Consider the following 111983-nt stretch of genomic DNA (forward strand, 5'->3'; position numbering starts at 1 on the left):
CGACACGGCACGCCACCTGCGCACTCTCGGCGAGGTCGAGGCGCTTGTGGTGCACGGCGTGGAGCTCACCCAGGACCCGGCCTCGGTACTCGGCCTGGAACTGCCGATCTTCTCGCTGGACGGTAAGCCGGCCACTCCGCACGCCTGGGCCGCCATGCTCTGCGCGCGGATCGCGACCGACGTGATGCCGGTGGCCGCTCCGCCTCGGCGGGCGTCCCGCACGGTGCGGCCATGATCCGTCCGTCGGTCCTGCTGTTCGCATTCGTGATCAGCGCACCGGCACTGTACCGGTACGTGCTCGACCAGCTGGACCTCACCGACGTGCTGATCAGATTCATCATCGCGGTGCCGATCGCGGCACTGCTTCTGGCCGCACTGCGGTTCGTCACGGCGGGCTACGGACGAAACGGCGATGGTGGGGAAGCCACCGCTGTCACGCCCAGCCCGATGGACGCCGAGAAAACGGCCTGACGAGAACGACGACGCCGGTGGACACCAAGGGTGTCCACCGGCGTCTCGTTCTATCCATCTATTTATGCGTGGATGTCGAGCCGGCTGCTGCCGGGTGCGCGCGGGGTCGTCCGGGCGGGCTCGGCCGGAGCCTCGGGAGTGGCCGGGCCGTTGTCCCGGCGGCCGCCCGGGTAACCCGGTGCCGAGAACTGCTGCCGCTGCTCCTGCTGGGCGGTGCCCTGCCGCAGGTCGAGGTTGCAGTTGCCGAAGCCCGCGTCCTCCAGCTCGCGGCGCAGGTCGCCCAGCGCGTTGCGCAGTGCGTCGTTGCCCGCGTCGGTGGTGCCGGTGAGCTGCAGGTTGATGTCTCCATTGCGGATCTCGGCCACCACCTGGACCGGGCCGAGGTCGGCCGGGTGCAGGTGCACGGTCAGCCGGTGAATGCCGTCGGCCTCCAGCCGTAGCGGCGCGATCCGCATCGCCACCTGGGCGGCGGCGGGCGGCATCGGTGCCTGCGGACTGGGTGGCGGCGGGGTGCCGGCCGCCGGGGCGGCCGGGGCGGTGGGTTGCGGTCCGGAGACTCCGGCGAGACCAGCCTGACCGAGTACGCCGGCCGTAGCCGTCCCGTCGGGGGCGAGTCCGGGTGTCGCGGCCGGGGCCGGCGGCATACCGGTCGGTAGGGCGGTCGCCGCATCCGGACCGGCCCGGTCGGGTGCGGTGCCGGTGGGCGCGGCGGGTGGCGGCTGCGCGCCGGCGTCGGGGGCCGGCGTGGCGTCGGCGGCCGGGGCGGCGGGAACGGGCGGCTGGGACTGCTCCGCGACCGGTGCGGTGGGTACGGCCGGTGCCGTGGCGGCGGCCTGCGCGGCGGCGTCGGCCGGGGCGGGAGTGGCCGGGGCCGGTGGCGTGGGGAGAGCCGCGGCGGCCGGGTTCGGGACGGCCGCGGTGGCCGGCGGCTGCTGGCCCGGAGTGGCCGGCGCGGTCGGCTGGGTGGCGGTGCCGGTCACCCCGGCCTTGCTGAGCTCGGCCGCCGGAGCGGCCGGTACGGTCGGGCCGGTCGGCGTTTTTCCGCTGGTAATTGGCTTGCCGGAGGCGTCCCGTAGGGTCCCGGCCGGCAGCGCGGCGGCCTCGGCCGGGGTGTTCGTGACGGTCTCCTGCGGCCCGGCCGCCGGCGTGGCGGTACCCACAGCCGGCGTGGCGGCGGCCGCGTTCGGTCCGGCGGCGGGCGAGGCGCCACCGACCGCGGAAACCCCGGTGGCCGGGGTCGTGGCGCCCGGGTCGGCCGCAGTCTGCGCCGGTGCTTGCGGCACCGGCGTCGCGGCGAGCTGACCGGCCATCGCGGCGGTGGCCGGACTCGGCTGGGCGGCGGCGGCCTGCGCGGCGTCGGCGGTCGGGGTCGCGGTCGGGTCGGCCGGTTTGGCGTCGGCTGCCTTCGCGTCGTCGGTCTTGGCGGTGTCCTTCGCGTCGGCCGGCTTCTCGGCCGGGCCGGTGTCGGTCTTGGCGTCCACCCTGTCCTCGGTCGACGCGGTGACCTGGTCCTGGTCCTGGTCCGGCCGGCTCTTGTCGGTCCGGCTCCGGTCGGTCCGAGCCCCGTCGTCGGCCGGTCGTCGGCTGGCATCGGGGCGGTCGGCGGCGGCGCGGTCGTCGGCGGCCCGGGCTGCGGCATCCCGTTGCTGGGCACCGCGGTCGTCGGCGGCCCGGTCGGCGGCAGTGCGGGTGACCGCGGCCCGGTCGGCGGCGGTCCGGGTGGCTGCGGCCCGATCGGCGGCGGTGCGGTCGTCGGTGCGGGCTCGGTTGGCGGCCGCGCGGTCGAGCGAGGCCCGGCTGGCGGCGGCGCGGTCGGCCTCGGCCCGGTCGGCACGCTGGGCGGCCGCCCGCTCGGCCGTCGCGGTGGCGCGGTCGGCGGCGTCGCGGTCGGTGGTCCGCCTCGTCGCGCCGGCGTCCTCCTCGGGATCGGGCCGGCCCAGCTCGGCCGAGAGCGCCGAGCCGAACTCGTCGCCCCCGTCCCCGCGCTTGCCGTTCGTCCGGCGTGCGATGTCCGCCGCGGTGGTGCGGTCCGAACCGGTGACGGAACTCGGCGTTTTCATGCGGCTCTCCCTGATCAGGTCGGGGCGGTCGGAGATCAGCCGCCGAGGGCGGCGAGGGCCTTCTGGACCTTCGGCACGTACGCCTGGGTCTCAGCGAACGGCGGGATGCCGTCGTACTTCTTCACCGCGCCGCCACCCGCGTTGTAGGCGGCCAGCGCCAGCGGCACTGACTTGAACTCGCGCAGGTTGCGGGCGAGCAGCTTGGCCCCGCCGAAGATGGCCTGCTCGGGATCGAACGCGTTGTCGACGCCGAGTCCCCTGGCGGTGGACGGCATGAGCTGCATCAGTCCGCGGGCGCCGACCTTGCTGACCGCCTCCGGGTTGTAGCCGGATTCGACCTTGGCGACCGCGGCGAGCAGCTTCGGCGAGACGCCGTACTTGGCGCCGGCCTTGACGAACAGATCGCCGTACGGAACGCCGGCCAGCGCGCTGTTGCCGGAGAGGGCGGCCGGGCGGACCGCGGCCATGTTCTGGGCGGCGACCGAGGCCGAGTCGGTGACCACGCGACGGATCTGGGTGGGCGTCTCCCACACCTTCTGGATCTTGACGTGGTCGCCCGGCTTCGGCGCCGCGATCATCTTGTTGTCGCCGAGGTAGATGCCGACGTGGTCGACCGGGGAGTCGAAAGCCAGGATGTCACCCGGCTTCGCCTCGGCCAGGCCGGCCACCGGCTCGCCCGCCTTGGCCTGCTGCCAGGAGTTGCGGGGGAGCTGGATGCCCAGGTCGGCGTAGGCGCGCTGGACCAGGCCGGAGCAGTCCAGGCCCTTGTCGGGGTTGGTGCTGCCGAAGACGTACGGGGTGCCGAGGTACTTCTTGGCCGCGGCCACCACGTCGTCGCCGGAGGTGCCACCGCCGATGGCCGGCACCGGGGCGCCGGTCGCGTCGGTGAGCATCGAGGCGAAGCTCGCGTCGCCGGTCGGGCCCTTCTTGGTGGTCACCGTGCCGGCCGAGGCCGGGTCGGTGGTGAGCGGGGTGAGGCCGAGCTGGCTCTGCAGCTGCTGAATGCGGGAGAGAACTCCACTGACACCCAGGCTCATGCTCTTAGCTCCCGTCGGTCAGGCCGCGAGCGGCGTTACGCGCCTTGGAAGTGGTGGCCAGCTCGTCCAGCGTCGCCTGGTCGGTCCGCAGGTCGTGGGCGCGAACGAGCTCGGCGTGCCGCTCGGCCATCATCTCGACGGCCCGGCGGCGCTTGGCGGCGTCGGCGAGGATGGCGACCCGCTCCCGCTCGACCTCCTCGGCGTCGGTCACCATGCGCTGCGCGTCGAACAGGCTGGCGGCCAGCGACTGGCGGGCGACAAGCGAGGCGACCATGGCCCGGGCCGTGCCCTCGCTCGGTGCCTCGGCGCCGACCAGCTGAAGGTTGCGGCGTTTCACCAGAGCCTGGGCATCGCGAATCTCGGCGCGCGACAGATTGACGGCACCACGGGCGGCGTCCTCCTGCGCCTTGCGGGCACGGAGCACGGGTGCGAGTCCGAAGATGCGTTTCAAGGTTGGGCCCTCCAAGCGGTGGTCCGGTTCGGGACTCCCTCATATGAAGGGATCGGCCTCACTCCGCGTTCGCTGAGTGCTGCACCCGACCTGCACCTGAGCTGGAAATCGCCGGCTCTCAAGTCGCCGTTACCAGGGCGTGCAGCTGGGCCCAGGATTCGACCGGGTTGACCCGTTCGTCCATGTCCTGGCGCAGGAAGGCGGTGATGACCGGCCACAGGGCGTTGGCGCGGTCGGCCTCCGGGTTGGTGCCCGGCACGTAGGCGCCGATCTCGACCAGCTCGCGTACCTCGCGGTGGGCGGCCATCAGGCGGCGCAGCTCGGTGGCGTCGGCGCGTTGCTCCCGCGAGGTGATCCGGTTGGCTACCCGGGAGATCGAGTCGAGCGCCTGGATCGCCGGGAAGTGGCCGGCGGTGGCCAGTTTGCGGTCGAGCACCACGTGACCGTCGAGGATCGAGCGGGCCGCGTCGGCGATCGGCTCGTTGTGGTCGTCGCCCTCCACCAGCACGGTGTAGAGGCCGGTGATGCTGCCCCGGGCTCCGGGCCCGGCCCGTTCCAGCAGCGAGGCGAGCATGGCGAAGACCGACGGCGGATAACCCCGGGTGGCCGGTGGCTCGCCGACCGACAGGCCGACCTCACGCTGCGCCATGGCCGCCCGGGTCACGCTGTCCATCAGCAGCAGCACGTCATGCCCGTCATCCCGGTAATACTCGGCGATCCGGGTGGCCACCGCTCCGGCCCGCAACCGCACCAGCGGTGCCGCGTCCGAGGTCGCGATCACCACGACCGATCGGGCCAGTCCTTCCGGGCCGAGGTCGTGCTCGATGAACTCGCGCACCTCCCGGCCGCGCTCACCGACCAGCGCGACCACGTTGATCTCGGCCGAGGTGCCCCGGGTGATCATGCTCATCAGGCTGGACTTACCGACGCCGGAACCGGCGAAGATGCCGATCCGCTGCCCCCGCCCGCAGGGCACGAGCGTGTCCAGCACGCGTACCCCCAGGGGCATGGGTTTGTCGACCAGTTGCCGTTCCATCGCCGATGGCGGCGCCGCCTCGATGCTGACCAGTTCGCCGCGCAACGGCGGGCCGCCGTCCATCGGCCGGCCCAGGCCGTCCAGGATCCGGCCGCGCAGATCCGGGCCGACCGCGACCCGCAGCGGGGCGCCGGTGTTGGTCACCGGCGTGCCGGCGCCGATCCCGGTCAGCGGGCCGAGCGGCAGGCAGGAGAGCTGCTGGCCGTCGAGCGCGGCCACCTCCGCGAAGATCGCCTCCGGGCCCTCGCCCATCTGCACCAGGTCACCCACCCGGGCCTGCAGCCCACTCACGGTGACCCGCAGACCGACGGCGCCGGTGACCCGGCCTCGGGTGAGCGGTTTGGCCGCGGTCACCGCCGCCGACATCCGTTGCCGGAACAGGTCAGTCATGGGAAACCCCACTCCCTCAGAGCCGCAGCGCCTCCCGGGCGCGGGCGACCGCGGCCCCGATGGTGGCGTCCACCGACGCCATGCCGGTGTCGGCGAGGGCGTCGCCGGGTCGCAGCTTGGCGTCCGGGCGCAGGATGACCCGGCGCCCCTCGTAGTCGAAGTCGGCCGGCCCGTCGCCGATCAGCGTCTGGTAGTCGGCCGGGCAGAGGCTGACCGTCAGGGAACCGGCCTCCGGCGCGGCCGCCATGGCCCGGCGCAGTGCGTCGGCACCGCGTCGTTGCTCGTCGTCCAGGGTGCGGCCGACGATCGCCTCGGCCAGCTCGAAGGCGTGCGCGAGCACCACCTCCTGCAGCTCGGTGAAGCTCGGCATGAGCTGGGTCTCCAGCGCGGTGACGGCGCGGCCGAGCGCGTTCACGGCCTGCGCCAGCGAGGCGTTCCGGCGCTGTTCGTGGGCCTGTTCGGAGGCGCGGGCGCGGGCCACTCCGTCCTCGGCGGCGGCCGCGGCCTCGCGCTGGCCCTGCGCCCAGCCCTCGGCGTAACCGGCGACCCGGGCCTGCTCGCGAGCCTTTGCCGAGGTCCCGCCGCCCGGCGCCAGTTCGACGCCGAACTGGGCGGCCTCGGCCGACTCGGCGATGGCACCGCGCAGCAACGGTGAGCGGGACTCAGGCGATGAGCTCATCGGCCTCGCCGCCGCGCTGGACCTCGATCTGGCCGGAGTCCTCGAGCGAGCGGATCACCGAGACGATCTTCGCCTGGGCCTCCTCGACCATCTTGACCTTGACCGGGCCGAGCAGGTCGATCTCCTCGAGCAGGTTCTCCCGGCCGCGCTCGGACAGGTTCTTGGTGATCTTGTCGCGGACCGTCTCGGGCACACCCTTGAGCGCGGTGGCCAGGTCGGCCGGCTCGACCTGCCGCAGCACCAGCTGCACGGCACGGTCCTCGAGGTTGACGACGTCCTCGAACATGAACATCCGCCGCCGGATCTCCTCGGCCAGCTCGGGGCTGCGGGCGTCCAGGGCTTCCAGGATGAGTCGTTCGGTGGTGCGGTCGGCCCGGTTGATGATCTCCACCAGGGGCTGGAGGCCGCCGATCGTGGAGAGCTCGTCCGGCTGGAGCACGGTGGAGAGCTTGCGCTGCAGGGCCGCCTCGACCTGCCGGATGATCTCGGGGGAGGTGCGGTCCATCACCGCGATCCGGTGCGCCACCTCGGTCTGCACCTCGAGCGAGAGGCCGGCCAGGATCGCCGAGGCGAGCGCGGCCGGGATGTGCGCGAGGATCAGCGCGATCGTCTGCGGGTGTTCGTACTGCACGTAGGAGAGCAGCTGCCGGGGGTCGGCGTGGCTGAGGAAGTTGAACGGGATGTCGTTCATCGAGGCTTCGAGGCGATCCAGGATCAACGCCGCGCGTTCCTTACCGAGCGACGCCTCGAGCAGCTCGCGGGCGTAGTCCATGCCGCCGGAGCCGGCGTACCGGGTGGTCGCCATGGCGTAGAACTCGTCCATCACGTCGTCGACGACAGTTGGTTCGAGTTTGCCCAGCCGAGCGATCTCGGCCGAGATCAACTCGACCTCTTTCTCCGACATGCTGGACATGATCTGCGCGGAATGTTCTTTGCCGAACTGGACCAGCATGATCGCGGCCTTGCGCACGCCCGTCATCGACAGCGTCGTTAGCTGCGGTGTGCTCAACGCGTACTCTCCTCAGCCCGTCGGCGAAACTCATCTGCGTTACCAAGCGGAGCGAAAAGGGCGGTCGGCGGAAGCCGACCGCCCATCTCGTCGGATCAGTGCACCGGCGCGTCGGCGGCGAGCCAGCCGCGCAGCAGCACTGCCATCTCCTCAGGCTGATCTTTGACCATCTGCTCGATCTCGCGCACGCGTTCATCTCGAGCTTCCCCGTCCGCGTAGCTTTCCGGGGCCGCTTCCAGCATCTGGGCCGGAATCGCACTGTTCAGTTCCGCCAGCCGTTGCTGCTCGAGCGCGGCCTGCATGTCCTCCAGATGCTTCCGCTCCTCCGGGGTCAGTGCCTTGCGCTTCTTGGAGCGGCGGCTCGCCCGCCAGGCCAGGAAGAGCAGCGCCAGGACGACCGCGGCGAGCGCGCCGGTCTTGATCAGCGTCATCTGCTTGGCGGTCTGGTCGGCCACCGCGGCGCTGTTCAGGGCCTGCTGGGCCGCCTGGGCGGCGCTGGTGGAGAACGGCATGGCGCTGACCGCGATGGTGTCGCCGCGGGTCGCGTCGATGCCGGCCGCCGCGCTGACCAGCTGCTGCACCTGGGCCGGGTCGACGGTGCCGGCCGTGGTGCTGTCCAGCAGGACGGCCACGTTCAGCTTCTTGATGCTGCCGGGAGCGCTCTTACGGGCCTCGGTGGTCTCGTTGATCGCGTTCTGCTTGGCGGAATTGCTGTTCTCGTACTGACCGGTTCCGGTGGTGCCGGTGGTGCAGCCGGGGCCGGAGATGTTGTCCGGGCCGAGGACGCCGCCCGCGCAGTTGCCGGCGTTGTTGTACGCCTCGCGGCTGTTGGTCTCGGAGAGGGCCGGCAGCGACGGGTCGGAGTTGTAGGTCTTGCTGTTCGTCGTCGTCTGGTCGAAGTCCAGCTCGGCGGTGGTGGTGACGACCGCGTGCCCGGCACCGACCACGCTGTCCAGCATGTTCTGCAGCGAGTTGTTCATCCGGTTCTGGAAGGCGACGGTCTGCGACTCGCTGCCGCTGTCCCCGCCGGTGCCGACCGCCGCGCCGCCACCGGTCGACAGGATCTTGCCGTCCGCGCCGGCCACGGTGATCTCGGTCGGATCGAGGCCCTCGACGCTGGAGGCGACCAGGTGCACGATGGACTGCACCTGCTGGCTGGTCAGCGGAGAAGTCGAGCTCGAGGCGACCAGGACCGAGGCGGTCGGCTGGTCCTGGTCGTCGGCGAAGACGTCCTTCTGCGGGATGACGAGGTGCACCGTGGCCGCCTCGACACCGTCAATCGACTTGATCGTGTTGGAGAGCTCGCCCTCGAGCGCCCGCTGGTAGTTCGTGTGCTGCATGAAGTCGCTGGTGGTGATGCCCTGCTTGTCGAGCAGGGAGTAACCGGTTCCGGCATCGCCGGGCAGGCCCTCGCCGCTCAGCGACAGCCGCAGGGTGTTCACCTGGTCCTGCGGCACGAGCACCGTCTGGCCGTCGTTCGCCAGTTCGTACTTCGTGCCGGCCTTCTGCAGCGACTCGACGATCGCGCTGGCGTCCTTGGTCGACAGGTTGTTGAACAGAATGGAGTACGTCGGTTTCGACGCCCAGGTGGCGAAGAAGTAGGCGCCGACGACAAGAGCGATCACCGCCGCGAGGGTGACGGCCTTCTGGCCCGGCGTGAAAGACCGGAAGGTGTCCGTGACGCGGCGGACCGGAGCGGGAAGGCGGTCGGTCATGTCAGGCCTGCATCCTCATGATCTCTTGGAACGCTTCCACGGCCTTGTTGCGGACGGCCAGCGTGAGCTGGAGACCGAGCTGGGCCTCGGTGGCAGCCATGGTGTACTGCGCCGGGTCCTGCAGGGTTCCGTCGGCGACCTGGACCGCCAGGTCACTGGCCTTCGACTGCGAGGCTTGCACGCTCTCCAGACCCTTTGACAGCATGCTGGTGAAGCTCTCGCTGGGACCGTTGACCGCCTCGGCGGCGTTCGTCGCCGGGGTGGATCCGGCCAGACCGGCGACGCTGGACACCGAGTCCAGGCCGCCTACCGCGGAAAATCCGCTGATGGCACTGATCGGCGAGATCATCTAGCTCACTTCCCCAGGTTGATCGCGGCGGCGTAGGAGTCCTTGGCGCGGTCGACGACCGCGAGGTTTGCCTGGTAGGCGCGCTGGGCCATCATCATCTGGGCCATCTGGCTGCCCAGGTCGATGTCCGGTTTGCGGACGTAACCCTCGGTGTCGGCCAGCGGGTTGTCCGGCTCGTAGGTGAGTACGCCCTGGGCGCTGCTCATGGCCACGCCGCCGACCTGGGCACCGTTGCCGTCCGCCGCTTCCTGGGCGACGACGTACCGGGCCTGGAAAGCCTTCTCGGACGTACGGCTGGTGTTGTCCATGTTGGCGATGTTGTCGGACACCGCGTCCAGCCACTTGCGGTAGACGGTCACGCCGGAGCCGGCGACGCCGATGGCGTTGAAGGTGCTCATTTATCAGGCCCCCTTGATCGCGTCGCGCAGCATCGAGTACTTGGTATCCATGGCCCGCAGCGTCAGCTGGTAGCGCATCGTGGTGTCGATGTGCGACAGCGTCTCCTCGTCGAGGTTGACGTTGCTGCCGTTGAGGCGGGTCGGCTCGAGCGAATCCTGGACGCTCGGGGAAACGCTCGAGGGCGACTCGCCCTTGGCGATCGCGCCGTGCAGCGCCTGCTCGAATTCCACCTTACGGGCCCGGTAGCCGGGGGTTTCGATGTTTGCGATGTTGTTCGCGATGGCGGTCTGCCGCGCAGCGAGACCGGCGGCGGCAACGCGCAGGGAGGATGACGAGACGTCGTCGAACACAGCAGCTCCTTGGAGGTCAGTCCAAGCGCCGATCCGTGGCTTTTCGGTGAGCAATCCGTTGCTCGTAACATGCAGTTCGGCCCGACCGGTGATCCGCTGAGCGTGTAACGGTTGCCGCGAGGTTGCACACAAAAGTCCCGGAACCCCATCCGGGGCTCCGGGACCTCATTGCCTGGCTACATGGCTCGGTCTACGTACACCGGGCGTTTGATCGCCTCGCCGGTCTCGATTCGGGCCGTCATCGCGGTCTGCCGGCGGTTCGACGTCAGTCGCCGGGCGATCTCCTCGGCCACCTTCAGCTGCCGGGTGAGGATCTCGTCCGCGCGTGGCTTGAGTTCCAGTGGCAGCGCGCCGAGCTCGGTCGGCGGCCGCCACAGATCAGCCGGCGGCGTCTCGGCATGGCGATGCTCGTCGGCGAGCATCGCCTCGACGCGAGCGACGTCCAACTCGAGCTCGTCCAGAGCGTCGATCCAGGCGCCGTTCCAGTCCATGGTCAGCCGGCGACCGCCGCGGCGGCCGCCTCTCGCCAGGTGTCGCGCAGCGGCTCGGCCAGGTTGCGGATGGCGGCCACCCGGTCGGCGTCCCGGGCGATGTTCGCGCCGATCAGCTCGGTGAGCATCCAGCCGTAGATGTTGGCCAGGGCCGGTGCGCCGGACCAGGCTTCCACGTCCAGGCTGGTGCGCAGCTCGATGACGATCTCCTGAGCGTGGGTGACCTTGTCGTGCGCCGCCTCCCGGTCGCCGTCGCGCAGCGCCTGCTCGGCCTGCATGAGGTCGAGCACGAGGCGGTCGTACAGCATCAGCAGGAGCTTGGCGGGTGAGGCGGTGTTGATGGAGTCCTGCAGGTAACGGTCACGCAGGTGCGGGGCGGCGCTCATCGGTCTCCTCGGTCAACGCTGTGGTGGCTGGTCAGGGCGAGGCGTGCGGGTCAGCCGAGGCCGGCGAGCTGGCCGGCCAGCCAGGTGGACTGGTTCTTCAGATTGCCGAGGGAAACCTCGAGGTTGGAGTACTGCTTCTGCAGCGCGAGCTTCTTGGCCGCGAGCCTGATATCCCAGTTGCTGATCTGGGTGGTGAGGCTGTCGATCTCGTTGTTGCGCCCGGTGATCACCGACTTGAGGTTGGTGGTCATCGTGGTGGTCAACTTCTCGATCTGCGTGCCGAGCTTCTGGCCGGCTTCCTTCACCTTGTCGGGGTTGGTGGCATAGGCGTTGAGGAACTCGGACCGGCTGAACTTGAGCTGGCCGTCCTGCTGCAGCTCGATACCGAGGTTCTTGAGCGACTTGATTTTGTCGGTGACATCCGCGCCGCCGGCCGCCTCCTCCGACCAGTCCAGGCCGAGGCTGATCGAGCCGAGGATCTTCGTCGAGATGTCCCGGACCGAGAAGTCGCCGGTCAGCGGCGAGCCGGTCTTGGTCGACGGGTCGTACGCGGTCTGGGTGGAGATCTCGGTGAGGGAGGCGTTGGCGGCGTCGACAAACGCCTGCATCTTGTCGGCGATCGCCCCGGTGTCGTTGTTGACGTCGATGGTGACGTCGTTTTCCTTCTTCGAGACGGTGAGCGTCACGCCGTTCATCAGGCCGGTGAAGGTGTTCGTGTCGCTGGTAACCGTGTAGGTGCTGGTGCCGCCGCCCTCGACCTCGATCGTGGCGCTCTTGGCCTCGGTGGTCTCCGGCGAGGTGCCGCCGACGCCCAGCCCGTCCAGCCCGGTGAGGGTGAAGCCGTTGCTGGCGCCCGACTTGCGGCCGGTGAGCTGCAGAACGCCCTCGCTGGACGACGTCTTCATGACGTACGCCGAGACGCCCGCGTCGGAGTCGTTGATCGCCTTGGCGATACCGGCCGCCGACTTGTCCTTGCTGATGTCGATGTCGTACTGCTTGCCGGCCGTGGTGGTGATCGAGATCGTGTCGGGCGCCGAGGTCAGCTGGGCGGGGGTGGTGTCCAGCGTGCCGTCGTTGTCGGCGTCCTCGAAGGTGGTCACCTTCATCGTGGTGGCCTGCTTGCTGGCCAGCGAGGTGACGTCGAAGGTGAGGCTGCCGGTGGTGGCGCTGAGGTTGGTGGAGGTGCTCACGGCGACCGAGGACGAGCTCGAGGTGGCCGAGATGGCGCGCCAGGTGCCGAGCTGGGTCAACGCGCTGGCCGCGCTCTTGTAGGCGGAGACCTTGGAGTTCACCGACTGGTACGAGGCCACGGCGGTCTGCGCCGAGGTGACCTTGGCCTTGAGACGGTTCTGCGGGGCCTGCTCGACCTGCATGAGCTGGCTGATCACCGACGAGGTGCTCATGCCGCTGACGAGTCCGTCAACAGAGCTTGACGACACGGTGGCCTGCCTTTCGGTGCGGTAAAGAAGAGCGGGGGCAGCCGGCCCGATTTCTGCCAGCTACCCCCACCTATTCGGCCGTACGCGTTCCGTATTCAGTTCCAACCGGTAGCAGCTCGGTTATCGGAGCAGCGAGAGAACGTTCTGCGCCGACTGGTTGGCCTGGGACAGCATCGAGGTGCCGGCCTGGGTCAGGATCTGAGCACGGGTGAAGGAGACCATCTCCTGCGCCATGTCGGTGTCCCGGATCCGCGACTCCGACGCGGACAGGTTCTCCACCGCGACGTTGAGGTTGTTGATGGTGTGCTCGAAGCGGTTCTGGTAAGCACCGAGCGAGGCCCGCTGGTCCGAGACGGTGGTCAGCGCCTTGTCCACCGTCGTGATCGCCGCGGTCGGGTCCTTGGTCAGGTCGACCGTCTTGGTGCCGAGCGTGCCCGAGTCGGTCGCGCCGATGTTGAACGCGATGCGCTCCTTGGCGTTCGCGCCGACCTGGAACTGACCGGTGTTGCCACCGGAGACGTCGGTCAGGGCGGTGGCGGTGTCGATCTTCAGGGCGGCCAGGGCGGCGCCGGTGTTGTCGGCGGCCGTGAAGTCGCCGACGCCCTGCAGCTGGTAGGTCGTGTTGCCGGACTTGTCGGTGCTGGAGGTCATGCTGACCTCGTTGCCCTGCAGGCCGATGTCGCGCAGCGAGCTGCTGATCGCCTCGTTGGCCCGCTTGACGACGTCCGCCGGCGCGGTGTCGTCGGTGGAACCCTCGACGGTCACGGTGAGCGCCGTGGAAGCGAGGTCGAGGGTGCTGCCGTCCTTCTGGGTGAACTTGGTCGCACCGCTGATCTGGGTCAGGTCGATCTTGTACTGGCCCTGTACGGCAGCCGGGATGGCCGGCAGGCCGTCGGTGCCGCCGGCGACCACGTTGGTGGTCGGGTCGACCGCGGTGCGCTTGGTGGCGCCGAAGCTGCCGTCGAGCAGCTTGGCCTTGCCGAAGGCGGTGGTGCTGCCGATCCGGTCGAGCTCGGAGTTCAGCTGCGTCATTTCCTTGTTGGCGGCCGACGCGGCCTCCTTGTCGGTGGCGCCGTTGTTGGCGGCCTGGACCGACAGGTCACGCATGCGCTGCAGGATCGTGGTGACCTCGTTGAGCGCGCCTTCAGCCGTCTGCGCGACGCTGACGCCGTCCTGGGTGTTACGCACGGCGACCTTGAGACCGCCGACCTGCGCACGCAGACCCTCGGAGATCGAGAGGCCGGCCGCGTCGTCCGCCGCCCGGTTGATGCGGAAACCACTGGACAACTTCTCCAGGGACTTCGACATCTGGCCGTCGGTGACCGACAGGTTGCGGTAGGCGTTCTGCGCGGCGATGTTCTGGTTGATACGGAGACCCATTAGTAATTCCTCCTTGAGCGGGGTCTTTCCGGCCCATCCGTGAGGCCGTGGCGATACGCCGGATCCGATCGGCGTGGCACCGACGGTCATGAGCAGTCTCTGAGATTCCTTCACACTTTTCCGGCAAACCCGAAGAAAGGTGAAATGGTCGGATCGGGCGAAATTCCTCAGCGGAGGAGCAGACGTGCCGACCTGTCCGAATGAGCGGGCATGTCGAGGGGGCGTGCCCGACACCGAGACGGAGGACCAGGGTGAGCCTGACCGACCTGGCCAGCGTCCTGTGGCGTTCACGTGAGCTGCTGGAGATGCTGCTGTTCAAGCTTGAGGAGGAGCAGTTGCTCCTCACGTCCAACCGCTCCCGCTGGCTCAGTCACGCCACCCGGGAGGTAGAGGTGGTGCTGGACCAGATCCGGCAGACGGAGGTCATCCGGGCCGCCTACTCCCAGGACGTCGCGGTCGAGCTCGGTCTCAACCCGGAGGCTTCCCTCGGCGAGCTGGCTGACGCCGCGCCGCCCCCCTGGTCCGACCTGTTGCACCAGCACCGCAAGGCGTTTCTGATGCTGACCTCCGAGATCAGCGCGCTCGCCGACGTGAACCGTGACCTGCTCACCGCCGGCCAGCGCGCAGCACGCGAAACCATGCTCGCGTTCGCCGAAACTGTGGAAACGTACGGACCGCAAGGCCAGACCGTTTCCGGCGGCGTGCGCCGCTCCAGCCTGGTTGATGAGGCGATCTGAGATGGCTAGCACTTTCGGCGGTATCAACACGGCGCTCAGCTCGCTCTACGCGCAGCGGCGAGGCCTGGACATCACCGGTCAGAACATCGCGAACGCCAACACCGAGGGTTACACCCGGCAGCGCATTCGGATGCAGTCCCAGACCGGCAGCCTGAACCCCGGCATTTACTCCACCACCGACCAGGTCGGCAACGGTGTCACGGTCGCCGCGATCGAGCGGGGGCGTAATCAGTACCTCGAGGACCGCGGTCGCACCGAACACGCGAGTTCGGCCTACCTGACCAACACCAAGGCCACGTACGACCAGGTCGAGAGCGTGCTCGCCGAGCCGAGCGACACCGCCCTGCAGGCCCGGCTGCACGACATGTGGGACGGCTGGAACGACGTCGCCAACAACTGGCAGGACCCCTCGACCCGCAGCTCCCTCATCGAGCGCAGCAAGACCGTCACCACCACTCTGAACGACGCGTACACCTCCATCTCGCATCACTTCGACGATCAGCACAACCAGATCGACGCGTACGTCACGCAGGTCAACACCATGGCCTCCGGGATCGCCGACATGAACAACCAGATCGCGATCGCGCAGAAGGCCGGCCTGCCCGCCAACGAGCTCCAGGACGAGCGCGACCGTCAGGTCATGCAGCTGTCCGAGCTGTCCGGGGCCAGCGCGATCCTCAAGGACGACGGCTCGGCCAACGTCTACGTCGGAAACGTCGGTCTGGTCGAGGGCTTCAACGCCCGGGAGCTGGAGCTGACCGGCCCGGGCACCCTGGACGAGGTGATGTCCTCGGGTGACAAGGTGGCGCTGAAGTGGTCCGGCACCGACTCGCCGGTGACCGCCGGCGGCACCATGGGCGCGATGCTCGACTCGATGAACAACCTGCTGACCGGCATCGTGTCCGACCTGGACAGTGTGGCCAAGGGCATCGCGGACACGGTGAACACCGCGATGGCCGGCGGGTACACGATCGACGGCAAACCCGGTGACGGCAGCGATCCCGGCGTGCCCCAGTTCTTCGAGGGGACCACCGCCGCCAAGATCAAGGTGGCGCTGACCGACGCGTCGCAGGTCGCGTTCTCCCAGGGCAACCCCGACATGACCGGTCCGGATCCGTCGCTCGACCACTACGTCGCCGACAAGCTGTCCGGGATGGGAATCGACCCCACCGGCCCGGACGCGACGTACCAGTCGATGATCGGCCGGCTCGGTGTCTCGGCCCAGGCGACCGCCCGGCGCAGCGAGATCCAGGACTCGGTGAAGGACCAGGTGGATTCGGCCCGGCAGGGCGAATCGGGGGTCAACCTCGATGAGGAAATGACGCACCTGCTCACCTACCAGCGCGGTTATGAGGCGGCATCGCGAGTCCTCACGACGATTGACTCGATGCTCGATCAGCTCATCAACCGCACCGGCATGGTCGGCCGGTAATGGCGGGGAGAAATAACGCATGACAATTCCCAGCAGGTCCACCGAAACAAGCATGATCACGAGATCACTCGGCGATCTGCAGCGTTCCCAAGCTCGAGGAGCGAAGCTCCAGACCCAGATCTCCAGCGGCAAACTGCTGAGCCGGCCGTCGGATTCGCCGACCGGCACGGTCACCTCGCTGCAATTGCGCGGCGAGGTGCGCGCGACCCAGCAGTACGCGCGCAACGCCGACGACGGTCTCGGCTGGCTCGGCACCATTCAGGACAAACTCGGTGACGCCTCGACCCAGCTCATCCGGGTTCGCGATCTGACCGTGCAGGCCCTGAACACGTCCAACAACGATCAGTCGCGCGAGGCTCTGGCGGTCGAGATCGACAACGTCCGCCAGATGATGCTCGGCGAGGCCAATACCAAGTTTCTGAACCGGCCGGTCTTCGGTGGCACCACGCCCGGGCCGACGGCGTACACCGAGGCGACCGATGGCAGCGGTGACTACGTGTTCAGCGGCAACAAGAATCAGACAACCCGGACGGTCGGCGCGAACGCGCAGGTACGTATCGAGGTCAGTGGCCCGGAGGCATTCGGTGAGCCGGGCACCGATACCGAGCTGTTCAACGTTCTCAAGCAGATTTCGGCCAACATTAGAGGTGGCGATTCGGCCGCCTTGGACACAAACCTACAAAATCTCGATAGTGCCCACGATTTACTTAAATCCGCACTTTCGGATGTAGGCGCCCGATATAATCGGATTGAACAGATGAAGCAGTCCGCAGACGACCATCTGTTATCCGTGACGTCGCAGCTTTCCGACATCGAGGATGTCGATCTGCCTAAGGCGATCATGGAATTGCAGATCCAGCAGACCTCGTACCAGGCCGCCCTGGCCGCCACGGCCAAGGTGATCCAGCCCTCGCTCATCGATTTCCTGAGGTGACCATGAGTACTCGCACCGCGTCCCGACCGATTGAGGCGTCCATGATCGACCCGTCGCTGGGTTTGCCGACCATCACGATGGCGGTGCCCATGCCCGGTTTCCCGGCACATCGGGAGTTCGTTCTGGTCCGGCTCAACGAGGACGGACTGCTTTACGCTTTCACGTCCATCCAGGACCCGGACCTGCGCTTCCTGGTGGCCCCGCCGGAGCCGTTCTTCCCGGACTACGCGCCGGAGATCGAGAACGAGGTCTTCGCGGCGCTGAACACGAAGGACCCCGACCGGCTGCTGCTGATGACCGTCATCACGGCCGGCGTCGACGACACCACGGCCAACCTGATGGCGCCGATCGTGGTCGACCGGGACACCCACCGGGCCATCCAGGTCGTGCTCAGCGGTTCCGGTTACCCGGTCCGCGCGATCATGCACCGGGCCTACTGACGTCCTGGCGGCGGCGCGGTCGCCCGGTCCGCGACCGCGCCTCTCGCGCTGCTGTCCGTCCACGGATGGAGGAGGGCACCGGATGCTTGTGCTGACTCGGCGGGCCGGCGAGAGCGTGATGATCGGGAACGACGTGATCATCACGGTGCTCGAGGCACGCGGGGACGTCATCCGGCTGGGCATTCAGGCCCCGCGCGACGTTCAGGTCCATCGTGAGGAAGTGTTCCGGGAGTTGCAGGCGGCCAACCGCGAGGCGGCGTCGCCCACCGACGATGCGGTTCGGGCGATAACGAAGATGCTGCAGTCGCCGGAGTAATCCGGCTGATCGGGGGCGCCCCGGTGCTTGGCGCCGGGGCATACCCGGATCCAAGGGGGAACGATGGCGCGACTGGCAGATATCGGCATCGCCAAGCGGCTCACGCTGATCGTGGCGATCGGTGCGGTCGTGCTGGCCGCACTGGCGGTCATCACGGTGGTCAGCCAGAGCAAGATGACGACCCAGGGTGAGAAGCTGGTCGGCCTGCAGGCCGGTGCCTCCGCGCTCAACCACCTGGACACCCGGCAGAGCGAACTGAAGGTGGACGCTTACCGGTCCGCTCTCGGCCAGGACGTCACCCAGGACGTCAGTGACGACGTGGATTCCTCCACCGAGGCCGCCGACGCGGTCGAGTCCGCCGGGATGCCGGCCGACCTCACCGCGAAGTTCGCCGGTTACCGGGCCGACTTCACCTCGTTCAGTGAGTTCATCACCCAGTTCGCGGCCGATGCCAAGACGAACGTGGCGTCCGTGCAGTCGCGGCTCGACGAGATCTCCGAGCGCAACCACGTCACCGATGACGAACTCGGTGGCCTGGTCGACGAGGTGAGCGCCCTGGTCATCACGGAACGCGCCGAGATGCGGCACATCTCGAGGACGACCCAGTGGACCGTGCTCGCGGTATCCGGGATCGGCCTGATCGTGATGATCGCCCTGGCGGTGCCGATGGCCCGCTCGATTCTTCTTCCGGTGCGCCGGCTCGGGACCGTCATCGACCAGGTCGCGGCCGGGGACCTCACCGTGCGCAGCGGCATCACCAGCCACGACGAGCTCGGCCGGATGGCCGGTGGCCTGGACGGCGCGCTCGACTCGATTCATCATTCGCTGGAGACCATCGGCAAGGACGCGGACCAACTGGCCAGCGCCGCCGGCGAGCTCTCCGCGGTGGCCGCGCAGATCGCCGAGGCGGCCGGCGACACCGACCGGCAGACGTCGGCGGCATCGGCCGAGGCCGAGGAGATCTCCCGCAACGTGCAGTCCGTCGCGGCCGGCTCCGAAGAGATGGGCCTCTCGATCCGCGAGATCTCCCGGAACACCAGCGAGGCCGCCCAGATCGCGGCGGTGGCGGTGGCCGAGGCGGCCCGGGCCACCGAGACGATCCGCCAGCTCGGTGCCTCCTCCGAGGAGATCGGCAACGTGATCAAGCTGATCACCTCGATCGCCGAGCAGACCAACCTGTTGGCACTCAACGCGACCATCGAGGCCGCCCGGGCCGGCGAGGCCGGCAAGGGCTTCGCGGTGGTGGCGTCCGAGGTCAAGGACCTGGCCCAGGAGACCGCGAAGGCGACCGAGGACATCGGCACCCGGGTCAACGCGATTCAGCAGGACACCGGCGGCGCGGTCGAGGTCATCTCCCGCATCTCCGAGGTCATCGCGCAGATCAACGACTTCCAGACCACCATCGCGAGCGCGGTCGAGCAGCAGACCGCGACCACCGGTGAGATGAGCCGCAGCATCGCCGAGGTGGCCAGCGGCTCGTCCCGGATCGCGCACAACATCTCCGACGTCGCCGCGGCCAGCGCCTCCGCCGTGCAGGGTGTCGAGCAGACCCGCGAGGCCTCCACCGAGGTCGCCCGCACCGCCGATGAGCTGCGCGGACTCGTCGGCGCGTTCCGCCTCTGAGCGAAACCGGACTGCACCACTCACGGACCGGGCCTGACAACGCCGCCCCGGCATTCTGTTCCAGGACGGAAGATCTCGATCCTGGGAGAAATAGTGGGCGCAGAGCGGGAAACAGTGATCGAGGCGCTGGACCTCACGGTGGACGCGCATGCGCACACCGGGTTCGCGGCCGGTCGCGACAGTGTCGGCGTGGTCGTCTCGGCCGCCGACCGGGCCGGGCTCACCGCGCTCACCTTCGCCGACCAGGTCGGCCCGGACACCACCTGGCTGCCGGCCTACGCCGACGCGGTCCGCCGGGCGCAGCTGCGCACCGAGATGACGCTGCGGGTCGCCGCCGAGGTCGAGGTCGTCCAGCCGGACGGCTGGCTGGCCTGGCCCGCCGATCTTGGTCCGCTGGAGGCCGTCTCGGTCGCCGTCTCCCGCCTGCCGCTGGCCTCCGGCCTGCTCGCCCCGCGCGACGTGCGGGTGATGCTGAGCAGCGGCGAGCTGACCGCCGAGCAGGTGGCCGAGGCGCTGATCCTCGCCACCGTGCGTGGTCTCGAGCGCGCCTCCCGCTACGCCCCGACCCAGCTGGCCCGTCCGCTGAGCCTGCTCGCCCAGGTCGGCATGGACGACGCCGCGATCACCGCCGACATGGTCGAGGCGCTCGCCGCCGCGTGCCGGGAGAGCGGCACGATCGTCGAGGTCAGCGAGGCGTGGCGGTGCCCGTCGGCGCGGGTCGTGGCGCTGCTGCGCGCGGCCCGGGTGACGCTGGTTCCCGCGAGTGACGCCCGGTACGCGGCCGAGGTCGGCCAGTGGCAGTACCTGCGCCGGGTATGACCGAAACAGAACACGATCAGTAATCGTCTCCGTACGCTCGATCATGCCCGGTTGAAGCATCCGAAGCATGGGAGAGATGCGATGAGTATGGTTCAGCAGGCCATCGAGGTGAGTGCACCGCTGCACACGGTGTACGAGCAGCTCGCCGCGTTCGAGAACTACCCACGGTTCATGAGCGGCGTCCGCCAGGTCACCTCGATCGGCCTTGACCAGACACACTGGATCATGGACGTCGACGGGAAGCGCCGCGAGTTCGACGCGCAGATCACCGAGCGCTCGGTCGACGAGCGGGTCTCCTGGTCGACCATGGAGGGCCCGCTGCTGGCCGAGACGCTGACGCTGCGCCCGCTGGGCGAGACCAAGACGCAGATCGTCGCCCAGCTCGAGGCGGACATCGCCTTCCTCATGCCGAGCGACCGGCACGGCCAGGCATCGCTGACCAAGCGGCTGAAGGAAGACCTGACCACGTTCAAGGGCCTGGTGGAGAGCGGGGTGCTCGGCGGCCGGGCGAAGCCGATCGGCGGCGCGACCCGCCCGTCCCCGAAGCGGCCGCTGCCCGGTGCCAGCACCAAGGTGCTCGCCGCGAATGCCAGCCCGGCGAGTGTGGCGGCCCGGCTCCGCAACCGCAATCCGCATCCGGGCGCCGGCTGGGGCACCAGCGCGGCCGAACAGAGCAACGCGAGCCGGGTGGATCTTCCCCGGCACGATCTCGGCACCACCACTGTGGACATCACCACCGCACCCGGCATCACCAGCGAGCACGATCTCGACGAGGTGCTGCCGCCCGGTCGGCGGATCGGCCGGGCCGGCCCGATCAGCGGTGGCGCGGCCGGCACCGCCCGAATGGGTGGCCGCACCACGCGCAAGGACGCCTGGGGAGACGGCATGATCAACGAAGAGGACCGGGGCTCGGCGCACGACATGTGATCGACCCGCTGAAAAGGGCTCCCGGTAAACCCGGGGGCCCTTCTTAAATGGGCGCCGAATCCAATGTCACGATAAATCGGGCGCCGCGTGGTTCGACCGGTTCGTAGCTGATCGTTCCGCCGTTCGCCTCGACCAGGTGCCGGACGATGAACAGCCCGAGCCCGGCACCACGCATGAAACGTCCGAAAATGGTGGACAGCAACTCCGGTGGCATGCCGGGACCGCTGTCCTGCACCACCAGCTCCACCCGATCGCCACGGCGCGTGCCGATCAGCCGTACCGGCGGATTCCCGTACGCCAGCGCGTTCTTGACCAGGTTTTGCACCACGACCGTCAGATGCCCGCGATCGGCCAGAGCGGCCAGATCGTCGTCGATCTCCAGCGAGACGGCCTCGGAAGAGGCGGCCTGGGTCGCCACCTCCAGCAGCGGCACCGGCGCCTGCCGGGCGGTGACCGAGCCGGTGTCCAGCCGGAAGAGCAGCTGGAGATCGTTCATCATCTTGATCAGCCGCTGGGTGTTCTTGTCGATCTTCGTGGCCAGTTCGAGCCGGATGTCGTCGGGCAGATCGGCCCAGTCGGCCCGGAGCAGCTCAGCCAGGCTGGCGATCGAGCTGATCGGCTGGGCCACGTCGTGGGTGAGCATCGAGGTCAGGTCGTTCTTGAAGGCCAGCGCGGTGGCCAGCCGGGTGTTCGCCTCGCGCAGCTCGGTGTTCTGCGCGCTCATCGTCTCCTCGGCCCGTTTCCGGTCGCCGATATCGACGTAGGTGGCGACGTACGCCCGCGGCGAGCCATCCGCGTCCGGGATCGTGGCGACGGTGGCCAGCACCGGCACCTCGCTGCCGTCGACCCGGGGCATCAGCCAGTCCCCGCCGGTCGGCGGCAGCGGGGGCGGATCGAGCCGGATCGGCTCGTCCGGCCCGTGTCCGGTGAGTTCCCGCCAGCGCCGGTTGACGTCGATCACCCGGTGGTTGGCGTCGAGCACCATGACGGCCTCGTTCATCGACTGGAGGAGGGTGGTCGCGAATTCCTGCCGGTCGTTCAGCTCCCGGTCGGTGCTGTCGAGCGTGCGCACCAGATAGCCGGCGAGGCCGAGCAGGGTGAGTGCGGCCAGAATCGCCCCGGTGCTGATCGCGGCGGCCGGCCGGCCCAGCCCGGTGTGCGCGGCCAGGGCGCTGGCCAGCGCGGCCACCGCGGGAACGGCGATCAGCGCGGGCAGCATCCGGCGAACCTTGCGACCGGGACCGGCCGGTTCCTCGACGTGCTGCGGTTCGGTCTCGGGGCGGGCGAGCACGGTGCCGAGGGCCAGGACGAGCAGCGAACCGGCGACGGCCGGCGTCATCAGCCCGCGCGGATGCGGTCCCTCGAAGATCCGCGGGACCAGGGCGGCCAGCGCGACGATGGCGGCCCCGGCGACCAGCGGGTCGGCGGCCCGGAAGCGGGCGACCCGGATGTCGAGGCAGGCCAGGCCGAGCCCGGCCAGCATGGTGGCGGACGCGGCGGCCGGATGCCGGCCCAGCGCGGTGGCCCCGAGCACGGCAGCGGCCAGGGCCGACAACAGGGCGACGACGCGCACGACCCGGCCGGCGGGCAGCACCTGCAACAGCAGGGCGATTCCGGCCGGGACGAGCGCGGCCGCCGGACCTCGGTCCGGCGGCGCGCTTGAAGCTGTAGTGAGCACACCCGCGGCGGCGACCGCGAACCCGGCGCACCCGGCGATCAGCCGGGAGAGCCTGCCCACATCATGCGCCGCGATACGCACATAAGCCCCTCACTACGGAGGAAATGAGCATAACGCGGACTTTTTGGCGAGCGGTTACTTACCGGCCCACTCGTAGCCCTCTTCAAGCTGAATACGCTCGCCGACCCGGACGATGTCGTCGCGGTGGCGGTTGGCGTGGTGCCCGCAGAACGCAAGCTCGCCGCCGCTGGTAAGCGTGACCACCAGTTTCGCGGCCGCGGCGCATCGGTCGCAGCGGTCGGTCAACTCGGCAACAGTGGTGATCTCGGGCGACAGCAGGCTGGTCATATCGCTCTCCTTGCTCGGTGGCGGTGTGCAGCGGTACAGCGGGTAGATCGGCCCTCCATTGCACAGCCTTAGGTTTCTCCGGCCGGGGTTCCGGGCGGTCCGCGCTGGGCGGAATTCGGTGCACCGCAGCTACAACCGACCGGGTCCCGAATAGCCCGGAAACATTTCTCACCATTTCCCTCAACTGCTTTCGGCATGCCGGTAACCCCTCGTCGAGTGGGCCGAAGCCAACGAGAGGAAACAGCTTGCGTATCGCCGCCCGCCTCGCTCTGCTCACGGGTACCGCCGCCGCCATGGTCGGGGGTGCCGCCGGCACCGCGATGGCCGCCCCGCCGGCCGGCCTCGCCGACAGCTACGTCGTGATGGTCCAGGCAGGCGTCGGTCCGGCTTCGTTGACCGCACGGTACGGCGGGGAAGTCGCCGAAACCTATTCCGCCGTCGACGGTTTCTCCGCCCGGATGACCGCCGGCCAGGCCGCCCACCTCGCCGCCGACCCGGCCGTCCGGTCGGTGGAGAAGGACGGCATCGTCGCCGCCGCGGCCGCCCCGAGCCTGACCTGGGGAGTGGACCGCCTCGACCAGCGTGCACTGCCGCTGTCGAAGTCGTTCACCGCCCCGTCCGCGTCGAACGTCACGGCCTACGTGCTGGACGGCGGCGTCCGGATCACCCACAAGGAGTTCGGTGGCCGGGCGAGCTACGGCTGGGACTTCGTCGACGACGACCCGGTGGCCGCGGACTGCACCGGGCACGGCACGCACGTGGCCGGCACGATCGGCGGCGCGACGTACGGCGTGGCCAAGGACGTCAAGCTGGTCGCCGTCCGGGTGCTCGGCTGCAAGGGCAGCGGGTCGTACTCGGACATCATCGCCGGCGTCAACTGGGTCACCGAGCACGCCAAGAAGCCGGCCGTGGTCAACATGAGCCTCGGTGGCGTCACCAGTAAGTCCCTCGACGAAGCGGTGAACCGGTCGATCGCGAGCGGCGTCGTCTACGCGGTGTCGGCCGGCAACGACCACCGGGACGCCTGTCGCCAGTCGCCGGCCCGGGTCCCGGCCGCGATCACGGTGGGCGCTACCGATGTGAACGACACCCGTGGGTCCTTCTCCAACTACGGTTCGTGTCTCGACATCTTCGCGCCGGGCGTCCGGATCGAGTCCGCGTCGAACGGCTCGAACACCGCGACCAAGACGATGAGCGGCACCTCGATGGCGAGCCCGCACGTGGCCGGCGCCGCCGCTCTGGTGCTCGCCGTCCACCCGGACTGGACCCCGGCTCAGGTCCGCGACAACCTGGTCGCCGAGGCCGGCACCGGCCTGGTGCGCAGCGCCGGATCGGGCTCGCCGAACCGCTTGCTGTTCACGGGTTACCTGAGCGCTGTGTCGGCGGCGAAAAGCCATTGACCGGCCGGATGTTGTAAAGGTCGGGCAGTGCAACCGGGCACCGATAGCGTGAATCGGGAACTCGACGCGAACCCTGGAGGACCCATGTCGCAGGCGCCCGACGCGGAGAACCGGCCCACCGTCCTCGTCGTCGACGACGAGGAGGACCTACGCGACATCATGCGCCGCATGCTTGAACGGCGCGGTTTCTCGACCCTGATCGCCGGCGACTCGCAGGAGGCCATCGCGGCCTGCCGGGACCACCCCGGCGAGATCGACATCCTGGTCACCGATCTGGGCCTGCCCGGAGTCTCCGGTGGCGAACTTTCCCGGACCGCCACCGAACTGCGGCCGGGCATGCGAGTCGTCTACATCTCCGGGCTGCCCAAGGAGATGGCGGTGGCCGAGGGGTCCATCGAGCCGGACGCTCTGCTGGTCAAGAAGCCGTTCAGCACCGAGCTGCTGATCGAGGCGCTCCGTTCGGTCCTGGCCGAGGGCGCCACGCCATAACCTTCCGTTTCACCCGAGCGCCGCCGTCACTCGTGACGGCGGCGCTTTTTTCTGTCCCCGGTTCCACAATGTCCGCTCCCGTGCTGCACCTGCTCTTACACCAATCGGGACCCGGCTCCCGCCGACGGTGAGGTCAAGGAACGACCGAACCACGTCAGCGGGGAGAGACAGTGAAGCGCAAGCAAGCGGTGGTGGGCGCGGCGGCGATCGGAGTGGCGGTGAGCGCCGGCTTCCTGCCTTCGGGGCAGGCGGGCGCCGCGGTCACCACACCCGCGATCCGGACCGTCTTCGCGAGCGACGACGCTTACGTCTCCAACACCCGCACCAACATCAACTTCGGCTCGGCCGAGAAGCTTGTCGTCGGCGCCGCCGACGGCGAGACCCGGACGTCGTTCGTGAAGTTCTCGACCGGCGGCTTTCCGACCGGTGCGACCCTCAGTCACGCCCGGCTGATCCTGCCGTACGACGGCACCCCGGCCGAGGCGCGCATCAGCGTCTACCCGGTGGCCAGCGGGTGGAGCGAGAACACGATCACGGCCGCCACCCAGCCGGCGATCAGCGCCGCCGCGATCGGCTCGGCCGTGCCGCGGGCCACCGACCCGTCGGTGACGATCGACCTGAGCTCGGTGGTGACCACCGCCGGCACGTACGCGTTCGCCGTGCGCTCGGCGTCGACCACCGGCGTGACCCGGTTCCAGTCCGCCGAGTCCGGCGACCGCACCGGCCCGCGCCTGGTCGTGGACTACACGCCGGTGAGCGCGGCTCCGACCGCCGAGCCCGCCCCGGAGTCCTGCGTGACCGACAACCTGCTGGTGCCGAGCTGCGGCGTTCTCTGGGGTGCGGCGGCCGGCGGCTTCACCGACACGCCGCGGGACACCGCGCTCAAGAACTGGGAGACCCTGACCGGCCGCACCTCGACGATCTTCCACGCGTACCACAAGGGCGACGAGAAGTTCCCGACCAAGTCCGAGATCGCGATGACCCGGGACGCCGCGCACCCGCGGGCGCTGCTGCTCAACTGGAAGGTCGCCTACGGCACCACCTGGGCCAAGGTCGCGGCTGGGCAGAAGGACGCGCGGATCGACGCGTGGGCCGACTACGTGAAGGCCAACTACGGCACCCAGAAGTTCTTCCTGGCCCTGCACCACGAGCCGGAGAACGACGTGCAGACCGGCGCGAGCTCCGGGATGACCGCCAAGGACTTCGCCGCCATGTACCGGCACGTCATCGAGCGGCTGCGCGCCGACGGCGTGACGAACGTGGTCAACGTGCTCGCCTACATGGGCAACGAGAAGTGGATGGCCCAGTCCTGGTGGAAGGACCTCTACCCGGGTGACGACGTCGTCGACTGGATCGGCCTCGACTCGTACGTGAGCGTGGAGAAGGGCTACTACCACTTCGGCGACTTCGGTGACCTGCTCGACCGGCAGCCGACCGGCGGCGGTCTCGGCTTCTACGACTGGTCGGTCAAGAACCACCCGAAGAAGCCGATCATGGTGGCCGAGTGGGGCATGTACCACCGGGTCGGCCAGCCGACCAGCAAGGCCGCCGCGTTCGCCACCGTCGTTCCGCAGCTGCTCAAGCACTCGAAGATCAAGGCGATCGTGTACTTCGACACCGCGCAGGACGACGAGGGCGACCGCAACATCGCGGTGGACTCGACGGCGGACAGCCTCGCCGCGTTCCGCAAGGTGGCGGCCGAGCCGCTGTTCAACGTCGAACTGAAGAACTGATCTTTATTCACCCCCCTGGGGTCGGGCCGGTCCACTGCGGAGGACCGGCCCGACCTTTATCCCGGCCAGGGCACGGTGAGCTCACCGAGGCGCCAGCGGGCCGGGCCGTCCAACACCAACTGCGAGTCGCGCATCCGCCGGCAGGTCGCCAGCCAGCGCTGCCGCGCCCCGAACGGGGTCGCCTCGGTCTCCCACGCGCGACCCAGCGCCCGCAACAGCTCGTGCACCGGCTCGCCGGCGACGTTGTGATGGATCAGCGCCTTGGGGAGTCGCTCGGCGAACGTCGCCGGATGGTCCAGGTCGGACAGTCGGGCCGACAGGGTCAGCGACTGCGGCTGCCCGCCGGACACCACCGCCCAGGTGGCGATCCGGCCCAGCTCGTCGCAGGTGCCCTCGACCAGCAGCGCACCGGTCCCGGTCATCTGCCGCCAGGCCGCGCCGACCTCCTCCTCGGAGTACTGCCGCAGCACGTTGAAGGCACGCACCACAACCGGCCGCAGCCCGGCCAATTCGAAACCCCCACGGCGAAAATCCAGACCGGGCGGCTCCGCGTACGGGCGGGCAGCTTCCACCCGTACCGGATCGATCTCCAAACCGACCACCGTGACGTCCGCTCGCACCGCGGCCACCAGACGGTTGTGCAATTCCACCGCGGTGACCGGGGTCGCGCCGTAACCCAGGTCGACGACCAGCGGATCGGTGGCCTCGGTCAGCAGGCCACCGCAGCGATAGGCGATGAAGTTGTCGACCCGGCGCAGCCGGTTGGGATTGGTAGTCCCCCGGGTGATCGCGCCGACCGGTTTCGTCACCTACTTCTCCCGGTGCACCTTGTGCTGCGCGGCCTGCGCGAGCGGCCGGATCACCAGCTTGTCGATGTTGACGTGGTGCGGGCGGGTGGCCATGAACGCGACGCAGTCGGCGATGTCGTCGGCGACAAGCGGTTCCTTGACGCCGTCGTAGATCGAGTCGGCCCGGCTCTGGTCGCCGGCGAAGCGGTTGAGCGAGAACTCGTCGGTGCGCACCATGCCCGGGTCGATCTCGGTGACCCGCACCGGCTTGCCGGACAGTTCCAGCCGCAACGTGCCGACCAGTGCTTCCTGGGCGTGCTTGGCCGCGGTGTACCCGCCGCCGCCCTCGTAGACCGTGAACGCCGCGGTCGAGCCGACCGTCACGATCGTGCCGCGACCGCTCTGCTCCAGGGCCGGCAGCAGCGCCTTGGTGACCCGGAGCGTGCCGAGCACGTTCACGTCGTACATCCATTGCCAGTCGTCGACCGATCCGGTCGCGACCGGATCGAGGCCGCGGGCCCCGCCCGCGTTGTTGACCAGCAGGGTGAGCACGCCGTCGAGGCCGGCCACGACGGTGGCGAGGTTGGCCACCGAGGCGTCGTCGGTGATGTCGCACTCGACCGCGGTGGCCGCCGGCCCGATCTCCTTGACCAGCTCCTCGAGCCGGTCGGCGCGGCGCGCGGCCGCCACCACGTGGAAACCCTCCCGGGCCAGCCGGCGGGCCGTGGCCGCACCGATTCCGCTGGAGGCACCCGTGATCACTGCGATGTTCTGCATGCCTCTTATCCTTCCTCGTCGCCGATGACTTCAGTCACCCACGGGTGCTCTGTATGTGGTTGCAGAAGCAAGTACGGGGAAGATTGACAAAGACGTAACAAGAACACGTCATGTTTGACCGTTTCGGGAGGATATATCGTGGTTGACTGGCCGGCCCCGCGCCGCATCGCCACGCTTTCGGTGCACACCTCCCCGTTGGAACAGCCGGGCACCGGCGACGCGGGCGGCATGAACGTCTACATCGTCGAGGTCTCCAAGCGGCTCGCCCGGCTCGGCGTCGAGGTGGAGATCTTCACCCGGGCCACCCGCAGCGACCTGCCGTCGATCGTCGAGATGGCGCCCGGTGTCACCGTCCGGCACGTCACCGCCGGCCCGTTCGAGGGCCTGGCCAAGGAGGACCTGCCGTCCCAGTTGTGCGCGTTCGCCAACGGCGTGCTGCGCGCCGAGGCGGCCCACCCGCCGGGCCGGTACGACCTGATCCACTCGCACTACTGGCTGTCCGGCCAGGTCGGCTGGCTGGCCCGGGAGCGCTGGGGAGTGCCGCACGTGCACACCGCGCACACCCTGGCCAAGGTGAAGAACCGCTGGCTCGCGGCCGGTGACCGCCCCGAGCCGAAGGCCCGGGTGATCGGCGAGGAGCAGGTGATCGCCGAGTCCGACCGGCTCGTCGCGAACACCGCGGCCGAGGCCCAGGACCTGGTCGGCTATTACGGCGCTCCGTCCGCGCGGACCGCGGTGGTGCAGCCCGGGGTCGATCTGGACCGATTCCATCCTCTCGTCCGGCCGGACCGCGCACGGCTCGGGCTCCCGCTGTCCGGCCGCATCGTTGCTTTCGTCGGCCGCATTCAGCCGCTCAAAGCGCCTGATGTTCTGATTTCGGCGCTTCCGTTCCTGACCGACCCGTCAGCGACCGTGGTCATCTGCGGCGGCCCCAGCGGGACCGGCCTCGAGCGGCCTTCGTCGCTTATCGAGTTGGCGGCCTCGCTCGGCGTCTCCGACCAGGTGCTCTTCCTGCCCCCGCAGACCGGCGACGACCTGGCCAACCTGTACCGCTGTGCCGACCTGGTCGCGGTGCCGTCCTACAACGAGTCGTTCGGGCTGGTCGCGCTGGAAGCGCAGGCCTGCGGCACGCCGGTGGTGGCGGCCGCGGTCGGCGGCCTGATCACCGCGGTCCGGGACGGGGTCAGCGGCGTGCTCGTCGACGGGCACGACCCGCGGGACTGGGCGCGGGCGCTGGACTCGCTGCTCGCCGCTCCGCGGCATCGCGCGACCCTGGCCCGGGGCGCGGTGGATCATGCGGCCGGCTTCTCCTGGGACCGTACGGCCGAAGGACTGCTCCAGGTCTACCGTGAGGCCGTGGTCCAGCATCGCGAGATGATCGCCGCCCGCCTGGAGGCGTACGCATGGTGACTCTCCTGATCGAGAAGGTCCTCACCGACCGCGAACTCGAGTGGGAGAGCACCGGGCCGGGCGCCTATGTGGTCACGCTGCCCGGCACCCACAAGCTCAAGACCGCCTGCAACCTGATCGTCGGCGAGCACGCGCTGCGCGTCGAGGCCTTCGTGATGCGCCAGCCCGACGAGCGCCGCGAGGAACTGTGGGCGTGGCTGCTGCGCCGAAACGCCCGGATGTACGCCGTATCGTTCTCCATCGATGCGTGCGGCGATGTCTACCTGACCGGCCGGGTGTCGCTGAAATCCCTGGACGAGGACGAGTTGGACCGGATCCTGGGCGCCGTTCTCACCTACGCCGACGAATCCTTCGACACGATGCTGGAGATCGGCTTCGGCTCCTCGATCCGCCGCGAGTGGGAGTGGCGGGTAAAGCGCGGCGAATCCACAGCAAATCTTCAGGCGTTCAAGCACCTGGCCCCGGACGTGCCCGAAATTGGGTGATTGGTGCCCGCGCTTACTCGATTGATAGGGTGCAGCGCATAATCATGCGGCCCCCGTCACCAGCGAAACAGTGATGAACAATTCGTTACCGATGGGGAGTCCAGGCGCCCGGAAGATTGAGCGGGCGATCCGCCGATCGGCCATTTGTCGGTGACTGTGACGGTGCAGACAGATGGCAGACAGCCAAGTGGCTTGTAAGCCTTGACCGCCCCAACTAGCGTAATCAATGGACGCCTGGCCGTTAGTTCGGGGAACTGGTTGATCAGAAATGGTCACCGCGGTGGGCGTTTGGGGACGGGTGGCATATGCCGTTGGGGGACGGCGCGACCCGAGACCGGCGGTTAGTGCGGGCGACGCCTATGGGGATGGGCGTCGTCCGCCGCCGCCGGTGCTTTGTTTCCGGGCCTCCCACCCGGCTCCCGCGCCGGCTTCCTTGCTTCCGGCCTCGCTTCGGCTGACTCTCGCGCTCGCTTCCGGCTCTGGCTCGCCGGGCTTTCGCGCTTGCCTTCCGGCTTCGCCTTGCTCTCGCGCTCGCTTCCGGCTCTGGCTCGCCGGGCTTTCGCGCTTGCCTTCCGGCTTCGCCTGGCTCTCGCGCTTGCTTCCGGCCCCGGCTCGCCGGGCTCTCGCGCCGACTTCCTTGCTTCCGGCCCCGGCTCGCCGAGCTCTCGCCCCGGCTTCGTTGCTTCCGGCTTCGCCTAGCCCGGCTCTCGCGCCGGCTTCCTTGCTTCCGGCTTCGTCTTGCCTTCGCGGCGGCCTGCTCGCTTCCGGTTACCGGACTTCTGCGGTTGCTGCGGTCTCTGACCGGATGGCGGCCGCGTGCCCCTCGCGGCTCGGGCCGGCGGCCAGGTGCAGAGCTGCCGCCACCAAGCCCGCCCCCGCCACCGTCAGCCAGTGCCAACTGCCCAGGTACTGCAGGCCGGCGCCGCCCAGCGCCGGCGCCAGGAACGCCGCGGCCGGGAAGGTCAGGTAGAAGACGGCCTGATAGCGGCCGCGCAGCGCGGCCGGCGCCAGCTCGGAGTTGATCGCGGCGTTCGGGGGAGCGGCCAGCATGCTGCCAACCGTCCAGATCGCCGCGGCCACCAGATAGGCGGGCAGGCGGTCGGCCAGCGCCAGCACCGCGAAACCGATCGCGGTGATCGCCTGGGCCGCGGCCAGCACGCGCGCCTTCGGCCGGCCGTCGATCAGCCGCGGCACGAAGAGCTGCCCCACCACGATGAACGCCGCGCCGAGCGAGACCACCAGGCCGTAGGCCGACGGGCTCAACCCATCCGCACGCATGGCAAGCGGCACGATCGTGCTGCCCTGCGTGTAGACCAGCGCTTGCAGCAGCGTCAGCCCAGCAAATGCCAAAAAGATCCGATCGCCAAGCACCGCCCGAAGCCCGCCATCGCCGCCGGCCGCGTGCGCGCTTCCTGCCGCGCCCGCGCTGCTCGCGCTGCCCGCGTGCCCATCGTGGCGATCTTGCGGACTTGCTGTTCGCGCCGAACGCGAAGTCCGCAAGATCGGGCGCGGGAGGGCGTGCCCGCGCTGCCCGCGCGGCGATCTTGTCGGCTTGCTGTTCGCAGCGAGCGGGAAGTCCTCAAGATCGGGCAGGCGGGTGCAGGCGGGCGTGCCCGCGCTGCTCGCGCTGCCCGCGCTGCTCGCGCTGCTCGCGCTGCCCGCGCTGCCCGCGTTGCCCGCGCTGCCCGCGTTGCCCGCGTTGCCCGCGTTGCCCGCGCCACTCGCGCTGCCCGCGCTGCCCGCGCCACTCGCGCTGCCCGCGCCGCTCGCGCTGCCGGCCGCGCCCGCTGCTCTCGTACCCGGATCCGCACGGCCCGCCGCTCTCGTACCCGGATCCGGGCCGCCGGCATTGCCCGTACCCGGATCTGGGTTGCTTGTTGCAGGTTTCTCCTGGCGATCTTGTTGAATTGCCGCCGCCGTCGGCGGCCTGCGCAAGGTCTCCGGGACCCGCCGGCTGATGATCAGCGCGGCGGCCAGGGCCGACGCGGCGTCCAGCAGGAACAGGCCCACGTAGCTCCACTCGGCCAGCACGCCGGCGACCAGCGACGCTCCCGCCGTACCCAGATTGAAGGCCCAAAATTCCAGGTTGAAGGCGCGCAACCGCCGCTCCGCCGGAACCAGGTCGATGATCGCGGCGACGAAGGCCGGCCCGGGCATCGACTGGGCCAGGCCCATCAGGGCGCAGAGCGCGGCGATCAGCCCGAGGCTCCCGGCGAACGCGAGCGCGGCCAGCACGACCGCGCCGGCCAGGTGCGACCAGACCAGCGTGCGGCGGCGCCCCCACCGGTCCGCGAGAACGCCGCCGGCCAGGGTGCCGATCACCCCGCCGATGCCGTACGTCCCGACGATCAGCCCGGCCATCGCGGGGCCTGCGCCGCGCTGCGTGGTGAGGTAGAGGGAGAGGAAGAGGACCGCGAAACCGCCCAGCCGGTTGATCAGCAGTCCGGCCCAGAGATACCAGTACGCGGCGGGCAGACCTCCGGCCGTGTCGCGCAGCCAACCCCGCATTCCACTCCCCAACTGGAAGCAGTGTTAACAGTTACGAACGGAAGGCTACACCCGAGACTCGGTGACCGGGTCGCCCGCGACGACGCCGGGCGCCGCCAGCAACTGCACGATCCGCCGCTCGCGCCGCGGCCCGGTGACCAGGTGTGCCACCGCGACCAGCGCGCAGACCCCGAAGCAGCCGATCCAGAGCGCCGCGTCGCCCAGGTGTTCCTGGGTGAGACCGCCCAGGATCGGGGCGAGCGCCGTCCCCACCGACCAACTCAGCGAGTTGAGGCCCTGGTAGCGGCCGCGCAGCGAGGCCGGCGACAGCGCCGCGACGGTCGCCGCGTTGGACGGCGACTGCAGCATCTCGCCAAGCGTCCAGATCACCACGGTCAGCGCGAAGAACCAGGCCGCGTTCGCGAACGCCACCAGCCCCAGGCCGACCCCCATGATGAGCGCGGCGACGGCCAGCACCCGGGAGCGGTCGTAGCCCTCGATCAACCGGGGGACGAACAGCTGCCCGAGCACGATCAGCACGCCGTTGACCGCGATCACCCACCCGTACGTCGCCGCCGACAGGCCGTCCGCGGTCATCGCGATCGGCAGGGTCGACATGTGCTGCATCATCACCACGACCGTGCCCAGGCTGATCACCAGGTAGAGCACGAAGGTGCGGTCCCGCAGGGCGGCGCCCATACCGCCGCCACTCGCCTGTTTTGGACGCCGAGCCGGGCGGGTCTCGGCCAGGAACACCAGGCTGATGATCGCGGTGATCAGGGTGGTGCCCGCGTCGACCACGAACAGCAGCAGGTAGTCGGCCTTGGCGGCGAGGCCGGCGCCGACGGCGGAGAGCGCGAAGCCCAGGTTGATCGCCCAGTAGTTCAGTGAGTACGCCCGCACCCGGTCGCGGTCGGGCACGACGTCGATCATCATCGCCGAGAAGGCCGGCCGCACCGCCTCGGTGAACACGCCGAGCAGGAACGTCACCGCGAGGATCTGCCAGTACTCGTGTGCGAAGCCGAGGGTGAGCATCAGCGCCGCCGCGCTGAACTGGGCGGTGAGCATGGTCGGCCGCCGGCCCCACCGGTCGGCCAGCACCCCGCCGACCGTGGTGCCGATCGCGCCACCGACGCCGTACAGGCCGATGACCAGGCCGGCCTGGCTCTGGCTGAAGTGCCGGTCGCTGGTCAGGTAGATGGCCAGGAAGATCACCACGAACGAGCCGAGGCGGTTGATCAGCGTTCCGACCCACAGGAACCAGAACTGCCGGGGCAACCCACCCGCGGCCTGCCGAAACCAACCCCGCACGTCATCTCCGTAAGTGCCGAAAGCCCTGTAATCACTTACAACCTATGGGCTGGGGCAACCGGTTTTCCACGTGTCGGGCGCCACTGCCGGGTCGCCGCCCGCGCCGACCGGGCCTGCGGCAGGATGGAGGTCATGACTGGGACTCTGGTGCTGCTGCGACACGGCAACAGCGAGTGGAACGCCAAAAACCTCTTCACCGGCTGGGTCGACGTCGACCTGGACGCCAAGGGCGAGGACGAGGCCCGCCGCGGCGGCGAGCAGCTGAAGGAGTACGGCGTGTTGCCCGACGTCGTGCACACCAGCGTGCTGCGCCGCGCGATCCGGACCAGCGAGATCGCCCTGCACATCGCCGACCGCCACTGGATTCCGGTGAAGCGGTCGTGGCGGCTCAACGAGCGTCACTACGGCGCACTGCAGGGCAAGGACAAGAAGCAGACCCTCGAGACGTACGGCGAGGAGCAGTTCATGCTCTGGCGCCGGTCGTACGACGTGCCCCCGCCGCCGATCGAGGACGACTCGGAGTTCTCCCAGTTCAGCGACCCGCGCTACGCGGCGCTGCCGCCGGAGCTCAAGCCCAAGGCCGAATGCCTGAAGGACGTGCTCGAGCGCGCCCTGCCGTATTGGTACGACGCGATCGTGCCCGACCTGCAGGCCGGCAAGACGGTGCTGGTCGCGGCGCACGGCAACTCGCTGCGCGCGATTGTGAAGCACCTGGACGGCGTCTCCGACGAGGCGATCGCGAAGCTGAACATCCCGACCGGCTTCCCGCTGCGCTACGACCTCGACGACAGCCTGCACCCGATCACCAAGGGCGGCACCTACCTCGACCCGCAGGCCGCCAAGGACGCGGCGGCCGCAGTCGCCAACCAGGGCCGCTAGTTTCCGCAGACAGGGAAAAGGCCGGGACGCCCCCGTGGCGTCCCGGCCTTTTCGCGGCCGAGCCTCAGCTCTGGCCGTCCACCGGCTGACCGGTGACCAGGAAGACCAGCTGCTCGCCGATGTTCACGGCGTGGTCGGCGTACCGCTCGTAGAACCGGCCCAGCAGCGCGCCGTCGATCGCGGTCTCCGCGCCGTACGGCCAGTCGTCGTTCAGCAGGATCTTGAACAGCTCCCGCTCGAGATCGTCCATCCCGTCATCGGCCGCCTCCAGTGCGGCGGCCGCCTCGGCCTCGGGCTTGCCGAGCAGGTCGGCGATCTTCTCGGCCATCTGGTCGGCCACGTCGGCCATGCCCTTGAAGACCGTGCGCAGCTCGGCCGGCACGGCCGGCGACGGGTGCCGCCGTTGTGCGGTCTTGGCCACGTGCTCGGCCAGATCGCCCATCCGCTCGAGATCAGCGGAGATATGTAGTGCGGTGATCACCATGCGCAGGTCGGAGGCGACCGGCGCCTGCCGTGCGATGGTGTCCGCCACCTTGGTCTCGACCTGCTGGTAGATGCGGTCGACCTCGACGTCCCGCTCGATGACCGACTCGGCGGCCTTGAGGTCGGCGGTGAGCAGGGCGGTGGTCGCCTTGCGCATGGCTGCCCGTACGGCCTCCGCCATGGTCACCAGCAGGCGACTGACCTCGTTGAGATCTGCCTGGAACTCCTCGCGCATGTCCTCGTCCCGGGGGTCTGGGTCGCGCCGTTTGGGCAGGGCACGACCTTGGTTGGTCCTTAACCTAGGTCGGTTCTACGGCCTCAACATGAACACCGGTGAACGACGCCGGGCGCAGTGGTGAACATTATTCGACACGCGCCCGTTATGTCCGGTTGGACGTAGGGCCCAGGTAAACAATGACCCTACGATCGCTGCGTGGACTTGGCGTACAGCATCCTCCTTACCCTCGTCGCGCTCGTCGTCGGCGCGGTCGCGGGTGTGCTGTATGCCCGTGCCCGCAAGGCGCCGGAGCAGACCGGTTCCACCGCTGCCCGGTCGGACGAGGGGGGACGCACCATCGAAACGGACGACGAGTCGCCCGCCACCGGCAAGCACGGCATGAAGGGGCTCGGCCGGAAGAGCCTCGACTCGCTGCGTGTCGGTGTGGTCGTGCTCGACGCCGAGGACCACCCGGTGCTGGTCAACCCGGCCGCCCGCGCCATGGGACTGCTGCGCTCCGGTGGGGCGCCCGGCACGATCGCGGCGCACCCGATCCTGCGCACTCTCGCCGGCCAGGTGCGACGCACCGGCGTACGGCGCGAGGTGGAGCTCGACCTGCCGCGTGGCCGCGCCGGGGCTGCTTCGGCCCCGCTCGGACTGCACCTGCGTGCGGTGGCACTGAATTCGACGCACGTGGCCATCGAGGCCGCCGATGTCACCGAGGCACACCGGCTCGCCCGGGTCCGCCGGGACTTCGTGGCCAACGTCAGCCACGAGCTGAAGACCCCGATCGGTGCGTTGCAGCTGCTTGCCGAGGCGCTGCTGGACGCCACCGAGATTCCGGCCAGCGAGATGCTGCCGGACGACGAGAAGTCCGAGGACCTGGTCGCCGCGCGTCGGTTCGCCGAGCGGATCCACCACGAGTCGGCCCGGATGGGCCGGCTGGTCAACGAACTCCTCGAGCTCACCCGGTTGCAGGGCGCCGAGCCGCTGCCCACTCCCGAGCCGGTCTCGGTCGACTGGGTGATCGCCGAGGTGATCGACCGCACCCGCACCACTGCCTCGGCCAAGAGCATCGAGGTCACGTACACCGGTCCCAAGGGCGCGATGGTGTACGGCAGCGACAGTCAGGTGGCCACCGCGGTGACCAACCTGGTGGAGAACGCGATCGCCTACTCGGGCGAGGACACCGTGGTGTCGGTCACGCTGCGTCAGGGCGACGACTGGGTCGAGATCGACGTCGAGGACCAGGGCATCGGCATCGCCCCGCACGACGTCGACCGGATCTTCGAACGGTTCTACCGGGCCGATCAGGCCAGGTCCCGATCGACCGGCGGCACCGGTCTCGGCCTGGCCATCGTCAAGCACATCGCCACCAACCACGGCGGCCGGGTCGAGGTCACCAGCACCCTCGGTGATGGTTCGACGTTCACCCTGCGCCTACCCGCACGACCCCCCGAAACCCCCTTGCCGTTACCAGCGGCAATTGAGATCGAGTCCGGTGCGGCCGGGCGCTAGTCCCGGAGACCGGAAGATGGAAGGAACCACATTGGCCCGCGTGCTCGTGGTCGAGGATGAGGAGTCGTTCTCCGACGCCCTGTCGTACATGCTGCGCAAGGAGGGCTTCGAGGTCTCGGTCGCCCCGACCGGAACCTCGGCGCTGACGCAGTTCGACCGGACCGGTGCCGACATCGTGCTGCTCGACCTCATGCTTCCGGAAATGTCCGGCACCGAGGTCTGCCGCCAGCTGCGGCAGCGCTCGGCCGTCCCGATCATCATGGTCACCGCCCGGGACAGCGAGATCGACAAGGTGGTCGGCCTGGAGATCGGCGCCGACGACTACGTCACCAAGCCCTACTCGCCGCGCGAGTTGGTCGCCCGCATCCGGGCCGTGCTGCGCCGCCAGGGCGCCGACGCACCCGAGGTGACCACCCCGACGCTGGCCGCCGGCCCGGTCCGGATGGACGTGGAACGCCACGTCGTCACGGTCGACGGCACCGGCGTACAGCTGCCGCTGAAGGAGTTCGAGCTGCTCGAACTGCTGCTGCGCAACGCCGGCCGGGTCCTGACCCGAGGCCAGCTGATCGACCGGGTCTGGGGCGCCGACTACGTAGGCGACACCAAGACCCTCGACGTACACGTCAAGCGCCTGCGCTCCAAGGTGGAGCCGGAGCCTTCAGCCCCGCGCTACATCGTCACGGTCCGAGGCCTGGGCTACAAGTTCGAGCCCTAGGCCTCAGGAGTAACGCGCCAGGTCCTCGACGATCGGTCCGGAGTCGGGGACCCGGCGCCACCACCAGGCCCGCCCGCCTAGCTCGACCTCGGCCACCGTGCCCATTCGGCCGGCCGGGTCGTCGACCGTGTAGCCACGGAATCGCTCATCCGAGGCTTCGACGAAGGGCGTCAGCTTCCGGCGGATCGGCGGCGGCAGGTCGTCGAGTGCGTCCTGCAGAAAATCCCGCAGGAACAGCGCGCCGGCCAGATCATGCTCGTTCCACACCGTCCGGTCACTCCAGGGGAGTGCCCGGTCCCGGTCGATTTTTTCGACCCGGCCGGCCCACCCGACGGCAAGCTCCAGTGCGTCACCCGCTCGCGCATGTGCCCGTGCCTTGATCTCCGCGGTGTCGGCGGCGTCGAACAGCGCCGTGAGCTCGGGAGGAATTGCCGACATGGTTACCGTCCCGGGTAATAGCAGGTGGACTTCCAGGGCATGTCGTAGTTCACGATCACTCGTACCCCGTTGTACTCGAACTTCTCGGCATTCTGCCCGGCCAGCTTCTGCGGCGTCCCGTTGCTGAGCGCCGCGTCGATCTCGGCACTACTCGGCCGCCCCATCGCCGGGTTGCCGTCCCCCGTGTGCCCGTTCACGAACTCGGCGATCTCGTCCTTGCTGAACTCGCTTCCCCGGAATCCCTCGGTCGGCTCGTACTCGCCGCCGCCCGAACCCTCGTGGTCAGTTCGCGCCGGATTGACGCTGTCGTCGCTGGTCGCGTGCATCATCAGGTCGCCGGTGGCAGCCGCGGTCAGTCCGCCACCCGCCACGATCACTCCGGCCGCCGCAACATTGATCGGCACACCGATGACCCCACCGACCACCGTAATGTCGAGCAGCCCACCGCCGACCTCGCCGGCCGCCCCGAGCACCATCAGCCCGGCGCCCGCGGCGGCCAGTGCCGTGTCGCCGGGGTGATGGATCATGGCGTTGCCGAAGGAGGCCAGCCCGTTGACGAGGTGCCCGCCGGCGTTCTGCAGGCCGGCGCCGACGTCCTCGAAGAAGTCGCCTACCTTGCTCCAGAATCCCGGCTTCTCGGGCGCCTTGTCCCGAGCCGAGCCAATCGTGCCGGCGGCCGTGTCACCGGCGGCATCGACCTGCTTCCGGGCGCCGGCGAGGACGTCACGGGCCGCCTGGCGGCCGGCCTCACCGGGGTCGTCGAACGGCAGCGCCCGCCCGGCCTGCAGTTCTGCCTGCTGGTGTTGGGCGCCGGCTTGCCGGGTGGCGTCCTGCCCGGCATTCCACTGCGTGATCGCACGGGCCGCTTCCTGTTGCGCCCACGTCAGCGTCGTCGAATAGGTGGTGAGCGCGTCGGCCGCAGAGTGGAAGCAGTCGCCTGCCTCCAGCCATTTGCCCGGCTGGCCCTGAAATTTGGCCCGGAACGCATCCGCGGCCGCACCGCTCCATCCGTCGACCGTGTCGATCCGGTTCAGTCCGGTGCCGGCCGCTTGCAGAGAATCGCCGCGAGTGCGGAGCAACTGCGCCGTTCCGGCGATCGAGGTGGCATCGCCGGGGACCAGCGCGCGCGGGTCCTCGGTCTCGCCCAGCTCGGCCATCAGTCCGCCGCCGGGTCCGTGCCGGTCTGCCGTTGCAGGATGCCGTCCATCCGGCCCTTGGCGCTCAGATCGACCTTCAGATAGGCCTGCACGGAGTGGGAGAGCCGGCTCGCGACCTCCTGCCCATCGGTGGCCAAATGCTCGACGCCCAGCTCCCACCGGTCGCAGAAGTCGGCGATCGTCTCGGACAGCCGGTCGTGACCGTAGTCGGCCCCGCGGCCGTCGAGGTCATCGATCCGTTTGGCCTTGAGATCGTTCAGCGTTGTGTTGATCCCGGCCGCCGCGTCCTCGAGCGCCCCGAGATCGACCCGAAAGCCGTCCGACATGATCCACGCCCCGTCCGCATCCCATCGTCATTCGTGGATGCCACGGCTCCAGTGGACTCCTGGCTGTCAAGCCGTTGGCGTGGCCGGCTCTCGGCCGCCTCGGGTCTGGGGTGCTCCGGCTGCCACGGTGGCCGGGTGGATTGCGATCAGGCCGGACTTCAGTCTGGCCGCGCACAGTTCGGAGAGCTTGTCGTAGGCGGGCTGGCCGATCAGGGCGGCCAGCTCCGGGCCGTACGTGATGTACATCGGGTCCGAGCCGACGTGGGCCTCGGGGGAGGACGTGCACCACCAGTCCAGGTCGGCGCCGCCGGGGCCCCAGCCTCGGCGGTCGAACTCGGTCAGGGTGGACTGCAGGATCTTGGTGCCGTCCGGGCGGTTGATCCAGTCTTGTTCCCGGCGGACCGGCAGCTGCCAGCAGACGTCCGGCTTGTAGGTGAGCGGGTGCACGCCGTCGCGCAGGGCCTGCGCGTGCAGGGCGCAACCGCCACCGGCCGGGAAGTCGGCGTCGTTGAGGAAGACGCACGGGCCGTCCTCGCTCTGGATGGCGGTGCGCCGGGCCGGCTTCGCGCCGTCGATGGTGTCCATCTCGGTGTAGTTCCTGAAACCCCGCCGGTAGTGCTGCCAGGTGTCCGGTCCGAGCTTCTGGACCGCCGCCTTCACCCGGTTCTCATCGTCCGCGTCGGTGAAGAACGCACCGTGCGTGCAGCAGCCCTCGTGGGCCCGGCCGGCCACGATGCCGTGGCAGGCCGATCCGAAGACGCACGTCCAGCGGGAGAGCAACCAGGTCAGGTCGGCGCGAACAAGGTGTTGTTCGTCGGCCGGATCGAGAAACTCGATCCACTCACGAGGAAAATCAAGGCCGACCTCGGGGCGGATCTGGTCACGGCGGGTCACTCGCGACAGCGTACGCGTGCAGGTGACTAATGCCGCGTTGCCGCCCGGTATGACCGCATATACCCGGCCGGGTGGCGGGCTGGCGCGACAAACGGGTCTACCCTTTGAAGAGTGAGTTCCCGCGTCCCCGTGCTTCTGTCCAGCTCCTCGGTCTTCCCCGAGCCGACCGCGGCTGCCTTCGAGATGGCCGCCACCGTGGGTTACGACGGTGTCGAGGTCATGGTGTGGACCGATCGCGTCAGCCAGGACGCCGGCGCCCTGAAGGGTCTGACCGACCACTACGGCGTGCCGGTGCTGTCGGTGCACGCGCCCTGCCTGTTGGTTACCCAGCGGGTCTGGAGCCCCGACCCGTGGGAACGGCTCAACCGGGCCGCGCAGCTGGCCGAGTCGCTCGACGCGCCGACCGTGGTGGTGCACCCGCCGTTCAGCTGGCAGCGCGACTACGCCAAGAACTTCGCCGCCGGCCTGGCCAAGGTGCAGCAGCGGCACCCCGATCTGTCCTTCGCCATCGAGAACATGTTCCCGGTGAAGATGGCCGGCCGCTGGTTCGTTCCCTACACGCCGGGCTGGGATCCGACCGAGACCGGCTTCGACGCCTACACGCTGGACATCTCGCACTGCTCGGCGTCCCGGATCGACGCGCTCGACATGATGCAGAAGATGGGTTCCGGCCTCAAGCACGTGCACCTGGGTGACGGCACCGGTGAGGGCCGCGACGAACACCTGGTGCCGGGGCGCGGCAACCAGCCGTGCGCCGAGGTGCTGCGCTCGCTGGTGGCCCGCGGTTTCACCGGCTCGGTGGCCCTGGAGGTCTCCACCCGCAAGGCGGCGAGCCGCCCGGCCCGGGAGAAGGACCTGCGCGACTCACTCGAGTTCGCCCGGCGCCACCTCGCGCCGGCCACGAACAATGCTCCGGCTATTACGCGGGCGTGAGGTTGGCGGCTCGCTTGCGGGCTCGGTGGGCCGCGACGTGCGAGCGGGTGGCGCAGCGTTCCGAGCAGAAGCGCCGGCAGTTGTTGGAGGACGTGTCCAGGTAGACGTTGCCGCAACGCTCGTCGGCGCAGATGCCAAAGCGCGCGCTGCCGTACTCGCAGAGCCAGACCGACAGGCCCCAGACCGCCCCGGCCAGGTATTCCGCACTGACCGACGCGCCACGGCTGGTGACGTGCATGTGCCAGTCGCTGGCGTCGTGGCCGGAGATGCGCGGCTGCACCGGGAACGTCTCGAGCAGCGAGTTGAGTTCGTTGACCGCCTCGGCGTCGCGGCCGACCGTGCCGAGCTCGAAGACGTCGCGCAGTCGTCGCTGGGCGCGGCGGAACACACCGAGATCTTTCTCGATGATGTGTTCGCGCATCCAGGACTGGTCGTCGGCGAACAGGGCCCGCAGGCCGGCGAGGTCGCTGAGCTCCGCGTTGACGAGGTCGACCGCGGTTCGGGCGTACGCATCGAAGTTCACCCGACAACGGTAGCCGCACCGCGCGCGGACGGACACGGTTGCCGCGACCGGCGCGGTTTCGGGCGATACCCTCGGCCCATGCTCCGTTCCGTCTTCCTGGCCGCCGCGGATTCGTCCCGCCTGGGGCGGCTGGTTTCCTCGGCGACCCTCAGCAAGAACGCTGCCCGTCGGTTCGTGGCCGGTGACGACGTGGCGGACGCGCTTCGCGCGGCCCGCGAGCTGGCCGACGACGGTCTGGCGGTCACGGTGGACCATCTGGCCGCCGAGACGGCAACGGCGGAGCAGGCCCAGGCCGTACGGGATGAGTATCTTTCGTTGCTTCGCCGGCTGAAAGCCGGTGGCCTCACGCCGGTGGCCGAGGTGAGTGTCAAGCTCTCCGCGCTGGGCCAGCGCATCGACGACAAGCTCGCCTTCGAGTACGCCCTGGCGGTCTGCGCGGCGGCCGCCGACGCGGGCACCTCGGTGACCATCGACGCCGAGGACCACACCACCACCGACTCGACCCTGGAGATCCTGGCCGGACTCCGCAAGGACTACCCGTCGACCGGGGCGGTGCTGCAGGCCTACCTGCGACGCACCGAGGGCGACTGCCGGGAGCTGGCGACGGCCGGGTCGCGGGTGCGGCTCTGCAAGGGGGCTTATGCGGAACCCGAGTCGGTCGCGTTCCAGGACCCGCTGGACATCGACAAGTCGTTCGTCCGCTGCCTGAACATCCTGATGTCCGGGGAGGGCTACCCGATGGTGGCGACCCACGACGCCCGGCTCATCGCGATCGCCGAGGACCGGGCCCGCTGGTTCGACCGCTCCGCCGACGAGTACGAATTTCAAATGCTTTACGGCATGCGTACGGAGGAGCAGGCCCGACTGGCGGCCGGCGGCAACATCGTGCGGGTTTATCTGCCGTACGGCGAGCAGTGGTACGGCTACCTGATGCGTCGCCTGGCCGAGCGTCCCTCGAGCGTGTCGCTGTTCGGCCGGGCTCTCGCCACTCGAAAGTAACCTTTCGGGCTAAATCGTCGCGAAACTGGCGTGTCGTCCTTGACTTTTTATGGTCATTTCACGGAACGTATCGCGCTGGTCACAGCCGTATCGATACCGTTCTGATGACACGTACGTAGCCGCCGCGTCGCGAAGCCCGAAGGAGTCGCCGGCGGCCGTGCCTGCGAAAGGATCGGTGCGAGGAGATGACGGGTCCAGCCCAGACCGAGGAACGACTCTCGGAGGTGCGGTTCCTGACCGTTGCCGAGGTGGCCGCGCTGATGCGGGTCTCCAAGATGACCGTCTACCGCTTGGTGCACGGCGGAGACCTGACCGCGGTCCGGGTCGGCCGGTCGTTCCGGGTGCCCGAGCACGCCGTCCACGACTATCTGCGGGGCGCCTTCTCCCAGACCGCGTAGGGGCCGTTTGGGCCTGCCCCCGTCGGGCCGGTACGCTGGTGCGGTTGGCTCCCGGCGCATCACCCGCCGCTGCTTCGCGCGGCGAGGGATCCGGGACGCCGTCCAGAACGGACGCGGCCATGCCCCGCTGGGCATCCGGGTTCGTCCCACATGGTTTCGAGAGGCAAATTCGTATGGGCTCCGTGGTCAAGAAGCGCCGCAAGCGTATGGCGAAGAAGAAGCACCGCAAGCTGCTGCGCAAGACCCGCGTCCAGCGTCGCCGTTTGGGTAAGTGACGGGGGCCGGGTTCCCACCCGGCCGGCCCGCACTTACCTTGGTCGCATCGGAAGCCGCACCGGAAGGTCCGCCCCTTGGTGACCTCACCGCCCCGCGTTGTCGTGGTGACCGGCGCAAGCCGATTTCTCGGCGCCCGGGTGGCCGCCCGTCTGGCCGCCGATCCGCGTATCGAACGCGTCGTCGGCCTGGATCCGCATGAGCCTCCACCGGCCCTGAGGGCCCTCCTGGAGGACGTCGAGCTGGTCCGGGCCGACGCTCGCGCGGCTTCCGGTGCCATGGCCGACCTCGGCGCCGAGGCAGTTGTGCACATGGCGGTGACCAGTGCCCCCGATTCGCAACATGGCGGACGCCAGGCGATGAAGGAGCAGAACGTCATCGGCACGATGCAGCTGCTCGCCGCCGCCCAGGCTGTTCCGGGCCTGCGCAAGCTGGTGCTGCGCTCGTCGACGGCCGCCTATGGCGCGTCGTTCCGCGACCCGGCGGTCTTCACCGAGGACACCGAACCGCGAGCCGTGCCGCGCGGTTCGTTCGCCCGCGACATCCTCGACATCGAGGGTTACGTGCGCGGGTTCCGCCGGCGGCGGCCCGACGTGGCCGCGACCGTGCTCCGGTTCGCGCCGTTCATCAGCTCGACCGCCGACACCACGCTCACCCGCCTGTTCGCGCAGCCGTTCGTGCCGACCGTCTTCGGTCGCGACGCCCGGCTGCAGTTCGTGCACGTCGACGACGCGCTCGAGGTGCTGCACCGGTCGGTGCTGGAAGACCACCCGGGCACGTTCAACGTGGCCGGCGCCGGGGTGCTGGCGCTGTCCCAGGCGGTGCGCCGGGCCGGCCGGATCGCTCTGCCGCTGCCCGAGGGCACCTTCTCCACCCTGTGGGGCCTGGCTCGCAACGTCGGCATCGGTCAGATCGGCCTCGACCAGGTCGACCTCTTCGTGCACGGCCGGGTGGTCGACACCACCCGGCTTGTCGACGAGTTCGGCTTCACGCCGCGCACCACCGCGGCCGCCTTCGACGAGTTCATCGAGGCGCACGCCAACGGCTCCTCGCTCACCGCCGCCCGGCTCGAAGCGGCCGAGAAGGCCATCCTCGACGGCGTCCGCCGGCTGCGGGCCGAAAACAGCCGAACCGAGAAGGCATCCGTCAAGGGTGATGCGGCGTGAGCCAGCACGAGTACCGTGACATGCTGCCCGGCCACGCCGACTTCACGCTCCCCAAACCGGCCACCCCGGTCCGGGTCAACGGCCGGCGGCCGATCCCGGAGGTGCCGCAGATGAACGGGCATGCCGCGGACGAGCCCACCCCGGAGCCGACCCGCCCCGACGTGGTCGACGTCTGGGATCAGCGCGTGGCCTCCGGCCTGGCCTTCCTGCGCCGCCGCCTGGCCGGCACCTACGAGGTGGACGACTTCGGTTTCGACCGCGAGTTGTCCGACGCGGTCTTCCATCCGCTGCTGCGGGTGCTCTACCACGACTGGTTCCGCACCGAGGTCTTCGGCATCGAGCACGTCCCCGGCGATGGCGGCGCCCTGGTCGTCGGCAACCACTCCGGCACGGTCGCGCTGGACGCGCTGATGCTGACCACCGCGGTCCACGATCGGCACCCGGCCGAGCGGCATCTGCGGCTGCTCGGCGCCGACCTGGTGTTCCGGATGCCGATCGTCAGCGAGCTGGCCCGCAAGTCCGGTGCCACGGTCGCCTGCAACCCCGACGCCGAGCGCCTGATGAGCAGCGGCCATCTGGTCGGTGTGTTCCCGGAGGGCTTCAAGGGCATCGGCAAGCGTTTCGCCGACCGCTACAAGCTGCAGCGCTTCGGCCGGGGCGGGTTCGTCTCGGCGGCCCTGCGCACCGGCACCCCGATCGTCCCGGTGGCGATCGTCGGGGCCGAGGAGATCTATCCGATCCTGGCCGACGTCAAGCCGCTGGCCCGGCTCCTCGGACTGCCGTACTTCCCGGTCACGCCGACCTTCCCGTGGCTGGGCCCGCTGGGTCTGGTGCCGTTGCCGAGCAAGTGGCTCATCCAGTTCTGCCCGCCGATCCCCACCGCGCACCTGACCGAGCACGCCGACGACCCGATGGTCGTCTACAACCTCGCCGACCAAGTGCGCGAGACGATTCAGGCCACTCTGCTCGAACTGCTCGAGAAACGACCGGATCCGTTTGGACTTTGAGACGAGGCGGCTTGTGACAGAAGCCGCCTATAGTGACAGATGAGGGGCGGTCCGGTAACTCCCGGCAACCGCCCCTCGCCATCTGAAGTCACTGCATTTGCTAGTTGAAGCCGAACAGCTCCCCGAGCAGGCCGCCGACCTGGTCGTCATCGTTGATGACGGTGTCGTCCGGCGCCTCTGACGGGGTCAGCTGGGTTCCGCCGAGTGGCGCCAGGCCGGGAGCCGGCGAAACGGTCGGTTCGACCGCGTCGGGCTTGACGGTCGCGCCGGGCTTCGCAGCCGGTGTGGTTCGCTTGACCTTCGGTTCCCTGTCGCTGCCCTTGGTGGTCGACTTGCCGCTGTGCCCGTTGGGCCGGTTGGTCGCGGTGCCGTCGGCCGTGCTGGTGCAGTCCTTCAGCTTCGGCCCGAGCAGGTCGGAACCGGCCGAGAGCACCTGCGGGCAGTTCAGCCCGGTGCGTAGTTCGTCGCCACGCTTGCCGACCGCGTCGAGCAGCGACAGCGACTGGGCGGCCCGTTCCTTGTTGGCCGGGCTCAGTTTGTCCAGTGCCGGCAGCATTGTCTGCCGCTGCTGCTGAACGAAGGTGTCGACGGTGGCCAGCGGCTTGACGTCGCGGTGGGCGACCGCCGCGGTGTCCAGCAGCCGGACGCCCTTGCGGGTGTCGGCGTCCATGTCGTCCAGCACCCCGGCGAACCCGGCCGCGTTGCCGGGCATGGCTACTGCCTCGGCGAGCCGGGTGCGGGCGAAGTCCAGCGACAGCTGACCCCGGGTGACATCGGAACCGGCCATGGCCAGTTGGGCTCGCTCGGTGGAGCGCTTTACCCCGTACAGCGCGTCGCCGGGCGACGCGTTCTCGCTTGCTGCGGAGATGCCGGAAACCGCCAGCGCACCGGCGGCGACGCCGATGACGATCGCGCCGCGCGCCCGGATCCGCCGGCCACCTTGGCCGAGGATCGTGGCCCGCAGCCCGGTCCGGCCCGGTGCCGCCGAGGCAGCGACCGGTCCGTTGTCGGACTCGGCGGTGTTGGCGGTACGGCCGATGCCGTCCCGCTCTGCGGTGGCGACCAGCATGGCTCGCAAACCGACACGGAACTCGGGATCGACCTGGATCCCAGGCTTGGCCGCGGTAAGGCTGGAACCGATGGCGACCAGCTCGGCGAGCCGCTCATCGGCGGGGCCATGGCTGTGGTGCCGCCGGCCGCCGGTGCTCTCGTCGAGAAGCTCCGCGAAGCGCTCGGCGCTCCGCCGGTCGAAGAAGTCGAAACTCACCGCGGGCACCTCCCCTCGCTCGTGACTGTCTCGTCGGCAGCATCGCCGACGGTCGCGACGAAACCGTTGGCCTGTCTGGCCTTTGGGGGTCGCACCCGGACAAACGCGTGACACTCTCCCCCGGTTACGGGGCCGGACAGCTGATATCGGGCAACGTAGATCGACATGTCCGAGACCTGGGTCACCACTGGAACCCTTCGGGCAGCAGGCGGGCGAGTGCCCGGACGGCCCGGTACTGGAGAGCCTTGATCGCACCCTCGTTCTTGCCCATCGTCTGCGCCGTCTCGGCCACCGAGAAGCCCTGCAGGAAGCGCAGCACGATGCACTCCTGCTGTTCCGGGTTGAGCTGCTTGACCGCGGTCAGTAGAGCGACGTTGGTGATGTGGTCGACCACGGCCGACTCCGGGCTACCTTCCGGGCCACGGTCCTCGCGGTCGGCATCGAGCACGTCGCCGGTGGTCACCTCGAGGCGGTAGCGGCCGGACTTGAAGTGGTCGGCCACCAGGTTGCGGGCGATGGTGACGAGCCACGCACCTAGGTCGCGGCCCTGCCAGGTGAAGCTGCCGATCCGCTTGAGCGCACGCAGGAAGGTGTCCGAGGTGAGGTCCTCGGCGAGCTGGCGGTTGCCGACCCGGAAGTAGACGAACCGGAACACGGTGTCGACGTACCGGTCGTAGATGAGGCCGAACGCCTCGGATTCGCCGGCCTGGGCCCGCTCGACGAGCGCCCACACCTCGGCGGCGGCGTCACCAGGATCGGGACGGGCCGGATATTTGGGTGGCTCGCTCTCGGTGGGCGGTCCGGTGGTGCTCTGGGCCGGCACCACCACGGTGGTCTCGCCCGGTGCCGTGCTCTCCGGCAGCTGGCTGCGCTGACCGGCGGTGGGCTGGGCCGGCATCGACGGACGGCCGGGCACGGCGACCCGGCCACCACCGGGAAGCGGTTTGGCGTTGCCGGTGGGCGGGACCCGCACCCCGGGTGACTCGTTGATATGGCGTCGGTTGCTGGTCCGCTTCGCATCGTCGCCGCGGATGGTGTTGGCGATCATGTCGTCGACCGATCGTCGGAGGGAGGTCAGCCCCTCGGAGATTGCGAGGCGCGCTTGGTACGGGTCCCCGGCGTACACATGACTCACTGCGCCTCCTCAACCCGGCGGGCCCGATCAGACTGCGTATCCGTCCCGCCAGACGTGGATAGGCAGTAATTCCGTGCTTTTTGTGGCACAGCGGCCTCCTCGGGATGAGGGGTGATCACTCATAGCAAAACGGGTGGGGCGGCCCGCGAAACCGCCGACCGACCTCACCCAGGGCTTTGGAGTCCGTTACTCAGGCACGAAGTATCACGGACCCCGAACACACGGAGTCGCACACCGTGTGCGCTGCGCGAAAAGCATACGAAGTGGCGCAGGCAAGACACAAGGAACGTATGCCACGATGGTGGACACCCTCGTGATCGCGACGGACAGGCTGTCCGCCATCGGAATCTCGGCATGTTTGTGCCAGACTCGTCCCTCGTGGAGGACCCCGTTGCCGCCGCCGCCCGACGCCGCCCCGACCACCCCGCGCTGATCACCCCGGGAAGCGCGCTGACCTGGGCCGAGCTCGACGCCCGTGTGGACGCGGCGGCCCGCCGGCTGGTCATGCTGGCCCGGCCCGGCGAGCGGGTCGCGATCGTGCTCGGCAATTCCATCGACTTCGTGGTGACGTACTACGGGGTGTTGCGGGCCGGCCGGGTCGCCGTTCCGCTCAACCCGGGTTACACCGCCGACGAGCTCGATCACGTCATCACCGACTGCCGGGCCGCGGTGGTGGTCGCCGAGGAACAGGCGCGCCCGAAATTGCGGTCGTCGACCCCTCCGTGCGTACCCCCGGACCTGGGAACCGCGACCGGCGATCTGCCGGAGGTGGCCGCGGAAGATCTCGCCGTCCTGCTCTATACCTCGGGGACGAGCGGGCGCCCGAAGGGCGCGATGCTCACCCACGCCGCCCTCGCCGCCAACCATGAGCAGCTCGACGCGATCGAGCCGCCGGTGGTCGGTCCGGACGACGTGGTGCTGCTGGCCATGCCGCTCTTTCACGCTTACGGGTTGAACACCGGGCTCGGCACTGTCGCGCACCATGCCGCCACCGGCGTGCTGATCGACCGCTTCGACCCGGCGGCCTCACTGTCGGTGATTGCCGAACGTGCCGTTACCGTGACGGTCGGCGTGCCGGGCATGTACGCCGCGTGGTCGCGGCAGCCGTCGGTCGGCACCGCGCTCAGCAGCGTGCGCACCGCGGTGTGCGGCGCGGCGCCGCTCACCCCGGCCGAATCGGCCCGCTTCGCCGTGGCGACCGGAAAGACCATCCTGATCGGGTACGGGCTGACCGAGACAGCCCCGGTGCTCACCACCACGGCGGTCAGCGATCGGGGCAAAGCCGGGTCGATCGGGCGTCCGCTGCCCGGCGTCTCGCTGCGCCTGCGCACCTCCGCCGGCGATGTGTTGTGGGAAGACGGCACCGCCTCGGCCGACGAAGACCTGGCCGAGCTCGACCTGGCGATCGAGGACACGGCCGGCACCGACCCCGGTGAGATCGTGGTGCGCGGCGCGAATCTGTTCTCCGGCTACTGGCCGGACGGCACCGGCGGGCCGGACCCGGACGGCTGGTGGCCCACCGGCGACATTGCCTACGCGGACGGCGACGGCGACCTGCGCCTGGTCGACCGGATCGGCGAGTTGATCCTGGTCAACGGCTTCAACGTCTACCCGGCCGAGATCGAGCGGGTGCTCGACGCGCACCCGGCGGTGGCCGAGTCGGCCGTGGTCGGGCTGCCCGACGACGAGGCCGGGCAGCGCCCTCATGCGTACGTCGTCGCCGCCCTCGACCCGGCGCCCACCCCCGCCGAACTGCAGGTCTACTGCGCCGGGCACCTCGCCCGGTTCAAGCTGCCGAGCATCGAACTGGTGCGTGAGCTTCCGCACTCGGCGATCGGCAAGGTCCGCAAGGGGGAGCTATGAGTCGAGTCGTGCTGATCAGCCGGGACGGGTGCCATCTCTGCGATGACGCCGAGACCGTGCTCGACCGCATCCTGCCTGGTCAGTGGGAGCGGGTGGACGTCGACTCGGACGTCGAACTGGAGCGCGACTACGGCGATCGGGTGCCGGTGGTGCTGCTGGACGGCGCCGAGCACGGCTACTGGCGGGTCGAGGAGGCCCGGCTTCTTCGGGATTTGGCGAGACAGCCGGGGGAGCCCCGCATATAGGTTGTTCGCCGTGGCGCGTACTCATCTTGTCTGGGACTGGAACGGCACCCTCCTGGACGACCTCAGCCTGGTGGTTTCCTCGACGAACGAGGCGTTCGCGGCGGTCGGCGGGCGCAGCGTCGACGCCGACGAGCACCGGTCCCGGTTCCGCCGGCCGGTCGCCGAGTTCTACGCCGAGATTCTCGAGCGGGCGGTCGACGAGGAGGAGTTCGGGAAGCTCGACCGGATCTTCCACGACGCCTATCGACTGGGCCTGACCAGCATGGCCCTGGCGGCCGACGCGACGAGCGCGATCCGCGCCTGGCCCGGCTCCCAGTCGCTGCTGTCCATGTGGTTCCACAACGAACTGGTGCCGGCCATCGAGACCTACGGGCTGGCCGGCCTCTTCACCCGGGTGGACGGGCTGCGCACCGAGGTCGGCGGTCACCTCAAGGCCGGTCATCTGGCCGCTCACCTGGACGAACTCGGGATCGCCGGGGACCGGGTGGTGCTGATCGGCGACTCCCTGGACGACGCGGCGGCGGCCGACTCGGTGGGCGGTCAGGCGGTGCTCTACACCGGCGGCTTCACCCACCCTGATCGGCTTCGTGCGTCCGGCCGTCCGGTTGCCGACACCCTGCTCGAAGCGGTAGAGATAGCTCGGTCGCTGAAGTGAGGCGTACTTTTGGGGGAGAGCTCCTCTAGCATGCCTAGTGGATCTTTGTCCACTCGTGGGCCCAAGATCGCGATTTGTGCACGCCTTCACAAGCGCCTACTCTGTGACTTCGAAGAGCCCCGGTACCACAGGCTGTCGAGCCGGGCGTCCAGGGGGCTCGCACCTCAAGGTTCGACACCTCGTCGGCACGGAGTCAGATGAGTCAGCAGCGTCACGGAAGCACGTCCGGCGGCAGCGACCGGGCCAACGCCGTCCCTGCCTTTCCGGATCTTCCGGAGGCGACGATCGCCCGCCTGCCCGAATACCTACGCGCACTGCACAACCTCGGTGAGGGTGGCGCGGACACGATCTCCAGCGAGGGCCTCGCGGCCGCGGCCGGGGTCAACTCGGCCAAGCTCCGCAAGGACCTGTCCCACCTCGGGTCGTACGGCACCCGCGGCGTCGGCTACGACGTCGCCCTGCTGATCGAGCAGATCGAGTACGTCCTCGGCCTCGACCAGCGCCGGGCGGTCTGCCTCGTCGGCGTCGGTAACCTCGGCCACGCGCTGGCCGGTTACGACGGCTTCGCCAGCCGCGGCTTCAAGATCGTCGCGCTGTTCGACGCCGACCCGACCAAGGTCGGCGAGCGCATACACGGTCTGATCGTCCACCACATCGACGAGCTGCCGCAGGTCGCCACCGAGGAGACGATCGCCATCGGGGTCATCGCCACCCCGGCCGGCGCCGCCCAGGCGGTCGCCGACGAACTCGTCGGCGCCGGCGTCACCAGCATCCTCAACTTCGCGCCGTGCGTGCTGTCCGTTCCCGCCAACGTCGACGTGCGCAAGGTCGACCTGGCCATCGAATTGCAGATCCTCTCATTCCACGAACACCGCAAGGCGTCGCTCACCGCGTTGCCGGGCGGCCGTTCCGCCACGGGGGCGGGAAACCAGGAGGCGGTCGGGTCGTGAACCTACTGAGCGTCGGTGCGTCCTATCGCACCGCCGACATCGGCACGCTGGAACGGCTCACCATCGCCGACGGCGAGGTGCAGCAACTGCTGCACAAACTGGTCAGCCAGCCGTACGTCGGTGAGGCCGTCGTCCTGTCCACCTGCAACCGGGTGGAGATCTTCGCGGCGGTCACCGGTTTCCACGGCGGTCTCGGCGACGTCTGCAACGTGCTCTCCGAGGTGTCCGGCATCCCGGCCACCGACCTGGCCGGTCACCTCTACGTGCACTACGACGAGGCGGCGGTGCTGCACTCGTTCCGGGTGTCGGCCGGGCTCGACTCGATGGTCGTCGGCGAGTCGCAGATCCTCGGGCAGCTCCGGGACGCGTACCACGCGGCCACCGAGGCGGACAGCGCCGGCCGGCTGCTGCACGAGTTGATGCAGCAGACGCTGCGGGTCGGCAAGCGGGCGCACTCCGAGACCGGCATCGACAAGGCCGGGCAGAGCGTGGTCACCGCCGCGCTCGAGGTGGCCTCGGCCCAGCTCGGTGACCTCGACGGCAAGTCCGCCCTGGTGATCGGCGCGGGCGCGATGGGTGCCCTGTCGGTGGCCACCCTCACCCGGGCCGGCGTCGGCCCGGTGCGGATCACCAACCGCAGCGCCGAGCGCGCCGACCGGCTGGCCGAGGCGTACGGCGCGGTCGCCGTCCCCTTCGACGAGCTGGACGCGGCCCTTCGCGAGGCCGACCTGGTGATCTCCGCGACCGCGTCGAGCGAGCCGGTGCTCACCCGCTCGCGGCTCGAGCAGGCCGGCTCGCTGGTCGTGCTCGACCTGGCCGTGCCGCGCGACGTCGCCCGCGACGCGACCGACGTGGACGGCGTCACGATCATCGACATCGACAGTGTGGCCGCGTCCCGGCAGGCGATGCCGGCCGCGGCCGACACCGCCGCCGTCGAACAGATCGTCACCGCCGAGGTCGAGCATTTCCTCGGCTGGCTGCGCGGCGCCGACATCGCGCCGACCGTCGCCGCTCTGCGCACCCGCGCCGAGGACGTGATGACCGCCGAACTGCGCAAATTGTGGTCCCGACGGGCGGATTTCACCGAGGAGCAGCGAGCGGATGTTTCCCGTACGCTGCATCGAGTCGTCCAGCAGCTGCTGCACTCGCCTACCGTGCGGGTCCGCCAGCTCGCCGCCGAACCGGGCGGCGACCAATACGCGGCAATGCTTCGTGAGCTGTTCGACCTGGACGTTCCGCACGCCACTCAGGCCGACGCCGTTCCCGAGATCGGAGGTAACCGGTGAGCACCCCCTTGCGGCTCGGCACCCGTGGCAGCGCGCTCGCGCTGGCGCAGTCGCAGCAGACCGCCGACGCGCTGACCGCGGCGACCGGCCGACCGGTCGAGCTCGTCCGGATAGTCACCCCCGGCGACCGTTCCTCCGCGCCGGTGGCCCAGCTCGGCGTGGGTGTGTTCGTCTCCGCGCTGCGTGACGCGCTGCTCGCCAACGAGATCGACTTCGCCGTCCACTCGTACAAGGACCTGCCCACCGCGCCGCACCCGAGCCTGCTCATCGCGGCCGTGCCCCCACGGCAGGACCCCCGCGACGTGCTCATCTCCCGCAGCGACCTAACGCTCGCCGAGCTTCCGCCCGGGTCGGTCATCGGCACCGGGGCGGTGCGCCGAATCGCGCAACTGCACGCTTTGGGCCTAGAGTTGCAGGTCACGCCGATTCGCGGGAACATCGACACCCGGATCGCCCGGGTCCTCGGGCCCGAGGCCGATCTGGACGCCGTGGTCCTTGCCCGGGCCGGGGTGGCTCGTCTCGGCCGCACCGCCGAGATCACCGAAACGCTGGACCCGATGCTCATGCTGCCCGCCCCTGCCCAGGGCGCGCTGGCGGTGGAGTGCCGATCCGGCGATGCAGACCTGGTCGAGCTGCTGGCCGCACTCGACCATGCGCCGTCCCGCTCCGCTGTCGTGGCGGAACGGGCGTTGCTTGCCACGCTCGAGGCCGGGTGCTCCGCCCCGGTCGCGGCACACGCCGAGCTCGCCGAGGGCGAGGAAGGCGACGAGATCTACCTGCGCGGTGCGGTGATCAGCCCGGATGGATCCCGAGCCATCCGCTTGTCGCGCACCGGAACGCCCGCCGACGCGGCGGAGATCGGCAAGGCACTCGCCGCCGATCTCCTCGAGAACGGCGCCGACACCCTATTGGGGAGCACAGAATGACCACCCGCACCGCCCGCAAGCCAGCAGGACGCATTGCGTTCGTCGGGGCCGGCCCCGGCGACCCGGAGCTGCTGACCCGCCGAGCGCACGCTGCGCTCACCGATGCCGACCAGGTGGTCTACGACCGTGGCGTGCCCGACTCGCTGCTCGCGGCGATCAAGTCGGAGGCCAAGGAGGACGCCCAGTTCAGCCCGGCTGAAGGCGCCCCCGGCGACGTCGCCAAGGTGCTGCTGTCCGCGGCCAAGTCCGGTCTGTCCGCCGTGCACCTGGTGGCCGGCGACCCGTTCGGTCACGAGTCGGTCGTCCGGGAGGTGCAGGCGGTCGCTCGCACCGCCGTGCACTTCGAGGTCGTGCCCGGCATCGGCCAGGCCGAGGGTGTCGCCACCTACGCCGGTGTTCCGCTGCCGGCCGTGCGCACCGTCGCCGACGTCGGCGACGTGACCGCCCTCGACTTCGACGCGCTCGCCGCGTCGGCCCGCAAGGGTTCGTTCGCCGTGTCGGTCGACGCCGGTGACCTGGCCGCCGTCCGCGACGGGCTGCTCGCGGCCGGTGTCGAGCCCGGCACCCCGGTCGCGGTGACCGGCGACGGCACCGGCGAGACGCAGTACACCACCACGTCCACGGTCGACAGTTTCGTGGCGGCGGCACTCGGCTTCACCGGCCGCGTGGTGCTGTCGGTCGGCACCGACGTGGCCGAGCGCGACAGTCTGAGCTGGTGGGAGAACCGCCCGCTGTACGGCTGGAAGGTCCTGGTCCCGCGCACCAAGGAGCAGGCCGGCGCGATGAGCGCACGCCTGCGGGCGTACGGCGCGATCCCGTGCGAGGTGCCGACCATCGCGGTCGAGCCGCCGCGCACCCCCGCTCAGATGGAGCGCGCGGTCAAGGGCCTGGTCGACGGCCGGTACGCCTGGGTCGTCTTCACCTCGGTGAACGCGGTCCGCGCGGTCTGGGAGAAGTTCGACGAGCACGGTCTGGACGCCCGTCACTTCGGTGGCGTCAAGATCGCCTGCATCGGCGAGGCCACCGCCGAGGCGGTCCGGTCCTTCGGCATCCAGCCCGAGCTGATCCCGGCCGGTGACCAGTCCAGCGAGGGCCTGCTGGCCGAGTTCTCGCCGCACGACGAGATCCTCGACCCGGTCGGCCGGGTGCTGCTGCCCCGCGCCGACATCGCCACCGAGACGCTCGCGGCCGGGCTCATCGAGCGCGGCTGGGAGGTCGACGACGTGACGGCGTACCGCACGGTGCGGGCCGCCCCGCCGCCGGCCGAGATCCGCGACGCCATCAAGTCGGGTGGCTTCGACGCGGTGCTCTTCACCTCGTCCTCGACCGTCCGCAACCTGGTCGGCATCGCCGGCAAGCCGCACGCCCGCACGGTCGTCGCGGTGATCGGACCGAAGACCGCCGAGACGGCGACCGAGTTCGGCCTGCGGGTCGACGTCCAGCCCCAGCACGCTTCCGTGCCGGACCTGGTCGAGGCGCTCGCGTCGTACGCGATCGAGCTGCGCGAGAAGCTGGCCGCGATGCCGGCCAAGCAGCGCCGCGGCTCCAAGGTCCAGGGACCTACTGCCCTTCGCTTCCGGTAACTCGCTTTTAAGGAGCGCCGATGTCGTCGTTTCCGGACATCCGCCCGCGTCGCCTGCGGCGCACCCCGGCCCTCCGCCGCCTGGTGGAGGAGACCCGGATCGCTCCGTCCGAGCTGGTGCTGCCCCTCTTCGTGAAAGAGGGGCTCACCGAGCCTCGGGCGATCAGCTCGATGCCCGGCATCGTCCAGCACAGCCGCGAGTCGCTGCGCAAGGCCGCGCACGAGGCGGTCAGCGCGGGCGTCGGCGGCCTGATGCTGTACGGCGTGCCCACCGACGACCACAAGGACGAGACCGGTTCGGCCGGTCTCGACCCGGACGGCATTCTCAACGTGGGCATCCGGGACCTGGTGGCCGAGGTGGGCGACGCCACGGTCATCATGAGCGACCTGTGCCTGGACGAGTTCACCTCGCACGGCCACTGCGGCGTGCTGGCGCCGGACGGCTCGGTGGACAACGACGCGACGCTGGCCATCTACGCCGATCTGGGGGTGGCGCAGGCCGCCGCCGGGGCGCACATGGTCGGCACGTCGGGAATGATGGACGGCCAGGTCGGCGTCGTTCGCCGCGGCCTGGACAAGGCGGGTTACCAGGACACGTCGATCCTGGCCTACTCGGCGAAGTACGCGGGCGCGTTCTACGGCCCGTTCCGCGAGGCGGTCCAGTCCAGCCTGCAGGGCGACCGCCGCCAGTACCAACAGGACCCGCCCAACCTGCGCGAAGCCCTGGTCGAGGTCGACCTGGACGTGGCCGAGGGCGCGGACATCGTGATGGTGAAGCCGGCGCTGCCCTACCTGGACGTGATCGCCGCCGTCCGCGACCGGGTCAACGTTCCGGTAGCCGCTTATCAGGTCTCCGGCGAGTACGCGATGGTCGAGGCGGCCGCCGCCAACGGCTGGATCGACCGCGACCGAGCCATCTTCGAGTCGCTGACCTCGATCAAGCGAGCCGGCGCCCAGATCATCCTCACCTACTGGGCCACCGAGGTAGCCCAGAAGCTGCGCTTCTAGGTCACTGCACCGGCTCTAGGCTCTGCACCAGCTGGGCCACGTCGACGCCGTACTCGTACCAGTCTCGGTCGGCCTGGTAGCCCAGTTCGGCGTTGACCTTGAGCATGGACTCGTTGTTGTGCGCGTTCCAGGTCTGCACCTCGCGCAGATCTGGTTCGGCCGACTGGAGCTCGAACAGCATGCGGGCCTTGATCGCCCGGTCGATGCCGTAGCCGCGGTGCGCCCGCACGACGATCGTGTCGTACTGATCGGCGCGTTCCGGGTGCTGGGCCGGCACCACCACCTCGGTCAGGCCGGCCACCACCCCGCTCGACTCGTGGATGGCCAACACGATGTACGGCTTCAGGCCGCGCTTGTGCAGTGTCTCCAGCGAGTCACGCAGCCGCTGCGGGTCGGACGAACGCGGCGCGAGGTCGAGATCTTCATCGTCGTCCTGCGCCTCCAGCTTCGCCTGCGCGTATGCCTCGAGGAGCGCCTCGGGCGGACCGCCCGGGTGGTATTCCACCCGGTAGCCGGTGGCGATGCCGTCGGCCATCTCGTGCAGCGACGGCCAGTCGACCGAGGTCAGGTTGAGGACGCTGCGAGTCTCGACATATTCCCGCTCGAAGCCCAGGGACTCGTAGAACGCGATGGCCGGGGTGCCGCCGATCGCCTCGACGCCGATCGACGAGAAGCCCTCCAGGTAGGCGCGGCGAGCGGCCATGGCGACCAGCTCCCGGCCCAGGCCACGGCGGCGCAGCGACGGCTTGACCATCACCTCGAGCACGCCGATGTCGCCGAGCAGCAGGATGCTGACATGCCCGAAGATCTCGCTCTCCCCCTCGGGGAGGCGATCGTCCTCGGCGACCCAGCTGATCCGGCGCTCGCCGGGCATGGTCTCGGCCAGGTAATCAGCGACCTGGACGTCCTGCCATGGTGGATCGTCGGGGAGATCTGTGGACAGCACCGTGTTAACCGTCTCCACGAGCGATCGGATCTCCCCCGCCGACGCTGACCGGGGATCCCATTCACGCACCCTCACCCGTACAGCTTGCCGTTAACCGGACCAACAGGGAAGTGCTGGGAACGGAAATGTGCGGGGGTCGTCACTGTGCGTTTATGTGCGGCTGCGTTGTCCGTAGTCATTGGCCGCCTCGAAAACCTTCTGGGCGTACGGCTGAACAGCGTTGTACGAGAGAATCGCGTCCCACCACTGCTCCGCCTTGGACAGGTCGCGCCCGCCCTGGCACAGGTAGGTCGCCGCGGTCAGTGACGCATCGTCGATGTCGTTGGGGTCGGCGATCCCGTTGTTGTCGGCGTCCACCTTGTATTGGTTCCAGGTGGTCGGGATGAACTGCAGCGGCCCGACCGCCCGGTCGTAGGTGGTGTCCCCGTCGAGCGTGCCCTGGTCGGAGTCGGCGATCAGCTGCCGCCCACCCTTGCCGTCCAGCGGCAGCCCATAGATCGGCGGCGACACCGACCCGTCCACTCCTAGGACAGCTCCGTTGGCGCTGCCGTGCGCCGACTCGACGCTGGCGATCGCGGCGATCGTGGTCCAGCTCAGGTGGCAGGCCGGCATGGAGCGGGTGAGCACCAGCTCGGCGTAGCCGTAGGCCTGCACCGCCACCACCGGAATGCCGACCTTGGTGCCGATCTGCTGCGCCCAGCCGGCCAACGCGTCGGCCGGGCGGGCGCCGTTCTGCACCGGCTGGACCGGGTCGGTGGTGGCCGGCGGCAGATTGCCCGCCCCTGCCGGGGCCGAACCGGTCGGCAGGCCGGCCGGATAACTCGCGGCCGCCCCCGAGCCAGTCGCATCCAACGGAAATCCGGGCGTCACGCTGGGCGAGGGTGCGGCTTGCAAAGCTTGCGGTACGAGGTAAGCACCGGCCGTCCCGGCCGCACCGAGCAGCAGGAGCGCGATGATCCCCGGCAGCACCAGCCGCCCGCTGGGTCGCTTGGCCCAGTCCGACGTGCTGCGCCCCGCCTTACGCGCAACGAGCACCGGATTGGCGCGCCGAAGCCCTCGCGCCTGCACCGGCACCACCGGCGCAGCGGCGGTCGGCTTGGTTTCGCCCTCGGGGGCGGCGTTGCTCTCCGGCTTGGCCGGGGCTGCCTCGACTGCGGGCTTCTCGCCGACCTCGGCTGGGGGCGCGCTCTCCGTCTTACTCGCGGGAAGAGGGTCGGCCTTGCTCGCGGGAAGAGGGTCGGCCTTGCTCGCGGGAGGCGGGCCGGTCGGGCTCTCCGGAGCGGCGACCTCGCTTGGCGCGGGCTTCTCGGCGGCTTCGGTGGTCGATTTATCCACAATCGGTTCCGGGGCCGCGCCGGAGCTGCCGAGTGGTCCGCCCTGGTGCGGCGCGGCCGCACGCAGCTCAGGTTGCTCCACCGGTTTCTTCCGCCCGTTCGCCACGGCCCGACCCTACCTGCCGACGGCTCGCCGCAAGAGGCCGCGTAGAGGAGGCCGAATCACATTCTGGAGGGTCGGACCGGCTGGGTGCCGTTCTGTCATACAAGAGGCCTACGCTTTGCCAATGCCGCGTTACGAGTTCCGGTGCCGCTCCTGCGGCGACACCTTCGAGGTCAGCCGCCCGATGCGGGAGGCCGCCGCGCCCACCGTCTGCCCCCAGGGTCACGACGACACGGTGAAGCTGCTCTCCGCCGTCGCGGTCACCGGCCGCGGCGGCTCGTCCCCGGCCCCGTCCGCCGGCCCCAGCGGCGGCGGGTGTTGCGGCGGCGGCTGCGGCTGCTGATCTAGTCCCGCAGACCGGGGCCGAGCCGCCGGTCTACTTTTTTGTGTCTCCAGGGGTGCGCCAGCGGCGTGACCTCGGGCCTCTGCGCGCCCGGAACCACCCCTACTCGTGAGTCACTTCGAGTACGCATGGTGATCGTTCGGGTGAGCTACGGTCGCTCGCGGTGTTTGGCGATCGTGAGCGTCGTTACTCTACGGAGTGAGCGTGCGACGTGGAGAGACGCTGCCGCAGGTGACCCGGACGAGTACACCCGAACGGTCGGCCGGAAGTGACCAACTGCGGCGTGACTTGGGTCGATCCATTTCGTTACGTCACGCGTAGTGCATAGCGAGCGTCGATGACTCCGGGCGGGAATTCCTCCCTCCAGGGTCGGTCATGACGTGTAGATCGTTACCGTCCGTTTCTACGATGCACGGTGACAGAGTGATACGGCAGCATGGGACACGACTTCCCAAAGGAGGCGGAGGTTCACCGTGTCGGGACGGACCGAGCTGCCGAGCGGGCTGGTGACCTTTATGTTCACCGACATCGAGGGCTCGACGCGGTTGGCCCGGATGCTCGGAGACGAATACCGCCTCGTTCTCGGCGCGCATCGATCGGTGTTGCGCGCTGCGCTGAGTGACTTCGACGGTGTCGAGCTCTTCACCGAGGGTGACTCTTTCTTCGTGGCATTCCAGGATGCGGGCGCCGCGCTGGCCGCCTCGGTCGAGGCCCAGCGGCGACTGTCCGCACATGACTGGCCGGGCCGCGACGCCATGCCGCGTGTCCGGATGGGCATGCACACCGGGTGGGCCACCCCGGTCGGCGACGAGTACGCGAGCGTCGAGGTGCACCGGGCCGCCCGGGTGGCGGCGGCTGCGCACGGTGGTCAGATTCTCTGTTCGGGTGCCACCGCGCTGTCCGTTCGCACCGACGGCGCTCCCGCACCCACGGTGACGACCACGATGACCAAGCAGCTGGCCGGCGTCGACTTTCTCGATCTCGGGCCGCACCGGCTGCGCGGCTTCGACGACGACGAACGCCTCTTCCAGGTGATCGCGGCCGGACTCGACCGCGACTTTCCCCGCCCGCGCACCCCGGGCAGCCCCAAACACAACCTGCCGGCCGCGCTGAGTTCGTTCGTCGGCCGCCGCACCGAGGCCGCCGACCTGGCCGAGCTGCTCACCAGCAACCGGATAGTCACGATCACCGGACCGGGTGGCGCCGGCAAGACGCGCCTTTCGTTCGCGGTGGGCGAGCGCGTGCTCACGTCGTACCCGCACGGGGTTTGGACGGTTGATGCGGTCAGCGCGGCTACCGGCCTGGCCCCCGCCCTGGCCGCGGCCCTGGGCCTGCGCACCGAGCCGGGCCGGCCGGTTCTGGAGACGCTGCTCGAGCAGTGCGCGGATCGGCGGATGCTGCTTCTCCTGCAGACCTGCGACGCGGCCCCGGCGGCCTGCGCCGGCCTGATCCGGATGCTGCTGGCCGCCTGCCCGCAGATGGACGTGCTGGTCACCGGCCGGGAACCGCTGGGCGTGCACGGCGAGGTGGTGTGGCGGATCCCGCCGATGACCCCGGCCGACGCGTTCACGCTGCTCAGCGAGCGGGCCGCGGCGGCCCGCGGCGGTCGGCCGGGGCCGGTCGAGGAGAGCACCGACCTGGCTCGGGTGGCGTCCCGGCTGGAGGGTTCGCCGCTGGCCGCGGAGCTGGCCGCCGGGCGGCTGCGGATGTTCACGGCCGGGCAGCTCGCGGCCCGGCTGGACGACCCGATCGCCGCGCTCGACCCGGTCTCGGGCGAGATGGGCGAGCGGCACGACAGCATCACGGCCAGCCTGGACTGGTCCTACCGCACGTTGAGCGGTCGCGCCGCCGGTCTGCTGCGGCGCCTCTCGGTCTTTGCCGGCGCGGTCGATCTGTCCGCGGTGGAGTGGTGTGGTCCGGACGCGCTCGGTTCGCTGGCCGAGCTGACCGAGAAATCCCTGATCGATGTCGTGCCCGGCCCGCTCTACCGGATGTCCGAGCAGGTGCGGGCGTATTCGACCCGGCAGCTCTCGGCGGCCGGCGACGAGCACGCGTCCCGGGATCGGCACGTGGCCTGGTCGCTGCACACGCTCGACTCGGTGACCGTGGACACCGACGGCCAGCCGCGCACGGTCTCGCTCACCGAGCTGGCGCCGTTCGTGGCCGAGTGGCGGGCGGCGTTGCGCTGGGCGGCGGCCGAGGGCGATGTGTCCGCCGGGCTGCGTCTGGCCGGCGGGCTCGACCCGTGGTGGCGTGAGCACGGCGGTGCCCGCGAGGGCCGGGACCTGTTGTTCCGCCTCTACCACCGGCTGGACGAGGCCGAGATCGCCCCGGCCGCACTGGCCACCGCGTACCTGACTCATGCCGGGCTGGCCGACGACCGGGACGAGCGGAACCGCTTCCTCGAGCGCGCCGAGCGCATCGCCCGCGATATCGACAACCAGGATCTGCTGGTCCGGGCGTTGGTCGGGGGCCGGCTGACGCTGCTGGAGAACCGGAACTACGACGAGGCCGAGCAGTTCTGCCGCGACGTGATCGGGCAGGCCGACCAGTCCGAGGCGGCGCTGCCGGCCGTGGTGACCCTGGCCGAGTTGCTCTGCCGGCGCGACGCCCTGGACGAGGCGGCTGACCTGCTCGGCGGGGCTCGCCAGTGGGAGGCCAGCCGGCCGGAGGACCGGGGCCGGCGCACCGTGGACTGGCTGCTCGGGATCGTGGCGCTGCGCCGCCGGGACCTGGTGGCCGCGCACGACCACCTGGTGGTGGCGTTGCGGTCGCGACTGCGGCACGGGTTCCGGGGGGCCGCCGCCGACGCGGTCGCGGCGATCGCGGTCCGCTGTGCCCTCGGCGGCGACCCGGGGATGGCGGCCGTGCTGTTCGGCGGGGCCGAGGCGGCGCGCGGTGCTCGGCGTACGCCCATGTTCGGAAGTTTCTGGTCGGCGCAGCAGCTCTGGCTGCGTACCTCCCTCGGCGACGCGGCGTTCGACGCCGCGTACGCCGAGGGGGTTGGTCAAGGTTTTGATCGGATTGTGGCTATGGCCCTGGCCGTCGAGCACCCGGACCTGGAGGACGGTGCCGCCCGTTTCATCGGTTCAGCGCTTCGGCCCTCGTGAGATCGGCCTGGGTGATCCGGAGCCCGCCGAACAGGTGCACGGCCTGGTAGTACGTCCAGGCCAGGCTGTAGCAGGCCGGGCGCACGATGCTGCTGTAGGTGGTGCAGACCCGCTTGAGGTCGGCGTAGAACGTGTTGTCGACCCGGTCCTTGTTGGCCGGGAAGGCGCCCAGGTCCTTGTAGTTGCGGTAGCCGAAGTCGTGATGCCAGCAGGACAGGCTGAAATCGAACCCGAGCGGCTTGTCCGGGCTGGCTGAGCAGTAGTCGGTCGACCAGTCGAAGTTGTAGGACTTCCACGGGTCCCGGTTGAGCCGGGCCGAGTTCCACGCGCTGGTGCTGCTGGCGGTGGGTTGGGTCCAGCCGGCCAGAACGGTGGCTTTGTCGGCGGTGGCAGCGTGGGCAACCCCGGACGGAGCGAGCACGATTCCGAGGCTGAGTATCGCGGCGAGGACGATGCGTCGGACCATACGCGCAGTGTTCGTATCGCTACGATCTGCATACAAGGGTGTCGATCGGCTTTTCCGCCGCCCGCGGCAACCTACCAGCGGGTATTCCTAAACGATCGTTTATATGATGTCCTGAGGGGCGGTCCGGCGCGTGGCCGCTATGGTGTGCGTGTGCGGGACGAGAAATGATCCACTTACCCCTGGTCCGCCAGGGTCCCCTGCGTGCGCTCGCGGTCCGGGTGGCCTTAGCTGTCACGCTCGTCCTGGTCACGGTCACGATCATCTACCTCGACCGAGACGGCTACCGGGACATCAACGAGGACGGCCTGACCCTCCTCGACTGCTTCTACTACGCGGTCGTGTCCCTCTCGACGACCGGCTACGGCGACATCACCCCGTACACCCCCGCAGCGCGGCTGGTGAACATCCTGGCGATCACCCCCGCGCGGGTGCTCTTCCTGATCATCCTGGTCGGCACCACCCTCGAGGTGCTCACCGACCAGTACCGCAACAGCCTGCGGGTCGGCCGGTGGAGGCGAAAGTTGAAGGACCACGTCATCGTCTGCGGCTACGGCACAAAAGGTAGGGCGGCGGTCGCCGCGCTGCTGGAGAACGGCTGGGACAAGGCGCGGATCGTGGTGGTGGAGAGCCGGGAGGACGCGGTTCGGCAGGCCGCCTCGAACGGCCTGGTCGCGGTCGAGGGCAACGCCACCCGCTCGGCGGTCCTCAACGAGGCCGACGTCAAGAACTGCAAGGCCGTCATCATCGCCACCGACAGCGACGAGGCGTCGGTCCTGATCAGCCTCACCGTCCGCCAGCTGACCGCCGGCCAGGTGCGCATCATCGCCGCGGTCCGCGAACAGGAGAACGCCGCCCTGCTCAAGCAGAGCGGCGCCCACCACGTGATCGTCTCCTCGGCCACCGCCGGCCGCCTGCTGGGCCTGACGACAACGGCCCCACCGCTGATCGACGTGGTCGAAGATCTGCTGACCCCCGGCCAGGGGATGGCATTGGCCATGCGCAGCGCCGAACGAGCCGAGGTCGGCCAGAACCCGCGGGAACTGAAGACGCTGGTGGTCGCGCTGATCCGGCGGGGCAAGGTGCTGCCGCTCGGCGGCGACCAGGTGATCACCATCGATACGGGCGACATGCTGGTTTATATCCGCGCCGACGAGAGTGCCGTGGGCGCCGCCATCTGAAGGCGGCCGCTGCCGATCGTGATGTGAAAATTACACAGGGTTGACCCAGCGAGATACTTCGATACATTGTCTCCAAGTGGTCCTGCGTGGGTGCTGGACCCCTGCCGGTACGCATGCGCCGAAGGGGTCGCTACATGACCGAGAACATGGGGGCGGAAATCCTGCAGCTTCCCCGTCCTGAGGACATCTCTTTGGATGGGTGGGAGGAGATCCGTGACTCGCCTCTTGCTCACGCGCTGGAGCGCTGGATCAACCGCGATCCAGACCAATCCGAGAAGTCCCTATCTATCTTTGCGAACGTCACGTAAAGGTAGGCAGATCGGAAGTCCGACATGAGTCCCACCTGAGCGGCGGGTACTGACGCCGTTCGCGATGCTGTATTAGTGGACAGATGCTTCAGCCGGTGGGAACGCACCCTTTGGACGGTTCACGATGCATGACACGTCTGCTGTGGACACCCGAGCTTCCGGCCTGATCGGTGGTCTTGCCGCCCGTCGCCCGAGCTGAGGGCGCCATGGACCTCGGCCAGACTCCGGAGAATCGCTCCGGCGACCTGCCGCCGGGGCGTATTTCCCGAGACCGCATGCCGTACTTCTTCCTCAGCGGCGCCCGTGGCGAGGACGGTGTCTACGTCGCTCGCTTCTTTCAAGATCTGTCTGCGGCTGTCCGGGGCCGGCTGCCCGCCGGCACTCCGGTCGCCGAGGTCGGCTTCCTCGAGCCCGGTGACGACGCAGAACCGCTGCGCTGGCGCGCGGACCCGGAGTCCGCGTTGGCCACCGCGCAGACGTTCATAGCCCTCTGTTCGATGCGGTACTTCCTGTCCAGCCGCTGCGGGCGCGACTGGGGTGCTTTTGCCGAGCGGCTCGACCAGCACGCGGACAGCGCCGACGCGCCGGCCTCCAACCTGATCGCGCTGCGCTGGGCCGACGACGGCCCGCGGGCTCAGCCTCCGATGGTGGGCGGCGCGGAAGTCGTCATGCACGCCACGCCCTACGCGGAGGAGATCCGCGAGCTGGTCAAGATCCGGAGTCATCGCGTCGAGTACGAGGCATTTCTCGACGCCCTGGCCGACCGGATCGTGACTGCTGCTCATCGCTTCCCGCTCCGCCCGGCGGAGCTTGCCCGAATGCGGGCGGCGCTTGACGCGTTCCAGGATCATCCGGCTCGGGGCAGCGGCCCCGGCCGGTCGGCGCGAGTTTCGTTCGCGGTGATCACCGGAACCAAGGAACAGATGAGCGCGGTCCGTTCGAACGTCAACAGCTACGGAAAGCGGCGAGAGGACTGGGCGCCGTATGAGCCCCGGACCAGGCAGCCGGTGATGGACCGGGCCGCCGAGGTCGCGGCCTCACGTCGGCTGCGCTCCGAATCGGTCGCGCTCGATTCGCTGGGCGATCGACTGGCGGCGGCCGGCGAGCATAACGAGATTGTCGTGTTGTTGGTGGATGCCTGGGCCACCCAGCTGAACGAGCTGCGAGCGACCCTGCGGGCGGCGAGTGAACAGGACGACCGCACCGCCGCCGTACTGGTCCCGGTCAACTTCGAGGATCCGGAGACCGAGGCGAACAGCGGCATGCTGCGGGTCGAGGTGCTGTCGGTCTTCCGCGACCGGAGTCGGCGCCATGACCTCATGTTCTATCCCGAGGTGAGCACCGCCGAACGTTTTGACGCCGACTTGGCCGTGGCAATCGTCGAGGCGGAGAACCGCCTTCAGCGCGCGGACGCCGAGGCGGAACGCACGTCCGGCCGATCATCGTCAGGCCGACCGATCCTTGGTGGGCCGTGAAACCATTGACCGATTCAACGATCGCCCAGAAGGAGGCGGCCGTGGACCGTCCAGGCCGTAACGGCCAGATCATCACCTTCTACTCGTACAAGGGTGGGGTCGGGCGAACCATGGCGCTGGCCAATATCGCGTGGATCTTGGCGAGTACCGGCCGCCGAGTCCTCACGGTGGACTGGGATCTTGAGTCCCCGGGCCTGCACCTTTACTTCATGCCGTTCCTGACCGACCGCCGGCTGCGCCAGACACCGGGTGTAGTCGACGCGATCATGGATTATCGGAAGCGAGTCCAGGAGAGCGGGCCGCTGGATCAAGCGACGTTGCACCGGGTGGCCCGGGTGCAGCGCTACGCGATTTCCCTCGAGCGCTACGAGTTCCCCTCCGGGGGCAGCATCGACTTTCTACCCAGCGGCCAGCAGGTTCCTGAGTACTCGAGCACGGTCAGCAACTTTGATTGGTCAGAGTTCTGGGACGGGCTGGATGGCGAGGCCTTCCTCAAGACCTGGGCCGACGACATGCGGGCCAATTACGACGTCACGCTGATCGACAGCCGGACCGGGCTGAGCGACAACGCAGGCATTTGCACTGTGGAGATGCCGGACACCGTGGTCAACTGCTTCACGTTCAACAACCAGAACATCGACGGCGCGGCCGCCGCGGCGCGGGCGATTCTGGAGATGCGCGAGTCGCGCGGAAACCCGGTGCGGATCTTCCCGGTGCCGACCCGGGTGGAGGACGGCGAAGCGGCCAAACTGGACCGGTGGCGCGGCACCGCCCAGCACCGATTCCGCTCGCTGGTCACCGATCTGGGCTATGCCGACCCGGTCAAGTACTGGGGCACCGTCGAGATCCCGTACAAGGTCTTTTACGCCTACGAGGAGTCGCTGGCTACCTTCGGCGATCGGGCGCACCAGGAGAACACGCTTCTTGCCGCCTACCAGCGGCTGGCCGGCGAGCTGATCGGCGAACCATGCGAGTTTGACGGCCCGAGTGACACGATGCGGCGGGGTTGGCTGGCCGAGTTCGAGCAGCGGGGGCCGATCAACCCCGGCCGCTTGGTGATCGGCTACACCCCGCGAGATCGGATCTGGGCCGAGTGGATCCAGTTCCAACTGCGCACGGTGGGCCAGCGCAGCGATCTGCAGGACATCAATGCTCCGAACGCCGTGGCCGTGCTGGCGGACGCCGAGCGAGCCCTGTTGTTGCTCTCCCAGGAGTCGGTCCGGCTACCCGCGGCGCTGGCGTTCTGGGACGCTGCCCGGGCGCGTGACGCGTCTACCTTCAGCCGTTTCCTCATCCCGGTCCGGCTGGATGGCTTCCGACTGCCCTCGCCGTTCGATTCGCGTGAACCCGTTGACATGTTCAACGTCTCCGCTGCGCACGCCCGCGAGGCCGTGCTGAGCCAACTGGACCTGCGCGATGCGGTTCCGGTGCACGAGGTTGCCGCCGGCGGCGGTCCTCGGCCACGGTTCCCGTTCGAGCCGGCGCAGGTGTGGCACACCCCCTCCCGGAACCTGGCCTTCACCGGGCGCGACACGATCCTGGAGGAACTGCGGGAGCGCCTGAACGCCAGTAATGCCGACAACGGCCCGGCCGTACTCCAAGGCATCGGCGGCGTCGGCAAGACGCAGATCGCGATCGAGTATTTACACCGTTTCGCCGCCGACTACGACATCGTCTGGTGGATTTCCGGTGACCAGCCGGGCCTGGTGCCGGCTACCCTCGCGGACCTTGCCGGGGTCCTGGACCTGGAGGTGTCCGGCAGCGTCGACAACCAGAAGGCGGCGGCTCTGGAAGCGCTGCGGTTGGGTAAACCGTCACCGCGGTGGGCAGTCATCTTCGACAACACCGACGATCCGGAGCAACTCCGCGATCTGGTGCCGACGGGCCAGGGTGATGTCATCGTGACCACCCGGGGCGGCGAGTGGTCGCGTGAGGCGTGGACCATCGACGTCAACGTCTTCACTCGCGAGGAGAGCGTCGAGCTGATCAGCCGCCGGGTGCCCGGGATCGACCGGGCCGGTGCCGATCAGATCGCCGAGAAACTGGGTGACCTACCGCTGGCCGTGGAGCAGGCGGCCTCCTGGCTGGCCGCCACCGCGATGAGCCCGGACAGCTATCTCGAGATTCTGGATGAGAACCTGCCACGGATCCTCGAGCTGAAGGCTGGGCCGGATTATCCGCACCCGGCCGCGCAGATCTGGCGGGTTCCGCAGCAGCGGCTGCGAGAGTCCAACCCGGCGGCCGCTCACCTGGTCGAACTCTGTGCGTTCTTCGCACCGGAGCCGATTCCTACGGTGTTGTTGTCCAGCCCCGGCATGGTCGCGGCGCTTGGTCGCGACAACCCGCGCCTCAGAGACCCGCTTCTCTATGGTTCACTTGTTCGGGAGATCACCCGATATGGGCTAGCTCGTCAGGATTCGTCGATTCAGGCACTCAGGATGCACCGTTTGGTCCAGAATGTTATCCGAAGCGACTTGACGACGGAGGTACAGCAGGAGAGGCAGAGGCAAGTGCACGCAATCCTGGCTGCCGAGCGCCGGGGTAACCCGGATGAGAGCAGTAGCTGGCCTGCCTACCAGCGCCTTCTGCCACATCTGGAGCCCACCGGCGCGCTCGATTCGGACGACCCTGACGTTCACAAGCTGATCGTGGACATGGTCCGATCGCTGCGCAGCCGCGGAGACCTGACCGCCAGTCTGGGCTTGGCCGGGCGTGCCTTCGATGGTTGGCTGGAACGGTACGGTGCCGACGACCCGTCCGTGCTGCGGATTCGGTTCGAGTTGGCGAACACCCTGCGAGCCCTCGGCGAACACGAATCCGCCCTGGAGACCGACACCGACGTCCTCGAACGGATGACGCAGGTGTTCGGTGCGAAGCACCCGTACACCCTGATGGCAGCCCGGGGCCGGGCCGGCGACCTGCGCGGCGTCGGCCGGTACGCCGAGGCCCGCGCGCTCGACGAACAGACTCTCGTCGACCTGCAGACCACGATGGGTGGCGAAGACCCCGAGACGCTGAAGGCCGCGAACAACCTCGCCACTTCGCTACGCCTTACGGGTGACTTCAACGGCGCCGTGCGGACCAGTGAAGAGGTTGTCGAGCGTCGTCGCCGGGTGACCGGGCCGGAGGACTACTACACCCTCCTGTACAGCATTCTGTATGGCCGCGACCAGCGCGAAATCGGTGATCTGGCGCGTTCGCGCGAGACCCTGGAAACCGCTGTCGGCGCCTGCCTGCGAGCCCTCGGTGACCGCCACGAGTTGACCCTGCTGGCCCGCAAGAACCTCGCCGTCACGCTACGCCGTCTCGGGCTCATCGAGGAGGCCAAAGGCCTCAGCATCAGCGTTCGGGACGCTTTCGAGGAGACCGTCGGTCAGCGGCATCCGCACACGCTGGCGGCCGGTCTTGAAGTGGCCTGTGCGTTGTCGGCGGCCGGCGACAACGCCGGTGCCGGCGTCGCCGCCGGGGACGTGCTCGCGCGCTATCGGCAACGGCAGAGCGCCAACCACCCCTTCACCCTGGCCGCTCAGAACGATCTCGCGATCTTCCTGTTGCGTGACGGCCGGACCGAGGAGGCCCGCGGGCCCCTCGACGAGGCCGCCGCGGGTTTCGCCGAGGCGCTTGGTGAGGAGCACCCCTACACGCTGCTCTGCAGCAGCAACCGAGCCAACGCGATGTTCGCCATGGGTGAGATCGAGGCAGCTCGGACAATCGATGAGAACAACTACACACGGTTGCGGTCTCTGCTCAGTGCCGGTCACCCCGCCGTCATTGCAGCTGCCGCCAACCTTGTCGCCACCCGACTGGCGGCCGGTGATCAGGAAAGTGCCGAGAAGCTGCGCGAGGACGCCTTGCGTACCTGCCTCGATCGGCTCGGCAGCGACCACCCACATACGGCGTCGCTGCGCGACGGCGCCCGGATCAACAGCGACATCGAGCCTTCCGAGACATGACCTACCCGCACCGGCGGGAGCGGTTTGACGGTGGCGCTAATCTGTTCCGGTTGCGAGCCGGGATCTACAAAGGGGTACGAAGTTGAGGTCGTCGGCGGAGCCGCAGATCGACGGGAGTATCCCTAACATCATCGATGTTCCCTGGTCAAAGCTCATGACGGAGGGGTCCGATGCGCTGGGTCACGCACTGCGGCGGCGGCGTGAGACCGACGCCGAGCGTCCTGGAGTCGTTGCCTTGGCCGAGCAGATCAGCCTTTTCAACAACTTCATGTAACCGGTTCGGGTGGCAGCCCTGCCTCAAGTCGCGTCAGGGGTTTCGGTTGAGGTCCTTCGTTCTGCGGCACCCGGGGTGACCGCTCCGGCCGCGGTGCCCTTTCGTCACCTGTTGCTGAAGGTGCACAGCAGGTGCAACCTCGCTTGCCGCTACTGCTATGTGTACGAACACGTTGATCAGTCCTGGCGCGACCGCCCCAAGGTGATGGCGCACGAGGTTATCGATGTAGCCGCACGCCGGTTTGCCGAACACGCAGTGACTTGGGATCTTCCGCGGGTGGCCGTCACCTTTCACGGCGGCGAACCGCTCCTGGCCGGTCCGGACGTGCTGGAGTACGCGATCGGGGCGATGCGGGACGCCATGCCGGCCGGGGTGGCCGTGCGGTTCACTGTGCAGACCAATGGCATCCTGCTCACCGAACCGATCCTCGACCTGTTCCGCCGCCACCAGGTTCGAGTCGGGGTGAGCCTCGACGGCGGCCGCCAGGCGAACGACCGCGAACGCCGGTTCGCGAACGGACGAGGGAGTTACCACCAGGTCGCGGCAGGCCTGGCGGCGTTACGGGCCGAGAAATACCGGCACCTCTACGGGGGTCTGCTGTGCACCGTGGATGTGCGCAACGACCCCGTCGAGGTGTACGAGGACCTGCTCGCCTTCGCCCCGCCCCGCATTGATCTGCTGTTGCCGCACGGTAACTGGACCCAGCCGCCGCCGGCGCGTATCCCCGGCGACCCGCGGACTCCGTACGCCGACTGGCTGATCCCGATCTTCGATCGCTGGTACGACGCGCCGCGTCGGGAGACCGATATCCGGTTGTTCAGCGCGATCATGTCGCTCCTGCTGGGTGGTCCGAGCGACACCGAATCGGTCGGCCTGACCCCGATCGACTTCGTGATCGTGGAGACCGACGGAGCAATCGAGCAGGGTGACGCCCTCAAGACCGCAGCCGAGGGCGAAGCGGCGACCGGATGCAACGTCCTGGATCACCGATTCGATGACATCCTCGGGCTTCCCGGCATCCGGGCCCGCCAGACCGGCCTCGCCGGCCTGGGCGCGACCTGCCGGGCCTGCCCGCTGGTCCAGGTCTGCGGCGGTGGCCACTACGCCCACCGGTACGAGGCGACTTCCGGCTTCACGAATCCATCGGTCTACTGCGCCGACCTGCAGCGACTCATCCGGCACATCCACGGCCGGATGAGCGAGGACCTGCACCGGCTGACCGCCGACACCTCGACGGGGACCAATTCGTGAATGTCCGCCCGCACGGGCTCACCAGGGCGCAGTTCGCCGACATCGCTGCCGGCGGCGGCGATGCCCAAGCGCTGACCGGGCTGGCCGAGGCGCAGGTGAGCAAGCGCCTGCTGCTGCTGAGGGAGGTGCGCCGGGTTACCGGGCTGGGAGACGAGCCGGCCTGGGCGCTGCTGGATGCCGTGATGGACGACAACCCCCCGGCGGGGGTACTGGCGAACCTCGGCGGTCCGTTCACCGACCTGTGGGCGACCCGCCTGCTGCGGCGTCCGGGCGGGAAACCTACGCCGGTTGAGCGCCGGTACCTGGCCGGCCTCGCGGCGGCGGTGGCGGTCGTCGCGCAGAAGCCCTTCGAACTGTGGCTGGACTCGGCGGACGGCGGCGTGTTTCTTCCTGGGCTGGGCCGATTTGACGGTGGTGCCTGGGCGAACGGGAAAGTCCTGATCAGTTACGACGGCGAGACACTGGGAACGGACGGACCACAGGCGCGTTGGACACCGTGTCGTTCGGCCGCTGAGGGTGTACTGATCGACGATCTGGACCCGAACCGGGACTGCTTCGGTAAGCCGGTAACCGATCGATTGCCGGAGGCCGAAGCCGCCGCGCTCGCGGACCTCTGCCGGTCCGCCTTGCGTCTGATCGATGAAGATTATTCCGGTTACGCGCCCACTGTCCGGGCCTGTTTTCGGGTGCTGATTCCGCTGGTCGAGCCGGCCGCCGGGTCGGTAAGTGTGTCGCATCAGAATGCGTTCGGGGCGATCGCCACCTCCGGTCCGACCGACGCGGCCCAGTTGGCGCTCACGTTGCTGCACGAGTCCGCGCACCTCAAGTTGTATGCCCTCCTGGACCTCGTGGATCTGGTCCAGCCGGGATGTGACGAACTTTTCCACGCACCCTGGCGCAGCGATCCGCGTCCGCCAGGTGCCCTCCTGCAGGGTGCATATGCGCATGCCGCGGTCGCCGGCTTCTGGCGTGTCCGGCGTCATCGGATTACCGGTCCGGCCGCCCGAGCGGCCGAGTTCGAGTACGCACTGTGGCGTGATCACGCCCGCCGGGCCGTCGAGACCCTGTCCCGCCCCGGCGTCCTGACCGAGCTCGGCGTGGACTTCGTCGCCAATCTTGCCGGTTGCCTGGATGGCTGGCCGGACGACATCCGGCCGGACATCCGGGCCGGAGTGACGGCCAGCGCAACGGTCACCGACGTGGAATGGCGGCTGCGCAATCATGAACTCACCGACTCCGGTGCCCGTGAATTGGCCGGTGCCTACGCCGAGAATCGGCCGTGCCCACCGCTCCCGGCCCCGCGAGTGACCGCCGGTCTGATCGGTGCGGCCGCGATGGCGAACGAACAGGCTCGGGCACTCCGCCAGGCGGCCATCGCTGCGGAAACCGCCGAGGAGCCGCCAACCGTCGCCGACCTGGACGAGCGACTGCTGGCCGACCCGGGTGACGCATCGGCCTGGGCGCTGCTCGCCCTCGCCCTCACCGGTGCCGCTGCGCAGACCGTCAGGGAACGGCCTGAGCTGGTCCGCACCCTGGCCGCGACGGGGATCCGGCCCTCGGCCGCCGCGGCCTGGCTCTCCCCGCGTTTCGCGGCGGCGGAGGACAGCGTCTGACGTGTACGCCGGTGGCTAGGGCTGCGCCGGGTCGATGTCGCAGTTGAGCCGGGTCCGGGTGCGGACCGCGACGGAGTTGGGGTGATCGGGGCCGAGGACGCGATGCGACCGGACCAGGATGCTCCGGGTCATTTCGTCAGCCTGAGCTGTCTCGCCGAGCGTCCGCAGACTGATCGCCAGGTTGTTCTCGGCCGCCAGGGTGTCCGGATGATTCTGGCCCAGAGCCTCGTTGATCGGCTCGCGCAGGCCCCTGTTCACGGCCAGCGCGCCGCCGTGATCGTTCAGGTCGTACATCACGTTGGCCAGGTTGATTCGGCAGGCCAGGGTGTATGGGTGGTCCGGGCCGAGGGTTGCAGTGAAGCGTTCGACGACTCGCTCGGCCAACGGCAGAGCGGCTGAGTATTCGCCCAGTCGGCGTAGGAAGATCGCGACGTTGTTCTCGCAGGACAGCGTGAACGGATGGTCCTCGCCGACCTTGTCCCGGTAACCACTGAGGGCAGCCTCGCCGGTCTCCCGGGCTTCCACGTGATTGTTCAGCGCCGACTGGTCACAGGCCAGATCATTGCGGCAGGCGAGCGTCTCCAGGTGGCTCGGGCCGAGCTTGCGTTCGTGCCGGATCAGGGTCTGGGCAGTCAGCGCGTGTGCGGCGGTCAGCGACCCGGCCTTGCGCAGAGTGACCGCCAGGGTCCGGGCCAGCCGGAGCGATTCCGGGTGGCTCTCGCCCAGGTCCTCGGTGGCAATTTCCAGCGCGTGTGCGAGTACGTCCCGCGCCTCGTCGAAGTGGCCGAGGTCGCGCAGGTCGCGGCCGACCGCCGCCATCGCCTGCAGGGTGACCGGGTGCCGTTCGCCGAAGACCCGGCGCCGGATCTGGTAGCACTCCTGGTCGAGTTCGGCGGCGGCGGTCAGGTCGCCGACCAGCGAGAGCGAGAGCGCGAGATTGTTCATCGCGTGGGTGGTCCGGAGATGCTCGTCACCGAGCACCCGCCGAGACCGATCCAACGCCTGTTCGCTCAGGTCCCGGGCCTCCGCGTACCGTCCCTGCACCCGTAGATCTGCGGCCAGCGAGGAGACCGCCATGATCGTGTACGGGATGTTCGGCCCGAGGAGCTCGGTCAGTTGTTGGTGCACGTCGGTATCGGCCGCGTAGGCGTCCTCGTAGCGGGCGAGAGATCGCGTCGTGTTCGCCAGATGGAGGCGCAGTGACAGGGTGGTCACGTCGTCCGGCTCGCCGTGTGTCAGCCGCCAGCTGTTCAGCGCCGCGTCGCCCAGCTCCTGACTGCTCTGGTAGTCGCCGGCTTTCCAGAGGTAGCGCACCGTGTCGATGACCAGCTGGCGTACCGACTGGGTTGCTGAACCGAGCGCGCCGGACCGCTCCAGGTGCTGGTGCAGACGGCGATAGGTCGGCCAGTGGGTCGGGCGGTCCGGGTCCTTCGGATTGAGCGCGCCCAGCACCTCGTGGACGTGCTGGCGGTTGATCTCTCGCTCGGCCGGCGGCAGCCCATCCTGGATCACGGCCTGGACCAGACGGTGCAACTGGATGGTGGACTGGCCGGTGTCCAACCGGGCCAGCGCGTAGCGGCCGATCTCCTGGATCAGGCGGCCCTGCATCAGCGGTTCACTGAGCAGGGGGTCCAGCGGAAGCAGGATGTCGATGAAGCGCTCGTTGTAGAAGAACGACGTCGGGATCGGCTCCGCGGCAAAGAAGGCGCAGATCTCCAGCAGCTTGGCCGCGGCCGGCATGTGTTCCCGGATCCGCTCGAGGGACAGCCGCCACGTGGCGGCGACCGGGCGCTCGTATCCCGTCGGTGGGCTCCCACTCAGCATCTGCGGCAGTTGGGTGTCAAGCAGACCTTGGTACGTCCGCACCGACATGGCGGTGGCCGCCAGCCAGGCGCCCGCCTGTTCGACTGCCAATGGCAGATCGCCCAGTCGCTCGGCCAGCGACTCGGCCTCCTCGTCGGACATCGTCGGCACCCGCCGGTGCAGCAGCGCGACACTCTCCGGCCGGCTGAACAGGCCCACCTCCACGGTGGTCGCGTGCCCGCCCCAGGTGAGGTTCCGCGAGGTCAGGAGCACGTGGCCGGGTCCCTGTGGCAGGTACGGCTCGATCTCCGCCGGGTCGTCGACGTTGTCGAAGATGAGCAACCAACGCCGGTACGGGATACCCCGGCGCAGCGCGTCCAGCACTCCCTTCCAGGCCTCGCCGACGTTCTCCGCGTTCGGCAGGTCGAGCAACTGGGCCAGATCTGCCATCGACTGCCGGACGTCGCTGGGGCGCTCGGCCGAGATCCACCAGACGATGTCGTAGTTGGCGGCGAACCGGTGGGCGTACTCCAGCGCCACCTGGGTCTTGCCTACGCCGCCGAGGCCATACAGAGCTTGCGGGGTCACCACCGTGACGTCGGCGGCGAGCCGGTCGCGTAACACCTCGAGGAGCTGCCCGCGACCGGTGAAGGTCGCATTGCGCTGCGGCACGTCCCACACCGGCGGCTGGCTGGCCGGGAACCGGATCGCGGCCTGGGTGGCTTCCCGCCGGTCGCTGTCGCTCTGTGGAAGATCATCGAAGACCGCCCGAAGCGCCTGCCGGGCTCGGTCCTCGGTGAGGTTCATCAGGTCGACCTCGGGCACCCGGGCCAGGAATGGCGACGGCAGCGGCGAGGCGTCGAGCCGGATCGGTACGAGCATGCTGCCGCTTGGCTCTTTTTCGATGATCGTGCGCCACAGCGATGCCGCGTTCGGCGATTCCACGTAGTCGCGGGAGAGCAGGACCAGCACCCGGGCCGCCGGGTCCAGCCAGGACTCCAGCGCCGGATCCGAGCCGTGCACCGGCCCGCCCAGGTCGATCTCGCGGAGCGTCACCCGGAGGCCGGCGGAGTCCAACTCGCCGGCGATCCAGTCGGTCCAGACCCGGTTGACCGAGGCGTAACTGATCAGTACGTCGTTGCCGAGAACCAGCTTCTGCCGTTCGAACTGGGCCAACCGCCGCCGGCGTTCCCGCTCGTCCAGCGCCGGGATCTCGGTCACCTCGCCGTTGGTCAGCCGGCCCGCGAGCCGTTCGAACGACGACAACAGCGAATACTCCTGACGGGAGCGCTCGCCGAACACCGCGAGGATCTCCTCGTACGCGAAGAAGGGTTTGTAGGGAATTTCGACATCACCCCAGTAGGCATCGATGTCGTCGGGACTCAGATCCAGGTGCCCGGAGAACCGATGCCGGGCATGGTCCCGGCCGGCCTCCAGTTTGAACTGCTCGCCGGCCTCGACTCGCATCGGCACCGGCAGGATCCGAACGGGGTTCTCAGTTCGCTGCTGCCGAATCGCGTTTGCCACCGAGGCGGCCCCGTCGATGCTCTGGTCGTTGAGCGTGAAGCAGTTGATCACCGTGTCCGGCATGAAGATCGTGCAAATGCCGGCCGAGTCGCTCAGCCCGGTGCGGCTGTCGATCAGGATGAAGTCGTACTCCTGGTGCATGCTGTCGCGCAGGGCGCTCAGGAACTCCATCCCGTTGAGCCGCTGGTAGAAGTTGCTCCAGTCGAACCCGCTCACGCGCTGGGAGTAAGCCGCGTCCTGGACGCCGGCCGGCAGCAGATCGAGCGTGCCGATACCGGGGAACCGCGCCGTGAGCGACACCGCCTCGCGTTCCACGTCGGCGTAACGCCGGTACCAGTGGGGGTCGTCGGCTGACGTGTGCGGGTCGACCACCGCCGTGGCGAAATCGCGCAGCAGATCGATCACCCCGCGGGAGTGGCGCAGCTTGGGGTCGGCGAGGAACGGCCGGAAGTACGAGTGCAGGCCGGGTGACTCGAGGTCCCAGTCGACCGCGAGCACGCGCTTGCCGTTGGCCGCGAGGATCCAGGCGACGTTCGCCAGCGCCATGGTGCGGCCAGTGCCGCCCTTGAAGGAGTAGAACGTGATGATTTGACCGCGGTTCGGGATGGCGTCGGTCATGTGCGTTCTCCTTCGAGGGTCCGGATCACGGGCCTTGCAGGATCGGTCGGCCGACCGGTTGGCCGGCCGGCCGGTGGTAGGCGTGATGGGTGATCAACGCTTCGTTGCGTGCGCGTTCGAGGACCACTCGCAGGTCCTCGCCGAACGCGCCGTGGCTGATGATGCTCATGCGGAACATCACCGCCGGTAGTTCGCCGAGCCGTCGGTCCAGGATTTGCCGAAGCTGCCAGGCCAGCTCGTCGTGCCGATCCTGGGTCTGCCGGTCGGTTGCGCCGGCGGGCACCATCACCGCGGGTGGCGGCGTGCCGGTCGCCGGCTCGCCGCTGCCGTAGAGCTGCAGTGCATTGCGCTGTTCGTCAAGGTGGACCGCCCAGAGGTCGATCAGCATGATGACCACCTGCCCGCCCAGCCCGGCCTCGGTGATTGCTTGAGGCAGCGCTGCGCCGTCGGTGACGACCGTGGTGAAGTGCAGCTCCTCGGCGATCTGCTGGGCGAAGGCGACCAGCGGGAGCAACAGCTCCGGGCGGTACGGCATCCAGGCCGTCGGTGTGCTGCCGTAGTACTGCGCGTCGCGACCGGCGGCCGTGGCATCGGCGGCGGTCGGAGCGACAACCACGAATCGGACGGTCTGGCCGTTCGACCCAGCGGGGTACGTCGGCGGGGTCGGGACCAGGACCGCGGGGTGCGGATCGCTCGGTGGTTGCTGCTCGGCCTCCGGAGCCGAACCACTGCTCAGGTCCATCGTGGCTGGTGGAGCCGCGGTGACCGTGACCAGCGCGTCCTCGTTCGCCGGGGCGGGCCGCGGGCTGGGGATCGTCAATTCCGGTGCAATGTGCGCGGATTGCCCGAAGGCGCTGGTCACCCGCTGGAACTCCGGGGGCGAGGGCATCGGGGGCACGTGTCCGGACTCGGCGACCCGGACGATCTGCCGGGCCAGGCTGTCGATGAAGTCGACGTAATCGGCGTGATAACGGCCCAATCTGATCATCTGCCGCAGGCCCTTGTCGGCGTACGCCAGCGGCAGCATTTCGTGTTTGTACTGCAGTTCCTCGATGATGGCGGGCAGGGTGAGCGGGGGAATCCACAGCAGCGGCAGCAGTGCGGCCGGTGGGTTGCCGCCCGGATTCGCGTGTTGGGCGAGGCGGTCGGCGAAGACCGTCCACTCCCGGCCGCACGCGTCGCTGCGCAGGTAGCGCGGCGAGATCAGGGCGATGAAGGTGCCGGCCCGAGCCAGGTCGGTCATCAACTGCCGGGACCAGGTGGTGCCGAATTCCATGCTGTGCGTATCGAGGAAGCCGACCTCGGTCCCGGGCGGCAGTCCGGCATGGTCACGGACGTCGTTGCAGAGATCCTGATAGAACCGCTTGGTGGTCTCGGCGTCGTCGCCGCGCGCATAGCTGAGGAAGAAGTAGCATCGCTGAGAGCGGTCGGGGCGATCGTCGTGATGCAACCGGCCCCTCCCGCCTGCACGATGCTGATAGTGGCCGAGAAGACTGCAGACAGTGGAGCTTCAGCCGGTCCATACACAGGTCACTGCCAGTACGAAGCCGCGTGCGCACAGTATATATTGCGGCGCACGGCATCCGGGATGAAGAAATAGACGCCTGCCGTTGTCCTAGCGATGCCGGCGGAACCATTTCCCGGCGTAAGCCACTGTCTCCGGCACGGGCAGAAGCCGAGCGCCGGCCGCACCGACGGCTCCTCTCGCGACCTGGCCGGTTTCCCGCTCAAGATCCACGCCGAGCTGAGTGAAGTCGCTCGCGTCCAACCTGGTCCCGAGATATGTCACCCATTCGCGCCCGTTCTCGGTGTACATCGCGCATGAGTTCGGTTGCCTGGGCAGCGAACCCGGTAGCCGGTACTCCGCGAGGTGAAACGCGGTGCACCTGTCGTACCCGACGCCTAGGAGCAACGTGTGCCCGCCGGCTGCTTCGATGGCCGCCAGCGGTGAGTTCTCGCCGAGTTCACTGTCCAGGTCATGCCGGGCCGTCAGCTCGGCCGCCCGGGCGCCGACGGCTGCGAACGAGACCTGTGGGTGACCGCTGCGATGTGCGCCGGGCCAGGTTCGTACGGTCTCGGCGATCAGGCCCATCGCCCGGCAATCGCTCAAGGCCGGATCGTACGGCGGCAAATGCTCCCGGATCTGGGGCCACCAGCTATCGGGCACCGACGGGTCGCCCCACCGTGACGGGTCGCGGTTGGTCGGCGTCTGGGCCGGCACGACCAGGGTGCCGGCCGGGGTCAGGACGTCCAGGAGCGCCTCGACCACGGCGACGGCTCCCCCCACCACGTAACCGAGGGAGCGCAGCGAGCTGTTCAACAACAGCACGCCGCCGGGCGATACACCGATCGCCCGGAGGTCGTCGCGCAGCATCGAGCCGGTGACCAGCACCTTCGGCGGCACGGCCCTAGACGATGGTCCAGGTGTCGGCGGCGTTGAGGAGGTCGTCGAGCATCTCGTCGGGGGTGCCGGTTACCTGGGCCTTGGCGTCTTCCAGCTGCTTCTGGACCAGCTGGTCGTAGGTCGGGCGAATGACGTTCCGGAACACGCCGATCGGGGTGGTGTTCAGGTCGGAACCCGACAGTCGGGACAGGGCGAACGCGTACGCCGGGTCGTCGACCGTGGCGTCGTGGGTCACCGGGGACTCGCCGTCGAGAGCGGCCGATTCGCGCACCGAGAGGCCGAAGGCGCCCGCCGGGTGGACCACCGAGAACTGCTGCTCGCTGCCGAAGGTGATCGGCTTGCCCTGCTCCAGGCGGATCAGGTGGTCGTCGCGGGTGGACGAGTCCTTGATCAGCTCGAAGGCGCCGTCGTTGAAGATGTTGCAGTTCTGGTAGATCTCGACGAACGCGCTGCCCTCGTGTTCGGCCGCCGCGCGCAGCACCGACTGCAGGTGTTTGGCGTCCGAGTCGATGGTGCGGGCGACGAACGATGCCTCGGCGCCCAGTGCCAGCGACAGCGGGTTGAACGGCGAGTCGGCGGACCCGGCCGGCGTCGACTTCGTGATCTTGCCGAGCTCCGACGTGGGAGAGTACTGACCCTTGGTCAGGCCGTAGATCCGGTTGTTGAACAGCAGGATCTTCAGGTTGACGTTGCGCCGCAGGGCGTGGATCAGGTGGTTGCCGCCGATCGAGAGCGCGTCGCCGTCGCCGGTGACCACCCAGACGCTCAGGTCGGGGCGGGACGCCGAGAGGCCGGTGGCGATCGCCGGGGCGCGGCCGTGGATCGAGTGCATCCCGTAGGTGTTCATGTAATACGGGAAGCGTGACGAGCAGCCGATGCCGGAGATGAACACGGTCTTCTCGCGCGGGATGCCCAGCTCGGGCATGAACCGCTGCATGGCGGCGAGGATCGAGTAGTCACCGCAGCCGGGGCACCAGCGGACTTCCTGGTCGGACTTGAAGTCCTTGGCGGTGAGCTTCAGTTCCACCGTCGGGCTAGCCATTCTTGACCACGTCCTCGAGCATGCTTTCCAGCGTCGCGGCGGTGAACGGCAGGCCGCTGATCTGGTTGAACGGAACCGCGTCGACCAGGTACTTCGCCCGGATCACGTGAGCCAGCTGGCCCAGGTTCATCTCCGGGATGATGACCTTGTCGTACGCCTTGAGCACCTCGCCGAGGTTGGCCGGCAGCGGTGCCATGTGCCGCAGGTGGGCCTGGGCGATCGGCAGCCCACGCTGCCGCAGGGCCCGGCAGGCCGCGCCGATCGGGCCGTACGTCGAGCCCCAGCCGAGGACCAGGACGCGGGCGTTCTCGTCGTCGTCCTCGACCTCGATGTCGGGCACCTCGATGGCCTCGATCCGGGCGGCCCGGGTGCGTACCATGAACTCGTGGTTGGCCGGGTCGTACGAGATGTCGCCGGTCTTGTCGGCCTTCTCCAGGCCGCCGATGCGGTGCTCGAGACCCGGCGTGCCGGGAATGGCCCAGGGGCGGGCCAGGGTCGACGGGTCCCGCAGGTAGGGCAGGAAGCGGCCGTCCTCGCCGTTGGGCTCGGTGGCGTACTCCACGGTCAGGTCGGGAAGGTCGTCCGGCGACGGGAGCAGCCACGGCTCGGAGCCGTTGGCCACGTAGTTGTCGGAGAGCAGGATGACCGGCGTGCGGTAGGTCAGCGCGATCCGGGCCGCCTCGATCGCCGCGTGGAAGCAGTCGGACGGCGACTTGGGGGCGATCACCGCGAGCGGTGCCTCGCCGTGCCGCCCGTACAGCGCCATGTTGAGGTCGGCCTGCTCGGTCTTGGTCGGCAGACCGGTGGACGGCCCGGCCCGCTGCACGTCGACGATCACCAGCGGCAGCTCGAGCGCGATGGCCAGCGAGATGGTCTCGCCCTTGAGCGCCACGCCGGGGCCGGAGGTGGTGGTGACCCCGAGGGCACCGCCGTACGAGGCGCCCAGTGCCGCGCCGATCGCCGCGATCTCGTCCTCGGCCTGCATCGTGGTGATGCCGAACTTCTTGTGCTTGGACAGCTCGTGCAGGATGTCCGAGGCCGGGGTGATCGGGTAGGCGCCGAGGAACACCGGCAGCTTGGACCGGACGCCGGCGGCCACCAGCCCGAGCGCGAGCGCCTGGTTGCCGGTGATGTTGCGGTAGGTGCCCGGCCGCATCTTGGCCGGCTTCACCTCATATCGGATCGCGAAGTCTTCGGTGGTCTCGCCGAAGTTCCAACCGGCCTGGAAGGCCGCCTTGTTGGCGGCGACCAGGTCGGGACGCTTGGCGAACTTGCGCTCGAGGAACCGCAGGGTCGACTCGAACGGGCGCGAGTACATCCAGCTGAGCAGGCCGAGCGCGAACATGTTCTTGGCGCGTTCGGCGTCCTTCTTCGAGACGCCGAGGTCGGACAGCGCGCCGACGGTCATCGAGGTCAGCGCGACCGGGTGCACGGCGTAGCCGTCGAGCGACCCGTCGTCGAGCGGGCTGGCGGCATAGCCGACCTTGGCCAGGTTGCGCTTGGTGAACTCGTCGGTGTTGACGATGATGTCGGCGCCGGCCGGCAGGTCGGAGAGGTTGGCCTTGAGCGCGGCGGGGTTCATCGCGACAAGCACGTTGGGCGAGTCGCCCGGCGTGAGGATGTCGTAGTCCGCGAAGTGCACCTGGAAGCTCGACACCCCGGGCAGGGTGCCGGCTGGTGCGCGGATCTCGGCCGGGAAGTTCGGCAACGTCGAGATGTCGTTGCCGAGCTGCGCGGTCTCGGACGTGAACCGGTCACCCGTCAGCTGCATGCCGTCGCCAGAGTCGCCCGCGAACCGGATTACCACCCGGTCCAGCTGTTCGACCCGTTTCGCTCCAGCGGCCACGTTTCCAACCTCCAAGGGGGCGCCGGCCATGCGAGAAAGCACATCGATGGGCCGGCCCGCAGTTGTCACTTCCAGCCTACGTCGGCGCTCCTTACCAGCGGTCGCAAGCCGTTGACCACAGTAGCCAGGCAAGGCATGCCCGTTCCAGAAGAGTCCACCATGCGGCGGGTCGAGCTTGTCACTCGGTCAACTAGGCTGTCGTGGTGGACGGATATCTAGGTTCGTACGCCACGCTCGGGCTGGTCATCGGGGCCGGCGTGCTCGTTTTCGTGGGCGCCTTCGGGGCCAACCGGCTGCTTCGGCCGGCCAACCCGGCGGAGCCGCCCGGCAAGTACATCGCGTACGAAAGCGGCATCGATCCGGTCGGTGGTGACTGGGCGCAGGTCCAGATCCGTTACTACGTATATGCGTACCTTTATGTGCTTTTCGCCGTTGAAGCCGTTTTTCTCTTCCCGTGGGCGGTCGTGTTCGACCGGCCCGGGTTCGGCACCGCCACCGTCACCGAGATGGCGATCTTCGTCGCCGTGCTCGCGCTGGGCATCCTCTACGCCTGGCGTAAGAAGATCCTGACCTGGACCTGATTTATCGGACGGGGTGGCGGGCTCGCGAGCTTGAAGCGGACATGCCAACATCGTCCGCATGGGTCAGCTTCTCCTGTTCATCGTCGTCGCCTTGGTGGTGGCTGCAATCGTCTTCGGTGTGACCGTGATGATGAGCGGAGGCGACTCCGGATTGACACCCATCGAACCCGATGGCAGCGCTGTGCCGCTCCCGACCGACCGACCGCTCGGCGAGGACGACATCGCCGGCACCAAGTTCGACACCACCTTCCGTGGCTACCGGATGTCGCAGGTCGACCAGGCGCTGCAGCGGGCCGCCTACGACATCGGCTACAAGGGTGAGCTGATCAGCGTGCTGGAGGCCGAGGTGACGGCCCTGCGTGACGGTCGCATCGCCGATGCCGACGCGCTCCGCCGGGCCCGCGAGGCCGCGGTGGCAGCGGTCCCGCCCGCGGCGGCCGGCAGCCCGGTGATCGAGCTCGACGTGGTCAAGCCGGACGAGCCGGTCCTCCCGGAGCCGGAGCCCGCGAAGTCCGAACCGGCAGCGGAGCCGCGTTGAGCGGCCCCGACGACGGCCTGGCGGACGCCGCCAGCCCGGGAACCGGCGAGGTGACCGCCACGGTCATCGTCAACGCACCGGCCGCCCGGGTCTTCGCCGCCTTCCTGAACTGGGAGAAGCAGTCCGCCTGGATCCCGTTCACCAAGGTCCGGGTGGTCGAGGGCGACGGCGGCGAGGGCAGCCTGGTCGAGGCGATCACCGCGATCGGTCCCGCGTCGCTGCGCGACGAGATTCGGGTGGTCAAGGTCAACGCGCCGTACGAGGTGCGGGTCGTGCACTGCGGCAAGGTGCTGCGCGGTCCGGGCGCGATGCGCTGCACGGCCATGTCCGGTGACCGCACCCAGGTGGTCCTGCACGAGTGGTTCCACCTGCCGGCCGGCGCCGTCGGGAAGGTCGCCTGGCCGGTGCTCTGGCCCGGCTCGAAGCTGAGCTTCACCGCCGCCCTGCGGAAGTTCGGCCGCCTGGTCGAGCAGGGCAAGTTGCCCTAGCAAAACTGTCAGAGGGTGGCCCTACCGTGGTCGCCATGACAGACGAAATCGGCCTGGTTGTCGGCGCGGACGGCCATGCCCGCTGCTTCTGGGGCGGCAGCACCCCCGACTACGTGGGCTATCACGACACCGAGTGGGGCCGGCCGCTGCGCGGCGACGACGCGCTCTTCGAGCGGATGAGCCTCGAGGCGTTCCAGTCCGGCCTCTCCTGGATCACCATCCTGCGCAAACGTCCGGCGTTCCGGCTCGCGTTCGACGGCTTCCAGATCGACAAGGTGGCCGCCTACTCCGAGGCCGACGCCGTCCGCCTGATGGCCGACGCGGGCATCGTCCGCAACCGGATGAAGGTCGACGCCACCATGCACAACGCCCGGGTCGCCGCCGACCTGGAGGGTGGGCTGTCCGAGCTGCTGTGGTCCTTCGCCCCGGTGCCGCGGCCGCCCCGGCCGGCCACCCGGTCCGACGTGCCGGCCACCACGCCGGAGTCGATCGCCCTGGCCAAGGCGCTCAAGAAACGCGGCTTCAAGTTCGTCGGCCCCACCACGGCCTACGCGTTGATGCAGGCCACGGGCATGGTTGACGACCATCTGGCGGGCTGCTGGGTTGCTCCGATCCACGCGTGATGAGATTGAGCGCATGGCGCAGTGGGCGGTGATCATTCCGGCGGAGCAGTGGGCGACCGAGCGACTTTTCCACAACGAGGTCGTGACGGTGGCGGGCGCGTCGGGTGCGGTGGCACCCGACGACGAGGTGCTGCTGATCGCCGACGACCACGTGGTGGCCCTGGGCCGGGCCGCCAAGACCGAGGGCGACGATCTCACCCTGACCTACCTGCGGCGGCAGTTCGACGCTCCACTGCCCGCTGAGGGCCTCGGCGGGGCCCGTCCGGTGGAGGTCGAGCCCGAGGCGTTCCGCCGCCTGGCCGCCCGGTTGCGCGGCGAGAGCACGGCCGGCCTGCCGACCTGGCTGGTCAGCGTCGCGATGCCGATCGAGGCCGCCACCCCGGCCGACGCGGTCCGGCAGTTCTGGTCGCACGTGCGCGAGCTGGGCCCGGCCGAGCTACCGACCTACGTCTGGCCCACCGGCGACGAGCTGTCCATGCTCGCCTTCGTGCTGGGCGCCGAGGCCAACCAAGACCCGGAAGAAGACGAAGACGAATAGGCCACGGCCCCGCAGCGAGGCTGCAGGGCCGTGGCGCACGACGCCGGCGAGTCGGGCGAGGAACAACCGGCGCCGCGCATTCGGGGGGCCTCCGGCGTGAGCCGGGGTGACCTACTGCGGGATCAACCGCCCAGGCTGGTGGCGGCGGCCGCGATGGTCGACGCGAAGTAGCTGACCTGGGTGTAAACGCCCGGCTTGTTCGGGCGGGCGCAACCGTCGCCCCAGCTCACGATGCCGACCTGCACCAGGCCGCTGGCGCCGGTGCGGAACATCGGGCCACCGGAGTCGCCCTGGCAGGTGTCGACGCCACCGGCGGTGAAGCCGGCGCAGATCTCGTTGCTCGCGATGATCTCGCCGTTGTACATCGAGGAGGAGTTGCAGGTGGCGTCGCTGACGAACGGCACGGTCGCCTTCAGCAGGTAACGCTGCTGGCTGCCGCCCTCGGTCGCGGCGCCCCAGCCGGCGATCGTGAAGTTGCCGGTGTCGTACGTCGAGGACGTGTTGAGCGGCAGCGTGGCCAGGCCGGTCACCGGGCTGGCCAGGCGGATCAGCGCCCAGTCCTTGCCGCTGCCGTTGTAGCCGGGGGCCCGGTAGACGTAGTTCGACTTCCGGGTGATCTTGCTGGTGGAGTTGAGGTCGACCACGCCGAGGGTGGCGGTGATCGAGGTGTTCGTGCCGGTCGAGCCGACGCAGTGCGCCGCCGTCAGCACGATCGTCGAGCTGTACAGGGCGCCACCGCAGCCCATCGACAGCCGCACCATGAACGGGAACTCACCCTGCGTCGCCCGGGTGCCGCCGACGACGTTCGTGGTGGGAACCACCGCGTCGCCGTTACCCGTCGGAGCCGCCGAGGCGGGGGACGCGGTCGCGCCCATCGCCGCCGCGGTAAGCACGGCAACCGCCGTGCCCACCAGAATCCGCCACCTGACCATGTAGGTCCTCCCAAGGGGAATGCACGTCCGGTAGGACGCGTCGGGAGGAGCCTATGAATAGATGCCCGTAAATGTGACGATCCCAAAACCGTCATAACACTTGTATCAACGACCGTCGAAGCTAGGTTTCTGCTTGGCCAGGAAGGAGGCGACGGCGGCCTTGTGGTCGGCCGTCGCGCCGCAGATCGCCTGGGCCTGGGCCTCGGCCGCGAGGGCGTCGGACAGCGTGCCGGCGTCGCCGATGGACAGCTCCCGCTTGATCGCGCCGTAGGCCACCGTGGGACCGGCGGCGAGCCGCGCGGCCAGCGCCTGCGCCGTGGTCAGAACCTGCTCGTCGTCGTCCAGAAGCTGGGAGAGCAGGCCGATCTCGTACGCCCGCTGGGCCCGCACCGGCTCGGCCAGCAGCAGCAGCTCGACCGCCCGGGCGTGCCCGACGATCCGCGGCAGCGACCAGGAAACCCCGCTGTCGCCGGCCAGGCCGACGTTGGCGAACGCCATCAGGAAGCCGGTCGACGGCCCGCCGATCCGGAAGTCGGCCAGCAGCGACAGTGATGCCCCGGCGCCCGCCGCCATCCCGCGCACCGCAGCCACCACCGGTTTCGGCATGCTGGACAGCCGCTGCGCGATCGGGTTGTAGTGCGTCCGCACGGTGTCCAGGTCGGTGTGGCCCGACTCCAGCAGCTCGGCGTGCTCACGCAGGTCCTGCCCGACACAGAAGCCGCGGCCCGCGCCGGCCAGCACGATCGCCCGGCAGCTGCGGTCGGTCTCCAGCGCGGCGAGGGTGTCCCGCAGTGCCACCTTGAGGTCGACGTCGAGGGCGTTCATCGCGTCGGGCCGGTTGAGCGTGAGGGTGACGACCGCGTCAGTGCGGTCGACGAGCAGCGAGTCCGTCATGTATCCGAGAATCCCACACGGCTGCCCCTACCGGCCGATTGCAGGCAGCGTTCCACGTAGCGGTCGGCGGCCGGTCGCAGCCGGGCCGAGTGCCGGTCGAAGAAGCCGGCCGCGCTCGCCCCGGGCCAGCGCGGCGGCAGCAGCGACGGGGGCAGTTGGGGGTCGCGGAACAGGAACGAGCGCCAGGCGTGCACCAGCCGGAACCGGGCCGCGTACGCCTCCTCGTCGCTGCTGCGGGTGTTCACCGCGATGACCACCGGACGCAGGTCGGAAACGAACGCCTCGTAGGAGCGGGCGAGCTCGGACAGGTCCCAGGCCCGGCCGACCACCTCGGCGGCCCCGGGCGAGCCGGCCGCGTGGGCCGCGCTGAACCGTTCGTAGCCGATTCCGGCGTCGACCAGGACGGTGTCGACCTCCTCGGCGGCCCGCGGAGCGACCCAGGCATGATCACCGAGTGATCCGTAGCCGAGGAACGCCAGCCGGTTGGCCTCCCGCTTCGGCAATGGGCCGTGCAGCAGGACGAGATCGAACCGTCCGTCCCATCCGTTCCGGCCGGTTCGGTAGATCCGGGCCGCCGCCTCGTCCAACCGGCGTGCGGCCTTCGGGGTGAGCAGATAGCCCGGTCCGGAGACCAGTCGCAGGGGATGCAGCCAGCCTTGGCGGACCATCCGGGACACCGCGGTGCGGACCGCGGGCGGGGCGATGCCGAGCGGCGCAAGCAGTCTGACCAGGGCGGCAACCGGCGCGCGCCCGCCTCGGGGGCGGAGATAGTCGCCGTACAGGTCGAAGAGTGCCGACCGCGCCTGCATGACCGCACATTGTGACAGCCCAAAAGGCGATATGCTAGACGCTGTCACATCCGCGCGGGCTGGGTTTGGGTTCGCCGGTGTTCATCAGGGAAAATGTTTGATCGGCACGGTGGGCCGGGTCGCGTCAGCACGCGAAATGGCCCTCGGCCGCCGGTCGGATATACGAGTTAGCACGGCACGTGGGGCTGAGCACGTGACGTTGAGTAGTGGCTGTGGGGTAACCCACCGACACCCTGATGTGGGTCTGAGGGGAGACGAAATGGCGGCGATGAAGCCGCGGACGGGCGATGGTCCGCTGGAGGTCACCAAGGAGGGACGAGGCATCGTCATGCGCGTCCCGCTGGAAGGTGGTGGCCGTCTCGTCGTTGAGATGACTCCGGACGAGGCCAACGCGCTGGGTGACGCGTTGAAGTCGATCGCCGGCTGACGTTTCACGCGAGCCCGCCGGTACGGTACCGCCCGTACCGGCGGGCTTTCCACGTCTTCGAGAAAGGTCACGCTCTCGTGTTTCCGATCAGGCTGACCGACCATCTCGACGACGACCGAACGTGGGTCGTACCGATCGCCGTCTCGGGCCCACTGTCGCACGACGGAGGCGAACTGGCGGCCGAAATCGCCGCGCTGGCCGACGGCATGGAAAAAGCTGGAGAAATCCGGATATTTCCGAGGCCACTCCGCCGGCCGGCGAAGGTGTTGCTGGTCGGTATCGGCGCTGGTGACGACGCCGGCTGGCGAGCCGCCGGCGCGGCGGTGAGCCGCGCGGCCGAGGACGACGAGCCGTTGCAGGTCATCGACGCCCCAACCGAGGTGCGGGCCCTGGCCGAGGGCCTCTGGCTGGGCGGCTATCGCTACCGCGACGGCCGCGAGGAGCCCCGATCGGCTCCGGTCGACCTGGTGGTCACCGACCCCGATGAGTACGCAGCGGGCCTGGCCCGAGCACAGGTCACGGCCCGGGCCGTCTGGCTCGCGCGCGACCTCGGCAACACCCCGTCCTCGCTCAAGAACCCGGACTGGCTGGCCGAGGAGATCGTCGGCGCGGCCGCGAAGCGTACGGATGTCACCGTCCGCGTCCGCAGCGGCGCCGAGCTGGAGCGTTTCGGTGGCCTGCGCGCCGTCGGCGGCGCCTCGGTGTTCCCGCCCTGCCTGGTCGAGCTGAGCCGGCACCCGGCCGGCGCCACCAAGCACGTGGTGCTGATCGGCAAGGGCATCACGTTCGACTCCGGCGGCATCTCGATCAAGACCCGGCCCGGCATGAAGACCATGAAGATCGACATGGCCGGTGCGGCCGCGGTGGCGGCGGCCACGCTGGGCGCGTCCGACCTGGACCTTCCGGTACGGGTGACGGCACTGCTCCCGCTGGCCGAGAACGCGGTCGGGGCGGACGCCTACCGGCCCGGTGACGTGATCACCCACTACGACGGCACCACCAGCGAGTCCACCAACTCCGACGCCGAAGGGCGGCTGGTGCTGGCCGACGCGCTCGGTTACGCGGTCGCCGAGCTGGACCCCGACGTGATCATCGACCTGGCCACCCTGACCGGGGCCAGCGTGATCGCGCTGGGCACTCACCTCGCCGCCCTGTTCAGCCACGACGACGAACTGGCCGGGGCGCTCACCGCGGCCGGGGCGAGCGCCGGCGAGGCGATGTGGCGGATGCCGCTGCCCGACGACTACCGCGAATACCTGCGCTCCGAGATCGCCGACCGGCACAGTTCGCCCACCCAGGGCGCCGGTGCCGTGGTCGCCGCGCTCTACCTGCGCGAGTTCCTCGGCGACAAGGTCTCGGCCTGGGCTCATCTCGACATGGCCGCGCCGAGCTGGGCCGACGAGACCGAGCTCGACCTGACCCGGGGCGCCACCGGATGGGGTGCCCGCACCCTGCTGCGTTACCTGGAGACGGTCAGCGCTTCACCGCGGTGAGCAGGCCGGCCCCGGACGGGATCACCGCCGGGATCCACTCCTCCGACTCGCGCACGATCCGCACCGTCTCGCGGATGGTCAGTGTGTCCACGTCCCGGGCGGCCGGGTCACTGATCCGGCCGCCGGCCATCGCGCCGTTGACCACCAGCACCCCGCCCGGGCGCAGCAGCCGCAGGGCCGCCTCCGCGCAGGCGGTGAACTCGGTGGCGTCGGCGTCGACGAAGACCAGGTCGTACACGCCGTCGGCGAGCCGGGGCAGGACGTCGAGGGCCCGGCCGGTGATGATCCGGGTGCGGGACGGGGCGAAACCGGCCTCCACGAAGATCCGCCGGGCGATCCGCTGGTGCTCGTTCTCCACGTCGATGGTGGTGAGCACGCCGTCCGTCCGCATCCCGCGGAGCAGCCAGATGCCGCTGACCCCGGCGCCGGTGCCGATCTCCACCACCGCCTTGGCGTTGCCCGCGGCCGCCAGCAGGCGCAGCACCGACCCGGCGGCCGGGGTGACGCTGTCCAGGCCGAGCTCGTGAGCCAGGCTGCGGGCGGTCTGCAGCACCACGTCCTCGCTGGCGTACGCCTCGGCGAAGTCCTGCGCAGCGGAATGGTGCGGCTGAGGACGAATTGACGGGACGATGACGACCTCCGGGCGGCGGAGACGTGCGGAACTCGCGCACATCGGATATGAGAGTAGAGCGACGCTCTTCGTGGCCGCACCGGGCGGTCGATGGGATAAACAGGCCGGGGCCGAGTGGTGTCGAGGATCCGTGTCATTCTGGAGGGGGAGCCGGGCTCCTGAGGGATGTTGAGGGAGGCACCGACGTGACCGACGGCTGGAACGCGCGCTCCGCTCCGCCGCCTGCCGCAGGTCAGGGCCCATCGCCTTGGTGGTCCGACGCGCTGGCCGATCCGTGGCGTGATCCGTACGCTCCGGCGCACGTGGTGGTGCCGACCGCGCGGGAGAGCACCGGTCCTGCCCCCGAGGCGGTCGTCGACCCCGACGCGCCCCGCCGCTCGCTCGCTCCGGTCCTGCTGATCTGCCTGGTCACCGCCCTGCTGGCGGGTGGTCTGGGCGGCACCCTGGGCTTCGTCTTCGCGGTGCGCGGTGGCCTGGCCAACGGCACCGGCAGCCAGCTCGGTTCGGCCGGGCAGGACGCACCGGCCGCCGCCAACCGGGCCCCCGAGTCGAACGCCGGCATCGTCAAGAAGGTGCTGCCGAGCGTCGTCACGGTCCGGGTCACCGGCGCGATCGGCTCCGGCTTCATCGTCTCCGACGACGGTTACGTGATCACCAACGACCACGTGGTCGAAGGCGCCGACGACAAGACCATGTCGGTGTCGTTCAGCGACGGCTCGACCGCCGCGGCCAAGCTGGTCGGCCGTGATCCGGAGTCCGACATCGCCGTGATCAAGGTCGCAAAGTCCAACGTCACCCCGGTCGCGCTCGGCGACTCGGACGCGATCGCGGTCGGCGACCCGGTGTTCGCCTTCGGCTCGCCGCTGGCCCTGGTCAATACCGTGACCTCGGGCATCGTGAGCGCGCTGGACCGCACCATCCAGGCCGGCGACCCGGGCGGCACCACGCGCTATTACGCGGCCATCCAGACCGACGCCGCGGTCAACCAGGGCAACTCCGGCGGCCCGCTGGTCAACGCGGCCGGCCAGGTCGTCGGGGTCAACTCGGTGATCCGCTCGGTGAGCGGCACCGAGACCGAGGCCGGCAACATCGGCCTGGCCTTCGCGATCCCGATCAACCAGGCCAAGCGGATCGCCGGCGACATCATCGACCACGGCAAGGCCCGCCGAACGGTGATCGGCGCCGAGGTGGCCACCGGCACCAACACCGGGGGCGGCGCCCGGCTGCGGTCGGTCGACCCGGCTGGTCCGGCCGGCGCGGCCGGTCTCAAGGCCGGTGACGTGGTCACCAAGCTCGACAACCATCCGCTCGAGGACGGCACCGACCTGATCGCCCTGGTCCGTAAGTACGCCCCGGGCGCGGTGGTCCCGGTGGAGTACCGCCGGGGCACCAAGACCCAGAGTGCCTCTGTGACACTCGCCGCCGACTCCAACTGATCACCCGGCGGGGGTGTGGATCCATAGTGAGCGTGCGTAGGCTGGCAGCCGGGAAACTCAGAGAGGCCGCCTCATGTTCGAAAATCTGAACTGGTGGGAGATCGGCGCGCTGCTGATGCTGGCGCTGCTGATCTTCGGTGAGCGTCTGCCCAAGGTGATCGGCGACGGCCTGCGCATGCTGCGTGGCCTGCGCGCCATGGCGCAAAATGCCACCACCGACCTGAACCGGGAGCTCGGCACCGACCTCCAGCTTCAGGACCTGCACCCCAAGGCGTTCATTCGCAAGCACATCCTCAGCGAGGAAGAGGAGGCGTCGCTCCGCAAGCCGCTGCAGGGCCTCTTCGACGATGTGAAGAACGACCTGACCGGCGTGAAGAACGACCTCTCCGAGGTGGCCGCGGCGGCCGACATCAAGAAGCCCGCCACTCCGGCCGCGTCCAGCGCGGTGGAGAAGCGGGCTCCCGGGTTCGACCTCGACGCGACCTAGCCCTTACGGGCGGTCACCAGCAGGCCCAGCGGCTTGCCGACCAGTGAGTCCCGCCGCACGGCCAGCCGGTCGGCCACCCCGTCCAGCGCCTTCGCCGCCGGTGCCGACGGGTCGGCCAGCACGATCGGGTTGCCGGCGTCGCCGGCCTCGCGCACTCGGGTGTCCAGCGGGATCTGCCCGAGCAGCGGCACCGAGGCACCCACGGTCTTGGTCAGCGAGTCGGCCACGGCCTGACCACCGCCGCTGCCGAAGACCTCCATCCGAGAGCCGTCCGGCAACTCCAGCCAGGACATGTTCTCCACGACGCCGACCAGGCGCTGGTGGGTCTGCAGCGCGATCGCGCCGGCCCGCTCGGCCACCTCGGCGGCGGCCTCCTGCGGGGTGGTGACGACCAGGATCTCGGCGTTCGGCAGTAGCTGGGCCAGCGAGATGGCCACGTCGCCGGTGCCCGGCGGCAGGTCGAGCAGCAGTACGTCCAGGTCGCCCCAGTAGACGTCGGCCAGGAACTGCTGCAGCGCCCGGTGCAGCATCGGCCCGCGCCACACCACTGCCGCGTTACCGGCGGTGAACATGCCGATCGAGATCACCTTCACGCCGTGTGACTGTGGCGGCATGATCATTTCTTCGACACGGGTGGGCCGGCCCTCCACGCCCAGCATCCGCGGGACCGAGTGACCGTAGATGTCCGCGTCGACCACGCCGACCGCCAGACCGCGCTTGGCCAGGGCCGCCGCCAGGTTCACGGTGACACTCGACTTGCCGACCCCGCCCTTGCCGCTGGCCACCGCGTACACCCTCGTGCGGGAGCCGGGCTGGGCAAACGGAATGACCGGTTCGGCGGTCGCGGAACCACCGCGCAGCGTGGTTTGCAGCGCTTTGCGCTGCTCTTCCGACATCACCCCGAAGTCGACCGACACCGTGGTGATCCCGGGGATCTTGGTAAGCGCGGCGGTGATGTCGTTGTTGAGCTTGTCGCGCAGCGGGCAGCCGGCCACGGTGAGGAGCAACTCGACCTTGACGGTGCCGTCGGCGACGGTGAAGCCCTTGACCATGCCGAGGTCGGTGATCGGGCGGCGGATCTCGGGGTCGTCGACGGTCGCGAGTGCGGTCTGAATCGCGTCCTCGAGCGTCGGTGCAGGAGCGGACATGTCGTCGATGCTACTGCTCAGTCAGGACCGCTCCGCTCCCCACTCCTTGCGATCCTCCTCCCACTCCGAGCGGGCCCGCTTCTCCCGTCGGTGGGCGGCTTCGTCCAGCTCATCGGCCAGCCGGGCGAGTTCGTTGCGGAGGAAGTCGCGGGTGGCCACCTCACCCAGCGCGATGCGCAGCGAGGCGATCTCCCGGGCCAGGTATTCGGTGTCGGCCTTCTGCATCGCGGCCCGGCGCCGGTCTTCCTCCATGGTCAGGCGGTCCCGGTCGGCCTGCCGGTTCTGCGCGAGCAGGATCAGCGGCGCGGCATAGGAGGCCTGCAAAGACAAGATCAAAGTCAGAAACGTGAAGGTGTACGGGTCGAACTGCAGCTTCGCCGGGGCCAGAATGTTCCACAGGAACCAGGCCGCGATCACCAGCGTCATCCACACGATGAACTGGGCAGTTCCCATGTACCGGGCGATGTTCTCCGACCACTGCCCGAACGACTCCGGGTTGAACCGGGGCAACCGCACCCGGCCCGGCTCCACCGGTTGATCGAGCCGGTCCCGGCGCGGCTCGGCGCTCATAGCTGCACCCCGTCCTCGGCCTCGGCGTCCGCGGCGTCCCGGTCCCGCCAGTCGCGCGGCAGCGAGTGGTCGAGCACGTCGTCGACCGTCACCGCACCGAGCAGCCGGTGCGTGTTGTCCACCACCGGCATGGCCACCAGGTCGTACGTCGCCATCCGCTTGGTTATCTCGCCCAGCGAGATAGTCGGTCGCAGCGGTTCCAGGTCGTTGTCGACGATGCCGCCGAGGATCGACGCGGGCGGTTCGCGCAGCAGCCGCTGAAAGTGCACCATGCCCAGGTACTTACCCGTGGGAGTGGCCGACGGCGCCCGCGCCACGAAAACCTGGGCGGCCACCACCGGGGACAGCTCCGGCTCGCGGATGCGGGCTAGCGCCTCGGCCACCGTCGCGTCCGGCGTCATGATCACCGGCTCCGAGGTCATCACCGCGCCGGCCGTGTTCGGCTGGTAGCTCATCAACTGCCGGACCGGGGCGGCCTCCTCCGGTTCCATCAGGTCGAGCAACACGGTCTGTTCCGTCTTGGGCAGCTCGGCGAGCAGGTCGGCGGCGTCGTCCGGGTCCATCCGCTCGAGCACGTCGGCGGCCCGCTCCCGGTCCAGCCGGGACAGGATCTCGACCTGGTCGTGCTCGGGCAACTCCTCCAGCACGTCGGCCAGCTTGCGGTCGCTCAGCGCCGCCGCCACCTCGTTGCGCCGGGCGTCCGGCAGGTCCTGCAGGGCGTTCGCCATGTCGGCCGGGCGCATCGGTTCCAGCAGGGCCAGCAGGTTGGAGGTGCCCTGGGTGTCGGTCGGGCCGAACAGGTTGCGGACCCGCTCGAACTCGGCCTGGAAGACATGCCCGCGCCGGGCCAGCCGCCCGGTGTGCTCGCGGACGGCGACCCGGGTGACCAGCCATTCGTTGTTCCGGTTCAGGTCCATGCCGATGTCCACCACGTTGCCCGGGGTGCCGTGCCCGTCGCCGGTCTCCGGCATCACCGTGACCCGGCGGTCCAGCAGTTCCTCGACCACAAGCAGTTCGTTCGGCCGCTTCTCGAATCGGCGCAGGTTGAGCGTGCCGGTGCTGAGCACGACCGCCTCGGAGTCCATCGAGATGACCCGGCCGATCGGCAGGAAGATGCGCCGGCGCAGCGCCATCTCGGCGACCAGCCCCACCACCTGCGGTGGCCGGTTGGTGGTGCGCAGCCGGACCACGGCGTCCCGGACGCGGCCGACCCGATCGCCGTTGGGGTCGAAAACACCCAGGCCGGCGAGCCGGGCCAGATAAACCCTCGTCCCCATGGTCACAGGCCCAGCCTAGGTTAGGGTCCGGACATGTCCACCTTGGCGTACGAGATCGTCGACGTGTTCACTGATCGCCCATTCGCCGGAAACCCGCTGGCTGTGGTCTATGGCGCCGATGATCTGGCCGGTGACCAGATGCACGCCCTGGCCCGGGAGTTCAACCTTTCGGAGACGGTCTTCGTTCTCCCGCCCACCCAGCCGGGTGCCACCTACCGGGCCCGGATCTTCACCCCCGAGTCGGAGCTGCCGTTCGCCGGTCACCCCAGCGTCGGTGCGGCGGTCACCTCGATGCGACGTGGCGATTTCCCGGCCGGGAAGGTCGTGCAGGAGTGCGGCGCCGGGCTGCTCTCGATCGACGTGCGGGAATCCGGGACGGCCACGCTGACCGGCGGCGAGCCGACGCTCGGCGAGCCGCAGGACGCGGCCCCGCTGCTCGCGATGGCCGGCCTCGCGGGGGACGCGCTGGCTGCCCCACGTTCCGCCGGGTGCGGCTTGAGCTGGCTTTTCGTTCCGGTACGCCGTGAGCAGTTGGCGTCCGTACGCCTCGAATTGGCCGCGGCCGAACGCCTGGCCGTCACCGATGTCTGTTTTTTCGCCTGGTCGCCGGAGTCACGCGAAGCGCACTCCCGGGTCCTGATCGCGGGCAGCGCGGTGCCCGAGGACCCGGCGACCGGTTCGGCCGCCCTCGGCCTCGGCGTGTGGCTGGTCGCCACCGGCTGGCTCCCGCCGGACGGCACCACCGACTACCGGATCCACCAGGGTTACGAGATGAAGCGCCCGTCCCTGCTGGAGTGCACGGTCACCGCGGTCGACGGCCGCGCCGTCGCGGCCACCGTGACCGGCCACGTCTGCCCGATCGCCCGCGGCGAGATCGCGGTCCCGCCCTTCGTCGGTTAGGGCTTCCGCACCCGGTGCAACCGGAACGGGCGGCGCGTCTCGTTCCGGGCCGGCGTCTCCCGCGGGGTGTCGGCGCCCGAATCGGCCGGCAGGTTGGGCGCGGTGACCGGGACGTCCGGCTCGGACGGGGTCAGGCGGACCACGGCGCAGCCCGCGGCGGCCCAGCGGGTGACCAACTCGCCGAACGTGCCGGTGGCGTTGAGCCGCTTCTGCGCCAGTTGCGGCGCGATCGTCTCCCACTCCTCGGAGCCCGGCGCCAGGCGGGTCACCGTCATGTCGCTGACCACGATCAGGCCGCCGGTGTCGCCGCGCAGGCGCACCGTCGCCGTCGCCGCCTCGGCCAGGCCCGGCGCGGACTGCTCGCCGGGCCCGGTCACCAGGATCAGCGACCCCTCCAGCGGCATGCACCAGAGCCCGAGCGCCGGCCCGTCTCCCACCGAGACCCAGGCCAGCGCCGCCTTCTTGAGTGCCTCTTCCAAGACCGCTGACGTCACCGCGACAGGTTACTTCGTCGCCATCGCCGTCGGGGCGGGCTGGAGCGTGTCGATCAGGCTGACCACCTCGGTCAGCGATCGCACGGTCCGCCCGGCGAAGTTGGTGTCCGCGTCGAACACCAGGTGATTCGCCAGGTCCGGCGCGGCCAGCCGGACCGGCGTCATGCCGACCGCGGCGGCGCCGGTCAGCTCATGGCTGCCGCCATCGCCGACATAAAGACATTCGGCGGGAAGAACATCAAGCTCATCGCAGGCCGCCAGGTAGATCTGCGGGTCCGGCTTGCAGACCCCGAGGCGTACGGAATAGATCTTGGCGTCGAGCAGTGGGGCGACCGGCATGCTCGGCAGGAAGGCCGGCAGTTCGTGCGTGCAGTCGCTGATCACCGCGGTGGCCAGGCCGCGCCGGCGGATCGCGGTCAGCGCGCTCACCGCGTCGTACCGCAGGCGGGTGTCGGCCTTCAGCGCGCTGATCCGGGCCGGGACACCGGCTCGCACCTGGGCCGGTCGGGGGCGGCCGCCCGCCTGCTCGATGACCCACCGTAGGGTGGCTTCCGCGTTGCCGTACCGGCCCCGGGCCCGCGCCCGGAAGGTGCGGTCGAGCACGCCGAGCACCGCTTCCGGATCGACGCCGAGGGAGCGGGCGATCTCGGCGTGCTGGGGTCCGCGCTGGACCGCGCGGGTCAGCGTGCCAAAAAAGTCAAACACGACCGCACGGTATGCGGGCATGGTAAATCAGCCTCCCGGGCATCGGATGGTCAAAAAGGGTCAGGACACCGCGGTGACTGTAGTCGCGGCGTCACTCTCCGCTCAATAGCGATAGATGAATGTGCTGAACAACTCTGCAAGAAGCGACGGCCGGGGATGAATGCGCGCTCACCGCGCGTTCTGACCGCGTTGTCCCTGGTCGTAGCGGTTCTGGCGGTCTCCTCGTCGGCTCCGCTCATCGCCTTCGCGGCAGCCCCTGCCATCGCCATCGCGTTCTGGCGCAACGGGCTGGCCGCGGTCGTGCTGACTCCGGTCACGCTCGGCCCCCGCCGCCGGGAGTTGCGCGGCGCCACCCGCCGCGCGGTGACCTTCGGCCTGCTGGCCGGGGTGGCCCTGGCCGCGCACTTCGTCACCTGGATGCCGAGCGTCCAGCTGGGCTCGGTGGCGACGGCGACGGCGCTGGTGGCCACCCAGCCGGTGTGGCAGGGCCTGATCGCCCTCGGGCAGGGTCGCCGGCCGTCGACCGCCGGTTGGCTCGGCATCGGGCTGGCGGTGGCCGGTGCGGTCTGGGCCACCGGCGCGGACGTGGGCGTCTCCCGGCAGGCGGTGCTGGCCGACGTGCTGGCCCTGCTCGGCGGGATGGCGGCCGCGGTCTACACGGCGCTCGGCGAGCAGGCCCGGGCCACGTTGAGCACCACGACGTACACCTGGATCTGTTACGGCACCTGCGCGGCCCTGCTCCTGCTGGTCTGCGTGATCGCGGGCATCGACCTGACCGGTTACGACACCTCGACCTGGGCCGCCATCCTGGCGCTGGTGGTGGGGGCCCAACTGTTGGGCCACTCGATGTTCAACTACGCCCTGCACCACACCTCGGCCACCACGGTGAGCGTCCTGATCCTTCTCGAAGTCCCCGGTGCGGCCCTGCTGGCCTGGCTGTGGCTGGGCCAGCAACCCCGGGGCGCCGCCCTGCCGGGCCTGGCCCTGCTCCTGGCCGGCGTGTTCGTCGTCATCCTCGGCGCCGCCCGTTCTCCGGCCGTTTTGTCCGGTACGGCGGGTCGCTCGTTGAACTGACGGGCCCGCTGGTTGGCGGCGGCCACCGGGGCGGGGTAGAGAAGGGGCATGCAATGCATCGCGATCGATTCCGGATCTGGCCGGGCCTGGTGCTCGGGATCGCTCTCGTGATCGGCGGGTGCGGCGATCCCGGCGACGGCGAGGTCGTCGACGCGCCGGGTCTCACCGGTGGCTGGGCCACCGCCGGGTGCGGGGTGGCGCGCACCCCCGAGCACGTCACGGTCGGCGGGGTCGTGATGCCGACCACACCGCCCAGGCTGGAATCCGTGATGAACCGGATCGAGCAGGTCGGCCGCACCCAGTTCCCGGACAGCTACGCCGGCCTCGAGGTCGAGCAGGAACTGGTGCGGGCCGTGGTCTACCGGGTGCCGTCGGCCGAGTTCGACGACTTCATCCGCAAGACCGCCGAGGACGCATGCATCCTCGTGCGGGACGCCGCGCACTCCGCGGTCAGCCTGGCCGTCTGGCACGACCGGGTGGTCGCCGACCTGCCGTTCTGGAGCCACCAGGGAGTCCCCATCGTCAGCATCGGGGCCCGGCACGACGGCACCGCCGTGGAGATCGGCACCCGAGATGTCACCAAGGCCCGCACCGCCCTGCTGGGCCGCTACGGCAGCCGGGCGCCGCTGATGTTCGTCTCGGCCGACCCGGTTCGCCCGCTACCGTCCCCGACCAGCCGGATTGCGCCGCCACCCGGTTCGTGACGGGTCATCGGTCAGGAGAAATTGCCGCCGGCCACGGCGTAGATCACGATGGCCGCGACGCCCAGTCCGACCAGCGCGGTCACGATCCAGCCGACGATGATGCCGGCCAGAGCCATGCCGGCACCGCCCGAACCGTCGCGGGCGATGCGCTTGCGGGCCACGTGCCCGAGGATCGCGCCGACGATGCCGAGAATCGCCCCGAAGCCGTAGAAGCACAGGCCCAGCACGGCCGCGCACGACACCACCAGCGACGCGATGGCCAGGCCCTCGGTCTGCTGCGGCGGCGGATATCCGTACGGATTGACCGGCGGCGGTAGATACGGCGCGGGCGCGGGCTGCTGGTAGTAGCCGGCCGGCGCGTACGGGTCCGGCGCCGGCGGCGTGTACGGGTCCGGCGGCGGGGGATTCGAGCCGGGCGGCTGGTAGGGCTGATAGGGGTCGGTCATCGTGGCCTCCGTGCGACTGGTGCGGAGGTCACTGTAAACAAGCAGGTCTCGTACGTCGCGCGTGCGCCACGGGGGTGCGATGTTTGCCCTGACTCAACGGACGGGGCAGGATCGCTCGCATGGTCTTCGACGCCCGCTCCAGCAGCGGAAGCCGTTCCCGGCGCGACGCCACCCGCCCCTCGGCGGGCCGGCGGCCGCGCACCGGCGCTACCGAGAGTTCCGAGTCGCCGGCGGCGACCGAGGCCGGCGAACCGGATGAAGCACCGGTGACGCTGCGGCTCGACGGGAAGGTCGCGCTGGTCACCGGCGCTGGCAGTCCCGACGGCATCGGCTATGCGACGGCCCGGCGGCTGCGCGACATCGGAGCCCGGGTCGCGATCGTGTCGACCACCCGGCGCATCCACGAGCGGGCCGCCGAGCTGGGCGTCACCGGGTTCGTGGCTGATCTGACCGACGAGGCCGAGGTGGGTGCGCTCGCCGACGCGATCACCGACCAGCTCGGTGACGTCGAGGTGCTTGTCAACAACGCGGGCCTGGCCAGCCGGGCCTCGCCCGAGGTGCTGCGCCCGGTGTCGCAGCTCACCTACGACGAGTGGAAGGCGGAGATCGACCGGAACCTCAGCACCGCGTTCCTGTGCAGCCGCGCCTTCCAGGGCGCGATGGCCGAGGGCGGCTGGGGCCGGATCGTGAACCTCGCGGCCACCGCCGGGGCGATCAACGCGCTGCCGACCGAGGCCGCGTACGCGGCGGCGAAGGCCGGCGTGGTCGGGCTGACCCGGGCCCTCGCGATGGAGCTGGTCGCCGACGGCGTCAACGTCAACTGCGTCGCCCCGGGCACGATCTACACGGCGGCGTCCACGGTGACGGAAATCAAACAAGGCTTGGGTACGCCGATCGGCCGTCCCGGAACACCGGACGAGGTCGCCGCCGCGATCGCGTTCCTCTGCTCGCCGGCCGCCTCGTACATCACCGGCCAGATGCTCGTCGTGGACGGCGGCAACAGCGTGCGGGAGGCGGAGTTCCGCTGACGATCCTTGAGGGCCGGTGAATTGACCCGGCCCTCACCTGCGGATCAGTACGTGGTGGTCGCGCCGTTGCCGACCGCCACGGCGATGATGATCACGTAGCCGATGCACACCAGCACACCGAGCCCGGTGAAGATGTAGCCCAGCCAGAGACCGGCCGTGGCCAGGCCTTCGCCCTGCTCACCGGTCTGCCGGATCTGCTTCTTGGCCAGGTGACCGAGGACGATCGCGGCCGGCGAGAAGACGAACGCGAACACCAGCGCCAGGATCGCGAGCGTGTTGGTGCTGGCGACCGGGACGTAGACCGGCTGACCGTACGGTCCGGGCTGACCGTAGCCACCCGGCTGGCCGTAGGGGCCGGGCTGCTGGCCATAGGCGTTCGGCGGCGGCCCGTAAGCGTTCGGCTGCGCGTAGGGATCCGGCTGGCCTTGCTGGTAGGGCTGGCCGCTCGTCGGGGGCGGCGGGTAACCGGGCTGACCACTGACCGGCGGCTCGGGCGGAGCGTTGTACGGAGTGGTGGGATCGGCCGGCTGCCCGTACGGCTGCGAGGGCTGATATGGGTCCGGCGCACCGCCGGACGGGGGGTATGTCATGAGGACCTCTCCATCGTTTCCCGGCACCGTACTAGGACCGGTGTCGGATCGGAGGCCGGGTCGCAGCGTTCGTGTGTCTCAGATCCGTCAAGACAGCCTGGTCAGATTGCCCACCGCGCGCTCGACGGCCAGGCATCGATCCTCGACGTAGTCGATGCCCGCCTCCTCGGCGAGCCGCCGGCCCTCGGCCGAGACGATGCCGCTCTGCAGCCACACCGCCGGCGCTTTGATGGCGATGGCCTGCCGAACCACCGCGACCGCGTCCCGCGCCGGCCGGAACACGTCGACCAGGTCGATCGGCTCGTCGATATCGGCCAGCGTCGGAACCGCCTTCACCCCGAAGACCTCGTCGGCGAACGGGTTGACCGGGATGATCCGCCAGCCGTGCCGAAGCATCTGCCGAGGCACGGTGTGCGCCGCCTTGAACGGGTCACGCGAGGCACCCACCACGGCGATGACGCGGGCTTCAGCCAGGATCTGCTGTGCATCCCTCATGCCATCGACTGTAGCCATCCCGGCGGCGCCCTCCGCGGCGCCCAGCGGCGTCCCTCGCGGCGCTCACAGCAGCGTCAGCTGGCGGGGTGGGACGGCGGCGCGCTCGCCCGGATCTTCGCCGACGTCGCGGATCTGGACCGGGTCGGGGCGGTGCAGGCCGTGCCGGCGGGCCGCCAGCCGGACCCGGGCGCCGATCTCGGCCTGATAGGTCTTCGGGAGGTAGGAACCGGAGCCGTAGAGATCGCGATAGCGCGGGGCCAACTCGGGGTGGGTGCGGGTGAGCCACGAGGCGAACCACTCCCGGGCGCCCGGGCGCAGGTGCAGCGGGATCGGCGTGACGCTGGTGGCACCGGCCGCGGCGATGGCGGCCACCGTCTGTTCGATGGACTCGTCGGTGTCGGTCAGCCCGGGCAGGATCGGTGCCATCAGCACGCCGACCGGGAAACCGGCATCGGTGAGCCGTCGCACCACCTCGAGCCGCCGTCGCGGGCTCGGCGTGCCGGACTCGACCGCCCGCCACACCGTCTCTTCGACGAACCCGACCGAGACCGCGAGCCCGACCCGGGTCACCTCGGCCGCCTGTTTGAGCAGCTCGAGGTCGCGCAGGATGAGCGTGCCCTTGGTGAGGATCGAGAACGGGTTGGCGTGGTCGCGCAGGGCGGCCAGGATTTCCGGCATCAGCCGATAGCGGCCCTCGGCGCGCTGGTAGACGTCGACATTGGTGCCCATCGCGATGGCGGCACCCGACCAGGGCGGCGCGGCCAGCTCCCGGCGGATCAGCTCGCCCGCGTTCACCTTGACAACGATCTTGGTGTCGAAGTCGTGGCCGGCGTCCAGGTCGAGGTAGGTGTGCGTGTTGCGGGCGAAGCAGTTGTGGCTGACCACGCCGTCGGCGATGAAGTCGCCGGTGCCGGTGGAGATGTCGAACAGCGGCAGGGTGAGCCCGAGCTCCTCGATGTCGGCCACCGCCAGCTCGCGGTTGCTGCGCACGCCGACCCCGGAGGCGTCGAGCGGCGCGCCGGCCGCGCCGGTGAGGTGCCGGAAGCGCAGCGCCGCCCACAGGTCGCGGTCGATCTCGACGGTGGCCGAGCCGCCGGGCCGGGTGCGGACCGGGGCCCGGCTGGGCAGGCCGAGCTGGGTGAGCGAGTCGACCACCCGGCGCAGGAACAGCTGGTCGCCGCTGGTGAAGGTGATCGCGAGCCGGTCGGCGTGGCCGGTGGAGCCGAACGCGCCGGCCAGGAAGCCCCGGAGCCAGCCGCCGTTGGGCTGCTCGGGCCAGCGCAGCGCCTCGTGCAGCGGGATGTCTTCCAGGTAGGTGTCGGCGCGCACCCAGGCGTCGCCCTCCCGGGCCGCGCGACCGCCGGCGGCGTCTCCCCGCACCAGGCCGCACAGGAAGCCGGCCTGGTAGTCGGGGGACTCCTTGGGCGGCTCGGCGAAGTGGCCGACCCCGAACATCAGGTCGCCGACGGCGAGGGCCGGCAGATGCGGCTCGGCCGGGCTGACGTGCCGCCAGCCGCGGTCGGTGAGAAACCGGTGATCGCCGCTGGCGACCAGCCGGGTGCCGTCGGCCAGGGTGACCCGGAAGGCCGGTTTCCGCGTCTCCCAGTGGTCGAGGACGGTGGTGGGCACGTAGCGCCGGCAGGCGCCGGCGCCCATCGTGCCCATGATCGCGTCACCGGTGCGCAGCTCGGCGAGGGGGCGGGTGGTGCCGTCGGCCATCAGGATCGGGGTTTCCCCGGCCAGGCAGTAGGAGCACGAGTGCGAGCAGCCGCGGTAGGGATTGACTGTCCACTCGAAGGGCACCCGCGACTGACCCGGAACCCGGTTGATCAGGCTCTTCGCCTGGATCTCGTAGAAGGTCATCCCGGCGAAGCCGGGGGTGTCGAAGGTGCGGACGGTGGCGCCGGGCAGCGCCAGCGGCAGGGGTGGAGCCGCCGGCGCTGCCCTGTCAAGGAGCGAGTCGCCGTCGTGGGGAGCCGACAGGTTGGACCATCGCATGGCGAGAATTCGAACACATGTTCGATCTCGTTGTCCACCCGATGCGCGGCGTGTTCTGGAAAGAAAAACGGCCCGCGGACCGATGCGGTCCGCGGGCCAGAGTTGCCGCGTCAGTGACTGTGTGCTGCGAGCTGCTTGCGCACGTCGTCCATGTCGAGCTTCTCGACCTGCTCGATCAGGTTCTCCAGGGCGGACTCGGGGAGAGCGCCCGGCTGGGAGAAGACGATGACGCCGTCGCGGACGGCCATGATCGTCGGGATCGAGCGGATGTCGAACTTCGCGGCCAGCTCCTGCTGGGCCTCGGTGTCGACCTTGCCGAAGGTGATTTCCTGGTGCTTCTCCGAGGACCGCTCGTACGTCGGCGCGAATCGGACACATGGGCCGCACCAGCTGGCCCAGAAGTCGACCAGGACGATGCCGTCCTTGCCGGTGACCTCGTCGAAGTTCTCTGCGGTCAGCGCAACCGTCGCCATGATGTCTCCGTCCACGGGAAAATTGGCTTGCGTGCGATGAAACCCATCGTCCCCTAGTGCCATTCCCGTCCGTGGGCTAGCGACACGTGTCCTGCGGCACGATTTCCGAACGCGGTGTTGACCCTAGACCACGTATCGTAACGATAAGTAGGGAGAGCGCTCTCAGTTCTCAAACAAGTTGTGACGTCCGTTTTGCCACTAGAAACCGCGACATCGCATCCCGGGCTGGACCCCTACCTTGCTTGCCTGGTCAGACGCGTGACCGAAGGTAATAGTAAAGAATCTTAAATGTGATCTGGGTCACATCCGAAAGTCCTTCACATCGATACGCACGGTAAGGCAGACTCTGGCCCTACAGAGCGTGGGCGGCGGGTGCCGGGGAGGGCCCCGCCGCTCATTGCGTCCCACCCCAGATCGGTACGGTAACCGGCCATGACTGCGGGTGAGGACGAGATCGAAGTTGGCGTGGGCCCCTGGGTGGGCGAGTTGCCGACGGACCCGCGATACGACCCCGAGTTGCTTGCCGAGGGTGACCGCCGCAATGTGGTGGATCGCTATCGGTACTGGCGACGTGAGGCGGTCGTGGCCGATCTCGACGAGCGCCGGCACGGTTTCCACGTCGCGATCGAGAACTGGCAGCACGACTTCAACATCGGCACCGTGGTGCGCAACGCCAACGCGTTCCTCGCCGCCGAGGTGCACATCGTCGGCCTGCGCAAGTGGAACCGGCGCGGCGCCATGGTCACCGATCGCTACCAGCACGTGCGGCACCACCCGACGATCGAGGAGTTCGTGGCCTGGGCGGCCGGCGAGGGCCTGCCGGTGATCGGGATCGACAACCTGCCCGGCTCGCGGCCGATGGAGACCACCACGCTGCCCCGCCGCTGCGTGCTGCTGTTCGGCCAGGAGGGCCCCGGGCTCTCGGGGCCGGCCCGGGCCGCCTGCGGCGAGCTCTTCTCGATCGCGCAGTACGGCTCGACCCGCTCGATCAACGCGGGTGTGGCCAGTGGGATCGCCATGCACGCCTGGGTCCGGGCACACGGGGGACCCCCGCCCGAGTGAATCCGCCGGATGCATCCGGGTTCTGCCGATTCGCTTGACGAGGGGCGCGCCGGACCGCACGGTAAGTGGGTGGGTGTCACGGTGAGTTGCCCCAGGTGCGGTGCGCAGGTCCGGAAGCCGGACCTGATGCACAGTGACTGGCGTTGCGACAACTGCGGCGATGTCCCGCCGTTCCACGTAGCCGAGCACATCAGCACCGAGATCGTGGACAGCATGCTGGGCCGCCCCGCACCCGACCGGGTGCCGTTCTGGTGCCCGTGGCCGCTCCCGTCCGGGTGGATGGTGACCGGCGTCGGCTGGGCCGGTGACGACCGCCGTGGCGTGCGCGCCAGCGCGGTCTCCTGCAGCGGCCCCGAGCCGTTCGAAGGCGGGCCGGCCGATGTGGTCCTGATCGCCGAACATCCGGGCGTGGGCCTGGGAACCAGGTTCGCCGGCATCCCCGGCATCGACCCGGGATATCTGATCGCCGAGGCGTTGGCCGACCCCAGTGGACACCATGGTCCACACGCCAAGATCAAGGCGGCTGGGCACCCCACTCCACTGTGGTGCGTCAAGTCCCCAGAAGATCGAAGCGCCTACGTGAGTGAGGCCAAAGGAATGTGGCTCTATGCGGTAGCGTGGCCGGCAAGCGCGGGTTACTTCCTCGCGGAGCATGTCGTTCTGCACGACCTCTGCGATGGGGTGCCGCCCGAGCTCGTGTACGGAGCGCCGTCGCCGTACCTGCATGGAAGGGCCTAAAAACGGGCTTTGACCTGCGGGTTCGGTATCGGCTTTTCGGTCACATTGTTCACACCGAGCGACGAAGCTGATACCGTCAGTACTGCCGCGGCGCTGACCGTCACCCGCACCTACAGGAGAAGGCCCGCCATGATCAAGAAGGTTCTAACCTGGCTTGGTATCGCGTTCTTGATCTTTTTCATTGCCTTCAATCCGAACTCGGCAGCGGACGTCTTCTCCTCCCTCGGAGGGACGATCGCCGATATTGCCCGGGGCTTCGGCCAGTTCTTCACCAACCTCGTCGCTTAGCATCGCTACATGGGTGGTCCTGCTGAGCCGAACGAGCCTCGAGGCGAGGGTGCTGGGCGCCCTCGAGACGAGGACGACGAGAACTTCGGATACACAGACTCGGCGTATGTAGATCCCGAGTACGACCGACGAAGGCGTCCCTATTCGGACGGTCCGGGCTTCTCGCCCGACGCCGGTTACTCCCCTGACGCCGGCTATTCGCCGGACGCCGGCTACGGCGACGCGGGGGAGTACGAACCGCCCGTCATCACCGAGGAGGATCTAGCCGGCCTCGGTCCCGAGGGCGGTGGCGGCCCACGCCGGGTGCTGCCGCTCGAGGACGAGCCGACCACTCTGGTCGCTCGCTACCTCTTCCCCACCGAGCGCTACCGCGGTGAGTGGAAGCGGCACTGGATCCATCTCTCCACCCCGCTCGGCATCGGTGCCGGCGCGACCCTCCTGTTGGGCTACCTGGCCGGCTTCCTGACCCGGCAGAACGTCGACGGCCTGGTCACCGTGGCCGTCCTCATCTGGCTCGGCGTGATCGGCTGGGTGGCGTGGAAGGTCTTCGACTGGTACTTCGATCGCTTCATCCTGACCAACAAACGGGTGATGGTGGTCAACGGCATCATCACCCGGCGGGTGGCCATGATGCCGCTCCTTCGGGTGACCGACATGAAATATGAGCAGTCCGCGCTCGGCCGGATGCTCAGTTACGGCACGTTCGTGCTCGAGTCGGCCGGCCAGGACCAGGCGCTCCGCGAGGTCAAGCACCTGCCCAACCCCAACGAGCTCTACCTGAGAGTCGTCGAGGAGATGTACGAACCGCAGGCCGTGGAGGCCCGCCTCGGCAAGGACGGCGACGGCGACGACGCCTGATCTGAGCCCTGTGACGAAGGGATCTCCGCTCCGCCCGGTCGCGCCTTGTGCGCGGCCGGTAGCGTTTTCGAGTGACCAGAATCGACCTGCACTGCCATTCGACCGCCAGCGACGGCACTCTCACCCCCGCGCAACTGGTCACCGCGGGAGCCGCCGCCGGTCTCGACGTCATGGCGATCACCGACCACGACACCACCGGCGGCTGGGCCGAGGCGGCCGCGGCGCGACCCGAGGGGCTGACCCTGGTGCGCGGGGCCGAGCTGTCCTGCCGCTGGTTCGGCGGCGAGGACTATCCGATCGCCCTGCACCTGCTCGCCTATCTCTTCGACCCGGCTGAGCCACGGTTGTCGGCCGACCTCGCCACCCTGCGCAACGACCGCGAGCAGCGGGCCGAGCAGATCGTGTCGAAACTGCGCGCCGACGGGGTGCCGATCACCTGGGAAGAGGTCCACGGCTACGCGGCCGGCGGTTCGGTCGGGCGGCCGCACATCGCCCAGGCTCTGATCCGGGCCGGCCTGGTCGGGACCACCAACGAGGCCTTCGCCTCCCGCTGGCTGGGCGCGCGATACTTCGTACCCAAGTCTGATCTTGATGTTTTTGAGGGTGTGCGTGCGGTCCGGGAGGCCGGTGGAGTGGCGGTCTTCGCGCATCCGCGGGCGACCGTGCGCGGGCGGGTGGTGCCCGATCAGCTGGTGGCCGATCTCGCCGACGCCGGCCTCTTCGGACTGGAGGCCGACCACGAGGACCATTCGCCCGAGGAACGGGCGCACGTCCGGGCTCTGGCCGAGGACCTCGGCCTGGTGGTCACCGGATCATCCGATTTTCACGGTACGCACAAGACGGTCAAGCTGGGTGCCTTCACGACCGCCCCCGAGGCGTACGAGAAGATCGCGTCGGCCGCGACCGGAGTGCCGGTCCTGGGGTGACCCTCGACGCACCGGCCTGCGCGAGGGGACCCCGCACCCCTACCTTGTGCGGGTGAATCTCAAGTTTCTCGGCGAGGTCTACGTGACCCTCCTGGTCATCGTCGACCCGCCCGGCATGGTCCCGGTGTTCCTGGCCCTGACCGGGACGATGCCACCCCGGCAGCGGATGAAGGCCGGCACCCAGGCCGTGTTGCTCGCCCTCGGGGTGATCGTCGGGTTCGCGGTGGCCGGCCAGACGCTGCTCGACTACCTGCACGTCCAGCTGCCGGCGCTGCAGGGCGCCGGTGGTCTGCTGCTCGTCCTGGTCGCGCTGCAGCTGCTCACCGGCAAGGCCGACGAGACCGAACAGCAGGGCGGCACCACCAACGTGGCGCTGGTGCCGATCGGCACGCCGCTGCTCGCCGGTCCCGGCGCGATCGTGGCCACCATGCTGTTCGTACGCCGGGCCGACGGCCTCGCCGAGTACGCCGTGATCGGCCTCGGCATCCTGCTGGTGATGCTCACCGTGTGGCTGGTCCTGCGCTTCTCCGGCGGGATCGTCAAGCTGCTGCGGCCGGCCGGTATCGAGGTGCTGACCCGGATCGCCGGCCTCCTGCTGGCCGCCATCGCCGTGCAGCTGATCGCCGACGCGGTGGACGCTTTCGTGGAGCTCTACACCGCGGCGTACAGCGGCTGAGATTCTTGTCGGAGGGTGCTGGCAGGATTACCGGGTGGCCTCCACCCGATCCCGCAACGCGGTGCCCGAACAGCTCGGCTTCGACGGCATGCCCGAGCGGCTGTTCGTCTGCACACCGAGCAAGCTGGGCGCCTACGCCGACTGCCCCCGCCGGTATCGATATTCCTACGTCGACCGCCCTACCCCGCCCAAGGGCCCGCCCTGGGCGCACAACTCGATGGGCGCGAGCGTCCACACGGCGCTGAAGAATTGGTATGCGTTGCCGCTCGACCGACGGGCCCCCGGCGCGCTGCCGACCCTGCTCAAGTCGACCTGGGTGCGCGAGGGTTACCGCGACGTCGACCAGGAGCGGGCCGTCTACGAGGCCGCGTTGCGCTGGCTGGAGACCTACGTGGCGACCCTCGACCCGCAGGACGAGCCGCTCGGCGTCGAGCGGGTGGTGGCCACCAAGACGGCGGTGCTGGCCTTCAACGGCCGCGCCGACCGGATCGACTCCCGCGCCGGCGCCGACGGCGCCGAGGCGGTCATCGTCGACTACAAGACCGGCCGCTCGGGCCTGGACGCCGACGACGCCCGCGGATCACAGGCCCTCGCCCTGTACGCCTACGCGGCACAGCGTGTCTTCCGCCGTCCCTGCCACCGGGTCGAACTGCACCACCTGCCGACCGGCACGGTGGCGGTCCACGAGCACACCGAGGAGTCGCTGGCCCGTCAGGTCAGCCGGGCCGAGAACACCGCGCGCGACATCATGGCGGCCGAGAAGGCGGTGGCGGCCGGGTCCGACCCCGACGTCGAGTTCCCCACCAACCCGGGCGCACTGTGCAGCTGGTGCGACTTCCGCCGCAGCTGCCCGGCCGGCCTCGAGGCGGTCGAGAAGAGCCCGTGGACGGCGGTCGAACACCTGAGCACCTGAGCCGTAGGGATCAGGGAGCGCGGGTCGCGGCGGCTCGGGCCAGGGCGGCCTCGCGGATCGGGGTGACCCGCAGGCTGCGGAGGCTGCGCGGGAGCGTGGCCAGCACGGTCGACAGCAGGAAGCGCAGGCCGCGGGCCGAGAGGTCGGCGGTCAGGTCGGTCGTGGGCCAGCCCAGGCCGCCGTAGAGGCGACGGGCCCACGGCGGGAGCATGGCCATCGCGGTGGCGGCTATCCCGAAGTAGGCCCAGCGGGTGGGGCCCAGGGTCAGACCCAGGCGGAAGGCGCGGCCACCCCAGTTCTCCGGGACCGACGGCACGGTGAGGAAGAGCGCCGTCTCGACGCTCTCCTTGGTCAGGGACAGCCGGGGCAGCATGTCGTCGTAGTACGCGGACACCTCGGCGGCGGTGGCGGGCACCGTGGCCGGGTCGAGGCCCATCAGCTCGGCGGCCTTGAGCTGCTCGGTGTAATAGCTGTCGATCTCGGCGGGGCTGAGCGGGACGCCGGCCCGGACCGCGGTGGTCAGGAACGACTCGACCTCGGTCACGTGCACCCAGCGCAGCAGGTCGGGCTCGTCGATCCGGAACTGCTCGCCGGTGCGCGGGTCGACCGCGGTCATCCGGGCGTGCATGCGGCGCACCCGGAGCGCGACCGCCTCGACCTCGGCGGTGGTGCCCCAGACGACCGTGCCCACGTAAGCGGAGGTGCGGGTCAGCCGGCCCCACGGGTCGGCGCGGTAGCGCGAGTTCTGCGCCACGGCCGCGACCGCGCGTGGGTGCAGCGCCTGAAGGTACAGCGAGCGGAGTCCGCCCAGCAGGAGAATCGGTTCCGAATGCAGTCTCCAGGTGACCGAGCCCGGTCCGAACAGCCCGACGTCCCCAATCATGGGATCCAGACTGCCACGGAATCCGACGAAACTTGAACTCGTTCAGAAACGGCCCCCGACGGGGTTTTTCCTGCGGATTCAGTCGGAGTCGCGGCGACTCTGGCAGGTTGGGCAGAGACCCCAGAAGGTCACCTCGGCCTCGTCGATCTCGAAGCCGTGCCCCTCGCCGGGGTTCAGGCAGGGCCGCTCGCCGACGGCACAGTCCACGTCGGCGATGGTGCCGCAGCCGCGGCAGACGATGTGGTGGTGGTTGTCGCCGACCCGGGCCTCGAAGCGGGCCGGGCTGCCGGCCGGCTCCAGGCGCCGGGCCAGACCGGCCCGGGAAAGGGCTCCGAGTACGTCGTAGACGGCCTGGGTGGAGACCGAGTCGAGGCGGCCGCGAACCCGGCGGGCGATGTCGTCCACCTCCAGGTGGCCGCCCTCGGTCAGCACGTCCAGAACGGCGAGGCGCGGCTTGGTGACTCGCAGGCCGTGATCACGCAGCAACTCCTCGCCGGTGGACATTTGTCCATGACAACACGGTTCCCCGGAAACCCCAACACATAAGGTCATCGGGGCAGCCGGTGAACCGGATCGCGCGGACGGGCGTAAGCGCACACAGCGGATGCTTGCGCCGTCAGATACTTCTAAGCTGGCGGTCTGTTCATGATCGAGGAGGCGTCTTGTTCGACCAGGTAAACGGCCTGCCGGTGCACGCGTTGGTGCTGCATGCGGCGGTCATCTTCGTTCCGCTGCTGGCACTGGGCGCCATCGTCTATGCGCTGGTCGGCAAGTGGCGGCCGAAGATCGAGTGGGCGGTCGTGCTGCTCGCGGTGGCCGCACCGGCCTCCACGTTCGTCGCCAAGGAGTCCGGCGAGAAGCTCTACGACCGGTTGCTCGGCCTTGGCCTGTCCGGCAAGGGCAAGGAGCTCCTCGACGAACACATGAGCTTCGGCTCGAAGACCTTCCTGTTCTCGCTGGCGCTCGGCGTGGTCAGCCTCGTCCTGGTCTTCCTGACCCGCCGGGGCGGCCTACCCAAGATCGCCGAGTGGGCCTTGGCCGCGGTCGTGGTCATCCTGGCCGGGCTGTCCGCCTACTACGTCTTCCGCACCGGCGACTCGGGCGCGACCGCCGTGTGGGGCCAGTACTGACAAACGCTGACCGCCCGGCCCGTCACGCGGGCCGGGCCGTCACCGCGGGCCAGGCCGTTACCGCGGGCCAGGCCGTTACCGCAGGCTGGGCCGTCACCGCGGGCCAGGCCGTTTTCGCGGGCTGGGCCGTCACCGTGGGCCAGGCCGTCACGGCAGGCCGGGCCGTTACCGCAGGCCGGGCCGTCGCCGCGGGCTGGGCCGTTACGGCATGCCGGGCCGTTATCGCTGGCCGAGCCGCGCGAAGCGCGGCGGGCCGTCAGAACAGGGCTCGGGCGCAGAGCAGGCACATCAGGATCACCGCGATCGCGCCCGCGACCAGGCCCACGCCGTAGGTGACCGTCCGGGCCGAGCCCTCGGCGTCGTCCAGGGCGTCCATGTCCTGCCCCGGTAGGGCGCGCGGCGGGGGCGGCTGAGCGATCGTCGGCGGGCGCCACGCGGCCGGTGGTGGGTCTGCCCGGGGCGGACCCGGGTAGTTGTCGGCGGGCGTGCGCCTCGGCGCGGCGGCCGGGGGCGGGGC

114 protein-coding genes (2 of these 114 cut by a window edge) are annotated in these 111983 nt (G+C 69.6%); 61 read left to right on the forward strand and 53 right to left on the reverse strand.

The features are described 5' to 3' along the window. Positions 1-235: the end of a hypothetical protein gene (locus tag Ate02nite_RS34615; protein ID WP_203812109.1), read on the forward strand. The gene continues 1355 nt to the left of window position 1, outside the view; 235 of the gene's 1590 nt are visible here — the last part of the coding sequence; the start codon falls outside the window, past its left edge; it ends in the stop codon at positions 233-235. Beyond that, complete coding sequence (locus tag Ate02nite_RS34620) at positions 232-471, forward strand: hypothetical protein (RefSeq protein ID WP_203812110.1); 240 nt, start codon at positions 232-234, stop codon at positions 469-471. Before Ate02nite_RS34615 ends, Ate02nite_RS34620 begins: the two co-directional genes overlap by 4 nt. 62 nt (positions 472-533) lie before the next feature. Here the strand turns inward: Ate02nite_RS34620 and Ate02nite_RS34625 are convergent, their stop codons facing one another. From Ate02nite_RS34625 to Ate02nite_RS49585, 14 genes are all read right to left on the reverse strand, one after another. Beyond that, a complete protein-coding gene (locus Ate02nite_RS34625; protein ID WP_203812111.1) occupies positions 534-2531 on the reverse strand; it encodes a flagellar hook-length control protein FliK in 1998 nt (665 codons plus the stop codon). Positions 2532-2566: 35 nt separating this feature from the next. After that, positions 2567-3568 carry a transglycosylase SLT domain-containing protein gene (locus tag Ate02nite_RS34630; protein ID WP_203812112.1) on the reverse strand — a complete coding sequence of 334 codons (1002 nt, stop codon included), beginning with the start codon at positions 3566-3568 and terminating at the stop codon, positions 2567-2569. 4 nt (positions 3569-3572) lie between these two features. Then, a complete protein-coding gene (locus tag Ate02nite_RS34635; protein ID WP_203812113.1) occupies positions 3573-4019 on the reverse strand; it encodes a flagellar FliJ family protein in 447 nt (148 codons plus the stop codon). Between the two features lie 118 nt (positions 4020-4137). After that, on the reverse strand, positions 4138-5445 hold the full coding sequence (locus Ate02nite_RS34640) for a FliI/YscN family ATPase (RefSeq protein ID WP_203812114.1): 1308 nt from the start codon (positions 5443-5445) through the stop codon (positions 4138-4140). Between the two features lie 16 nt (positions 5446-5461). Further along, the gene (locus Ate02nite_RS34645) at positions 5462-6124 is read right to left on the reverse strand and encodes a FliH/SctL family protein (protein WP_239147932.1); all 663 of its coding nucleotides are present in this window, start codon (positions 6122-6124) and stop codon (positions 5462-5464) included. Next, the gene (gene fliG / locus Ate02nite_RS34650; RefSeq protein ID WP_203812115.1) at positions 6108-7133 is read right to left on the reverse strand and encodes a flagellar motor switch protein FliG; all 1026 of its coding nucleotides are present in this window, start codon (positions 7131-7133) and stop codon (positions 6108-6110) included. Before fliG ends, Ate02nite_RS34645 begins: the two co-directional genes overlap by 17 nt. Before the next feature lie 95 nt (positions 7134-7228). Beyond that, a complete protein-coding gene (gene fliF / locus Ate02nite_RS34655; RefSeq protein WP_203812116.1) occupies positions 7229-8848 on the reverse strand; it encodes a flagellar basal-body MS-ring/collar protein FliF in 1620 nt (539 codons plus the stop codon). A 1-nt stretch (position 8849) separates the two neighbouring features. Beyond that, positions 8850-9197, reverse strand: a complete 348-nt coding sequence (fliE, locus tag Ate02nite_RS34660; protein WP_203812117.1) for a flagellar hook-basal body complex protein FliE — start codon at positions 9195-9197, stop codon at positions 8850-8852. A 5-nt stretch (positions 9198-9202) separates the two neighbouring features. Continuing rightward, positions 9203-9595 carry a flagellar basal body rod protein FlgC gene (locus tag Ate02nite_RS34665; protein ID WP_203812118.1) on the reverse strand — a complete coding sequence of 131 codons (393 nt, stop codon included), beginning with the start codon at positions 9593-9595 and terminating at the stop codon, positions 9203-9205. Positions 9596-9598: 3 nt separating this feature from the next. Further along, positions 9599-9946 (reverse strand): flagellar basal body rod protein FlgB, encoded by a 348-nt coding sequence (gene flgB / locus Ate02nite_RS34670; protein ID WP_203812119.1) that lies wholly within the window; start codon positions 9944-9946, stop codon positions 9599-9601. Positions 9947-10122: 176 nt separating this feature from the next. After that, on the reverse strand, positions 10123-10437 hold the full coding sequence (locus tag Ate02nite_RS34675; RefSeq protein ID WP_239147933.1) for a hypothetical protein: 315 nt from the start codon (positions 10435-10437) through the stop codon (positions 10123-10125). Between the two features lie 2 nt (positions 10438-10439). Continuing rightward, positions 10440-10823, reverse strand: coding sequence for a flagellar export chaperone FliS (gene fliS, locus Ate02nite_RS34680; RefSeq protein ID WP_203812120.1), 384 nt, complete (start codon positions 10821-10823; stop codon positions 10440-10442). Between the two features lie 50 nt (positions 10824-10873). Continuing rightward, positions 10874-12226: a flagellar filament capping protein FliD gene (gene fliD / locus Ate02nite_RS34685; protein WP_203812121.1), complete on the reverse strand. Its 1353-nt coding sequence runs from the start codon at positions 12224-12226 to the stop codon at positions 10874-10876. Between the two features lie 156 nt (positions 12227-12382). Further along, positions 12383-13642, reverse strand: coding sequence for a flagellin N-terminal helical domain-containing protein (locus Ate02nite_RS49585; RefSeq protein ID WP_203812122.1), 1260 nt, complete (start codon positions 13640-13642; stop codon positions 12383-12385). 251 nt (positions 13643-13893) lie between these two features. Between Ate02nite_RS49585 and Ate02nite_RS34695 the strand changes: the two genes are divergently transcribed. The 8 genes from Ate02nite_RS34695 (at position 13894) to Ate02nite_RS34730 (ending at position 20870) form a co-directional block, all read left to right on the forward strand. Next, a complete protein-coding gene (locus Ate02nite_RS34695; protein ID WP_203812123.1) occupies positions 13894-14379 on the forward strand; it encodes a flagellar protein FlgN in 486 nt (161 codons plus the stop codon). 1 nt (position 14380) lies between these two features. Beyond that, positions 14381-15811 (forward strand): flagellar hook-associated protein FlgK, encoded by a 1431-nt coding sequence (gene flgK / locus Ate02nite_RS34700; protein WP_203812124.1) that lies wholly within the window; start codon positions 14381-14383, stop codon positions 15809-15811. 52 nt (positions 15812-15863) lie between these two features. Continuing rightward, complete coding sequence (locus Ate02nite_RS34705; RefSeq protein ID WP_239147934.1) at positions 15864-16745, forward strand: flagellin N-terminal helical domain-containing protein; 882 nt, start codon at positions 15864-15866, stop codon at positions 16743-16745. A gap of 2 nt (positions 16746-16747) precedes the next feature. After that, the gene (locus Ate02nite_RS34710; protein ID WP_203812126.1) at positions 16748-17185 is read left to right on the forward strand and encodes a flagellar assembly protein FliW; all 438 of its coding nucleotides are present in this window, start codon (positions 16748-16750) and stop codon (positions 17183-17185) included. Positions 17186-17267: 82 nt separating this feature from the next. Next, entirely contained in the window at positions 17268-17501 is a 234-nt protein-coding gene (gene csrA / locus Ate02nite_RS34715) for a carbon storage regulator CsrA (RefSeq protein ID WP_203812127.1), read from the forward strand. Positions 17502-17564: 63 nt separating this feature from the next. Further along, positions 17565-19124 (forward strand): methyl-accepting chemotaxis protein, encoded by a 1560-nt coding sequence (locus Ate02nite_RS34720; RefSeq protein WP_203812128.1) that lies wholly within the window; start codon positions 17565-17567, stop codon positions 19122-19124. A 93-nt stretch (positions 19125-19217) separates the two neighbouring features. Continuing rightward, positions 19218-19943, forward strand: coding sequence for a hydrolase (locus Ate02nite_RS34725; RefSeq protein ID WP_203812129.1), 726 nt, complete (start codon positions 19218-19220; stop codon positions 19941-19943). A gap of 87 nt (positions 19944-20030) precedes the next feature. Further along, positions 20031-20870 (forward strand): SRPBCC family protein, encoded by an 840-nt coding sequence (locus Ate02nite_RS34730; RefSeq protein WP_203812218.1) that lies wholly within the window; start codon positions 20031-20033, stop codon positions 20868-20870. Between the two features lie 43 nt (positions 20871-20913). Here the strand turns inward: Ate02nite_RS34730 and Ate02nite_RS34735 are convergent, their stop codons facing one another. Both Ate02nite_RS34735 and Ate02nite_RS34740 read right to left on the reverse strand, forming a co-directional pair. After that, on the reverse strand, positions 20914-22629 hold the full coding sequence (locus Ate02nite_RS34735) for a sensor histidine kinase (RefSeq protein ID WP_203812130.1): 1716 nt from the start codon (positions 22627-22629) through the stop codon (positions 20914-20916). Between the two features lie 54 nt (positions 22630-22683). Then, a complete protein-coding gene (locus tag Ate02nite_RS34740) occupies positions 22684-22896 on the reverse strand; it encodes a DUF7455 domain-containing protein (protein WP_203812131.1) in 213 nt (70 codons plus the stop codon). Positions 22897-23141: 245 nt separating this feature from the next. Here Ate02nite_RS34740 and Ate02nite_RS34745 point away from each other — a divergent pair, with 245 nt between their 5' ends. The 3 genes from Ate02nite_RS34745 (at position 23142) to Ate02nite_RS34755 (ending at position 26518) form a co-directional block, all read left to right on the forward strand. After that, a complete protein-coding gene (locus Ate02nite_RS34745; protein WP_239147936.1) occupies positions 23142-24296 on the forward strand; it encodes a S8 family peptidase in 1155 nt (384 codons plus the stop codon). A gap of 84 nt (positions 24297-24380) precedes the next feature. Next, on the forward strand, positions 24381-24785 hold the full coding sequence (locus Ate02nite_RS34750; protein WP_203812132.1) for a response regulator: 405 nt from the start codon (positions 24381-24383) through the stop codon (positions 24783-24785). A gap of 170 nt (positions 24786-24955) precedes the next feature. Further along, positions 24956-26518 (forward strand): CBM96 family carbohydrate-binding protein, encoded by a 1563-nt coding sequence (locus Ate02nite_RS34755; protein WP_203812133.1) that lies wholly within the window; start codon positions 24956-24958, stop codon positions 26516-26518. A 56-nt stretch (positions 26519-26574) separates the two neighbouring features. On the opposite strand, the gene Ate02nite_RS34760 is transcribed toward Ate02nite_RS34755, so the two are convergent. Beyond that, positions 26575-27327: a class I SAM-dependent methyltransferase gene (locus Ate02nite_RS34760; protein WP_203812134.1), complete on the reverse strand. Its 753-nt coding sequence runs from the start codon at positions 27325-27327 to the stop codon at positions 26575-26577. Beyond that, entirely contained in the window at positions 27328-28083 is a 756-nt protein-coding gene (locus tag Ate02nite_RS34765; protein WP_203812135.1) for an SDR family oxidoreductase, read from the reverse strand. A 138-nt stretch (positions 28084-28221) separates the two neighbouring features. Between Ate02nite_RS34765 and mshA the strand changes: the two genes are divergently transcribed. Beyond that, positions 28222-29493, forward strand: a complete 1272-nt coding sequence (mshA, locus tag Ate02nite_RS34770) for a D-inositol-3-phosphate glycosyltransferase (RefSeq protein WP_239147937.1) — start codon at positions 28222-28224, stop codon at positions 29491-29493. Then, positions 29487-29978 carry a type III secretion system chaperone family protein gene (locus tag Ate02nite_RS34775; protein ID WP_203812137.1) on the forward strand — a complete coding sequence of 164 codons (492 nt, stop codon included), beginning with the start codon at positions 29487-29489 and terminating at the stop codon, positions 29976-29978. Before mshA ends, Ate02nite_RS34775 begins: the two co-directional genes overlap by 7 nt. Positions 29979-30746: 768 nt before the next feature. Here the strand turns inward: Ate02nite_RS34775 and Ate02nite_RS50050 are convergent. Both Ate02nite_RS50050 and Ate02nite_RS34785 read right to left on the reverse strand, forming a co-directional pair. Continuing rightward, positions 30747-32486, reverse strand: coding sequence for an MFS transporter (locus Ate02nite_RS50050; RefSeq protein ID WP_438871286.1), 1740 nt, complete (start codon positions 32484-32486; stop codon positions 30747-30749). 45 nt (positions 32487-32531) lie between these two features. Then, on the reverse strand, positions 32532-33776 hold the full coding sequence (locus tag Ate02nite_RS34785; protein WP_203812138.1) for an MDR family MFS transporter: 1245 nt from the start codon (positions 33774-33776) through the stop codon (positions 32532-32534). 132 nt (positions 33777-33908) lie between these two features. Here Ate02nite_RS34785 and Ate02nite_RS34790 point away from each other — a divergent pair, with 132 nt between their 5' ends. Next, on the forward strand, positions 33909-34655 hold the full coding sequence (locus Ate02nite_RS34790; RefSeq protein ID WP_203812139.1) for a phosphoglyceromutase: 747 nt from the start codon (positions 33909-33911) through the stop codon (positions 34653-34655). Between the two features lie 64 nt (positions 34656-34719). Here Ate02nite_RS34790 and phoU read toward each other — a convergent pair whose 3' ends face one another. Further along, the gene (gene phoU / locus Ate02nite_RS34795; protein ID WP_203812140.1) at positions 34720-35373 is read right to left on the reverse strand and encodes a phosphate signaling complex protein PhoU; all 654 of its coding nucleotides are present in this window, start codon (positions 35371-35373) and stop codon (positions 34720-34722) included. Between the two features lie 198 nt (positions 35374-35571). Between phoU and Ate02nite_RS34800 the strand changes: the two genes are divergently transcribed. Further along, positions 35572-36873 carry a sensor histidine kinase gene (locus tag Ate02nite_RS34800; RefSeq protein WP_438871287.1) on the forward strand — a complete coding sequence of 434 codons (1302 nt, stop codon included), beginning with the start codon at positions 35572-35574 and terminating at the stop codon, positions 36871-36873. 31 nt (positions 36874-36904) lie between these two features. After that, on the forward strand, positions 36905-37588 hold the full coding sequence (locus Ate02nite_RS34805; RefSeq protein WP_203812141.1) for a response regulator: 684 nt from the start codon (positions 36905-36907) through the stop codon (positions 37586-37588). 3 nt (positions 37589-37591) lie between these two features. On the opposite strand, the gene Ate02nite_RS34810 is transcribed toward Ate02nite_RS34805, so the two are convergent. The 4 genes from Ate02nite_RS34810 to Ate02nite_RS34825 all read right to left on the reverse strand — a co-directional run bounded on the left by Ate02nite_RS34810 (position 37592) and on the right by Ate02nite_RS34825 (position 40403). Beyond that, a complete protein-coding gene (locus tag Ate02nite_RS34810) occupies positions 37592-38026 on the reverse strand; it encodes a hypothetical protein (protein ID WP_203812142.1) in 435 nt (144 codons plus the stop codon). 2 nt (positions 38027-38028) lie between these two features. Beyond that, entirely contained in the window at positions 38029-39183 is a 1155-nt protein-coding gene (locus Ate02nite_RS34815; protein WP_203812143.1) for a putative T7SS-secreted protein, read from the reverse strand. Then, positions 39183-39509, reverse strand: a complete 327-nt coding sequence (locus Ate02nite_RS34820) for a hypothetical protein (RefSeq protein WP_203812144.1) — start codon at positions 39507-39509, stop codon at positions 39183-39185. Before Ate02nite_RS34820 ends, Ate02nite_RS34815 begins: the two co-directional genes overlap by 1 nt. Before the next feature lie 66 nt (positions 39510-39575). After that, complete coding sequence (locus Ate02nite_RS34825; protein ID WP_203812145.1) at positions 39576-40403, reverse strand: DUF3109 family protein; 828 nt, start codon at positions 40401-40403, stop codon at positions 39576-39578. Between the two features lie 111 nt (positions 40404-40514). On the opposite strand from Ate02nite_RS34825, the gene Ate02nite_RS34830 reads away from it, so the two are divergent. Next, positions 40515-41336 (forward strand): sugar phosphate isomerase/epimerase family protein, encoded by an 822-nt coding sequence (locus Ate02nite_RS34830; RefSeq protein WP_203812146.1) that lies wholly within the window; start codon positions 40515-40517, stop codon positions 41334-41336. Here the strand turns inward: Ate02nite_RS34830 and Ate02nite_RS34835 are convergent. Next, on the reverse strand, positions 41323-41859 hold the full coding sequence (locus Ate02nite_RS34835; protein ID WP_203812147.1) for a CGNR zinc finger domain-containing protein: 537 nt from the start codon (positions 41857-41859) through the stop codon (positions 41323-41325). The two genes, Ate02nite_RS34830 and Ate02nite_RS34835, sit on opposite strands and share 14 nt — an antisense overlap. A 78-nt stretch (positions 41860-41937) precedes the next feature. Between Ate02nite_RS34835 and Ate02nite_RS34840 the strand changes: the two genes are divergently transcribed. The 5 genes from Ate02nite_RS34840 to Ate02nite_RS34860 all read left to right on the forward strand — a co-directional run bounded on the left by Ate02nite_RS34840 (position 41938) and on the right by Ate02nite_RS34860 (position 45702). Continuing rightward, a complete protein-coding gene (locus Ate02nite_RS34840; protein WP_203812148.1) occupies positions 41938-42858 on the forward strand; it encodes a proline dehydrogenase family protein in 921 nt (306 codons plus the stop codon). A 185-nt stretch (positions 42859-43043) separates the two neighbouring features. Continuing rightward, positions 43044-43256: a helix-turn-helix domain-containing protein gene (locus tag Ate02nite_RS34845; RefSeq protein WP_020512985.1), complete on the forward strand. Its 213-nt coding sequence runs from the start codon at positions 43044-43046 to the stop codon at positions 43254-43256. 173 nt (positions 43257-43429) lie between these two features. Beyond that, positions 43430-43531 carry a 30S ribosomal protein bS22 gene (locus Ate02nite_RS34850; RefSeq protein WP_007465623.1) on the forward strand — a complete coding sequence of 34 codons (102 nt, stop codon included), beginning with the start codon at positions 43430-43432 and terminating at the stop codon, positions 43529-43531. Between the two features lie 75 nt (positions 43532-43606). Further along, a complete protein-coding gene (locus tag Ate02nite_RS34855; RefSeq protein ID WP_203812149.1) occupies positions 43607-44695 on the forward strand; it encodes an NAD-dependent epimerase/dehydratase family protein in 1089 nt (362 codons plus the stop codon). Then, entirely contained in the window at positions 44692-45702 is a 1011-nt protein-coding gene (locus tag Ate02nite_RS34860; RefSeq protein WP_203812150.1) for a lysophospholipid acyltransferase family protein, read from the forward strand. Before Ate02nite_RS34855 ends, Ate02nite_RS34860 begins: the two co-directional genes overlap by 4 nt. Positions 45703-45802: 100 nt before the next feature. On the opposite strand, the gene Ate02nite_RS34865 is transcribed toward Ate02nite_RS34860, so the two are convergent. Both Ate02nite_RS34865 and Ate02nite_RS34870 read right to left on the reverse strand, forming a co-directional pair. Continuing rightward, positions 45803-46969: a DUF5667 domain-containing protein gene (locus Ate02nite_RS34865; protein ID WP_239147938.1), complete on the reverse strand. Its 1167-nt coding sequence runs from the start codon at positions 46967-46969 to the stop codon at positions 45803-45805. A 181-nt stretch (positions 46970-47150) separates the two neighbouring features. Next, entirely contained in the window at positions 47151-48104 is a 954-nt protein-coding gene (locus Ate02nite_RS34870; protein WP_203812152.1) for an ECF subfamily RNA polymerase sigma factor, BldN family, read from the reverse strand. A gap of 378 nt (positions 48105-48482) precedes the next feature. Between Ate02nite_RS34870 and Ate02nite_RS34875 the strand changes: the two genes are divergently transcribed. The 8 genes from Ate02nite_RS34875 (at position 48483) to hemB (ending at position 56619) form a co-directional block, all read left to right on the forward strand. Continuing rightward, positions 48483-49967, forward strand: coding sequence for an AMP-binding protein (locus tag Ate02nite_RS34875; RefSeq protein ID WP_307873295.1), 1485 nt, complete (start codon positions 48483-48485; stop codon positions 49965-49967). Then, complete coding sequence (locus Ate02nite_RS34880; protein WP_203812154.1) at positions 49964-50212, forward strand: glutaredoxin family protein; 249 nt, start codon at positions 49964-49966, stop codon at positions 50210-50212. Before Ate02nite_RS34875 ends, Ate02nite_RS34880 begins: the two co-directional genes overlap by 4 nt. A 10-nt stretch (positions 50213-50222) precedes the next feature. Next, complete coding sequence (locus tag Ate02nite_RS34885; RefSeq protein ID WP_203812155.1) at positions 50223-50867, forward strand: HAD family hydrolase; 645 nt, start codon at positions 50223-50225, stop codon at positions 50865-50867. 197 nt (positions 50868-51064) lie between these two features. Next, positions 51065-51817 carry a redox-sensing transcriptional repressor Rex gene (locus tag Ate02nite_RS34890; RefSeq protein ID WP_203812156.1) on the forward strand — a complete coding sequence of 251 codons (753 nt, stop codon included), beginning with the start codon at positions 51065-51067 and terminating at the stop codon, positions 51815-51817. Further along, complete coding sequence (locus Ate02nite_RS34895) at positions 51814-53103, forward strand: glutamyl-tRNA reductase (RefSeq protein WP_203812157.1); 1290 nt, start codon at positions 51814-51816, stop codon at positions 53101-53103. Before Ate02nite_RS34890 ends, Ate02nite_RS34895 begins: the two co-directional genes overlap by 4 nt. After that, positions 53100-54029, forward strand: coding sequence for a hydroxymethylbilane synthase (gene hemC / locus Ate02nite_RS34900; RefSeq protein WP_203812158.1), 930 nt, complete (start codon positions 53100-53102; stop codon positions 54027-54029). The genes Ate02nite_RS34895 and hemC overlap by 4 nt, the downstream gene beginning before the upstream one ends. Continuing rightward, positions 54026-55612 carry a bifunctional uroporphyrinogen-III C-methyltransferase/uroporphyrinogen-III synthase gene (locus Ate02nite_RS34905; RefSeq protein WP_203812159.1) on the forward strand — a complete coding sequence of 529 codons (1587 nt, stop codon included), beginning with the start codon at positions 54026-54028 and terminating at the stop codon, positions 55610-55612. The genes hemC and Ate02nite_RS34905 overlap by 4 nt, the downstream gene beginning before the upstream one ends. A gap of 20 nt (positions 55613-55632) precedes the next feature. Continuing rightward, on the forward strand, positions 55633-56619 hold the full coding sequence (gene hemB, locus Ate02nite_RS34910) for a porphobilinogen synthase (protein WP_203812160.1): 987 nt from the start codon (positions 55633-55635) through the stop codon (positions 56617-56619). Between the two features lies 1 nt (position 56620). Here hemB and Ate02nite_RS34915 read toward each other — a convergent pair whose 3' ends face one another. Continuing rightward, on the reverse strand, positions 56621-57640 hold the full coding sequence (locus Ate02nite_RS34915) for a GNAT family N-acetyltransferase (protein WP_203812161.1): 1020 nt from the start codon (positions 57638-57640) through the stop codon (positions 56621-56623). Positions 57641-57715: 75 nt separating this feature from the next. Then, a complete protein-coding gene (locus tag Ate02nite_RS34920) occupies positions 57716-59005 on the reverse strand; it encodes a lytic murein transglycosylase (protein ID WP_203812162.1) in 1290 nt (429 codons plus the stop codon). A gap of 121 nt (positions 59006-59126) precedes the next feature. On the opposite strand from Ate02nite_RS34920, the gene Ate02nite_RS34925 reads away from it, so the two are divergent. Together Ate02nite_RS34925 and Ate02nite_RS34930 are read left to right on the forward strand one after the other, a co-directional pair. Next, the gene (locus Ate02nite_RS34925; protein ID WP_203812163.1) at positions 59127-59345 is read left to right on the forward strand and encodes an FmdB family zinc ribbon protein; all 219 of its coding nucleotides are present in this window, start codon (positions 59127-59129) and stop codon (positions 59343-59345) included. A gap of 473 nt (positions 59346-59818) precedes the next feature. Further along, a complete protein-coding gene (locus tag Ate02nite_RS34930; RefSeq protein WP_203812164.1) occupies positions 59819-62455 on the forward strand; it encodes an adenylate/guanylate cyclase domain-containing protein in 2637 nt (878 codons plus the stop codon). Here the strand turns inward: Ate02nite_RS34930 and Ate02nite_RS34935 are convergent. Then, positions 62427-62921, reverse strand: coding sequence for a phospholipase (locus Ate02nite_RS34935; protein ID WP_203812165.1), 495 nt, complete (start codon positions 62919-62921; stop codon positions 62427-62429). The genes Ate02nite_RS34930 and Ate02nite_RS34935 overlap by 29 nt on opposite strands. Positions 62922-63085: 164 nt before the next feature. On the opposite strand from Ate02nite_RS34935, the gene Ate02nite_RS34940 reads away from it, so the two are divergent. The 6 genes from Ate02nite_RS34940 to Ate02nite_RS34965 all read left to right on the forward strand — a co-directional run bounded on the left by Ate02nite_RS34940 (position 63086) and on the right by Ate02nite_RS34965 (position 72973). Beyond that, positions 63086-64099 carry a potassium channel family protein gene (locus Ate02nite_RS34940; protein WP_203812166.1) on the forward strand — a complete coding sequence of 338 codons (1014 nt, stop codon included), beginning with the start codon at positions 63086-63088 and terminating at the stop codon, positions 64097-64099. Between the two features lie 134 nt (positions 64100-64233). Continuing rightward, positions 64234-64407: a hypothetical protein gene (locus Ate02nite_RS34945; RefSeq protein ID WP_203812167.1), complete on the forward strand. Its 174-nt coding sequence runs from the start codon at positions 64234-64236 to the stop codon at positions 64405-64407. A gap of 461 nt (positions 64408-64868) precedes the next feature. After that, positions 64869-65882: an FxsC protein gene (gene fsxC / locus Ate02nite_RS34950; RefSeq protein WP_203812168.1), complete on the forward strand. Its 1014-nt coding sequence runs from the start codon at positions 64869-64871 to the stop codon at positions 65880-65882. A gap of 41 nt (positions 65883-65923) precedes the next feature. Further along, the gene (gene fxsT, locus Ate02nite_RS34955; protein ID WP_203812169.1) at positions 65924-69835 is read left to right on the forward strand and encodes an FxSxx-COOH system tetratricopeptide repeat protein; all 3912 of its coding nucleotides are present in this window, start codon (positions 65924-65926) and stop codon (positions 69833-69835) included. Positions 69836-70202: 367 nt separating this feature from the next. Further along, positions 70203-71360 carry an FxsB family cyclophane-forming radical SAM/SPASM peptide maturase gene (locus tag Ate02nite_RS34960; protein WP_203812222.1) on the forward strand — a complete coding sequence of 386 codons (1158 nt, stop codon included), beginning with the start codon at positions 70203-70205 and terminating at the stop codon, positions 71358-71360. Further along, entirely contained in the window at positions 71357-72973 is a 1617-nt protein-coding gene (locus Ate02nite_RS34965; RefSeq protein ID WP_203812170.1) for an aKG-HExxH-type peptide beta-hydroxylase, read from the forward strand. Before Ate02nite_RS34960 ends, Ate02nite_RS34965 begins: the two co-directional genes overlap by 4 nt. Before the next feature lie 15 nt (positions 72974-72988). On the opposite strand, the gene fxsT (Ate02nite_RS34970) is transcribed toward Ate02nite_RS34965, so the two are convergent. The 5 genes from fxsT (Ate02nite_RS34970) to Ate02nite_RS34990 all read right to left on the reverse strand — a co-directional run bounded on the left by fxsT (Ate02nite_RS34970) (position 72989) and on the right by Ate02nite_RS34990 (position 82243). Next, complete coding sequence (gene fxsT / locus Ate02nite_RS34970) at positions 72989-76921, reverse strand: FxSxx-COOH system tetratricopeptide repeat protein (RefSeq protein ID WP_203812171.1); 3933 nt, start codon at positions 76919-76921, stop codon at positions 72989-72991. A 25-nt stretch (positions 76922-76946) separates the two neighbouring features. Further along, positions 76947-78371 carry a TIR-like protein FxsC gene (locus Ate02nite_RS34975; RefSeq protein WP_203812172.1) on the reverse strand — a complete coding sequence of 475 codons (1425 nt, stop codon included), beginning with the start codon at positions 78369-78371 and terminating at the stop codon, positions 76947-76949. 165 nt (positions 78372-78536) lie between these two features. Further along, positions 78537-79325 carry an AAC(3) family N-acetyltransferase gene (locus Ate02nite_RS34980; RefSeq protein ID WP_239147939.1) on the reverse strand — a complete coding sequence of 263 codons (789 nt, stop codon included), beginning with the start codon at positions 79323-79325 and terminating at the stop codon, positions 78537-78539. A 4-nt stretch (positions 79326-79329) separates the two neighbouring features. Then, a complete protein-coding gene (locus Ate02nite_RS34985; protein WP_203812173.1) occupies positions 79330-80367 on the reverse strand; it encodes a 2-oxoacid:ferredoxin oxidoreductase subunit beta in 1038 nt (345 codons plus the stop codon). Beyond that, positions 80360-82243 (reverse strand): 2-oxoacid:acceptor oxidoreductase subunit alpha, encoded by a 1884-nt coding sequence (locus tag Ate02nite_RS34990; RefSeq protein ID WP_203812174.1) that lies wholly within the window; start codon positions 82241-82243, stop codon positions 80360-80362. The genes Ate02nite_RS34985 and Ate02nite_RS34990 overlap by 8 nt, the downstream gene beginning before the upstream one ends. A gap of 173 nt (positions 82244-82416) precedes the next feature. Here Ate02nite_RS34990 and ndhC point away from each other — a divergent pair, with 173 nt between their 5' ends. Genes ndhC through Ate02nite_RS35015 form a run of 5 tightly spaced genes read left to right on the forward strand, consistent with a single transcriptional unit; the run spans position 82417 to position 84981 of the window. Continuing rightward, positions 82417-82794, forward strand: coding sequence for an NADH-quinone oxidoreductase subunit A (ndhC, locus tag Ate02nite_RS34995; RefSeq protein WP_203812175.1), 378 nt, complete (start codon positions 82417-82419; stop codon positions 82792-82794). A gap of 58 nt (positions 82795-82852) precedes the next feature. Next, entirely contained in the window at positions 82853-83332 is a 480-nt protein-coding gene (locus Ate02nite_RS35000; RefSeq protein ID WP_203812176.1) for a DivIVA domain-containing protein, read from the forward strand. Further along, positions 83329-83820, forward strand: coding sequence for an SRPBCC family protein (locus Ate02nite_RS35005; protein ID WP_203812177.1), 492 nt, complete (start codon positions 83329-83331; stop codon positions 83818-83820). The genes Ate02nite_RS35000 and Ate02nite_RS35005 overlap by 4 nt, the downstream gene beginning before the upstream one ends. Positions 83821-83855: 35 nt before the next feature. After that, complete coding sequence (locus Ate02nite_RS35010) at positions 83856-84443, forward strand: DNA-3-methyladenine glycosylase I (RefSeq protein ID WP_203812178.1); 588 nt, start codon at positions 83856-83858, stop codon at positions 84441-84443. Between the two features lie 13 nt (positions 84444-84456). After that, positions 84457-84981 carry a hypothetical protein gene (locus Ate02nite_RS35015; protein WP_203812179.1) on the forward strand — a complete coding sequence of 175 codons (525 nt, stop codon included), beginning with the start codon at positions 84457-84459 and terminating at the stop codon, positions 84979-84981. Positions 84982-85103: 122 nt separating this feature from the next. Here the strand turns inward: Ate02nite_RS35015 and Ate02nite_RS35020 are convergent, their stop codons facing one another. The 3 genes from Ate02nite_RS35020 to Ate02nite_RS35030 all read right to left on the reverse strand — a co-directional run bounded on the left by Ate02nite_RS35020 (position 85104) and on the right by Ate02nite_RS35030 (position 87616). Beyond that, positions 85104-85913 carry a S1 family peptidase gene (locus Ate02nite_RS35020; protein WP_203812180.1) on the reverse strand — a complete coding sequence of 270 codons (810 nt, stop codon included), beginning with the start codon at positions 85911-85913 and terminating at the stop codon, positions 85104-85106. 105 nt (positions 85914-86018) lie between these two features. Then, entirely contained in the window at positions 86019-86807 is a 789-nt protein-coding gene (locus Ate02nite_RS35025) for an enoyl-CoA hydratase-related protein (protein ID WP_203812181.1), read from the reverse strand. Further along, positions 86804-87616 carry a PaaX family transcriptional regulator gene (locus Ate02nite_RS35030; RefSeq protein WP_203812182.1) on the reverse strand — a complete coding sequence of 271 codons (813 nt, stop codon included), beginning with the start codon at positions 87614-87616 and terminating at the stop codon, positions 86804-86806. The genes Ate02nite_RS35025 and Ate02nite_RS35030 overlap by 4 nt, the downstream gene beginning before the upstream one ends. Before the next feature lie 259 nt (positions 87617-87875). Between Ate02nite_RS35030 and Ate02nite_RS35035 the strand changes: the two genes are divergently transcribed. Together Ate02nite_RS35035 and Ate02nite_RS35040 are read left to right on the forward strand one after the other, a co-directional pair. Further along, complete coding sequence (locus Ate02nite_RS35035) at positions 87876-88043, forward strand: DUF3117 domain-containing protein (protein WP_014447667.1); 168 nt, start codon at positions 87876-87878, stop codon at positions 88041-88043. A 77-nt stretch (positions 88044-88120) separates the two neighbouring features. Beyond that, positions 88121-89536 carry a leucyl aminopeptidase family protein gene (locus Ate02nite_RS35040; protein ID WP_203812183.1) on the forward strand — a complete coding sequence of 472 codons (1416 nt, stop codon included), beginning with the start codon at positions 88121-88123 and terminating at the stop codon, positions 89534-89536. Here Ate02nite_RS35040 and Ate02nite_RS35045 read toward each other — a convergent pair. Next, positions 89517-90089 carry an O-methyltransferase gene (locus Ate02nite_RS35045; RefSeq protein WP_239147947.1) on the reverse strand — a complete coding sequence of 191 codons (573 nt, stop codon included), beginning with the start codon at positions 90087-90089 and terminating at the stop codon, positions 89517-89519. The two genes, Ate02nite_RS35040 and Ate02nite_RS35045, sit on opposite strands and share 20 nt — an antisense overlap. A gap of 263 nt (positions 90090-90352) precedes the next feature. Here Ate02nite_RS35045 and Ate02nite_RS35050 point away from each other — a divergent pair, with 263 nt between their 5' ends. Both Ate02nite_RS35050 and Ate02nite_RS35055 read left to right on the forward strand, forming a co-directional pair. Continuing rightward, a complete protein-coding gene (locus Ate02nite_RS35050; protein WP_239147940.1) occupies positions 90353-91603 on the forward strand; it encodes a S1C family serine protease in 1251 nt (416 codons plus the stop codon). Positions 91604-91676: 73 nt separating this feature from the next. Continuing rightward, a complete protein-coding gene (locus Ate02nite_RS35055; RefSeq protein ID WP_203812186.1) occupies positions 91677-92090 on the forward strand; it encodes a twin-arginine translocase TatA/TatE family subunit in 414 nt (137 codons plus the stop codon). Here Ate02nite_RS35055 and Ate02nite_RS35060 read toward each other — a convergent pair. The 3 genes from Ate02nite_RS35060 to Ate02nite_RS35070 are packed head-to-tail and all read right to left on the reverse strand — an operon-like array spanning position 92087 to position 95085. Continuing rightward, entirely contained in the window at positions 92087-93238 is a 1152-nt protein-coding gene (locus tag Ate02nite_RS35060) for an Mrp/NBP35 family ATP-binding protein (protein ID WP_203812187.1), read from the reverse strand. The two genes, Ate02nite_RS35055 and Ate02nite_RS35060, sit on opposite strands and share 4 nt — an antisense overlap. A gap of 21 nt (positions 93239-93259) precedes the next feature. Then, positions 93260-93808, reverse strand: a complete 549-nt coding sequence (locus Ate02nite_RS35065) for a DUF1003 domain-containing protein (protein ID WP_203812188.1) — start codon at positions 93806-93808, stop codon at positions 93260-93262. After that, on the reverse strand, positions 93805-95085 hold the full coding sequence (locus tag Ate02nite_RS35070) for a magnesium transporter MgtE N-terminal domain-containing protein (protein WP_438871290.1): 1281 nt from the start codon (positions 95083-95085) through the stop codon (positions 93805-93807). Before Ate02nite_RS35070 ends, Ate02nite_RS35065 begins: the two co-directional genes overlap by 4 nt. A gap of 33 nt (positions 95086-95118) precedes the next feature. Here Ate02nite_RS35070 and Ate02nite_RS35075 point away from each other — a divergent pair, with 33 nt between their 5' ends. After that, positions 95119-95985, forward strand: coding sequence for a PhzF family phenazine biosynthesis protein (locus Ate02nite_RS35075; protein WP_203812190.1), 867 nt, complete (start codon positions 95119-95121; stop codon positions 95983-95985). Here Ate02nite_RS35075 and Ate02nite_RS35080 read toward each other — a convergent pair. Both Ate02nite_RS35080 and Ate02nite_RS35085 read right to left on the reverse strand, forming a co-directional pair. Next, complete coding sequence (locus Ate02nite_RS35080; RefSeq protein ID WP_203812191.1) at positions 95982-96479, reverse strand: hypothetical protein; 498 nt, start codon at positions 96477-96479, stop codon at positions 95982-95984. The genes Ate02nite_RS35075 and Ate02nite_RS35080 overlap by 4 nt on opposite strands. A gap of 9 nt (positions 96480-96488) precedes the next feature. Beyond that, positions 96489-97205 carry an HAD family hydrolase gene (locus Ate02nite_RS35085; protein WP_203812192.1) on the reverse strand — a complete coding sequence of 239 codons (717 nt, stop codon included), beginning with the start codon at positions 97203-97205 and terminating at the stop codon, positions 96489-96491. A 135-nt stretch (positions 97206-97340) separates the two neighbouring features. Here Ate02nite_RS35085 and Ate02nite_RS35090 point away from each other — a divergent pair, with 135 nt between their 5' ends. Together Ate02nite_RS35090 and Ate02nite_RS35095 are read left to right on the forward strand one after the other, a co-directional pair. Next, positions 97341-98258: a DMT family transporter gene (locus Ate02nite_RS35090; RefSeq protein ID WP_203812193.1), complete on the forward strand. Its 918-nt coding sequence runs from the start codon at positions 97341-97343 to the stop codon at positions 98256-98258. 53 nt (positions 98259-98311) lie between these two features. Further along, positions 98312-98962, forward strand: a complete 651-nt coding sequence (locus Ate02nite_RS35095) for a hypothetical protein (RefSeq protein ID WP_203812194.1) — start codon at positions 98312-98314, stop codon at positions 98960-98962. 11 nt (positions 98963-98973) lie between these two features. Here Ate02nite_RS35095 and Ate02nite_RS35100 read toward each other — a convergent pair whose 3' ends face one another. Next, positions 98974-99408, reverse strand: a complete 435-nt coding sequence (locus Ate02nite_RS35100; RefSeq protein WP_203812195.1) for a DUF4190 domain-containing protein — start codon at positions 99406-99408, stop codon at positions 98974-98976. A 119-nt stretch (positions 99409-99527) separates the two neighbouring features. Between Ate02nite_RS35100 and Ate02nite_RS35105 the strand changes: the two genes are divergently transcribed. Next, positions 99528-100436, forward strand: a complete 909-nt coding sequence (locus tag Ate02nite_RS35105; RefSeq protein ID WP_203812196.1) for an SDR family NAD(P)-dependent oxidoreductase — start codon at positions 99528-99530, stop codon at positions 100434-100436. Positions 100437-100480: 44 nt separating this feature from the next. Here the strand turns inward: Ate02nite_RS35105 and Ate02nite_RS35110 are convergent, their stop codons facing one another. The 4 genes from Ate02nite_RS35110 to trxA all read right to left on the reverse strand — a co-directional run bounded on the left by Ate02nite_RS35110 (position 100481) and on the right by trxA (position 103992). Further along, positions 100481-101026 carry a DUF4190 domain-containing protein gene (locus Ate02nite_RS35110; protein ID WP_203812197.1) on the reverse strand — a complete coding sequence of 182 codons (546 nt, stop codon included), beginning with the start codon at positions 101024-101026 and terminating at the stop codon, positions 100481-100483. Positions 101027-101113: 87 nt separating this feature from the next. Further along, positions 101114-101521: a CoA-binding protein gene (locus Ate02nite_RS35115; RefSeq protein WP_203812198.1), complete on the reverse strand. Its 408-nt coding sequence runs from the start codon at positions 101519-101521 to the stop codon at positions 101114-101116. Positions 101522-101584: 63 nt separating this feature from the next. Beyond that, the gene (locus Ate02nite_RS35120) at positions 101585-103519 is read right to left on the reverse strand and encodes an intein-containing Rv2578c family radical SAM protein (RefSeq protein WP_203812199.1); all 1935 of its coding nucleotides are present in this window, start codon (positions 103517-103519) and stop codon (positions 101585-101587) included. 110 nt (positions 103520-103629) lie between these two features. Then, a complete protein-coding gene (gene trxA, locus Ate02nite_RS35125; protein WP_203812200.1) occupies positions 103630-103992 on the reverse strand; it encodes a thioredoxin in 363 nt (120 codons plus the stop codon). 432 nt (positions 103993-104424) lie between these two features. Between trxA and Ate02nite_RS35130 the strand changes: the two genes are divergently transcribed. From Ate02nite_RS35130 to Ate02nite_RS35160, 7 genes are all read left to right on the forward strand, one after another. Further along, positions 104425-105054: a TrmH family RNA methyltransferase gene (locus Ate02nite_RS35130; protein ID WP_203812201.1), complete on the forward strand. Its 630-nt coding sequence runs from the start codon at positions 104425-104427 to the stop codon at positions 105052-105054. A gap of 9 nt (positions 105055-105063) precedes the next feature. Continuing rightward, on the forward strand, positions 105064-105792 hold the full coding sequence (locus tag Ate02nite_RS35135; RefSeq protein WP_354263894.1) for a DUF6758 family protein: 729 nt from the start codon (positions 105064-105066) through the stop codon (positions 105790-105792). 9 nt (positions 105793-105801) lie between these two features. Then, complete coding sequence (locus Ate02nite_RS35140; protein ID WP_203812225.1) at positions 105802-106080, forward strand: hypothetical protein; 279 nt, start codon at positions 105802-105804, stop codon at positions 106078-106080. A 9-nt stretch (positions 106081-106089) separates the two neighbouring features. Continuing rightward, positions 106090-106938, forward strand: coding sequence for a PH domain-containing protein (locus Ate02nite_RS35145; protein WP_203812203.1), 849 nt, complete (start codon positions 106090-106092; stop codon positions 106936-106938). Between the two features lie 71 nt (positions 106939-107009). Beyond that, the gene (locus tag Ate02nite_RS35150) at positions 107010-107864 is read left to right on the forward strand and encodes a PHP domain-containing protein (protein WP_203812204.1); all 855 of its coding nucleotides are present in this window, start codon (positions 107010-107012) and stop codon (positions 107862-107864) included. Between the two features lie 52 nt (positions 107865-107916). Beyond that, positions 107917-108540, forward strand: coding sequence for a MarC family protein (locus Ate02nite_RS35155; RefSeq protein WP_203812205.1), 624 nt, complete (start codon positions 107917-107919; stop codon positions 108538-108540). Positions 108541-108628: 88 nt separating this feature from the next. Next, positions 108629-109453: a RecB family exonuclease gene (locus Ate02nite_RS35160; protein ID WP_203812224.1), complete on the forward strand. Its 825-nt coding sequence runs from the start codon at positions 108629-108631 to the stop codon at positions 109451-109453. Positions 109454-109463: 10 nt separating this feature from the next. On the opposite strand, the gene Ate02nite_RS35165 is transcribed toward Ate02nite_RS35160, so the two are convergent. Both Ate02nite_RS35165 and Ate02nite_RS35170 read right to left on the reverse strand, forming a co-directional pair. After that, complete coding sequence (locus Ate02nite_RS35165; RefSeq protein ID WP_203812206.1) at positions 109464-110336, reverse strand: oxygenase MpaB family protein; 873 nt, start codon at positions 110334-110336, stop codon at positions 109464-109466. 78 nt (positions 110337-110414) lie between these two features. Further along, positions 110415-110840, reverse strand: coding sequence for a Fur family transcriptional regulator (locus tag Ate02nite_RS35170; protein WP_203812207.1), 426 nt, complete (start codon positions 110838-110840; stop codon positions 110415-110417). A gap of 158 nt (positions 110841-110998) precedes the next feature. Between Ate02nite_RS35170 and Ate02nite_RS35175 the strand changes: the two genes are divergently transcribed. Continuing rightward, on the forward strand, positions 110999-111466 hold the full coding sequence (locus Ate02nite_RS35175; RefSeq protein WP_203812208.1) for a DUF2231 domain-containing protein: 468 nt from the start codon (positions 110999-111001) through the stop codon (positions 111464-111466). 256 nt (positions 111467-111722) lie between these two features. Here Ate02nite_RS35175 and Ate02nite_RS35180 read toward each other — a convergent pair whose 3' ends face one another. Then, on the reverse strand, positions 111723-111983 hold the 3' portion of the coding sequence (locus tag Ate02nite_RS35180) for a translation initiation factor 2 (protein ID WP_438871288.1). 72 nt of this gene lie beyond the right edge of the window; only the last 261 of its 333 coding nucleotides appear in the window; its start codon lies off the right edge, out of view; its stop codon occupies positions 111723-111725.

This window comes from Paractinoplanes tereljensis (genome assembly GCF_016862435.1).
GTDB lineage: Bacteria > Actinomycetota > Actinomycetes > Mycobacteriales > Micromonosporaceae > Actinoplanes > Actinoplanes tereljensis.

Coding starts and splice junctions, on each gene's coding strand:
- Ate02nite_RS34705 (WP_239147934.1), top strand. CDS start 15,864: ATGATCACGAGATCACTCGGCGATCTGCAGCGTTCCCAAGCTCGAGGA.
- Ate02nite_RS49585 (WP_203812122.1), bottom strand. CDS start 13,642: ATGGGTCTCCGTATCAACCAGAACATCGCCGCGCAGAACGCCTACCGC.
- Ate02nite_RS34675 (WP_239147933.1), bottom strand. CDS start 10,437: ATGGACTGGAACGGCGCCTGGATCGACGCTCTGGACGAGCTCGAGTTG.
- fxsT (WP_203812171.1), bottom strand. CDS start 76,921: ATGACCGACGCCATCCCGAACCGCGGTCAAATCATCACGTTCTACTCC.
- Ate02nite_RS34720 (WP_203812128.1), top strand. CDS start 17,565: ATGGCGCGACTGGCAGATATCGGCATCGCCAAGCGGCTCACGCTGATC.
- Ate02nite_RS35015 (WP_203812179.1), top strand. CDS start 84,457: ATGGCGCAGTGGGCGGTGATCATTCCGGCGGAGCAGTGGGCGACCGAG.
- Ate02nite_RS34890 (WP_203812156.1), top strand. CDS start 51,065: ATGAGTCAGCAGCGTCACGGAAGCACGTCCGGCGGCAGCGACCGGGCC.
- Ate02nite_RS34730 (WP_203812218.1), top strand. CDS start 20,031: ATGGTTCAGCAGGCCATCGAGGTGAGTGCACCGCTGCACACGGTGTAC.
- Ate02nite_RS35165 (WP_203812206.1), bottom strand. CDS start 110,336: ATGATTGGGGACGTCGGGCTGTTCGGACCGGGCTCGGTCACCTGGAGA.
- Ate02nite_RS34710 (WP_203812126.1), top strand. CDS start 16,748: ATGAGTACTCGCACCGCGTCCCGACCGATTGAGGCGTCCATGATCGAC.
- Ate02nite_RS34625 (WP_203812111.1), bottom strand. CDS start 2,531: ATGAAAACGCCGAGTTCCGTCACCGGTTCGGACCGCACCACCGCGGCG.
- Ate02nite_RS35145 (WP_203812203.1), top strand. CDS start 106,090: ATGGGTGGTCCTGCTGAGCCGAACGAGCCTCGAGGCGAGGGTGCTGGG.
- Ate02nite_RS35000 (WP_203812176.1), top strand. CDS start 82,853: ATGGGTCAGCTTCTCCTGTTCATCGTCGTCGCCTTGGTGGTGGCTGCA.
- csrA (WP_203812127.1), top strand. CDS start 17,268: ATGCTTGTGCTGACTCGGCGGGCCGGCGAGAGCGTGATGATCGGGAAC.
- Ate02nite_RS35115 (WP_203812198.1), bottom strand. CDS start 101,521: ATGAGGGATGCACAGCAGATCCTGGCTGAAGCCCGCGTCATCGCCGTG.
- fliE (WP_203812117.1), bottom strand. CDS start 9,197: ATGATCTCGCCGATCAGTGCCATCAGCGGATTTTCCGCGGTAGGCGGC.
- Ate02nite_RS34810 (WP_203812142.1), bottom strand. CDS start 38,026: ATGTCGGCAATTCCTCCCGAGCTCACGGCGCTGTTCGACGCCGCCGAC.
- Ate02nite_RS34940 (WP_203812166.1), top strand. CDS start 63,086: ATGATCCACTTACCCCTGGTCCGCCAGGGTCCCCTGCGTGCGCTCGCG.
- Ate02nite_RS35130 (WP_203812201.1), top strand. CDS start 104,425: ATGACTGCGGGTGAGGACGAGATCGAAGTTGGCGTGGGCCCCTGGGTG.
- trxA (WP_203812200.1), bottom strand. CDS start 103,992: ATGGCGACGGTTGCGCTGACCGCAGAGAACTTCGACGAGGTCACCGGC.
- Ate02nite_RS35085 (WP_203812192.1), bottom strand. CDS start 97,205: ATGCCCGCATACCGTGCGGTCGTGTTTGACTTTTTTGGCACGCTGACC.
- Ate02nite_RS35030 (WP_203812182.1), bottom strand. CDS start 87,616: ATGCAGGCGCGGTCGGCACTCTTCGACCTGTACGGCGACTATCTCCGC.
- Ate02nite_RS34645 (WP_239147932.1), bottom strand. CDS start 6,124: ATGAGCTCATCGCCTGAGTCCCGCTCACCGTTGCTGCGCGGTGCCATC.
- Ate02nite_RS34750 (WP_203812132.1), top strand. CDS start 24,381: ATGTCGCAGGCGCCCGACGCGGAGAACCGGCCCACCGTCCTCGTCGTC.
- Ate02nite_RS35065 (WP_203812188.1), bottom strand. CDS start 93,808: ATGAGCGCCGAGCCGCGCCGGGACCGGCTCGATCAACCGGTGGAGCCG.
- Ate02nite_RS35090 (WP_203812193.1), top strand. CDS start 97,341: ATGAATGCGCGCTCACCGCGCGTTCTGACCGCGTTGTCCCTGGTCGTA.
- Ate02nite_RS34905 (WP_203812159.1), top strand. CDS start 54,026: ATGACCACCCGCACCGCCCGCAAGCCAGCAGGACGCATTGCGTTCGTC.
- flgK (WP_203812124.1), top strand. CDS start 14,381: ATGGCTAGCACTTTCGGCGGTATCAACACGGCGCTCAGCTCGCTCTAC.
- Ate02nite_RS35070 (WP_438871290.1), bottom strand. CDS start 95,085: ATGGGGACGAGGGTTTATCTGGCCCGGCTCGCCGGCCTGGGTGTTTTC.
- Ate02nite_RS34630 (WP_203812112.1), bottom strand. CDS start 3,568: ATGAGCCTGGGTGTCAGTGGAGTTCTCTCCCGCATTCAGCAGCTGCAG.
- Ate02nite_RS34740 (WP_203812131.1), bottom strand. CDS start 22,896: ATGACCAGCCTGCTGTCGCCCGAGATCACCACTGTTGCCGAGTTGACC.
- Ate02nite_RS35120 (WP_203812199.1), bottom strand. CDS start 103,519: ATGCGATGGTCCAACCTGTCGGCTCCCCACGACGGCGACTCGCTCCTT.
- Ate02nite_RS34765 (WP_203812135.1), bottom strand. CDS start 28,083: ATGCAGAACATCGCAGTGATCACGGGTGCCTCCAGCGGAATCGGTGCG.
- Ate02nite_RS50050 (WP_438871286.1), bottom strand. CDS start 32,486: ATGCGGGGTTGGCTGCGCGACACGGCCGGAGGTCTGCCCGCCGCGTAC.
- Ate02nite_RS35025 (WP_203812181.1), bottom strand. CDS start 86,807: ATGACGGACTCGCTGCTCGTCGACCGCACTGACGCGGTCGTCACCCTC.
- fliD (WP_203812121.1), bottom strand. CDS start 12,226: ATGAGCACCTCGTCGGTGATCAGCCAGCTCATGCAGGTCGAGCAGGCC.
- Ate02nite_RS35060 (WP_203812187.1), bottom strand. CDS start 93,238: ATGTCCGCTCCTGCACCGACGCTCGAGGACGCGATTCAGACCGCACTC.
- Ate02nite_RS35160 (WP_203812224.1), top strand. CDS start 108,629: ATGCCCGAGCGGCTGTTCGTCTGCACACCGAGCAAGCTGGGCGCCTAC.
- Ate02nite_RS35100 (WP_203812195.1), bottom strand. CDS start 99,408: ATGACCGACCCCTATCAGCCCTACCAGCCGCCCGGCTCGAATCCCCCG.
- Ate02nite_RS34945 (WP_203812167.1), top strand. CDS start 64,234: ATGACCGAGAACATGGGGGCGGAAATCCTGCAGCTTCCCCGTCCTGAG.
- Ate02nite_RS34845 (WP_020512985.1), top strand. CDS start 43,044: ATGACGGGTCCAGCCCAGACCGAGGAACGACTCTCGGAGGTGCGGTTC.
- Ate02nite_RS35170 (WP_203812207.1), bottom strand. CDS start 110,840: ATGTCCACCGGCGAGGAGTTGCTGCGTGATCACGGCCTGCGAGTCACC.
- Ate02nite_RS34985 (WP_203812173.1), bottom strand. CDS start 80,367: ATGGCTAGCCCGACGGTGGAACTGAAGCTCACCGCCAAGGACTTCAAG.
- Ate02nite_RS34990 (WP_203812174.1), bottom strand. CDS start 82,243: ATGGCCGGCGCCCCCTTGGAGGTTGGAAACGTGGCCGCTGGAGCGAAA.
- Ate02nite_RS35105 (WP_203812196.1), top strand. CDS start 99,528: ATGGTCTTCGACGCCCGCTCCAGCAGCGGAAGCCGTTCCCGGCGCGAC.
- Ate02nite_RS34925 (WP_203812163.1), top strand. CDS start 59,127: ATGCCGCGTTACGAGTTCCGGTGCCGCTCCTGCGGCGACACCTTCGAG.
- fliF (WP_203812116.1), bottom strand. CDS start 8,848: ATGACCGACCGCCTTCCCGCTCCGGTCCGCCGCGTCACGGACACCTTC.
- Ate02nite_RS34850 (WP_007465623.1), top strand. CDS start 43,430: ATGGGCTCCGTGGTCAAGAAGCGCCGCAAGCGTATGGCGAAGAAGAAG.
- Ate02nite_RS34620 (WP_203812110.1), top strand. CDS start 232: ATGATCCGTCCGTCGGTCCTGCTGTTCGCATTCGTGATCAGCGCACCG.
- hemB (WP_203812160.1), top strand. CDS start 55,633: ATGTCGTCGTTTCCGGACATCCGCCCGCGTCGCCTGCGGCGCACCCCG.
- Ate02nite_RS34640 (WP_203812114.1), bottom strand. CDS start 5,445: ATGACTGACCTGTTCCGGCAACGGATGTCGGCGGCGGTGACCGCGGCC.
- Ate02nite_RS35095 (WP_203812194.1), top strand. CDS start 98,312: ATGCATCGCGATCGATTCCGGATCTGGCCGGGCCTGGTGCTCGGGATC.
- Ate02nite_RS34665 (WP_203812118.1), bottom strand. CDS start 9,595: ATGAGCACCTTCAACGCCATCGGCGTCGCCGGCTCCGGCGTGACCGTC.
- Ate02nite_RS34815 (WP_203812143.1), bottom strand. CDS start 39,183: ATGGCCGAGCTGGGCGAGACCGAGGACCCGCGCGCGCTGGTCCCCGGC.
- phoU (WP_203812140.1), bottom strand. CDS start 35,373: ATGCGCGAGGAGTTCCAGGCAGATCTCAACGAGGTCAGTCGCCTGCTG.
- Ate02nite_RS35055 (WP_203812186.1), top strand. CDS start 91,677: ATGTTCGAAAATCTGAACTGGTGGGAGATCGGCGCGCTGCTGATGCTG.
- Ate02nite_RS35110 (WP_203812197.1), bottom strand. CDS start 101,026: ATGACATACCCCCCGTCCGGCGGTGCGCCGGACCCATATCAGCCCTCG.
- Ate02nite_RS34880 (WP_203812154.1), top strand. CDS start 49,964: ATGAGTCGAGTCGTGCTGATCAGCCGGGACGGGTGCCATCTCTGCGAT.
- Ate02nite_RS35010 (WP_203812178.1), top strand. CDS start 83,856: ATGACAGACGAAATCGGCCTGGTTGTCGGCGCGGACGGCCATGCCCGC.
- Ate02nite_RS35035 (WP_014447667.1), top strand. CDS start 87,876: ATGGCGGCGATGAAGCCGCGGACGGGCGATGGTCCGCTGGAGGTCACC.
- Ate02nite_RS34775 (WP_203812137.1), top strand. CDS start 29,487: ATGGTGACTCTCCTGATCGAGAAGGTCCTCACCGACCGCGAACTCGAG.
- Ate02nite_RS35135 (WP_354263894.1), top strand. CDS start 105,064: ATGCATCCGGGTTCTGCCGATTCGCTTGACGAGGGGCGCGCCGGACCG.
- Ate02nite_RS34840 (WP_203812148.1), top strand. CDS start 41,938: ATGCTCCGTTCCGTCTTCCTGGCCGCCGCGGATTCGTCCCGCCTGGGG.
- Ate02nite_RS34820 (WP_203812144.1), bottom strand. CDS start 39,509: ATGTCGGACGGCTTTCGGGTCGATCTCGGGGCGCTCGAGGACGCGGCG.
- fliS (WP_203812120.1), bottom strand. CDS start 10,823: ATGAGCGCCGCCCCGCACCTGCGTGACCGTTACCTGCAGGACTCCATC.
- Ate02nite_RS34790 (WP_203812139.1), top strand. CDS start 33,909: ATGACTGGGACTCTGGTGCTGCTGCGACACGGCAACAGCGAGTGGAAC.
- Ate02nite_RS34935 (WP_203812165.1), bottom strand. CDS start 62,921: ATGGTCCGACGCATCGTCCTCGCCGCGATACTCAGCCTCGGAATCGTG.
- Ate02nite_RS35075 (WP_203812190.1), top strand. CDS start 95,119: ATGTCCACCTTGGCGTACGAGATCGTCGACGTGTTCACTGATCGCCCA.
- Ate02nite_RS35020 (WP_203812180.1), bottom strand. CDS start 85,913: ATGGTCAGGTGGCGGATTCTGGTGGGCACGGCGGTTGCCGTGCTTACC.